This is a genomic window from Flavobacterium sp. CLA17, assembly GCF_013112255.2.
Classification (GTDB): domain Bacteria; phylum Bacteroidota; class Bacteroidia; order Flavobacteriales; family Flavobacteriaceae; genus Flavobacterium; species Flavobacterium circumlabens.
On the sequence record NZ_CP068294.1, the window covers coordinates 4029257 to 4144599 of the forward strand.

Here is a 115343-nt window from a genome sequence, read left to right on the forward strand (position 1 = left end):
CCAATTAAAAGCATCACAATTCCAAACGTGGTGGCGAAGACATTGTTTCCTGACAGTTGCACATTCTTTATCGCTTCCTGAATCTGAATGGCGGCACCGTTCCCTACCATACCGTTAATTTGTCCGTACAATTGTCCCGTTACGGCATCTTCACCAAAGAAAAAACCGCAAATGGTAATGATGATAATTAATAATGGAGGTAAAGCGAATATGGTATAATAGGATAAAGCAGCACTAAGCTTGATCGCATTATCATCATTAAATTCTAAGAAGGCGTTCTTGATAAGAAACCAGGATTTGGAGAATATACTTTTAACTTTCACGATACTTCTGATTTTTAGATAATGGCTCAAATTTAAGGAATAATTAAAAAATCTGAATTCTTGCATTATGGAGAAATTTTACATTTTTACCATGTCATTTTTAAATTTGTGATTTTTATTTTGAAACCTTTTTATATTCCTTATCAGTCCCTAAATGTTTAATTTTTAATATATTTTTAAATTCACGAAGTGTTGATTTGATTAAATAGGAAGCAGAATCCAGCATTTTGCCTTTAATGGCTGTTATTGAATCCAATTTCTTTAAATTTTCCCGCTCATAAATATTTTTCAATTTGATGGTTTTATTTTCTAAAGATAAAATTTCTATTCTCCAGAACGCAGAATCTCTTGTGCTTAAAACCAATTGATTCTTAATTCTCTTCGCTTTTTGATTATACGAAAATCTAAAAAGAGTATCAATATGGTTAGTTACTAATTCAACCGAATCTCCTTTTGGATAAAAATCAAACTTTTCTTTAGTTTCTCGATTTACTAATTGATTATTAACAACATCATATTCCGTTTTTAAAGAATCCAAAAAGTTTTTATGAATTCTATATTTAAAAAAATATTCTTCTAAAATCCGATCTTCTTCAATTTTTATAAAAGCAGAATCCTCACTCATATATAGACCTTTAAATCTATTTGGGAAACCACGTAATTCGGAAACATTAATAGGTTGAGGATTCTCAAAATAAAAATCCATACAATCTTCACATGCCGGAGCATCTGATTTTTTACAGGCTAGTAAAATACTGCCAGCAAATAAAATTAAAATGATTTTTTTCATGGTCCTTTTTTAGTGTAAGGTTAATTTCCTAAAACTAAAATCATACCAAATCTTATGTACTAGACCAGATTGAAATGGAAAGCATTTTTTTGTATGTTTTAATTTTCTCGCAGATTTTGCAGATCAGGCAGATTTATTCTTTTGGAAATGAATGTCAGACTGAGCGAAGTCGAAGGCTCATTACTTTGAAGAGCTTCAACTCCGCTCCCCACGACAATCATAATTTGGAGCATAAAAAAACTGCTGAATTTCTCCAGCAGTTCAATCTATTCTCTTTATTCTTTATTCTTCAAAAAAAAAAAAAAAAAAATTAAACGTTAAAACGGAAATGCATCACATCACCATCTTTTACGATATATTCTTTTCCTTCTACTTTGAATTTCCCTGCTTCTTTTGCTTTTGCTTCTGAACCGTAGTGAACGTAATCTTCGTATGAAATTACCTCTGCACGGATAAAACCTTTCTCGAAATCAGTATGGATAACTCCGGCAGCCTGTGGCGCAGTTGATCCGATATTGATCGTCCAGGCACGTACTTCTTTTACACCGGCGGTAAAATAAGTTTGTTGTTTTAATAATTTGTAGGCGGCACGAATTAAAACTGATGCTCCCGGCTCTGTTAATCCCATGTCTTCAAGGAAAACCTGACGCTCTTCGTAACTTTCTAATTCGGTAATATCAGCCTCTGCTCCTACTGAAAGGATAATTACTTCAGCATCTTCGTCTTTTACCAGTTCACGAACCTGATCTACATATTTGTTCCCGTTTACTGCTGAATTTTCATCGACATTACAAACGTATAAAACCGGTTTTGCAGTAATCAACTGAAATGATTCCATTAAAACTTCTTCATCAGTACCCTGAGGCACAATAGTACGAGCCGATTTAGCTTGTAATAAAGACTCTCTGATTCTGTCTAAAAGTGCTTTTTCAGTTTGCGCTTCTTTATTTCCGGTTTTAGCGGCACGGTTTACTTTCTCCAAACGTTTTTCAACAGTTTCCAGATCTTTCAACTGAAGTTCGATATCAATTGTTTCCTTGTCACGAATTGGATTTACATTTCCGTCAACGTGCACAATATTATCATTGTCAAAACAACGCAATACATGAATAATAGCATTACACTCTCTAATGTTTCCTAAAAATTGGTTTCCAAGACCTTCCCCTTTACTTGCTCCTTTTACCAAACCTGCAATATCTACGATATCAACTGTTGCCATTTGTACACGCTCTGGTTTTACCAACTCCTCTAATTTATTGATTCTCGGATCCGGAACGTTTACAACACCAATATTAGGCTCGATAGTACAAAAAGGAAAGTTGGCACTTTGCGCTTTTGCATTAGATAAACAATTAAATAATGTTGATTTTCCAACATTTGGCAATCCTACAATTCCTGCTTTCATCTGTAGATAAATTTGTTTTTTATTTGATTTCGATCGCTTCAGACACCATTATTATTGAGTTAACCCCCAATTCTTTAGTAATGATTTAATCGTACTATGCTTATTTTTTTATTCCAATTTAATTTTTGTCAAAATGTTACATTTTAACGCTAAAATTTTGCAAATATAAGATTTAATCGCTCGTAACTAAACAAAAAATGACGATATATACTTTTTTAGTACTATTCTTAAAATAAATCAAACTTTTTAATAATATTTTGTTAAATAGTACTAATTTTATCACAATATTTAACAAACCACATACAAATTTTTTTAACCAAAACAAGTTTTAACATGAAAAGAATTGCAATTTTATTTTTTCTATTTAACACCGTCATTATTTTTGCACAGCAGCAAGTAACAGGTGTAGTAAAAGACAATACGGGTACCCCTCTGCCCGGAGTGAATATTGTTGAAAAAGGAACTAACAACGGCGTATCCACCGATATTGACGGATCGTATAAAATAACAGTTAAAGAAGGCGCATCGCTAATTTTTACTTATGTAGGTTACAACAGCGTTACCAGGCTGGCCAATGCCTCTCAAATAGATGTTGCATTATCGGAAGAAGGCGGACAAAATCTTGATGAAGTTGTCGTAACAGGATCCAGAACAGCCCAAAGAAGTAATACTACTACTCCATTGCCAATTGATGTAATATCATCCAAAGATTTAACTTCTACCGGACAAGCTACATTTGATAAGGCGTTGCAGTATAAGATTCCATCTTTTAATACGGTACAAACTCCTGTAAACGATGCTACTTCGTTACTGGATCCGTATGAGATTAGAAACTTAGGACCAAGCAGAACTTTGATCCTTATTAACGGTAAACGTAAAAACTTAAGTTCTTTGCTTTATGTACAAACTTCTCCGGGACGTGGAGAAACGGGTGCAGATATCTCTGCCATTCCAACAGACGCGATCGAAAGAGTAGAGATTCTTCGTGACGGAGCTTCTGCTCAATACGGTTCTGATGCGATTGCGGGGGTAATGAACATCATTTTAAAGAAAAACTACACAGATGGATCTATAACAGTAAGAAGTGGAATTACTTCTGAAGGTGATGGAGAAATGTTGGGTGTAAGTTTAAATAATGGTACAACTGTTGGCGAAAAAGGTTTTTTAAATTATACTATAGATTTCTCTAAAGTTAATTTAGCCAACAGACCAGGAAATGTAGATGCTCAGGGTGAAGCGGATGATTTTTTAGACGGATCACCTGCCGCTGTTGCAACAGTAAACGAATTTTTGAGCAGACATCCTGATGCCAGAAATATTAATGGTTCACCTGAAACAGCAGCTGCGAAATTCTTAATTAATGGTGGAAGTCCTATTAGTGACAATACTAACTTGTATTATAATGCTGCTTATGTTTACAAAAAAGTAAACTCATTTGCGAATTTCAGAACACCTTACTGGAGACCTTTAAGTGGTGATCCGTATTTGAATGATTTATTTGGAAATGGTAATGACGCAAATCCATCTTATGATGGATATGGACCAACTTTTGAAGGAGATTTAAGTGATTATAATGGTACATTAGGTTTTAAAAGCGTGAAAAATGGCTGGAATACAGATGCCAGTGTTACTGTTGGCGGTAATAAACAAACATATACCGTTAATAATTCTGTAAACAGATCTAGCATTCTTGATGCAGATGGTAATGAAACTTACAGAGAAAATAGCCCTATTTCGTTTAAACCCGGAGGAACTTCCTTTAATCACGTTGTAGGAAATATAGATATTTCTAAGATTTTATCTGATCAAATTAGTATTGGATTTGGAACTGAGTTTAGATCAGAGTATTTCACCGTTATGGAAGGTGATCAAGCCTCTTGGGATGGAGCCGGAGCAGATTCTTTTGCTGGAAACTTACCTGAAAACTCAGGAAAATGGAATCGTTATAATGTAGGGGTTTATTTGGATGTTGCTTTTGATATTACAAAAGACTTCTTAATAAACGGAGCAGTTCGTCATGAAGAATATAGCGATTTTGGCGGAGCAACCGTTTGGAAAGCCAGTACAAGATATAAATTTCTTGATGATAAAATTACTTTAAGAGGATCTGTTTCAACAGGTTTCAGAGCGCCAACATTACACCAGATTTATACTCAAAAATCACAATATTCTTTTGTACCAGGTGAAGGAATTCAAGTAAGCGGAATTATCAATAATGTTTCACCTCAGGCTCGTAAACTAGGCGTTTCTCAATTACAGCCAGAAAAATCAACGAGTGTTACAGTTGGTTTTGGAGCAAAACCTTTCAAGAATTTCAACATAACCGTTGATTACTACAATATCAAAATTGAAGACAGAGTAACATTAGGAGACAGACAGTATGAGGTTATACCTGCAACTGATCCTGCCGAACAGGATGAAATTATTGGTGAAGTTGCTTATTTTTCTAATGCTTTTGATTCCAGAACTTCTGGATTGGATGTTGTTACCGGTTACAATAATATTGGTATAGGAGAAGGTAAATTAGGCTTTAATTTATCTGGAAATATTACTTTTCAAAATGAAAGAATTTCTGCTATTAAAAATAATAGTTCATTCAGTGATATTTTAAATTCCCTAACATTTACATCAAGACCTAAAACAAAATGGATTTTAGGAATCAATTATGAAATTGGAAAATTTGGTTTTTCTCTTAATAATACTTATTTCGGAGAATCCACTTTTAATCAGGATGGTTTAGCTTCTAATGAAGTAAGAGATGCTGATGGAAAGCTAGTAAGAATTCCTGGATCTACCGAAACAGAACGTGATGATTCAGCTAATCTTAAAACCGAATTCCTTGCTAAAATTGTTACTGATTTAGGTGTTAATTTTAATGCTACTGAAAAACTAACAATCGCGTTAAATGTAAATAACTTATTTAACATTTTACCAGAATGGAAATTTGTAGCTGAAAATGAAGCGGGAGCTGCATTGTTAGCTGATCCCGCAGCTGTAAAAACGCAGTCTAACTTAATTACTTTCAACCAGCGTTATTCCAGAATGACCTATGATGGCTCACATTTCAGCCAGTTAGGTACTACTTTTAACTTATCTGTTAACTATAAATTCTAAGTTCCGCTTTGTTTAAATAATTTAAAAGGGTTGTCTTATGACAGCCCTTTTTTTTATAATTTTATAATTAAAAACCAAATTGTTATGGCAAATTTATATGACGGAAAAATGGCTGCGATTTACGATGCGATGTATCAGACTTTTGTGAATTATGACGAAGAGTATGCTTTTTATAATAACTTAATTCAGGAAAATGGCTGTTCTTCTATTTTAGAAATAGGCAGTGGGACGGGAAACCTGGCGAAACGATTCGACGAAAACAAACAAAACTATCAGGGTCTTGATTATAGCGAAAGTATGATCGAAATCGCAAAAGAACGAAACAAAAATTGTTCTTTTATACAAGGTGACATGCGTGATTTTAAACTTGATAATCCGGTAGATGTTATTTTAATTACGGGAAGATCTACCAGCTATCTCATCACCAACAGCGATATCAATAAAACTTTTGATGCACTTTACAAAAACAGCAAGGATGATGGCATTATAATTTTTGATTTTATCGACGCGAACCGCTTTATTCCTTTCATTAAGGAAAATTTGCTGATCACACATGAAGCAGACTACGAAAATGTAAATTACAAGAGAGACAGCCATTGGGATATCAATGATTCACAGGAAAACTTCATGTTGGATTGGAGTGCAGAATATTACACTGTTGTAAATGGCAAAAAAGAAGTTATTGAAAATGATTTTTCGACTGTTCGCGTTTTCACACTCAATGAAATAGAGCTGTTCCTATATCTAAATAATTTTGAAATACTAAAAGTCATCGACAGGAAAACCTATGCCTACGATACTTATGTGATTGTAGCAAAGAAAAAAACATAAAAAACCGGATGGTAAATCAGGTTTTTATCTACATTTTAAATTCTAAGGAATCGATTAATGTCTTTTCTTCATCAGTCGCGGTAAATCCTGAAATATTCCAGTAATTGGTCAGGATTTTATTTTTTTTATTAAAAAGAGTCTTGTCTTTAAAAACATCACTTTCACTATACGTAAATTTCTGCTTATTGAAATTTGTTGTAATAAAATTATTGCGTACCTGAATATTTTTGACCTGATCTTTCAGTACAAGATCATAAGCGATTTCTTCATTTGAACTCAGTACATAATAATCTGAACCATCCAATCTGTAATTTACCTTTACCAGCGATCTGGTCACATTCTTAGAGCCTACAGCGGCTTTATCTACTGTCGCTGCTAAAGTTCCCGGAGTGATGATAATGGAGAATTCAATTATTAATTTTTTCAAAGGATCATATACAATTTCGAAATTATCGACTGCTGTTTTAGATTTATCCAACGGCGTAATTTTCATTACATAATAATCTTTATTCACAGGATGTCCTCTGGTTATAAAGTCGTATTCTTTTTTTGCTTTTGGATTTAAAATAGGGTCAAAATAGCTCAAATTCGAATATTTTTCCATGATATCATTCAAATTATATCCTTTTAAATCAGCGCTTATATCCTTTTCCAGCAAACCATAAGACCGGTTTTGTTCTACCAGTAAAGTAGTGGAAACTTTTTTCTGGCTCACGCCAAACTGAAAATTCACAAGTCCGTCGTTATAATAAGAATATTGGTTGTTAAGCATAAAAAATTCCCTTACATAGACTTTTAGCCGATAAGGCATTGCTAGTTTTCCACGCGAATTGAGGACAATTTTCCGAAGGATTTTCTGGGGAGATTCTGTAGACAAAACAATTTCATCTAACTTATTGTTCTTACTTTTTAAATAAACTGTAAATTCATTCTCTTTTAAACTTGCCCAGCGAATGGTTAAATTTTCATAATTTGTTTCAGAAACCTGAACATTGGAGCCTCCGGTTAACATAAAATTCGCTTTACCTTCTTCATTACTTAATAAAATTTGTTTGGTCTTCATAATTACAATAGTTGCATTCTCTATAGGAAGCTGTGTTTCTATATCCTTTACAACAATAGAATATTCCGTATTTTGAGCAAAGACACCTCCGCTAAAAAATACAACAAACAAAATTATTAATTCCTTCATAGGCTATTCTTTAAAATTAACAAACAAAGTGTTAAAAAATCAATCAAATTAACAAAAATAAAACATTAAATCCCAATTTAATACGAAATACTTACAAATTGAGACATAAAAAAACCTGAGTTACAATACTCAGGTTCTTTTTTATCTTGACAGGACAAAACTTATTCGTTATGCAGAAACGCTTGGCGCGCGAGCAAAGTCTCTTCGTCTTCTACGTGATTATCATCTGGTACACAGCAATCTACAGGACATACGGCAGCACATTGAGGCTCATCGTGAAAACCTTTACATTCTGTACATTTTCCAGGAACAATATAATACACTTCATCCGAAATTGGAGTTTGTGCATCATCTGCATCCACTTCAGTTCCGTCTGGTAAAATTATTTTTCCTGAAAGGGCTGTTCCATCTTTATATCTCCAGTCATCAGCTCCTTCATAAATTGCTGTATTTGGGCATTCTGGTTCACAAGCTCCGCAGTTAATACATTCGTCGGTTATAATTATCGCCATTTTTATATTATTTTATGCTTTAAGTTTTAGGCTTTAAGCTATTTCTAAAATATTATTTTTCAAAAATTAAAGCTTATTGCATAAAGCTTACCGCTTACCGCTAAAAAAACTTATTTTTGTGCAAAATTACAATCAAAACTATTCATAAACAAACATTATGACATTAGAAACAAAAAAAAGTGTTTTTGTTGAATTAGGCAAATTCTTAAAACAATTTTCTGAAAACAATACAACTAAAAAATCGGATGTTTTACACAACGATTTATTTTTTGATGATTTCGAAAAGCTGATTCACTTATCACAATCTCATAATGGATGGTATACTCCTGAACAGGTATACTTTGCACTTCAGTCATGGGCAGACGCTTTAACAGAAGAAAATATTACAAAATGGCTTTCTAATTATTCCTTTGAATTATCTGTGGAAAAAGAAAACGGAAAAAATGTGGCACTGATTTTAGCCGGAAATATTCCGTTAGTCGGTTTTCATGATTTTTTATCTGTTTTAATAAGCGGAAATACTGCAGTCATAAAAACATCTTCAAATGATCAGCATCTGTTACCGTTTTTAGCTAAATACATCATTGCCGGCAATCCTGACTTTTCGGATAAAATCAATTTTGTAGAAGGAAAATTAGAAAATTTCGATGCCGTAATCGCTACAGGAAGTAATAATACAGCGCGTTATTTTGAATATTATTTCAAAGACAAACCTTCTATTATCCGTAAAAACAGAAATTCAGTTGCCGTTATAAACGGAAAAGAAACCAAAGAACAACTGGAAGCCTTAGGGGAAGATATATTTAGATATTTTGGATTAGGCTGTCGAAATGTTTCGAAGCTTTTTGTTCCGAAAGGCTATAAATTTGATGCTTTTTTCGAAGCTATCTTCAAATATCAGGACGTTATTCATTATGAAAAATACGCTAACAATTACGACTATAATAAGGCTGTATTTTTAATGAGTAATTTCAAATTACTCGACAATGGCTTTCTGACTTTAAAAGAAGATCCAAGTTATGCTTCTCCTATTTCGAGTGTTTTTTATGAATTTTACGAAAGCCGTGAAGATCTTGAAAAGCGCCTTGAAGCTGATACTGAACAAATTCAGTGTATTGTCAGTGCAGATTCAGGCAAAAACAATATTCCGTTTGGACAGACCCAAAATCCGCAATTGTGGGATTATGCAGATAACGTAGATACTATAACGTTTTTGTTAACAACAAAGTAAAAAAATGTTTAATTATTTCGAATAATTTATCGCTTTTTCAGCTCCTATTGCCGAAATTTGCGTTTTTAAAATTTTCGTCTATTAACTATATCATGAAAAAACACAACTACAGCGCAGGACCAAGTATTTTACCACAAGAAGTTTTTGAGAAAGCTTCAAAAGCCATTTTAAATTTCAATGATTCAGGACTATCTATCCTTGAAATTTCGCACCGAAGCAAAGATTTTGTTGCTGTAATGGATGAAGCCCGATCGCTTGCTTTAGAATTATTAGGACTTGAAGGAAAAGGATATCAGGCCTTATTTTTACAAGGTGGTGCCAGTACTGCATTTTTAATGGCGCCGTACAATTTGATGAAAGAAAACGGAAAAGCCGCTTACTTAGATTCAGGAACCTGGGCAACCGCTGCCATAAAAGAAGCTAAAAATTTTGGAGAAACTGTTGTCGTAGCTACTTCAAAAGAAGAAAATTACAATCATATTCCAAAAGGATACAAAATACCAGCTGATGCAGATTATTTTCACTGTACCAGTAACAATACCATTTTTGGAACTCAGATGCATGATTTCCCAACTACAGATATTCCTGTAGTTTGCGATATGAGTTCGGATATTTTTTCACGTAATTTAGATTTTTCTAAATTTGATTTAATCTATGCCGGAGCCCAAAAAAATATGGGACCTGCAGGAACAACTTTGGTCGTTGTCAAAGAAGAAATTCTGGAGAAAAACGGAAGAACTATTCCAAGTATGTTAGATTACGCTAAACATATCAAAGCAGAAAGCATGTACAATACACCTCCTGTTTTTGCAGTATATGTTTCGTTATTAACGCTACAATGGATCAAAAATAACGGTGGTGTTGCAGCGATTGAAAAATTAAACGATGCCAAAGCGGCTTTGCTTTATGCTGAAATCGACAGAAATCCTTTATTCAAAGGAGCTGCCGCAGCTGAAGACCGTTCTAAAATGAATGTTACTTTCTTATTGAACAACCCCGATCACGCCGCAACTTTTGATGCGCTTTGGAAAGAAGCCAATATCTCAGGATTACCGGGACACCGTTCTGTTGGTGGTTACAGAGCTTCAATTTACAATGCGATGCCGATCGAAAGTGTTCAGGTATTGGTAGATGTAATGAAAGCGTTGGAATCTAAAGTTTAGTTCGCAGTTTCAGTCTCAGTTTACAGTTTTCAAACCGAATAGTGCAAACTGTAAACTGAGACTGAAAACTGAGACTGAGACTGACCGAATTCCTAAATCAAAAAAAATATAATAGATGGCTAATCAATTAAACCTTTAAACGAATAAACGATTAACCAAATAAACACATAAACACAAATGAAAGTATTAGCCAATGACGGAATTTCTAAAAGTGGAATTCTAGCTTTAGAAAAAGGTGGATTTGAAGTTATAACAACAAAAGTGGCACAGGAACAAGTGGCTAATTTTGTAAACGAAAACAATGTAAGCGTAGTTTTAGTGCGCAGTGCGACTAAAGTTCGTAAAGATATTATTGATGCCTGCCCGGGGCTTAAAATCATTGGCCGTGGTGGTGTTGGTATGGATAATATCGATGTTGATTATGCCAAAAGCAAAGGAGTTCACGTAATTAACACACCTGCTTCATCATCAGAATCTGTTGCTGAACTGGTTTTTGGACACTTATTTTCCGGTGTTCGTTTTTTACATGATTCTAACCGAAATATGCCTCTTGAAGGAGATTCAAACTTTGACGGTTTGAAAAAAGCCTACGCAAACGGGGTTGAATTAAGAGGAAAAACGCTTGGAATTGTTGGTATCGGACGTATTGGCCAGGCTACTGCAAAAATGGCACTTGGTTTAGGTATGAAAGTGATTGCTGCCGATAGTTTTATTCCGACTGTAGATGTAAAGGTAGAGTTTTTTGACGGTCAGTCTATTACGACAACAATTGTTTCCCAATCTTTGGAATCGTTGTTTAAAGAAGCCGATTTTATTACCCTACACGTTCCTGCTCAGGATGGTTATATCATCGGGGAAAAAGAATTTGCAATTATGAAAGACGGTGTTGGAATCGTAAACTGTGCCCGTGGTGGTGTGATTGACGAAGTGGCATTGGTAAAAGCTTTGGATTCAGGTAAAGTAGCATTTGCAGGACTGGACGTTTTTGAAAGCGAGCCAAAACCGGAAATGGCAATTTTAATGCACCCTAAAATTTCATTGACGCCACACATCGGAGCTGCAACGGGAGAAGCACAAGACAGAATTGGTACTGAGTTAGCTTCACAAATTATCACTTTGTTGAGCTAATTAACTGTAATTAAATATCTTAAAAGGGATTTATTAACATTGTTTAATAAATCCCTTTTCTTTTTTATTAAATTTGAACTTACCAATCTAAAAAAATCTAAATCATGTTTGAACAATTAACACAATTAGTGCAACAATATGGAGGCGATGCAGTTGTCAATAACAGTGCCGTCCCAAACGAACATAATGAAGCGGTAGTAGCTGAAGCCGGCAACTCCATTTTTTCAGGACTGCAGAAAATTGCTTCAGAGGGTGGTGGTGCAGAACAGTTGGCTGGTTTATTTAACGGAAGTTCTCCAATAGACAATTCGAATCCGGTGGTACAGCAAATAACACAGCAACTCACAGGTAGTCTTGGTGAGAAATTTGGATTAAGCAATGCAGATTCTTCAGGTGTTGCCTCCAGCATTATTCCACAGGTATTAAATTCATTGGTGAATAAAGCAAAAGATCCAAATGACAGCAGTTTTCAGATTTCAGATATCATTGGAGCCATTTCCGGAAACAGCGGACAGGCATCCGGTATTATGGACACCATCTCTAAATACGGAATGCAGTTTGGCCTGGACCAAAATGCTGATGGAAAAGTTGACGTAGCAGATGTTATGGTCATCACCAAAAGCAAAGGAGGCATCTCAGGCTTTATCGGTAAATTATTTGGAAGATAAGTTTTTTTAAGGTTCAGAGTTGCAAAGGTTCAGAGTTGCAAAGGTTTTCTTTGCGATCTTTTTTAATAAAGTCAGCCTTTGTACCTCTGAACCTTTGTCCCTTTGTCCCTTTGCAGCTCTAAACCTTAGTACCTTTGCAACTTAGTACCTTAGTACCTTTTTTTTCCGTAACTTTAGGTTCAAATTAAAAGTCATGAAAAACTTCGTTTACATTCTTGCGATTTTGTGCACCATTATAGCCTGCTCAACTGCCAAAACAAATGCAATTGAACCGGTAAATAATAATGGAGTAGCATTAAACGATACGATACGAATTGCCAATGACTCTTTAGAATACGAAGTTATCATTATCGACAACGGTTTTAGCACCTGGCTGGCTTCCCGAGCTTTTCCAAGAAATTATCACTCTCAAAGCTATCTGGAGTCGAAAAATATTTTATACGTAAACGAATGGAATAATCGTGTTTTGCAGCCGCAACGTTACAGTCCGAATTTATATGAAATGAATATCAATTATAACCCTGCAATCAATTATGGGTACGAGGTAAATTACCTCATTTATAATTATATGATTTATTTTCAAAATACTTACAAACAAAAACTTTGGGGTTATGTTCCTTCCAGATAATGTTGTTATATTTGTAATCATTACAAATAAAAATGAATAAATTAAAGCAACGCTGGGGAATCTCCTCAAACTTCCAACTCATTATTATATTTATTGTTTTTGCCATCACCGGATCGGCATCGGCTTATTTATCCAAGCCTTTTTGTATTTGGCTGGGAATCAGCAAAGAAGATTTTGGCGGATGGTTTACCTTAATCAGACTGATTATTATTTTCCCTATTTACCAGGTTTTATTAGTGGCAATAGGAACCCTGTTCGGACAGTTTCGTTTCTTTTGGAACTTTGAAAAAAAAATGCTCAAAAGTATGGGGCTTGGATTTCTGTTTAAAGATTAATTAGTTTTATTCCTTTCTCTGGATGTAATAGGTGTAAATCCACGTTAGTGTAAACGACGGAATTACATCTGTAAAAGGCAGAATTTCTTCTACAAAAGTCAAAATACCCGCTACTCTCCCTACTCTTCCTTTGTACATATAAGTCATTAAAAAACCGGCCAGCGGTGCCCAGACAACATCGGCAAATTCCCCAACAAGCGGAATTGTAAAAGTCAACATTCCCATTGCATCAAAAAGCAGACCCAACAACAGCTTTTTGGTTTTTTCGTCTTTCACCATTATTTCTTCTTTCATATTCCTAAATTTAGTACTATTTTATTTAAAAACCAACTGGTTATAAATCAGACTTTTTACATTTATAAAATTGTCCTCAACCTAACAATCAAATATTGTTCCTAAAATTCTGTTAGAACAGCTTACGATTTCAACAGAATCTTTGTTTCTTTGTAAAAACAGTTTCATAAATGATACACGCAAAAAATATACATAAATTCTACGATCAGCTTGAAGTTTTAAAAGGAGTCGATTTGCATATTAAAAAAGGAGAAATTGTTTCAATCGTTGGAGCTTCCGGAGCCGGAAAAACAACATTACTGCAAATTTTAGGAACATTAGATAAACCATCAAAATCACAAACTGAAACTTCATTAATTATAAACGGAGAGAATATACTGGGTTTCAATGATAAAGCATTATCAAAATTCAGAAATTTAAATTTGGGATTTATTTTTCAGTTTCACCAGTTATTACCGGAATTTACAGCCTTGGAAAATGTTTGCATTCCTGCTTATTTAGCCAATAAACCTAAAGCTGAAACCGAAAAAGAAGCTAAAAGGCTATTAGAATATCTTGGTTTGTCGCACAGAATAAATCATAAACCAAGCGAACTTTCGGGCGGGGAACAACAACGTGTCGCTGTTGCCAGAGCCCTGATTAATAAACCTGACGTAATTTTTGCCGATGAACCTTCCGGAAACCTGGATACCCATTCTGCCGAAAATCTGCATCAGTTATTTTTTCAGCTTCGTGACGAATTCGGTCAGACTTTCGTGATCGTGACCCACAACGAAGAATTAGCCAATATGGCCGACAGAAAATTAATCATGGTCGATGGCCAAATTAGTAATTAGGAGCTATTTCCTGCTGTCCGCTCTATCTTTTCCTTGCTAAAGAAGCAAGAAAAAGGATGCCGCTCCCATCAGGGCTACGACACCAGAATAACAAGAACTTTCATTTTAAGCATGAACCAAAAAGAACTCAAAGAATTTCTGGACGAAAAAGTCATTCAATACAACAATCAGGATTTTATTGAAAGCGATCCGGTACAGATTCCGCATTTGTTTACTCAAAAAGAAGACATCGAAATTGCCGGTTTCCTAAGTGCCACCATTGCCTGGGGAAATCGTAAAATGATTATTAAAAATTCGCATTCCATGATGGAATTAATGGGTAATACGCCTTATGATTTTGTTATGTCCCATTCTGGTGAAGATTTGGCAAGACTGGAGAATTTTGTTCACAGAACCTTTAACGGAAATGATTTTGCCGGTTTTATAAAAGGATTGCAGCACATTTATAAAAACCACAATGGCCTTGAAGCCGTCTTTGCTAAAAATCAGGAAAATGAAAGCCTGCAAAAAAGCATTCATGAATTTAAAAAGATCTTTTTTGAAACAGATCATCTTCCGCGAACTCAAAAACACATTTCAGATCCCTTAAACAATTCCGCTGCCAAAAGAATCAACATGTACCTGCGCTGGATGGTACGTCAGGATACAAAAGGAGTCGATTTAGGAATCTGGAAAACGATCTCACCAGCTGCCTTATCCTGCCCTTTAGATGTACATTCCGGCAATGTTGCCCGAAAGCTGGGCATCCTGACCCGAAAACAAAACGATGGAAAAGCTTTAGCTGAATTAGACCAAAAACTAAGGAAAATGGACGCTCAAGACCCTGTAAAATACGATTTTGCCCTTTTTGGCCTTGGTGTTTTTGAAGGATTCTGATATTGATAATCAAGCAATTAAATACCTGAATTTCTCGAATCATCTGGTAATCTAACAATCAAACCGTTATTTTAACGTACATTTGCACAAAATTTAATGTAAATGAGCACTTTCGAAAAATTCAATCTTCCAAAATCACTACAAAAAGCAATCGACGAATTGGGTTTTGTTACACCAACTCCAATTCAGGAAAAATCCTTTGCTGTGATTATGTCAGGTCGCGATATGATGGGAATTGCACAAACCGGTACTGGTAAAACATTTGCCTATTTACTGCCTCTTTTAAAATTATACAAATTTACGCCAACCAATACCCCAAAAATTGTAATTCTGGTTCCTACCCGTGAATTAGTGGTTCAGGTTGTAGAAGAAGTAGAGAAATTAACCAAATACATGTCGGTTAAAACACTTGGTATTTTTGGTGGTGTAAATATCAATACACAGAAAAAAGCCGTTTACGAAGGAGTTGATATCCTGGTTGGAACCCCTGGTCGTACTATGGATTTGGCTTTGGATGCGGTAATTCGTTTTGATGAGACTCAGAAATTAGTAATTGATGAGTTCGATGAAATGCTGAATTTAGGTTTCCGTACGCAATTGACAGCATTGTTGGCGATGATGAAAACCAAACGTCAAAACATTTTATTCTCCGCAACCATGACGGATGAAGTAGATGCGGTTCTGAATGACTTTTTTGATTTTCCGGAAGAAGTCACACTTGCTGCTTCAGGAACTCCACTTGAAAAAATTACACAGATTACCTATAATGTTCCGAACTTTAATACCAAAGTAAACTTACTGAAACATTTATTGGAAACCAATGAAAGCATGGAACGTGTTTTGGTTTTTGTGAATAATAAAAAGATTTCAGACATGCTTCACACACGTATCGAAGAAGATTTCGAAGGTCAGTTTGGAGTAATTCACTCCAATAAATCTCAAAATTACCGTTTGAGTACGATGGCTGAATTTCAGGAAGGAAATCTTCGCGGACTGATTACCACAGACATTATGGCGAGAGGTTTGGATATTTCTAATATTTCTCATGTTATTAACTTTGAGCTCCCGGAATTCCCTGAATTATACATGCACCGAATTGGCCGTACTGGTCGTGCCGATGCTACAGGAACTGCAATCAGTTTTATCACGCCACGTGAAGAAGAATTTAAGGTAGAAGTTGAAGTTTTAATGAATCAGGAACTGGCAATAGCCGATTTTCCTCAAGAAGTAGAAATTTCATCTAAACTGATCGAGCCTGAAAAAGACCGCCAGCCTATTAAGTTTTTAATGAAAAAACAAAAACTCAACGGAGATGGTGCTTTCCATGAAAAAGACAAAAAGAACAAAAAAGTGAATCTTGGAGGTCCATCAAAAACCAAAAAGAAAACGCATGGTTCTGTTAACAGAAATATGTTGAAAACGAGAGATAAGAAAAGAAAAGATAAGAATAAATAGGTTTTTTCTAAAGGTTCAAAGGCTCAAAGGTGCAGAGGTTCAAAGTTTTTAAACTTATGCTTCTTCACTTTTGAGCCTTTATTTTTTAATCTTTGAGCCTTTGTTTCTCTGTAGCTCTGAACCTTGGTAACTTACATTTTCGTAAAAACCAGTCCAACCGGCGAACAAAGTTCTATTTTTTTACCAGTATCGGTCAGCTTTCCGGTAGTTTTGTCTCTTTTAAAAATTATGATATCATTCGTATACTGATGTGCTACTAAAAGGTAATTTCCTGTTGGATCCATTGCGAAATCTCTTGGGCCTTTCCCTAAAGTACTTAATTGTTCGACCAGTTCTAATCCTCCGTTTTTAAGAATTTTATAAACCGAAATAGCATTAACATCTACGCGGTCTGATACGTATAAAAATTTTCCGTCAGGCGAAATTTTTATAGCCGCTGCTCCGGTTCCTCCTTTAAAATCTTTTGGAAGAATACTGATTTCTCCGACAAGTTTTAAACTTCCGTTTTTATCATACGAAAAAGTAGTCAGTGTTCCGTCTAATTCCTGAACCAGATACACAAATTTGCCATCTTTGCTGAAAGTTAAATGTCTTGGGCCACTTCCTGCTTTTACGTCAACTGTTCCTTTTAGTGTTAGAATTTCATGTTTAGCAGTCGGATTGTATTTATAAATAAACACCTTATCCTCGCCTAAATCATTCGATAAAACAAACTTTTTATCCGGTGAAAAAACCACCATATGGACATGTGCTTTCTCCTGACGCGCTTTATTTGGACCTTTTCCTTCATGCTGAATTAACTGTTGCCCCTCCGTTATACTTCCATCAGCATTTTTCTTAAATACAGCAATACTTCCGCCTGAATAATTGGCTATAATTACATTCTGAGCATCATTAATTAAATGACACGGATCTGCTCCTAAAGCATCATTTTTATTTAAAAAAGTAAGTTTTCCTGATTTGGCGTCATATCCAAAAGCACTTGCGGTACTCTGGGTTCCGTTTTCGTTTACGGCATAAACAAATTTATTATCTGCTGAAACAGACAAATAACTTGGACTTAAAACATTTTCTGAGTTATTTTTCAATTTAAATTCACCTGTAGCTGCATTGAATTCGTACACATAAATCCCCTTACTCTCACAAGTGTTCGTATAAGTTCCCACCAATAAATTGAATTTATTCTGAGCCTGGAAAGTAGTAAAAACTAAAGTTGAAAAAAGAAACATATATAATCTTTTCATATTTTTTGATTTGTTTTTTGAATTAGCTAAAATACTCAATATTCTCTTTTGGAAGTCCATTTTTTATTACAAATGAATTTACAAAAGTTACATTTTTCAAATATCTGCACTGAAACCATATAAGTAGTTGAAGAGATTATAAGCAAATGTTTGTTTGTTGTTTGTTCAAAAATTATATGAACTTAAATTACTTATATGGTTTAAGCAACATATAACTTAGGGTTTAACCAATATTACGTATTTGGTTTAACTAAAAATTTGTATTTTTGACCAGTATCTTCACGAAAAAACAAACGTAGTGAAGTAAATCAAAGCCAGAATGCATTTTAAACACCCCGAAATTCTATACTTTCTGTTTTTATTGATTGTTCCTGTTTTGGTTCATTTGTTTCAATTACGACGTTTTAAAACCTCCTATTTTACGAACGTTCGTTTCTTAAAAGAACTTTCCATTCAAACCCGTAAAAGTTCTAAAATAAAAAAAAGACTATTGCTGGCCACCCGTTTGCTCTTATTGGCTTTCGCTATTTTTGCCTTCGCACAGCCTTTTTTCGAAGCCAAAGACAGTAAAAATGCATCGAACGAAATGTATATTATTCTGGACAATTCCTTTAGTATGCAGGCAAAAGGAAAAAAGGGTGAATTACTAAAACGAGCCGTTCAGGAATTACTGGAAAACACCCCTGAAACTGCTAATTTTTCACTGCTTACCAATACCGAAAACTATTGGAATACCGATATTAAATCTTCCAAAAGTGCTTTACAAAATCTAAAATACAGCGCAACTCCGTTTGAGCTTTCAGCTATAATAGCAAAAATTAAAGCGCATAAATCTGCTCATAAAAAAGACATTGTAGTCATTACTGATGCTGTTGGCCTTACTGAAAAAGATATAAAAAATATTGATCCTGAAGAAAAACCTTATTTTATAATTCCGGAAGCGGAACAAAAAAATAATGTCGCGATTGACAGCGTTTTTATCAATCAGACCCTGGATCATTTTTATGAAATCAGTGTGAATTTATCGGCTTACGGAGAAGATTTCAAACCAATTTCGATGGCACTTTACAATCAGAACAAACTGATTGCCAAAACCATCATCAATTTTGATAACAGGAAAAAGAAAATCAATTTTACGATTCCGAAAGAAGCTTTTCATGGTTATGTAACGATTGAAGATAATGGCTTGAGTTACGATAACAAGCTTTATTTCAGTATTTCGAAAACGAAGAAAACAAACGTCATTAGTATTGGAGATCCGGAAAAAAGTAACTTTTTGTCCAGAATTTACACGCAATCTGAGTTCAATTATAACAACTACTCGCTCAGTAGTCTGGATTATAATAGTTTAGAAAAACAAAATACTATTATTCTGAATGAACTGGAAGAAGTGCCTCAGGCTTTGCAGACCACTTTAAAAGCATTTGTATCAAAAGGCGGGAATTTAGTAATCATACCTTCTGAAAAAAGTTCGATTAGCAACCTGAATACTTTTCTAGGTAATTTTGGAAAAATTCAATTTAAAAACCTTCAGAATACCAGTAAATTAATTACCAAAATCAACTTTGATCACCCTTTGTTTGCTGGTGTTTTTGAAAATAAAATTACGAATTTTCAATATCCTAAAACCGCTAAGTCATTTGACATTTCGAGTCCGTATCCGGCAGTTTTATCTTATGAAGACCAAAGCGTATTCCTTACAATGGTTCAAAATGCGGTTTCGGGAGTTTCTGTTTTCTCAGCACCTCTTAATGCTGTGAATTCAAACTTTCAGCAGTCGCCTTTAATTGTTCCTCTTTTTTACAAAATGGGGCAGAACAACCAAAAAACGGGAGTTAATGCATTGACTATTGGTAATAATCAGCCGTATTTCGTGGATGTTTTATTGACGAAGGATGCTATTTTAGAGATAAAAGGAAATGACGATTCTTTTATTCCGATTCAGCAAATATTGAATAATAAAGTAAAATTAATATTTAACGACTTTCCTGAAACAGCCGGAAATTATAGTGCTTTTGATAAAAAAAACTGGGTAGAAAACCTGAGCTTCAATTACAAACGAAGCGAAAGTGATTTAAGCCAGGCCAATACAAGTGTGGTTTCGGATTTTAAAACTGCCGATACCCTTTCAACTATTTTTAACACCCTGCAAACTGAACGAACTGACAGCCAAATTTGGAAATGGTTTGTTATCTTTGCACTGTTATTTTTAGCATTAGAAATGGCCATTATCAAATTTGTAAAGTAAAGTTTGTACAGCATTGTCATTTCAACGAAGGAGAAATCGCACAAGCTGAGAACGCACTGCAAGGAGCATTGGATGCGATTTCTCCTTCGTCGAAATGACACAAGATAACCTCTGAATGTTAAGCAGCTACGATTTCAATTTAAAATAAATTTATCTACATATGAAAATAATCATCAGAAGCGCCAGAATTATCGACTCAAAAAGTTCTTTTCACAACCAGACCGTTGATCTTTTAATTGCAGATGGTATTATAGAAAAAATAGGACCTTCAATTCTTGATATTGACGATACAACCGAAGTAAAATTCGATAATCTACATCTCTCACAAGGCTGGTTTGACAGCAGTGTTTCTTTTGGAGAACCAGGTTACGAAGACAGGGAAACCATCGCAAACGGATTGAAAGTTGCAGCCAAAAGTGGTTTTACCGGCATTGCGCTTCAGCCCAACTCCTTCCCTGTTATCGACAATCAATCGCAGATTAATTTTGTAAAAAGCAAAGCAAATGGTTTTGCAACAGAACTTTTCCCAATCGGAGCTTTAACCAAAGCCAGTGAAGGGAAGGATATGGCAGAATTATTTGATATGAAAAAATCGGGTGCTGTCGCTTTTGGAGATTATAACAAAAGCCTTGACAATGCCAATCTTCTGAAAATCGCCTTGCAATATGTGCAGGATTTCGATGGTTTGATCATTTCCTATTCGCAAGATGCCAACATTAAAGGAAATGGTGTCGTAAACGAAGGAATTGTTTCTACGCGACTAGGTTTAAAAGGAATTCCAAATTTAGCGGAAGAATTACAGATTTCCAGAAACTTGTTTTTACTGGAATATACAGGAGGAAAACTTCATATACCAACCATTTCTACCGCAAAATCGGCTGCCATGATTAAGGAAGCTAAAGCGAAAGGCCTGAACATAACCTGCAGTGTGGCTGTTCACCATTTGGTTTTAAACGATGAAAAATTAGAAGGTTTTGACACACGCTACAAAGTAACACCGCCATTGCGAAATGAAACGGACAGGATTGGCCTTATCGATGCTGTCCTTGACGGAACAATTGATATGATTACTTCCGATCATAATCCGATTGACATTGAATTCAAAAAAATGGAATTTGATACGGCTAAAAATGGTACCATTGGACTCGAAAGTGCTTTTGGTGCTTTATTAACTGTTTTACCTTTAGAAACTGTAATCGAAAAACTAACTTCAGGAAAAGCGGTTTTCGGAATTCAAAACAATGCAATTACAGAAGGTGCCAAAGCTAATTTTACACTTTTTACCACAAAAGGAAAATCAACTTTTACAAAAGAAAATATTCTTTCCAAATCCAAAAATTCTGCGTTCTTAGGAACAGAAATTCAAGGTGCTGTTTATGGAATTTTAAATCAAAATCAACTTGTTATCACAAAATAATCACATGAATAATTCGATCGAAGAGGGAAAAACTGCTGCAATTACCAGCTACATTTTAATTATAGGTGTACTTATTGCCATGTCTATGAACTCTGAAAACAAAAATAGTTTTGCTTCATTTCATATACGCCAGGCTTTGGGACTATCGCTGGCTTTCATTTCATTTGGAGCTATTATCAGCAATTTTGACAGCTTTTTCATTACTTTCCCGATGTGGATCTGCATTTCAGTTTTATGGAGCTATGGTATATTTAGTGCTATACAGGGACATACAAGACCTATTCCTTTAGTTGGAGAGCTTTTTCAGAAATGGTTTAAAAGCATTGGTTAGAATAAATTCCAATCCCGAAGCGTTGGGATAAATTCCAAATTCCAAACCTGAAAAACGTTGTCAAGGCGAATTTTTGGCAAAAGGGAAAATTTCCAACTCATAACTCAAACTCAGAACTTTTACAAGAAATGAATCTATCTTTAGAATATAAAATACAAGAACCAAAAGTTATCTTAGACAAGAATCCCGTTTTGCTTTTATTACACGGATATGGCAGCAACGAAGCTGATTTGTTTTCATTTGCTTCTGAACTTCCGGACAATTATTACATCATTTCGGCAAGAGCACCTTATGATTTGCAATATGGAGCCTATGCCTGGTACGCCATTAATTTTGATGCGGATCAGAATAAGTTTTCAGATAACGAACAAGCTAAAACTTCACGTGATTTAATCGCTGCATTTATCGATGAATTAGTAGCGAATTATCCTATCGATCCCGCTAATGTAACTTTAATTGGCTTCAGTCAGGGTTCTATTCTGAGTTATGCCGTAGCGCTTTCGTATCCTGAAAAAATTCAGAAAGTGGTTGCGATGAGTGGTTATTTTAATGAAGAAATCATCAAGGAAGGTTTTGAACAAAATGACTTTACAAACCTGAAAATATTTGCTTCTCACGGAACTGTAGATCAGGTTATTCCGATTGAATGGGCCAGAAGAACTCCAGCAATCTTAGAGAAATTAAATATTCCTGTTACGTATAAAGAATACCCTGTTGGTCACGGAGTTGCACCGCAGAATTTCTTTGATTTTAAGAACTGGCTTGCTTTATAGTATTCAGTTTACAGTCGCAGTTTTCAGTGTAAAACTGCGACTGTAAACTGTAAACTCTATTTTTGATACAGCAAAGACTGGTTTACTTCAAAAGTAATGCTTTCATCATCAGCAACAAAGTATTTCAACAACACTTCCCCCCAATATTCGCCATTGCTGTAATCTGCAATAATCCATCTGTGATTCAGTATTTTAACTTTATTGATGATAAATTTTTTACCCTCAATTTTGTCCTGTCCTGTATACGGATTTCCGTCTGGACTGGAATTGTAATCCAGTAATTTTTCGGTTACCACCGGAATCAGTTTTTCGTAAAGAATCACTTTACCTCCCGAGGCACTGTTATCAAAATAGTTCTGTGCATTTTCGTTATTTTCCAAAGAAAAATAATTCGATTCTGTCAGTTTTGTTGTAACCAGATTGATACTGTCTCTTAGCTTTTTGGTTGTTTTATCATATCTTTCCTGCCCAAATTTTACTTCACGGCTGTAAAACATATACGTAAAAACATTCATTAATATCGCAAGGATAAAAAGGTAAAGCATTAAGGATTTTTTCATTTTTGGAATATAATTAAATTGTAATTTCTAAATTATCGTAAGCCAGAAAGACATTTTCAGGAAGTTGCTGCTGCACTTCTTCGTGAAAACCCAATACATGGCTGATGTGTGTTAAATAAGCCACTTCAGGTTTTACCAAATTGATAAAATCAAGGGCTTCCTGCAGGTTGAAGTGTGTCTCATGAGGTTCTACACGCAAAGCATTTACCACCAAAACTTTCAGGTTTTTGAGCTTTTTAATTTCGGTTTCGTGAATGGTTTTTACGTCTGTGAGATACGCAAAGTCATCTATCCGATATCCGAAAACCTGCAAATCGCCATGCATAACATTTACCGGAATTGCCATTTTGTCCCCAATGGCAAAAGGTGCATCGTTTTTGACTTCGATTGTTTTTACACTTGGTGCTCCGGGATATTTGTTGACAGTTTCGAAAACATAGTCAAAACGACGTCTGAGATTGTCTATTACCCGCTGATGGGCATAAACAGGAATTTCACCCTGTCTGAAATTAAACGGGCGAATATCGTCTAAACCTGCCGTATGATCTGCATGTTCATGCGTAAATAAAATAGCATCCACCTTGCGGCATCCGCAGGAAAGCATTTGCTGCCTGAAATCAGGACCACAATCTATCACGTACGAATGTGTGTCCCACGTAATCCAAATGGACACGCGGAGCCTTTTGTCCTTAGCATCAGTGCTATTACAAACAGGATGATCGACCCCAATAATTGGGATACCCTGAGAAGTACCGGTACCTAAAAAATAGATCTTCAATTGAACTTAATTTTTTTACAAAAATAGGATTATTTCTCTTTCATTAGAAGCCTAATTTGCTAACTTTGTAACAAATCTATTTAAAATAAAATGGGTACAGAAATAAAACTCAAAGGTGACAAGGTCATCGAACAGATTCCTTCTATAAAAGACAAAGCGTTACGCATTAATTTAAACGAGAATATTTACGGAACATTTGCTGAAATTGGTGCTGGACAAGAAACGGTCAGGCATTTTTTCAGGTCCGGAGGTTCATCGGGAACTATTGCAAAAGCAATGTCTGCCTATGACAAAGATTTTAGTGACGCCGTTTACGGAATTGAAGGTGACGGAAGGTACGTAACCGAAAACCGACTCAAAAAAATGTTAACCTTTGAAGGTGAACTTATAGAAGAGCGTCTGAGCCGAGAAAAACATCCCAACAAACTTTTCTTTAGTTACGCCAATACCGTTGCAACTATTGACTTTGCCAAACAATTTAAAGGTCACGGCTGGGTTGGAATACGATACCAGATAGAACCGGACGAAGCTTACAACGAAATTATTCTGCACATTCGTTTTAAAGAAACTGACGCAAGACTACAACAGGAAACACTGGGAATTTTAGGTGTAAACTTAATTTACGGTGCTTTTTACAAATACAACGATCCAAAACGATTACTTCGTTATTTATACGATCACTTAGATAAAGACCAGCTTGAAATTGACACTATTAACTTCTCAGGACCCCGTTTTGCAGATGTTGACAATCGTCTGATGAGTTTACAACTGGTTAAAAACGGAATGACAGATGCTGTAATGTTTAACCCTGAAGGGAAAAATATTTTACCGGCTGCCATTTTATACAAAAAGAACCTTTTGGCCTTTAGGGGAAGTTTTCGTCCGGTTACGAATGTAAACCTTGACATGTACGAGAAATCATTGAAGATGTTTCTGGAAGAAAATAAGGTTGAAAAAGAGAATACTCTGGTTGTTTTTGAAATTACACTATCGAATTTACGTTCTGATGGTGAAATTGACGAACGCGATTTCATGGACAGGGCAGAATTACTTTGTTCGTTAGGACAAACCGTTATGATTTCTAATTTCCAGGAATATTATAAAGTAGTGGAATATTTTGCTAACTATACCAAAGCCCGAATGGGATTGGCGATGGGAGTAAATAACTTAATTGATATTTTTGACGAGAAATATTACCGTCACCTGAGTGGTGGAATCCTGGAAGCTTTTGGAAAATTATTCTACCGCGATATGAAAGTATTTTTATATCCGATGTTGGGTGAAAATGGAGAAATTATTACTTCTGAAAACCTGAAAGTTCATCCTAGAATGAAAGAATTGTATAAATTCTTCAAATTCAACGGAAAGGTAGTGGACATAAAAGATTACAATACCGATATATTGAACGTATTCTCACGCGAAGTTTTAAAAATGATCAGTCAGGGGAAATCGGGCTGGGAACCTATGTTGCCTTCCGGAGTTGCCGAAATTATAAAGGAACATCATTTATTTGGTTATCATCCTGAAACTGAATTGGAGCAAAATATATAACGATTATTTGTTCAGAACAAAAAAAGTCCAAAAGAGAAATAATTTCTTTTTTGGACTTTTTTTGTTTTCAGTCTCGGTCACAGTTTTTCGCAATTTTGTCATTTCGAGGAACGAGAAATCACATTAGAAAATCCGTAAAGAAAATTTGCCAATCTTTGTGGATTAGCAAGTATGATTTCTCGTTCCTCGAAATGAACAAACTGAACGCTAACTTTTTTTTTGCAAACAAACGGCTACTTCAAAATTTGCGATGCGTGTTCTTTTGTTTTTACATTTTCAATTACTTCTTCTATAATTCCGTTTTCATCAATTACGAAAGTGGTTCTGTGGATTCCGTCGTATTCTTTTCCCATGAATTTTTTAGGCCCCCAAACACCAAAAGCATTGATTACTGATTTATCTTCGTCGGCAATTAACGGAAAAGGGAATTCATATTTGTCTTTGAATTTCCCCTGTGCTTTCTGGCTGTCGGCACTTACGCCTAAAAGCTCGTAGTTATTGGCTTTAAAACGTTCGAAATTGTCTCTTAAATCACAGGCTTCAGCTGTGCAGCCTGGTGTGCTTGCTTTCGGGTAAAAGAAAACTACCAGCTTTTTTCCGGCGTAATCTGCCAATTTATGGATGTTTCCGTCCTGATCTGCTCCCGAAAATTGTGGTGCTTTATCTCCTTGTTTTAATGTTGTCATTTTTTTTATTTTAGATTGTTGATTTTAGATTTTTAAACCGAATAATAAAGAGGAAAGAGTAAAGATTGTTGAATTGGATTTACATTTGAAACTCATCACTCACAACTTATAACTCATAACTCATAACTCCTTACTTTTAACTTATAATTCATTATTTTTACGGGATTAAAAATACGGAAATGAATAAAGAAGCTCGCGTACAATTTGTTATAAATACGTTAAAAGAACTCTACCCTACTATACCTGTTCCTCTTGATCACAAAGATCCTTATACTTTACTGATTGCTGTTTTATTATCGGCACAATGCACAGATGTCCGTGTGAATCAAATTACACCTTTACTTTTTGCAAAGGCTGATAATCCTTATGATATGATAAAAATGTCTGTGGAAGAAATTAAGGAAATTATTCGCCCTTGCGGATTATCCCCGATGAAGTCGAAAGGAATTTATGGCTTATCGCATATTCTTATTGACAAACATGACGGAAAAGTACCGCAGAGTTTTGAGGCACTTGAAGAATTACCTGCCGTTGGCCATAAAACAGCAAGTGTGGTCATGTCCCAGGCTTTTGGAGTTCCTGCTTTTCCGGTTGATACACACATTCACCGATTGATGTACAGATGGAATCTTTCGAATGGAAAGAATGTGGTACAAACAGAAAAAGATGCCAAAAGGTTATTCCCACGCGAATTATGGAATGATTTACATCTGCAAATTATCTGGTACGGCCGTGAATATTCCCCTGCCCGTGGCTGGAGTTTAGAGAAAGATATTATTACGAGAACGATTGGAAAGAAATCTATTATCGATGAAATGAGCAAGGTTAAGTAATTTTCAAATGAGGTAACTTTAATTGCTTAAGAATTCCGGTTAAACTTTATTATTGTTTTATAAAATACAAAGGTGCAAAAGTTTAATAGTTGATTTTTCTCTAAACCAGAAACCTCATCAAGCTATTCAAACCTTTGCACCTTTGCGACTTTGTACCTTTGCACCTTTATTATTAGCCTCAACAACCTACATTCCGGCTTTTAAAGAATTGTATTCCATAGTCATGTCAAGTGATCTGTAAACTCCCAAAAGTGTTTTTGCAACGGATTCATTTTTAGGTTCAATAAGAAGTGCTTTTTTAAGATAGGGAATAGCACTTCTGGCAATATCATCTTTTTTAGCATTTAGTTTATCGTATTGCTGCATTTCTTTTGGACTGGTTCCTAAAGCGGAAATTTCTTCTGTTAAAGCTTTTTTTAGTTCCAATTTTAAATAAGCCAGATTAACGTACGCATCAACACAATTTGGATCTATCTCCAAAATACTGTTATAAGTTGTTTCTGCTTTGGCAAAATCTTTTTTCTCCAGATAAGAATAAGCCAGATTTTTATTTACCTCTATTTTTTTCGAAGGAACAGATTCTGTTCTTGGTTTCTCATAAAGACCGGCATCAATAGCTGATTGTCTTGCTTTTGGCGAAATAAAAGTATCTTCTTCTTTTGTCTTTTTATTCGTAGCGTAATAAACAATTCCTTTTCCTGAAAAGTTGATTTTCTTTAACTGCTCGTAATATTTAATTGCCGAATCATAATCTTCTGCATTTACAGAAGCTGCCGCTGCATTATACAAATTCAGGGTGTCTTTTTTATCAAACAAATACACCTTAAAACTCTTTTCTGCGCTTTCTTTGAACTTACCTGCCTTAAAATCATTCATTGCACCATTTACGAGATTGGATTTCATTTGTTTTAATGCTGCACCGGCTTTTACACTGTATTTATATTTTCCGGATTCATTTTCATATAACATCACATCCTGATAGGCTTGTGAGGCTAAGGTAAAGTTATTGGCTGCATCTATATCTTTGGTAGCTAAATCCTTTAATACATTTCCTTTCAAAAAATAAAAATCAGATTTGTCTTCATCAGGGGCATTAAGGATCATGTATTCTGTTTTATTCAAAATCGTCATTGCAGCCTGGGAATTACCTTTTTCAAAAATAGATTGCGCTTCTTTAATTTGTGCATTTTGGGCATACACGCTAACATTCATCAATACAATTGATAGTATTAAATATTTCATTTTCATTTGAACTTAGGTTTGATGGTTAAATAAAGTTTTGGTTTTTATTTCCTGAGCAATTTTGGCAGAATATGCCGGCTTAAAAGTGGTTATGACTATTTTTAAAAAATATTTTCATCTCCGGACAAAACAGGATTGTTGTCTGGTTTCTTTTAAGCAAAATTGCATGCACTCTTAATTTCCACTTATGGATTTAAAAGTTTATCAAACTGAACAAATTAATTAGTGTAGTTTTTTATCATATTAAACATTTTAGGGGTTAAAGATTCTTTCATTACTTTTAAAGCATACTTATAAAAAATACATGATTTTAACAATATTTAAACTATAAATACCTTTTTATTAATTATTTGTTACAAACAATTTATTTTTATCTAAAATAAAATTAAAAACTGAATAGACAAATAAAATACAAACAATTTTTTAACCAAAATATAACGTTTCGTGCAAAATAAATAATAACCTACAATTGTACAGAATAAAAAATGTTATTTACTACAAAATACCCTTAATACAACGACTTCTACAGTTTAAGACAGTAATTGAAAGTCTTATAATTCTTATATAATTAAACGCAGAAAGGGTTCTGAATTTGATTTAAACAAAAAAAACTCACTATCTGTATTTGCATACAAATAGTGAGCTTTCAACCAAAACGACCATTTGGTTTTTCTTTCGAAATAAACATCCGACCAAGGCAGCGGGCTGTTTAATTAGCTATAATATCAAAACTTTTATCTTTAATCTTCACAACTGTCAACGCTTGTGAGTAATTTAATAAAAAAGAAACGACTTCTTTTTTTGGTTTTAAGTTTTTAGAAGCTAATGCTTTTTTAGAGTAAATTTTCGCCATACCATGAAAGTGTTTTATAATAGTATAACGGGCTAATACTCAAAATAGTATTAGTTGGTTAAAATAATTTGATGTTTATCAATAATTTTTCTCAAATTCATTAAGGCATAACGCATTCTTCCTAATGCGGTATTGATACTTACACCCGTAAGTTCCGATATTTCCTTGAAGCTCATATCCTGATACATACGCATTACCAAAACCTCTTTTTGATCCTCAGGAAGCTCTTCAATTATTTTTTTAAGATCCACTTCGACCTGATCAAAAATCATCTTATTTTCAATGGTTAAAGAATCATCCGACATAACAGAAAAGATAGAAAACTCTTCTGTTTCTCTGTACATGGGCATTTTTTTGTTTTTACGGAAATGATCTACGATTAGATTATGGGAAATACGCATGACCCAAGGCAGGAATTTACCTTCTTCGTTATATGAATTGCTTTTAAGGGTTTTGATTACCTTGATAAAAGTATCCTGAAAAATGTCGTTTGAAATATCTCTATCAGCAATCTTTGAATATATAAATCCATATATCTTAGACTCATGTCTTTTTATTAATGTCGCTAAAGCATTCTCGTTGCCTTCAACATAATTTTTCACCAATAGAGCGTCTGGAATATGCAGATCAGCCATAATACTACTTTTTTAGTTTCTGTTTAAAATTTGGAGTAATTTTTTCTAAAAAGTAATTTTATATAATAGGCGGATCTTTTTTTGGTTTTGTTAATAATCTGTTCAAATTTAACAAATAATTATTTTAAAAAGCAAATACAAACAACAAATAATTAATAATAAAATGGTAATTAATCTTAATTAAAATTAATAAATCCTGTCAAAGTCTTTAAAATTACCAAATAACAGTAAGGTTTTAACATTTAAAAAAAGAAGACAAACTCACCTAAATCACTTAATTTAAACCAGTTACATCTTCTTTTTTTAATACTATTTATAGTATTTTAATGATTATTCGTAGACGCGAACATAGTCTACATAATATTTTTGTGGCAATACAGTATCGTCTACATCAGGTCCTCCAAAATTTCCGCCGATTGCCAGATTGACAATAATGTAAAATGGTTTATCAAACGGCCAGGTATTTTCGTCCTTAACTTCGGGATTAAATGTATATACTAAAGTAGTGTCTACAAAGAATTCTATTTTATCTTTCGACCACTCTATAGCATAGATATGATATCCTTCTTCAATGGCAGGGAATTCTGTTCTTTTGGTATTGATCGTATTGCCATGGCTGTCCTGAGTATGCAGGGTGGTATATACCATATGCGGATCTCTTCCTATATATTCCAAAATATCGATTTCTCCTGTTTTTGGCCACTTCACCTCATCGATATTGGCTCCTAACATCCAGAATGCGGGCCACAAACCATGTCCGACAGGAAGTTTAGCCCTTGCTTCTATTCTTCCATATTGAAATTGTTTTTTACCTTTGGTTGTAATTTTTGTGGAGGTATATTTAGTTCCTTCTTTTCTGGCCTCTATAATTAAATTTCCGTCTTTTATCTGGTGATTCGTTTTGGTATAAATTTGCCTTTCGTTATTTCCGTAACCACATAAATCCGGACAACCGTCTCCGAGTTCGAAGTTCCAGAAGGATTCGTTTATTTTCTTTTTATTAAAATTTTCTTCCCAGATAAGCTTTCGATTGGCTTTTTGCGCGAAACAAAAGCTGCTGATCAATAATAATACAACTACTTTTTTCATAGTATCGTTTTAAAATTACTAAAATTAAGAAGGTCAGCCTCAAACTGACCTTCTCATTTCATTCTTACTAATTAATTTACAATCTATTGATACACTCTCACATAATCAATCTCCATAGAAGATTGTGTAAAAGCAGGGTCAATATTACCTCCGAAATTACCTCCCATGGCCACATTCAGGATCAGGAAAAAGTCCTTGTTGAATGGCAGGGAAGCATCATTTGCAACGGAATGAATCAATTCATCATCTACATAAATTTTTACAGATGAAGGTGACCAGATCGTTTTATAGACATGAAACTCTGTAGAAACATTCGGAACAGTTTTAGAACCTGAATTGGCGTTTCCACCTGAACGCCCCGGATAATGAAGTGTTCCGTGAATCAGGTTTTGACTGTTCCCTACATGTTCCATAATATCTATTTCGCCACAAGACGGCCAGGCATTAGTCGCATAATTAGCCCCAAGCATCCAGATTGCCGGCCAGGTTCCTCCTCCTGTTGGAAGTTTGGCACGAACCTCAACTTTACCATAAGTAAAATCATATTTACCTTCTGATTTTAATCGGGCTGATGAATAATTAAACCCGCCTGAAACTTCTTTTTTAGCTGTGATTTTTAAGTTTCCTCCTTGTACAATTACATTGGCAGCAGAATTGGTATAATTTTGTTTTTCACTGTTTCCCCATCCATTAGTACCATTTCCTAAGTCATATACCCATTTTGCAGCATCAGGAGCTCCATCTGTATTGAATTCATCAAACCATACCAAATTAGTATAATCTGTCACCGGATTCTGAATTGGTGGTGTTGTAGTGAAGATATGATACCAGGCCAGTGCGGGATTTCCTCCCATTACGGCTCTAACGACCATTCTGTTTGCTGTAATGGACAGAATTTCGTATGAACTTTGACCGATATAATACCCCATAAATCCATCATCAGAGAAGTTTAACATGGTTCCGCGGGTTTGTGTTGCGTGATCAGGGTTTTTCGAAACAACAGATTCCGATGGACTTAATGAAACTGTTTTTATTCCCCCGGTATTGTAGCTTAAACACGCATCGTCTGGTGAACTTCCTCCTGCCACACTTGCAAAAGAAGCATTAAAAAACGTTGATCCGCCATTGTCTAACTCAAATTTCAACTGACCTCCATCAAGAGAGAATGTCAATACATTTTCGTATAAACAGCTGCTTGTTGGTGAAGCCGCTTTTTCAAAGGCTCCTGCCTGATAATAATTCGCATAATAGTTTTTAGTAGCATCCCCGTCATTTTGACCTACGCCTAAATGTCCCGGCTCTGATGCTGACCAATACCATTTTTTAGAAGTGCCGGCAGTCAAAAACTGAACGGCTTCGTCATCGTTGAAATTACTTAAAACCTCAACATCAATTGTGGTATTTGATGCCACTCCGCCTTTACCCGTTGCTATAAGCGTTACGGTGTACGTGTTTCTTCCTGTTTTGGTAAAACGCTTTGTAAATTTACCTGTTGGCGAATTTTCTGAAGTTCCATCGCTAAATACGTATTTATATGAAATAGCGTTATCTGCTGTACCCACTAATTTTATCATTCCTGAACCGTCCCCGTAAGGCGCATCGGCTGTTTTCCCAACAATCTCGGCTGTTACCTTTAGATTTGTTGGCGTGTCTATTGATCCAAATGTGAAATCATCTTTCTGACAACCCGCCATAAGAAGAATCGTAAATAAGGATACTATCTTTATGATTATTTTTTTGTTCATGATTTCTTCTTTTAATTGGATTGTTTTATGTCATCAAAGTAAAAAGTTTGCCCTGCTCCTGTTACACCAAAGTCCGGGAATAAAATTACTCTGTCATATTTAATAGTTGTACTAAAGCCCGGTGCAGTTGTAAGATCATAGGTTAAAACCTGCCACGCATTTTCTACTGTCGTTATTGCATGAACTTCAATTGCTACCGTTGGATTACCGTTTCCGTCTTTTGGAGATGTTGAAAGCTCCATTTTGTACAAGATATCAGCACCCACTTTTGGTGACCAGACATTTATTTTTACGGTTGTTCCTTTTGTATAATCAAGTGTGTTCTCGAGATTTAAACTTGCTCCGCCCCAAACTTCTGCACCTGATTTTTTGTCTAATTTTAAAACTTTATCAGATAAATTAATTCCGGTTTTATTTGGATTTGCTATAATTGCTGCATCAACATTTCCAAAACCACCCCAAACATATGTTAGAGAAGCTGATTCAAAATCAAGTGGCAATTTAATAGATTCTGCGGCTGTTTTATAGAAATAAATATTATCAATATAAACATTTTTTCCTGCCGGAGTTCCCACCAACTTCAATTGAAAAATATCGGCAACCGTTAAATTCTGACTTGTAAATGCCGAAATCGGAATATCAATGCTTGTCCATCCGTTTGCTGTAAGGTTTGTCGCTACGGGTTTTTCTCCATTAGTTTTACTAATTAAAAATGTGTCGATTTTATCTAAATCTGTCGTCCAAACATCCATATGGAAATATTCCATTCCCGAAACATCGATTGTTACTCCATCTGCCAGCGCAATTCCCTGATAATTCAGATTATTGTAGTTCAGCATTTTATCTCCGGCTAAAATAAATTCTGATAAAGTAGTCGATTGTCCCCAATTTGGATAAAAATCAGTTCCGGTTATATCGGTATATTTAGCGCTGTAAATAGAAATTACATCTCCGGCCTGTCTGCTTGGCTGAGTTGGTGCCGATGTTGTTGGGTTAAGAACCAGTTTGGCTGTAACTTCAATCGTTTTTTCGGTAGTTTTTATCGCAGCACTTTTAGAAACCACACGAACGGTGTAAATTCCAGCTTCCTGATACGTATACGAAATTGATTCGCCATTGTTTGCCGAAATTGGATCCGGTTTTCCTGTTTCTCCAAAATAAACATCATAAAACAAGGCAAAATCTGCAGTTGCTTTAATCGTTATTTTTTTAGATACCGATAAATCATTGGTAACCTCAACTACTAAATTTTCAGGGGCTCTAAAAGAAACTACGACTTCTTTTTCAATTTCGGTAGTTTTTCCGTTCAGTCCCATTGCAGTAATTTTAGACTTGTAAATGCCTTCTTTATAAACGTGTGAAACGTTTGATCCGGCTCCAATATAATCAGAATCCGGGGTTCCGTCGCCAAAATTAATTTTGTATTGTGTTACGCCTTCGCCTTTAGGCACAAAAGTAACTTTACCTGTATTGTCCTGTGTTACTGTGGTCAGAGCCGATATATTTGTTGGTTCACCCAGACCATCTAAATCAATATCGCTGTTATCGCTTGAGCAGCTAAAAAATAGTGCTAAAACAAAAAGACTTATAATAGAATGTATTTTTTTCATAATTGCTGTTTTTTTAATATCCGGGATTTTGTTTCCAATTTCCGTTTGCAAACTGAATTTCTTCGATTGGAAGCGGAAATAATTCGTTTTTATTCGCTTTAAAACCAGGAATTGTTCCCACTGCTTTTCCGGTTCTTACCAAATCGAAAAAGCGGTGTCCTTCTCCAAAAAGCTCTACTCTTCTTTCGTCTGCAATAAAATCTGTAAGTGCCTCTCCGGAAGCTGAAATATCATGATTATTGTCTCCAAAAGCACGTCTTCTTACCTGATTTAAATATTCTCTTGCTTTTGCGTCATCGATTCCGCCTCTGTTGTAAGCTTCTGCAGCCATTAATAAAACATCAGCATAACGAATTGCCCTGTAGTTGTTTGGATTCGTTAAATTCAAATCTCCGGCAGCTACGTCGCTTCTTTTTCTTGGCAAATATTTTCTGTTGAAAAATCCTGTATCTTCATTTCCTTTTCCAAAGGTTACATCAGCATTTGCTGCAGCCCAGGCCGCAATATCCAATATAGCAACAGCTTTACGTTTGTCTCCGGTTTCAAAAGCAGCTGCTGCCTCCTGAGTTGGAATATTAAAACTAAATCCGGGAGAAAATAAAGGCCCTGCATAATTTCTAACGCCGCTAAAACCTACTGCAACGTTTCCTTCGCTACATTGCAAACATGGAAAACCGGCACCTTCAACATCTGTGTACTGAACTTCAAAAACAGATTCGGTTCCGTTTTCTCCTTCAAATTCAAAAATTTTATTGTAATCTGTTACTAATGAATAGGGTGATGTATTTATTAAACCCTGTAAAGTAGTTGCTGCCTGTGCAAATTTGCCCTGAAACAAATACGCTTTTCCTAATAATGCCTGAGCAGCGCCTTTTGTAACACGGCCTTTTTGAGAAGCAATTGGAGATAAATTTGCCGATGCAAAAATCAAATCAGCTTCAATTGAAGAGTAAACTTCTGCAGCTGATGAACGCGGAATCGTTTTTTCATCTCCAATTTTAAACCTCGCATCGCCTTTCATTGGTATACCACCAAACCACTTTACTAATTCAAATTGGTAATATGCTCTCAGAAAACGTGTTTCGGCTATAAGCTGTGTTTTTCCTGCAAAATCTGTTTTATTTTGAAATTCAAGTATATAATTCGTTCTTTGAACTCCCGCAAACATCCAGTTCCAGACATCTTTTAAATTGCTATTCACTTGTGTATGAATCATATCGTCTATTTGCTGAAAACCAATTACATCTGTAGGGCTTTCTCCTCCTGCCAATGTGTTATCTGAGGCAATTTCTCCCAACAAAACATTTACGTATGTTGACTGAAGCAAGTCGTAAGCAGCAATTAATGCCTGATCGTAATCTTCTTTAGAATTAAAATAATTCTCAGAATCGATCGAATATTCAGGTTTTGGATTAACAAATTCATCTGAACAAGAAGTTGTTACAGTTAGAATTACGGTTATCGTTACCAGAGTAGTAAATAAATATTTTTTCATTTTAATTGAAATTAAAAATTAATGTTTAAGCCCAATAAATAAGTTCTTGGAACAGGATAAAACCCGTAATCGATTCCGGCGCCAATTGGCGACTGTGAAACTCCGTCCTGATTTGTTGGTCCAAAGGAAGCTCCCGGATCAAAACCTTTATATTTGGTAAAAGTGTACAGATTATTTACGCCGGTATAAAGTCTTAGCTTTGTAATTCCAGCTTTTTGGGTCACTTTTGGATTGATTGTATATCCTAATTGTACATTTTGAATTCTGAGATAAGAAGCATCTTCTACAAAATAATCTGATAACACATTATTTGCTGTAGCTCCCGTAGTTACTTTTGGCACAGTAGTACTTGTTCCTTCGCCCGTCCATCTGTCTAAAACATAATCAAGACGATTGGCATCTGAAAGTACTCTTTCGTAGTTACGAACCATATCGTTTCCTACTGACGCAAATGTATATACTGCAAAATCAAGGTTTTTATAATTTAACTGAATATTGAAACCCATTGTAGCATCTGCAATTGGGTCGCCAATATCGGTTCTGTCTTTGGTATCAATTAAGCCATCATTATTGATATCTTTATAACGAATATCTCCTGCTGAAGCATTTGCTCCTAAAGCCAATTGAGACGGATGTGCATCAACTTCTGCCTGATTTTGAAAAATTCCATCGGTTATATATCCATAAAAATATCCAATTGGTTTTCCGGCTTCCATACGTGCTGCGGCCGGCTGTCCTACTCCAAAAGCACCTTGTTCGATAAAACCTGTTCCGTTATTTACTTCTAACACTTCATTTTTAAGAAAAGTCACATTATAACCTAATGACATTGAAAATGAATCTGAAAATTTCTCTTTATAATCTATCGCAAATTCAAATCCTGAATTTCTCACTGTTCCCGCATTCATTGTAGGTGCACTTGCGCCCGGAGCACCAACTCCGATAATTCCTGAAACAGGGATATTTGGTATCAATAAATCTTTTCTGGTATCGATAAAATAATCTGCTACAACAGAAAATTTATCATTGAATAATTTTAAATCCAAACCAACATCGAATTTTTTGGCTTCTTCCCATTTTAAATTTTCATTTGGTATTTGTCCTGTTGCGATTCCGTTTACTAATACACCATCAAAAACATACGTTGCTTCACCATTCAAAATACTTAAATAACCATTATTCGGGATTTGATCGTTTCCTAAAGTTCCGTAACTGGCTCTGAATTTTAAGAAGTTAAGTGTTTGGGATTCTCCAAAGAAACCTTCATCAGAAACCACCCATCCTGCTGTAAACGATGGAAAATAGCCCACTTTATTACCCGGACCAAATTTTGTCGAAGAATCTCGTCTGATCATTGCTGAAAAAAGATACTTTCCTTTATAATCGTATTGTGCTCTTCCAAAATATGAAATTCTTCTTTGATCGTAAACGTAACCACCGGTATTTAAGGCAGTTGGCAATCCTTTAGTTAAAGAAAGATCAGCAAACTCCCATGAGTTATTTGGCACATCAAAACCTGTTGCAACTGCAGAATTTCCCCATTGTTTATAAATGGTATTTCCTAATGTTGCCGTTATGTTATGGTTGTCTGCGATTTTCGTATTATAAGTTGCATAAATATCAAATGAGTAATCGTTGTCGTTTACGGTTCTTTGTGTTACAGAACTTCTTTGTACATCAAAAACTTTTCCACCATAACTTATCTGCGGATCAAATGTTTTGTTTTCACTGTTTGCTGTATTAAATCCGATAGAACTTGATAACACAAATCCTTTGAAAATTTTATAATCCAAACCAAAGTTTCCGTTTAGTTTTTTATAATTATAATCATTGTACGTATTTTCAATTTGTGCCAACGGATTTATAATTTCTGTTCCAAATCCTGTAGTACTTGGCACTAAGGTAAAATTGCCATTTGCATCATACGGACTTAATGTAGCCGGTACGTTTAAGGCGTTAAACAATACAGATCCCAGTCCGTTTTCATTAATTGTTTTTCTATTAAAATAAGTATAGATTACATTTGTTTTTAGTTTGATTTTATCACTCAAATCTACTCCTAATCCTATTCTGGCTGTATTTCTTAAGTAACCGGATTTGTCGCCGCCCACAATACCTTGCTGATCAAGGTGTGAACCACTAATAGAATAGGTAATTTTTTCAGATCCTCCTGAAATTGTCAAATCGCTGTTTAGCAACGGAACTCCTTTCCCTAAAACTTCTTTTTGCCAGTCTGTTCCTTTTCCTAAACCGCTTACGTTTGGATAAGGAAGCGCTTTTCCACCATTGGCATAACTTTCATTCAATAATAAAGCATATTCAGTAGCATTAAGAATTGACAATTTTGTCGACGCTTCCTGAAATCCTGTATAGCTATTAAAAGAGATTTTTGTTTTTGAATTTTTCTTTCCCATTTTGGTAGTAACCAAAATGATTCCGTTTGCACCAATAGTTCCGTAAATGGCTGCCTGAGCATCTTTTAAAACGGTTATAGATTCAATATCATTCGGGTTTAAAACATTCAGTTCTCCCACGTAACCATCAATAATAGTGGTTGGTCCATTTTGTCCGTTTGTAGCGATACCACGAATACGAACATCTATAGGCGCACCCGGAGCTCCGGATTGCGTTGTAACATTTACCCCTGAAATGGTTCCTTGCAAAGCCTGCTCGATTCTTGCCGGTTTCAGGATATCAAGCGTTTTGCTATCCAAGACAGAAACCGCTCCAGTTACTTCTCTTTTCTTTTGGCTACCATAACCTATCACGACCACCTCATCTAACGATCTGGCGTCGTCACTCATTTTTACGGTAATTTTGGTACCCGAAACCACAACTTCCTGTGTTCGAAAACCAATGTAACTGAAAACAATTGTAGTTCCTTTCGGGAGACCTGATAATTTAAAAGATCCGTCAAAGTCCGTGGTTGTACTTTGCGATGAACTTTTAACTTTTACATTCACGCCAGGCAATGATAAACCTGAGCCATCCAGTACGGTTCCTGTTACATCCAAAGTCTGCGAAAATGCAAAAGATGTAAACAGCAGCAATACCATTAGTAATAATTTAGATTTCATAATTAGTTAGTTTTTATTGAAAGCTAAATTTATCTTATCCTTTTAAGAATAAATCAAAATTAACCTCAACAAAAAACATACATCATAAAAAAAACCAATTAAAATTAAGATATAACAAAACAAGCCTACATTTTATAAGAAATTATGAATGTTAATTTTATTAACATTTAAATGTAAAAAGTACAATAAAACGTTAATGTTGTGGTGATGTATAGGTATTTTTAATAGAATTTGACTTTCCTATACAGCCAGAATATACTCCACTAAACCGATTTCGTGCTGTAAATCCATTTTTTTACGCAAACGATATCTTTTTATTTCTACGCTTCGAACAGAAATATTAAATAAAGGTGCTATTTCTTTTGACGAAAGATTCAGTCTTAAGTATGCACAAAGGCGTAAATCATTCGGCGTTAATAAAGGATGGATTTGTTTAATTCTTTTTAAGAAATCCTTATCGGCACTATCGAAGGCTTCCTTGAATATTTTCCACGAATCCTCCTCGGTTATATTATTATTAATGGTTCTGATTACCGATTTGATATTTTTGTTGTCGTCCTGAGTGGTTTTCTTCAAATCCTCTTTAATAAAGGCCAGCAGCTCATTTTTACTGTTTAAACTCATCGTCGAAACAGCCAGTTCCCTGTTTTTATTATCAACATCCTGAGACAATTGTTCGTTTCGCAGTTTCATGAGCTGTTGTTCATTCTCCAGCTCTTTTATCTCTAATAAAAGATTGTTCTCTTCAATTAGCTTTTCTTTCTGTTTCTGATAGAAATTACGGTACGACTTGTTGATAAAATAAGCCAGGACTAGAATCAGCAGAAAATAGATAAAACAGGCCAGATTCGTCAGGTACCACGGTTTTAGAACCACAAAGCTATAAACAGCACTGTTTTGCAAAATGGTATTGGCATATTTCGCCCTTACTTTGAAAGTGTATTTCCCGGGTGACAGATTTTTAAAATTAACCGACGATTTGGTACTCCATTCACTCCAGTCATTTTGAAATCCTTCCAGAAGATACTGATATTCGGTATTGATGTATTTATTGTACTCGGGAACCGTATAGTTTAAAGTGATATTATTTTCGGTTGATTTAAAACTTCCTTCTTCATTTAAAGCAACATTATGTAAGATTTGGTTTTGCTTATTGATTGAAATTTCAGCAATAGAAACACTATAGTTCTTAAAGCTTAAATCATCAATGTTAAGAATGTAATAGCCATCTGTAGTTCCGATTAAATAAGTTGATTTTGAAATCTGCCTTATATTCTCAAAACCCAGCATCGAATTGGTTAAGGAAGACGGAATCGGGATGATATTTTGTTTTAACTGATTACTAAGTTTACTGGCAGAAAAATAATGAATGTAGTTCTTGGAAAAAAGCCATATCCGGTTAGAATCGTCTACAATCAATTTACCGGATGTATATTCGTCTTTCTCGAAAATAGAACTTAATAATCTATCTTTTTCAAATTGTTTTGATTTTGAATTTAATTTAAAAATTCCTTCTTTACAGGCATAATAAATAGAATTATTAAATTTTATTAAACTTGCATTTTTTCCTTTTTTTGGCGTAGAATAGGCATAGACTTCTTTTGTTTTTAAAAGAGACGGATCCAGTTTCAGCCTAAAAATACCTTTGTATTCATGGCTGACATACACTTCAAGAGTATTGGTGATTTCAAAATAACGGGAAGAATAATCAAAGCCTTTTATTTTATTTTTAAACTTCCATTCACTTCCTGTTTTTTCCAAAACCGAAATCCCATAATAATTGCCCTGTAACAATTGATTTTCAGCATTAGGAATCCGCTCTAATTTCCAGGTGCCGGAACCCGAAAAAATACTTTTTGCAGCGGTACGATCAATAATAAAAGTTCCCGAATCATGCCCGCAAAAAAGCGTATGATCGTAAACAAACAAGGACCACACCTGACCTTTTGTTCCGCTTATAAACTGAAAATCTTCATTGCTTTTGTATTTCCTGCAAAACAACCCCTGATTTGTTCCTACATATAATATGCCGTTGTATTCAATCGAAGCATATACGGTTCCCAAAACTCCTGTGTCATCCGTAAAACTATGCACTGGCGTCTGTAGGTTGATACAATTGATTCCGTTATCAAGGCCGATCCATACATTTTGGTCTTTATCTTCAAACAAAGACAAAGCGGTGTTGTTACTCAGGCCTTTACTTTGTGAAATGTGATACTTTAACTGGCCTTGGTCTGATAAAATAAAAACACCGTTCGAAACTGTCCCCAGTGCATAACTCCCATCCTGAAGACGCTGGCTGCTGTACACAAAACTCGATTTTAATTCTGTGTCGACAGCGGTTCTAAATGGTGTTAAAGTTGCTCCCGAGAGTTTATAAAATCCATCCAGTTGGGTTTGAATCAGCAAACCATCGTCAAGGGTAAAAACATTTACAATAGTATATTTTTTTAAAACAGGATGATCAGAAATTAGTTTTCCTTTTCCGGCTTCTATCTCAAAAAGACCCTCATTTATCGTCTGATAATAAATAGAGGTTTTGGTACTAAACGATTTTATAACACCGTTTTTAGGGGAAATAATTTTGAAGCTTTTCGTTTTGGTATCGTAAATATAAATTCTGTTTAAGGACTGAAATAAAATCCAGTGATCGTATTTTAAAATGTTCCAGAACTGCTCATCGTCAAGAATTTTAGCTTTTATTGTATCACTTAGCGAGGTATATTTCAGTTTCCCGTTTGCCTGCCTGGTCCAGTAGCCAAAATTCATGTAACATCCCGTGTAAATCTTATTATCGATTACTTTCACGGAACGCATGATCGTTTCATTTGGAGTTGGATATAATTTCCAATTGGTTCCGTTATATTCCAGAAGACCTTCGTTATTGGCAAAATACAGATAATTCTGTTCATCCTGCGAGATCATCCAGCTTTGGTTCCCGGCCCCGTAAATAGTCGATGGGTATTTTACAATTGGTGGAAGTTCCTGAGAAAACAGGATTACATTCATCAAAAAACAAAGTATAGAAAATTTAGTTTTCAAGTTTAGCCGTAGTATTAATTTATTACAAAAACAGTTCTAAAATAGCTTATTTTCTATTGAAACAATGAATTTTTAGTAAAAAAAAGAGCAATGCCGAAAACATGGCAATTTTGGAACAATTAGTTAAAATTTGGAACAATGGGATTAACAAAACTCAATTCAAAATTGATTACTTTTGTAGAAATTGACTTTTTTTTATGCAAACTGACCTTTCTACACTCGACCCGAAACATAATATTATCATTAAAGGAGCACAAGTACATAACTTAAAAAATGTAGATGTAGCGATTCCCAGAAATAAACTTGTTGTCATTACAGGGCTTTCCGGATCCGGAAAATCGAGTCTGGCATTTGATACTTTATATGCTGAAGGACAAAGACGTTACGTGGAGAGTCTGTCTTCTTACGCGCGTCAGTTTCTGGGACGTTTAGACAAACCCAAAGTAGAATATATCAAAGGAATCGCTCCGGCGATTGCGATCGAGCAAAAAGTAAATACGACCAATGCGAGATCTACAGTAGGGACTTCGACTGAGATCTACGATTATATGAAACTTTTGTTTGCCCGGATTGGCCGAACCTATTCGCCTGTTTCCGGTCAGGAAGTTAAAAAGAATACCGTTTCAGATGTCGTTTCAGATGTAAAAACATTAGAATTAGACAGTAAATGGCTTTTGTTGTCGCCTATTCACCTCGAAGAAGGCCGACAGCTGGAAGACAAATTAAAAGTACTTTTACAACAAGGTTTTGCCCGTATTTTAGTCAATAACGAAATGGTTCGTCTGGATGAATTTGAAGCTGCTGATCTTCATCAGTTAGACAATAAAGATATCCTGCTTATTATAGACCGAATCGTGGTCAAAGAAGAGGAAGAATTCTATAACCGTCTGGCAGATGCCGTACAGACTGCTTTTTTTGAAGGAAAAGGAATTTGTTATTTACAGGAATTAAACTCAGAAAAACGTTTTTCGTATTCTAATAATTTTGAATTGGATGGTATTACGTTTTTAGAACCAAATGTTCATTTATTTAGTTTTAACAATCCATACGGTGCCTGTCCGGTTTGCGAAGGATACGGAAATATTATCGGAATTGATGCTGATCTGGTTGTACCGAATACTTCGCTTTCTGTTTTTGAAAGTGCTGTTTATCCCTGGAGAGGCGACAGCATGAGCTGGTACAAAGACGAACTGGTCAAACATGCCTACAAATTTGATTTCCCGATTCACAAACCTTTTTTTGAATTATCTGAAGAACAAAAAGAGGTGCTCTGGAAAGGAAATCAGTATTTTCAGGGGCTAAATGATTTCTTTAGGGAATTAGAAGAAAAAAATTATAAGATTCAGAATCGGGTGATGCTGTCCCGTTACCGCGGAAAAACAAAATGCCATGCCTGTCGTGGAAAACGCTTACGCGTAGAAGCATCCTATGTAAAAATAAACGGTAAAACAGTTTCCGATTTAGTCGATTTACCGATCAAACACCTGGTTACTTTTTTCCAAAATATCGAATTAAACGTTTACGAACAGCAAATCGCAAAACGTTTAATGATCGAAATCAATAATCGCCTGTCATTTTTGACGGAAGTTGGTCTTGATTATCTTACCCTTAACAGAAACTCTGCCACACTTTCGGGAGGAGAATCACAACGAATCAATCTGGCGACCTCTTTAGGAAGCAGCCTGGTCGGGTCTATGTATATTTTGGATGAACCAAGTATTGGTCTGCACCCAAAAGATTCTGAACGATTGATTAAAGTCTTGCTTTCACTTCGTGATTTAGGCAATACGGTTATCGTGGTAGAACACGACGAAGATATTATGAAAGCGGCTGACATGATTATTGATATAGGTCCGGAAGCCGGTACCTATGGAGGTCATCTTGTCGCTCAGGGTACTTATGATGAAATATTAAAATCGGAATCCTTAACGGCCCAATATTTAAATGGTGATTTAGAAATAGCGGTTCCCAAAAAGAGAAGAAAATTCAAAAATCATATTGAAATTATCGGTGCGAGGGAAAACAACCTGAAAAATATCAATGTTACTTTCCCTTTGGATGTTTTAACGGTGATCACTGGAGTTTCAGGAAGCGGAAAAAGTACGCTGATCAAAAAAATCCTGTTTCCTGCCATGCAGAAAAAGCTTGAAAACGCAGCAGAAAAAGCAGGTCAGTTTAGCGAAATAAAAGGCTCATTTTCTCAGATAAAACATATCGAATACGTAGATCAGAATCCAATCGGAAGGAGTTCGAGATCTAATCCCGTTACTTATATCAAAGCATATGATGATATTCGTGATTTGTATGCCAAAGAAAAACTATCTAAAATAAGAGGATACCAGGCCAAACATTTTTCTTTTAATGTTGATGGAGGCCGTTGCGAAACCTGTAAAGGAGAAGGCTCTATAAACGTCGAGATGGTCTTTATGGCCGATGTGCAGTTACCTTGTGAAACCTGCGGAGGCAAACGCTTTAAAAAAGAAGTTTTAGAAATTACTTTCGATGATAAAAACATCAATGACATTCTAACGATGACTATTGATGATGCGATTGCTTTTTTCGAAAAAAACAAGCAGGCAAAAATCACTCAGAAATTACAGCCGCTTCAGGATGTAGGATTGGGATATGTTCAGTTAGGACAATCCTCTTCTACGCTGTCAGGGGGTGAAGCGCAACGTATCAAACTAGCCTCTTTTTTAGTAAAAGGTGCCACAAAAGACAAAGCTTTGTTTGTATTTGATGAACCTACAACCGGATTGCATTTTCACGACATCAAAAAACTGCTGGCTTCTTTTGATGCCTTAATAGATAAAGGGCATTCCATTATTGTAATTGAACACAATCTTGATCTTATAAAATGTGCTGACTGGATTATTGATTTAGGCCCTGAAGGCGGAGAAAACGGAGGCCATTTATTAGCCGTTGGAACTCCGGAAGATATTGTGAAGGTAAAAGAATCGGTTACGGGAGTTTATCTGAAGGATAAATTATAAGTTCCTCATTAAAAAAATAAAGCGGCCAGAATCCTATTATTCTGGCCGCTTTATTTTCTAATAGCTTGTATTAAGCTACTAAACACCTTTCTTCAAAAGGCAATCCATCTTCATCAATTGCAACTAATATTTTTTTCTGCTTTGAGGCTTCTATAGTAAGATAAAGCCAAGCGAATGACCATAATCCTAAAGTCAGACAAAAAATAATAAAATTCAAACCATGATTGACAACCTTCCCTCCTTTTGACAGAACTGCAAAAAGCAATTCGTCATTTCTTTCCTCTAATGTAAACCCCTTGTGAACTTTCTTTGATATCATATTAGAAAATACCTGAAAGCTCTGTTCCTGACTCAGTTTATTGTTTCTCATAATGGGCAGATTAAATTAATCCAAATTGTGGTATATAAATGTTAATTATTTCTAATACAGATAGGGATCTCCATATTAAGCAAACACGTTAAAATTACTTTTATTGCATTTTCTAAGATATTTTCCATTAGATCTTCATACTAATATCAAATTCTTACATAAATTTAATTTTTATTAATCAAATAACAAAAAAAAAATATGTTAAAATTTAAACTTTAAAGAAGAAAATCAACAACTTAGCTCTTATTTACGACCTCAAAACAGTTGGATTACAATTCCTTTTTAAATAATTTTCAGGAATTGTTGTTGTGTTTCTATCCCTTAACGCTTTATAATGTAGGAAATAATCTCCAGTACTGCGACATTATAATGAATTCTGAAGAATTAATTTGACGAAGAATTAAACTGAAACAATATTATACGTTATTTCTTATAAATATTTATTTAGAAAAGAAACATACAATCAATCACAAGTTTTTTTTGCACAAATGCAAACCTTAAAATTTGAGAATATTGAAGGCAGACATTGCCTAAATCGCGGTAAATGTGGTCAAATCTTGTGTAAAGTTCTCTTTAAATTTTAATTCCAACTCTTTTTAAAAGTCCCTGGATAACCTGATTAATCTCCGGCGAGATATTAAATTTATAATTCAGGTAAATATAAAGAATCGTTACTAAAACCGATTTTAATGCGATGCTGATCAGCTGATAAAAAGGAAATTCCCAAAAATAAAACACTAAGAATAATGCAAATGTGATCAGAATAGAATGTATGGTCTGTTTTGTAAACGGATACAAATGAAGCTTCTTAACCACAAACTGCAATTTGGCCAGACTGTATAATGTAATGGACAATAAAGTAGCAAAGGCCGAACCTAAAATACCTTTAATGGGAATAAAAATCATATTTAGAACAAAGGTTAAAAACACCAACATCAATCCTAAATACAAGACCATACGATAATATTTAGTATTAAAAATAATAGCATTATTGTTCCCTAAAATCAAATCGAAGTATTTGGAAATTCCAATCATAAATACAACCGGAATTCCTCCGCTATACTCTTTCGGCACCAATTCGTACAATTGATTGATATTTACAAAAATACACAGCATTACAAAACCACCCACAAACTGAAGGTTTATTGAGGTTTTCTTGTATAAACTATTTAATTCGTCGTGTTTGTTTTCATGCATTAATTTTGCAGTAATCGGATATACAATCTGGTGCATGGCCCTACTTGGAACCGAAATTACCAACGCAATATAAGTCGCCACCGAATAATAAGCGATGTTTTCAATTTTCATATACTGATTCAGCATCAATTTATCTCCGTCTAAAAGCAGATTCGCTACACTTCCCGATAAAATAATAAAGAAAGTATACTCCATTACACTTTTTACATTTTCCGGAATTGTAATCTGGAAATTGGGCCTTTTAATATAAAAAGCATAAAACATCGTGATAATAAAGGCAACAAAATAAATTACTGCTGTAACATAAACAAATTGAACCAAACTGATCCAGTGAAAATATAAACCGATCAAAGCAACAGTAGAAAATAACCTTAAACCGACTTCTTTTATAAAATTGCCAAAAACAGAATGCATATGCACTCTCGCCCACGCATAAAAAATCTCAAAATAGGCCATACAAATCCCAATAAACGGAATGAGGTACATAAATTCCTTAACAACGGGATTTTCTTTCGAAACAAAGGCTGTAATATCATCAAAGAAGAACAAACCAATGATACCTAACGGAATACACATAAGGATAGGAAACAATGCTGTAAACGACAGAAACTGCTCTCTTTCTTCTTCCGTTTTGTATTGGGAGTAAAACTTGACTAACGTATTTTGCATTCCGATAGCGAAAAGAGGCATAATCACATTTGCAGCAGAAAGAATATAGTTCGTTAAAGCATAATAGGTTGCGCCTAAAAAAACAGGATATAAGTAAAGTGTATTGATAGCCCCAATTCCGAAGCCGATATAAGTAATAATGGTGTTCTTGAAAGACTGGTTTAAGACAATACCCATGTTTTGATTGCAGAGTTTAGATTGCAGAGTTTAGATTTTTGATTTTCTACTCTTTTATGATTTTTGAAATTATTATTGCCTTTGAAATGGTTCTCTTAACTAATCAATTCTACCAATTGTCTGGTAAGATTTTTTCTCGAATATTGCTGTAAACCAACACCATTCGCTTGTAATTTTCCTTCCAGAAATTGATTATAAAAGTCCAAAATTACACTTTTTAGCTTCGCTTTTTCAGAATAATCGAAAAATACACCGGTATTTGTTTCTTTTACAATAGCTGCAAAATCAGAACCTTGCGGCCCAATCGCTACTATAGGACGATTTGATACCATGTATTCAAACAATTTTCCGGGAATGATACTTTTGGTATCTTCCGAATTGATTTCGATCAACAGCAAAACCTGTGATTTCTTTTGATGCGCAATAGCTTCATGATGTGAAACATAACCCAAAAGATTCAAATAAGGATTGAGATTAAATTGAGCAATAGCATCCAGTACTTCCTGACTGACGGCACCAATTAATTTAATTTCCAGATGAGCTTTAAAATCCGGAATTTCATTCAGTAATTCTACCAGAGATTCCCATAAAAATTCAGGATTCCTATCGGATAAAAAGGAACCGATATGCGCCAGCGTAAATTTGGTATCTAAAGCCTGTTTTTCAACATTTTCGATATCATAACCATTAGTAATTACCGAAATTGGTTTGTTGGTAATGGCCTGAAACTCTGTTTTGGTCGTTTTACTCGTTACAATTATGGTATCTGCCGAATTAAGTACTTTATGTTCTAAATTTTTATGTCTTTTAGCTGCGTAAGAAGATAAGCGCAGTGCTTTGTGATACCCGATTGTTGTCCAGGGATCACGAAAATCTGCCAGCCATTTTATGTCTAGTTTTTGTTTTAATTCCAAACCAATCAAATGAAGGCTGTGCGGTGGCCCGGAGGTTACAATGGTATCAATATTATTATCTCTAATATATTTTTCAAGATAAACTACCGAAGGTTTTACCCAAAAAGCCCGTGCATCCGGAATAAACAGATTACCACGAATCCAAAGAAAGGTTTTATCTAAAAAGGTTTGTTTTTTCTTTTGAGGAAAAATTCCGGAACTGATTTTTTTGGTTTTATTTTTTGAAAAAACAGAAGCCAATTGGTAAGGTTCCCAGATTTTATTTTTCAGGACAATTACCTGATCAGAAATTTCACTGACTAAACCTTCATCTACTATTGGATAAGTTGGATTTTCAGGAATATACACAATAGGCTGAACATTAAATTCAGGTAAATATTTGACGAATTTCAACCAACGCTGCACGCCAGGACCTCCAGCAGGGGGAAAATAGTAGGTAATTATTAAGAGTTTTTTTTGTTTCAACTTATTTAATTTCTGAGAAGCCAGCTCTTGCCAATTATGTGTGTCTTTATCTATCATTATTTACCTTACCTAATTCCTCAATGTCTAAAATATCCTTAGGTCTATTTGCTGCTTTTTTAGCAATAATTAAATTATCATAATCAATAAAATAAACGGGAGTTTCGCCTATCATTACAATTGTAGCGTCTTCTAATAATGAAGAAAAAGATTTATGTTCTAAACCCTTTACTGTAGTCATAACATCCAATCTCAGACCATAATTTAAACTGAAATCGGTCCAGCCAGGAATGAATTGCATAGTTTCGATAGTTTCAAAATCTCCTAAATTAATTGACTTTAACGCCTTTCTTAAATTAACCCGATTTTCAAAGGTATCTTCTAAATAAATATCAATATCTCCAGTGTTTCTATTGTAGCCATATATGTTTACTGCAAACCCACCAATAGTTATATATTTAACTTTATTTTCGAAAAAACTATTCCATATAGCAACTATTTGCTCATTCATCGTTTTTTAGATTGAATTACTGTAGCCGTTTTTAAAGTATAAGAAACTTCAATAATTGCCATCAATCGTTCTAATCTTTCCAAATAAGAAAGAGATTTTATTTCAGCTGTTCTTTTAGCTTCCAACTCTTTTGGAGTACCAAAACTTAACACGTTTTTTTTCATTGTTCAGTCTTTAAAATACATCTGCAAAGATACTAAATGAATTTGTCAGTAAATTAAAGTTTCTATTCTTTCTTCTTTTTCCTTTCAAAATAAACCCCGCCAATCAATAACAACAACATTCCTATTGTACTTATCAATGTTATGGTACTTCCTGTTTTTACGACCTGTGGTTCAAATTTAAACTCTACAGTATGTTTTCCTCCGGGAATTTCCATGGCTCTTAAAACATAATCTACAGGAAAATGATCTGTTAATTTACCATCAATATAAGCATTCCAGCCATTTTTATAATACATTTCAGAGAAAACAGCCAAACCGTCTTTTCCGTTATCTGACTGATATTTGATATAATTGGGTTTGTATTCCACCACTTTAATCGTTCCGGTAGTATCCCATTCTTTTTTTAAACGGGCGCTTCTAAATTTACCTTCATGTTCACGAACATTAAAAACGGCCACTTTTTTAGTATCCAAATGATCTAAAGCTTTCATGACATCGTCCGGTTTATTGACAAGCCTTACATTGCTTACAAACCATGCATTACCATTCGTATCAGGATTGACTGTTGGAATTTCATTTCCTTCTTTATTAGTTTGGATAACATACTTAACATTTAACATATTAAGAACTTCAATGTTATTTTTCGCGATTTGATAATCGTACAATTGTTGCATTCTTCTTGGCCTTACAGCACTGTAACCACCAATCGTTTTATGAAAATAAGACGATCTTCCCTGTAATTGTCCCTGTGTATCAAAAACACGATAAATTGAAGTATCTTTTAATATCTGTGAATCGGTTGGTGTTTCCTGAAATGGCGCTGCAATTTGTACCGGACTTACAAAATCTTTCGCAGAAACATATCTTTTATCGACAAAAAACAAATCAAAAATCATCAAAAGACCCACGATGATTAAAGTCGTATTTTGTGAAAATTTATTTTTAATAAACAACCATAAAATTCCAAAAGTAACTACGATAAAAAAACCAGAACGCAATAAATCAGCAGAGTACAAACTCATTCTGTCTTCTTTCAAAGCATCAACAAAACCAGGTCCGTAACTTTCCAGGAAATAACTGTCGCTGCTTCCTGTAAAATGAAACATGCTTTTGGCAAAAACTAAAATCAGCAAAACCCCAAGTCCGAAAGCTCCTGTCTGAACCAGGGCTTTTTGTTGTAATTTTGGTTCGTCTTTCGCTTTAAAAAACGATTGTAATCCCATAACAGCCAGTACAGGAAAGCACAATTCGAGAATAACCTGAATCGATGAAACTGCCCTGAATTTATCATACATAGGAATGTACTCAATAAAGAAATCAGTTAATAAAGAGAAATTCTTTCCCCAAGAAAGCATTAAAGTGAATAATGCGCCTGTAAGAAATACATATTTTATCTTTCTTTCATCAATAAATAAGGCTAAAACGCCTAAAAAGAAAACTACAACTCCTATATATGCCGGTGCAGAAACTATCGGCTGATCTCCCCAATAAGTTGGCATTCCTGAAACAAAATCCTGTGCTTGTGCAGAGGGAACTCCCTGTTCAAGCATAAAAGAATACATGCGGCTATCCATACCTACATTTTCATGACTGGAACCTCCAAAAATTCTTGGAGCAATTAAATTTAAACTTTCTGCGATACCATAACTATATTCAGTAATATAATCTGTAGTCATTGCAGCGGTAGTTAAATTTTTAGAACCATCCGGATTAAAAGTTAATTCACTTTTATCACGAATACTATATTTAGCATATTCGCTTGTTGCAAGCAAATTACCGGCATTGGAACCAATAGCAAAAATTCCGGCAACTAAAAGAACACCAAATGAAATTAAAAGTGGCTTATATTCTTTTTCTTTAAAGAAGTTAAAAGCAAAATAACCGGAAAGAATCAATAGGAAAATCAATAAATAATAGGTCATTTGAAAGTGGTTGGCATTAATTTCTAATGCAACCGCAAACATGGTGAGCAAGCCTCCCCAAATATATTTTTTCTGAAAAACCAGTATAAATCCGGCAATAACCAAAGGCATATAAGCTATGGCATGCGCTTTAGCATTATGTCCGACTCCTAAAATAATAATTAAATAGGTGGAAAAACCGAAAGCGATCGCTCCGATAAAAGCTTTTAACGGATCTGTTTTTAAAACCAGTAATAAGCCGTAAAAACCTAAGAAGTATAAAAATAAATAATCTGCAGGACGTGGTAAGAAACGCAATGCATCATCTAATTTGCCAACGTAATCGTTAGGATAGTTGGCTCCAAGCTGATAGGTCGGCATTCCGCCAAAAGCAGAGTTTGTCCAATACGGCTCAACATGTTCTGTGGCTCTAAAATCATTTTGCTCTTTGGCCATTCCGGTATATTGTGCAATATCGGACTGGAAAATTTGTTTTCCCTGTAAAACCGGGTAAAAATAAATTAAAGAAACGAGAATAAAGCCCAATATAACAAGGGCGTGCGGATAGAACTTATTTACTATTTTCAATTTAGGCAGGTTTGGTTAAATGATGAATCCTATTTTATTTAGGACACAAACTTAATCTATTTCTTCGTAATCAACATAATCTCCCACTTTTTTGGTTTCACGGGGATTTTTTGCATTCGCAGTATTGATAATGATCTCATCATTATTGCGTTGCGTTTTTTGCCATGAATTATCCTGGCTATATTGTTGTTGTCTCTGAAAATTCTCCCCTGCTTTTTCTACAGCCTTTTTTACCAATACAGGCAAAAAGATTCTAGCTAAAAATTTAAAAATATAATAAAAAGCCACGATGTAACAAATAGCTTTTATTAAACCTGAAAAAGATGCTTCTTGCATAATTGTATAATTTTTTTCCAAAATTAATAAATCCATTGTTTAAAATTAAAATATCAATCTTAAATAAATAATAAAATATAGTACATTTGAAATGCGTTATTACTTTTTAATCAAAAATTACGTTTATGTTAAAAGCTAAAAACTTATTTATTGCTGCTTTCTTTTTTACACCACAATTATTTTTCGCACAATATACCGATGTCATCAACTCCAACCGTCCCGGTGAAACCATGTCGGCTTTTGCTGTCGGGAAATCTGTTATTCAGGCAGAAATTGGTATTTACGGGATAAAAGAAAAGCATGATTTATTAAATTATGATGCAAATGGTTTTGGTACTGATTTAACATTCAGATATGGCGCTTTTCTCGAAAAACTGGAATTTATCCTTGATTTACAGTATCAGATGGAAAGTTTTGATACTCCCTACAACAATTATAAAAAAAATAATTTCAGACAAACCGTTTTGGGAGCAAAATATTTAATTTATGATCCTTTTAAAAACTACGAAAAGACAAAAAACATTTACAGCTATAAAGCCAATCACAGATTTGACTGGCATCAGTTAATACCTGCAGTTTCTGTTTTTGCAGGAGCCAATTTCGTTGGTAAAAACAATCCTTACTCTTTTTCTCCGGAGTCCAGCATTTCTCCAAAAGTGGCCTTAATTACTCAAAATCAGTTTGGAGGCGGAAAATGGGTTTTTGTGACTAATATTATTGCCGATTATATTTCTACAGATTATCCGAGTTATGGTTATGTATTAACTTTAACGCACGGTTTTAATGATAAATGGTCCGGTTTTGTTGAAAACCAAGGTTATAAAAGTGACTATTACAGTGATGCTATCGTTCGTGGCGGAGCAGCCTACCTGCTGAATCCCAATTTACAGGTTGATGCTTCTGTAAGCACTAACTTTAAAGGTACGCCTTCTATATTTTATGGAGGAGTTGGTGTTTCATGGCGCTATGATACCAAGTACAAAGAAACCCAAATGGAGTTTAAGAAACAATCCAGAAAAGACAAGAAAAAAGATCCTAAAGATCCGGAAGGTGTGAAATCCAAAAAGGAAAAGGAAACAGATTATCAGGAACAGGAAAGAAAACGTAAATCTAAGTACGAATAAAAATAAATAACCAAATCTCTCTTAGGAGATATTTTACAATACGATTTAATGATTACAATTAAAGAAGCCAAAACAAAAAAGGAATTAACAGAATATATCAAATTTCCGTTTTCATTATACAAAAACAATCCATACTGGGTTCCGCCCATAATTGCTGATGAATTAGAGTCATTTGATAAAACCAAAAACCCTGCTTTTGATAATGCGGAAGCTTATTTTTATCTGGCCTATAAAAACAATGAAATTGTTGGAAGAATAACAGCAATCATCAATTGGTCTGAAGTTAACAATCAGCATAAAAGAAAAGTCCGTTTTGGATGGTTTGATGTTGTTGATGACATCGAAGTTACAAAAGCTTTGCTCGAGAAGGTTTACGAATTAGGAAAACAAAACAATCTGGAACATGTAGAAGGACCAATGGGATTTTCGAACCTGGATAAAGTGGGCGTTCTTACCGAAGGTTACGATCAGATGGGAACCATGATTACGTGGTACAATAACCCGTATTATGTCACTCATTTTGAGCAATTGGGTTTTCAGGTGGAGAAAGAATATATCGAAAGTATATTTCCGTTCTCGAATGTGAAACCCGAATTTTTCCTTAAAGCGCAGGAATTAATCAAAAAAAGATACGGCTTACGATCGTTAACCTTCACCAAAACAAAAGACATTATGCCACATGTGGACAAAATGTTTGATTTGTTTAATGATTCTTATGCCAAACTAGCTTCATTTGTAGCTATTTCAGATGTTCAGAAAGAATATTTCAAAAAAAAATATATCAGTTTCATCAATCCCGAATACATCAAGTTTGTTGTAGATAAAGACGATAATCTGGTGGCTTTTAGTATAGTGATGCCTAGTTTTTCCGAGGCTTTACAGAAAGCAAAAGGTAAACTGTTCCCATTTGGATTTATTCATTTATTACGAGCACGAAAAAAGAGTAAAGATGTCGTTTTTTACTTAATCGGAGTTCATCCGGATTATCAAAACAAAGGGGTTACTGCTATTATTTTTGATGAATATTTTAAAACGTTTTCGGAAAAAGGAATTCAAACCTGCATCAGAACGCCGGAATTAGCAGAAAACACCGCCATTCATTTACTTTGGAAAAATTTTGATCCCAAAATTCACTGTCAGAGAAAAACGTATTTGAAATATCTTTGAAAAAGTATTCAGTCTCAGTCTCAGTTGACAGTATGGTAGCCACGTAAACTGAGACTGAGACTATAAAAAAAATCCATTCGCCTCAACGAATGGATTTTTTTATAATGGAAGATTTTTTTATTCTACTTTACAATCAACTTTTGACAATACAACTTTCGGGTCAAACTTTAATTTTGTTTTATCTTTAAAGCTTACCTTATTATTGGCATCGACGATATCTCCGTAACCTTCAATAAAAGTATTTTCCCTTTGAAGAAAAGCAACTTCTCTCACGGACGAAACTCCTTCTGACATGAAAGTGTAATCTGCAATCAGCGTATCTCCTTTCATATTTCCTATAATAGTTCCTTCATTTTTATCCTTACCAGATAAAGCATAACTCAGTTTTCCGTTCACTTCCTGGTGGGAGTTCACATTAAAACTTAATTCAACTGTACTATTATTTGCAGTTGAAGCATAACACTGATCTCCCGATGGCTCAACAATTTCAGCCTCTTTTGGCGGACTAGGAGCTATTTCTACTGGTTCCGGTGCTTTTTTACAGGAAGTAAATAAAGCCAAAGCGATTATGGTTAATGCGAGTAGTTTTTTCATAATATTTGTTTTTAGTAATTTTAATATAAATTTAATTCAAAATAAAAAAAAATCCATTCTTTATCAGAATGGATTTTTTTACATAATTCCCACTATGGAAATTTATTCTTTAGAAATTAAGCGTCTAAATCTACTTTAGTTCTGCTTGCAATTTCTTTATAGGTTCCATTTTCTAATTTCTCACGAATCGCTTCAAAAGCAACCAATGTTTCATCAATATCAGACAAAGTATGGGAAGTTGTTGGAATCATTCTCAACAAAATAATCCCTTTTGGAATTACCGGATAAATTACGATCGATAAGAAGATACCGTAGTTTTCTCTTAAATCATTTACCATTACCATCGCCTCAGGAACACTTCCTTCTAAGTATACCGGGGTTACACAAGTATTGGTATCACCAATATTGAAATTTCTGGAACGCAAACCATTTTGTAATGCATTTACGTTTTCCCAAAGTTTATCCTTTAGTTCCGGGTGATTACGCAGCAATTCCAGACGTTTCAAAGAACCAATAGTCTGAATCATCGGCAATGCTTTCGCAAACATCTGAGAACGCAAATTATATTTTAAATAATCAATAATATCTTTATCTGCCGCTATAAAAGCTCCGATATTAGCCATTGATTTTGCAAAAGTAGAGAAATAAACATCAATTTGATCCTGAACTCCCTGCTCCTCACCTGCTCCGGCTCCTGTTTTCCCAAGAGTACCAAAACCATGTGCATCATCTACCAATAAACGGAAATTATATTTTTCTTTTAAGGCAACAATTTCTTTTAATTTACCTTGTTGTCCTCTCATTCCAAAAACACCTTCGGTAATAAATAAAATTCCACCACCTGTTTCTGTTGCCATTTTAGTAGCACGCTGCAGGTTTTTTTCCATACTTTCCAAATCATTGTGTTTGTAAGTAAAACGTTTTCCCATGTGCAAACGTACACCATCGATAATACAGGCATGAGAATCTACATCATAAACAATAATATCGTTTTTAGTTACTAAAGCATCAATAGTAGACACCATTCCCTGATAACCAAAATTCAATAAATAAGCTGATTCTTTCATTACGAAAGCAGCCAGTTCATTTTCCAGTTGTTCGTGATACTTGGTATGACCTGACATCATACGGGCTCCCATTGGGTAAGCTGCACCAAACTGAGCAGCAGCATCAATATCTGCCTGACGCACTTCCGGATGATTTGCAAGACCTAAATAGTCATTTATACTCCAGTTCAAAATATTTTTTCCGCCAAATTGCATTCTCGGACCAAGTTCTCCTTCTAATTTAGGGAATACAAAATACCCCTCAGCTTGTGAAGCCCATTTTCCTAATGGCCCTTTATTGTTTTGAATTCTTTCGAATAAATCTTTTACCATAATATAATGATGTAATAATTTTAATTTTAAACAGCGTGCAAAAATAAATATTTATTCCATGTTATCATAATAATTTAAAAATGAATCGAATTCAAAATCAATATTCGTTAAAATTTTACAAAAAACCAGTTTACACGCCGCTAAAAATCCTACAAAAATTACATCTAAAGTATAAAACCACCTAATTTATACCTGTTATAAATTCTGTGCAAAGAACCGTTATTGTTTATTTTTTACTAATTTTAAATGCTTTTTTAAAAGAAATATCATAAATCATAACACCTTTATATAATGGCTTTAAGCAACTCAAAAGATTTAAAACTAGCCGTTCTTATTGATGCCGATAACGTACCTTACAGTAATGTCAAAGGTATGATGGAAGAAATAACAAAATTTGGCACGCCAACCACTAAACGTATTTATGCCGACTGGACCAAACCAAATTCTAACGGATGGAAAGGAGTTCTGCTCGAACATGCCATTACGCCTATTCAGCAATACAGCTATACGGTTGGTAAAAACTCTTCAGATTCTGCACTTATAATAGATGCAATGGATTTACTTTATTCGGGAAAACTGGATGGGTTTTGCATCGTTTCAAGTGACAGCGATTTTACGCGTCTGGCGATTCGATTACGAGAATCGGGCATGAAAGTAATCGGTATTGGAGAAAAGAAAACACCCAACTCGTTTATTGTAGCCTGCGACCGTTTTATTTATATTGAAGTTTTAGACGGTGCCATTCAGAAAAAGAAAATAAAAGTTATCACAGACGTTAAAAAACCTGTTGAAAAACCTGCCGAAAAAGCATTGCACAAAATCGACAAACAGACTATTGAACTTATTGAAGCCACCATTGAAGATATCGAAGACGACGATGGCTGGGCATTTTTAGGTGATGTCGGAAATTTAATCGTAAAGAAAAAACCCGAATTTGACCCTAGAAACTATGGTTTCTCCAAACTGACGCCTATGCTGAAATCGTTAACTGATATTCTCGAAATTGATGAAAGAGAATCAGATAAAAAAGGAATTAAACACGTTTACGTTCGTTTAAGATTCAACTAATCATCACATTTATCCCCTATTTAATTTTTTAAAAACATGAGAAAAAAATTCTTCATCTACGGATTCTTATTGTTTCTGGTTGTTGCTGCAGTCTATTATTATTCCGGACGCGGTTTTTTACTCGTAATTATTTTACCCATATTACTGGTTGTTGGAATTTATAATGCCATTCAGACCAAACACGCTATTTTAAGAAACTTTCCGGTTTTGGGATATTTCAGATATCTTTTTGAAATGATTGCTCCGGAAATTCAGCAATATTTCATTGAAAGAGCTACTGATGGAAAGCCATTTTCCAGAAATCAGCGCTCAATGGTATACCAGAGAGCAAAAAACATCGATTCCAGTACACCTTTCGGAACACAGCAAAACTTAAATCAGGACAGTTACGAAGGAATCAAACATTCTATTTTTCCGGCGAAAGTGAATGAAGAACTACCTCGTGTTTTAGTGGGTGGAAAAGATTGTAAACAACCTTATTCTGCTTCTTTATTTAATGTTTCGGCCATGAGTTTTGGTTCGCTGAGTGAAAATGCAGTACGTGCTATTAATTTAGGTGCCAAAAAAGGAAATTTTTATCAAAATACCGGAGAAGGCGGTTTAACCGAATTTCATCTTGCGGGTGGTGGCGATATTACCTGGCAAATTGGAACAGGATATTTTGGATGCAGGGATGCTGAAGGGAATTTTAATCCTGAAAAATTCTCGGAAAAAGCCAATCTTCAAAATGTGAAGATGATCGAAATTAAATTATCCCAAGGTGCAAAACCCGGTCACGGAGGAGTACTTCCGGCGGCGAAAAATACCGAACAAATTGCTAAAATCAGAGGGGTTGAACCGCATACAATGATCCTTTCTCCTCCCGGACATCATGCTTTTTCAGACAGTAAAGGACTGATTCGTTTTATTGCACAATTGCGTCAGTTATCCAATGGCAAACCAGTCGGATTTAAATTATGTATCGGAAACACGGCGGAGTTTGAAGCCATCTGCCATGAAATGATTGCAGAAGATACCTATCCGGATTTCATTACCGTTGATGGTGCCGAAGGGGGCACCGGAGCAGCACCCTTAGAATTTGCTGACGGTGTGGGAATGCCTTTTGAACCCGCTTTGATATTCGTAAATAAAACCCTGATCGGATTAAATATCCGCGATAAAATACGCATTATTGGCAGTGGAAAAATCCTTTCCGGCTATTCTATTTTACATGCTGTTGCTTTGGGAGCAGATATGTGCAATAGTGCCCGTGGATTTATGTTTTCCTTAGGTTGTATCCAGGCGTTGCGTTGTCACAATAATGAATGTCCGACCGGAGTTGCCACTCAGAACAAAATGCTGATGAAAGGTTTGGTTGTCACCGACAAATCAGATCGTGTCTATCATTTCCATAAAAATACATTGCATTCTGCTAACGAACTTCTTGCAGCAGCCGGCAAAAACAGCTTCGCCGATGTAGACATTAATATTTTCATGCGCGGTGATGAATTTAGTAATTTATCCGATTCTTATTTTCCGGATATTTTAACGAATGTTACCAAACGATAAAAAAAAGCCTCTTTGAATAATCCAAAGAGGCTTTTTTAACTAATTCAAATTTCAAAATTACAGTTTTGCAGTTACCTTTTTAGATTCACTTGCGCTTTCTAAAACTGCAAATTCTTCTTTATCTACTATTTTCTGGGCAAGAATGGCGTTATTATAGGCTAAGAAATAAACATCAAACTTTACTCCTTCATCGATTAACTCTTTAGAAATCTGATCGTTCTTAATCATTTCTTTCAGTAAATCAGGAAAGGACTCTTTGTATGTCAATTTATTGGTATCGTTCTCCTCTAAATTGGTTTCAATTCTAATTTCAATTTTATTGTCATTAAGAAATGCCTTAGCGGTCGTACTGGTAATTCCAGTACCATTAATTGACGAAGAATTATTATAGGTATTTACATGTTCCTGAATTTTTTGCTTGGTATTTTTACAACTTACCAATAACAATACAACAACAAAAGCAAATGCGATTTGAGTAATTTTTTTCATAAATATTTAGGTTTTAGGTTATTTTTTAACTCAAACATAATGAACTTTTTAAACAATAACAACTTTAGCCTACAAAAATAAAAAATGTAATTATTTGATTACAAATTAATTATCCAAAATAAAGCAAAAACATACACAGCAAAATTGAAAGGAAGTATTCCATTAAATCCATCCCATAAAATCATAAAAAAAGCCACTCTGAAAATGATTTAGGTGGCTTTGGTAATTTTAACTTATTTTAGTAAATCTGGTAGTGATTCTGTATTTATGATCTCTTTAAGAAGAACAGTATTGTCACTCGCCAAAAAATAAGTATCAAACTGAACTCCTTCTTCTACAAGTTCTTTAGGGATTTGATTTTTAAGTATCATTTCTTTTAACAACTTAGGAAATGAGGTATTTGCTTTTAATTGATTCGCTTGTGTTTGTTCTAAATTGGTTTCAAATCGCAACTCAATTTTGTTATCGTTTATATAACCTCTGGCGGTAGTAAGCGTAACATCATCTGCTTTAAAACCTGGCGCAGTGCTATTGTAAGTCGTTACATATTCCTGAAGTTTTTGTTTGGTGTTTTTACAACTGACGATCAGCAGTGCAAAAAAAACTATTAATGGGATCCTGATTAATTTTTTACTCATAATTTTAAATTTAAATTTTTACTTTTTTAATTTCTGAAGCCTTAAAAGCGCTTCCAGATAATAATAATCCGCATAATTTATCGAGCAGTCAATTTCACTTCCGGCAGGTTTATGACCTGTTGAATGAAGTAAAAAAGCCGAATTAACATCGTGACTCTGATACTGATCTGAAAGCGAAACAATCATCTTTTTAGCTTTTGAAAGATACTCCTTTTTAAGAGTTGCTTCTTTGGTGTACGAACTCAATTCGATAAGTGCCGAAGATACAATAGCTGCTGCCGAGGCATCTCTTGGTTCATTTGGAATTCCGGGAGCATTAAAATCCCAATACGGTATCAGATCTTCGGTAGTCAGTTGATCTAAATAGACGCGCGCCAGTTTGTGGGCAAAATCCAAAAACTTCCGGTCTTTGGTTTCCCTGTAAACCATAGTAAATCCGTAAATGGCCCATGCCTGGCCTCTCGCCCACATACTGCCATCACTATAACCCTGTGCCGTAATTCCTTTTATTTTTTTACCGGTTTCATAATCATAAACCAAAACATGATACGAGGTATAATCCGGTCTAAAATGGTTGTTCATTGTCGTTTCGGCATGTTTTAAGGCAATTTCATATAATTTTTTACTGCCGCCGTTTTTAGAAGCCCAAAAAAGCAATTCCAGATTCATCATATTATCGATGATCGTATTGTGCCCACCATATTTATTATGCGGCCACGAAAGAATGGTTCCTACTTTCGGATTAAAAAGCGTTGCCAGCGTATCTGCCGTTTTAAGGATGATTTCTTTGTATGCTGCATTTTTGGTAAGGCGGTATCCATTTCCGAAACTATTAAAAACCTGAAAACCCAAATCGTGATCAGCCGCTTTGCTTACCGATAAAGGTGTTAGAAAGCGACTAAATTTATCAGCTTCCTTTTCCCATTTTTTATCTCCAGTAGCTTCATATAAATACCATAATTCTCCGGGCCAGAAACCGCTTGTCCAGTCTTTATAGTCAACAAATTTCCATTCTTTGCTTCCTGTCGGAATGCTTCTGGGAGAAGATCCGTTATCCGGAATCACTTCTAATGTCTTTGAAGCCTGTAAAGCGCAATATTCCAATTGTCTTTTTATATCAAATGTTGTAGTTTCCTTTTTTTCCTGTGCCTGACTCATCGTTACAAAAAACAGAAAAGCAGATAATAAAGAAACAAATTTAGGATTGAGATTCATAGTATTGGTTTTTGAATGCTAAATTTAGAAAATTAGAAAAGAACTAAGGCCTTTTTATCTTTTGCACCTACCAAACCTGTACTATTTTCTACCTTTTTATATCTTTGTTTCGTAAAACACCACAAAAAAATTCAATCGTGCCATTGAAAAAATCAAGAATTTATTACGGTCTGGTATTTTTTTTCGTCATTGGACTCGGCATTCTTTCCAGGAAGATCGCCATAATTCCGTTATATTTTGGAGATTTACTGTATGCTGTAATGATATATGTATTGGTAAGAATAATATTCATTGACAAAAAAGCGCTTCAGATTATACTTATTTCTTTGTTAATCTGTTATAGTATTGAATTCTTTCAGCTTTATCAGGAAAGCCGGATTATCGCAGTCCGAAAAACCCTCTTTGGAAGATACGTCCTCGGACAGGGCTTTTTATGGAGTGATCTTGCAGCTTATACTTTTGGAGTTGCCATTGCTTTTATAATTGAAAAAATTACCTTAAAATAGTATAATTATGAATCTGGTTTTCGTCTCAAACAATAAAAATAAAATTAAAGAAATACAAAGCATTCTTCCCGAAAGCATAAAAATATTGAGTCTTGAAGAAATTGGCTGCCATGAAGAGATTCCGGAAACCGCAGCTACTATTGAAGGAAATGCAATCCTCAAGGCTGATTATGTAACTCAGAAATATGGCTATGATTGTTTCGCCGATGATACAGGACTTGAAGTTACCGCTTTAAACGGTGAACCTGGCGTATATTCAGCTCGATATGCAGGTGAACAGCGTGATGCAAATGATAATATGAATAAACTTTTAGAGGCTTTATCAGACCAATCAGATCGCAGCGCCCAGTTCAAGACCGTTATTGCTTTAAATATAAACGGTGCACAGCATCTTTTTACCGGAATTGCCAAAGGGAACATTACTTTTAATAAAACCGGAAGTCAGGGTTTTGGTTACGACCCTATTTTTCAGCCTGAAAATTATACGGAAACTTTTGCCGAGTTGCCTTTAGAAATTAAAAATAAAATCAGCCATCGCGGAAAAGCAACTCACCAACTGATTGATTTCCTGAACCCCACAAAATAATTGTTTTAAATACAACATTTTAAACGCTAAAGTTTATATTTCACGACGTATTTTTTTTGATTTTTCTTCGTTTTATGATCAAAATGATTTCGTCACAAACATAACTTTTTGATAATCAAATCATAACAAATACATAAATCTTAAAATTGCATTAGTTTATCTGAATAATTAACAGTAATTTTGCACCCTATTTTAAAAATACATATGAATAAATTTGAACAATTAGGATTGAATGAATCGTTACTGAAGGCGATTTTAGATCTAGGATTTGAAAATCCGTCAGAGGTACAGGAAAAGGCGATTCCCCTATTATTGGAAAAAGACACAGATATGGTTGCGTTGGCTCAGACAGGGACAGGGAAAACGGCAGCTTTCGGTTTTCCGCTAATTCAAAAAATTGATGCTGACAACAGGAATACACAAGCATTAGTTTTATCGCCAACACGAGAACTTTGTTTACAGATTACCAACGAACTTAAAAACTACTCAAAATACGAGAAAGGTATTAATGTGGTAGCAGTTTACGGCGGGGCTAGTATTACAGAGCAAGCTAGGGACATTAAAAGAGGAGCACAAATTATTGTAGCTACTCCGGGGAGAATGCAGGACATGATCAACAGAGGTCTGGTAAACATTAAAAATATAGATTACTGTATTCTTGATGAGGCTGACGAAATGTTGAACATGGGGTTTTATGAGGATATCGTGTCTATATTATCAGATACTCCGGACGAAAAAAGTACATGGTTGTTCTCTGCAACTATGCCACAAGAGGTTGCCAGAATTGCAAAACAATTTATGAGTGACCCGGTTGAAATTACTGTTGGAGCTAAGAACTCAGGTTCTGCAACAGTTTCTCACGAATTTTACTTAGTAAATGCCCGTGACCGTTACGAAGCTTTAAAACGTTTAGCCGATGCTAACCCGGATATTTTCTCTGTGGTTTTCTGTCGTACTAAAAGAGATACACAAGCCGTAGCTGAAAAATTAATTGAAGACGGATACAGCGCTGCTGCATTGCACGGAGATTTATCTCAGGCGCAACGTGATGGTGTAATGAAATCTTTCCGTGGAAGACAAATTCAGATGCTCGTTGCAACTGACGTTGCTGCACGTGGTATTGACGTTGATAATATTACTCACGTAGTAAATTACCAACTTCCTGACGAAATTGAAACTTACAATCACCGTTCAGGACGTACAGGTAGAGCAGGAAAATTAGGAACTTCTATTGTAATTGTTACAAAAAGTGAGTTGCGTAAAATTTCTTCTATCGAAAGAATCATCAAACAAAAATTCGAAGAAAAAACAATTCCATCCGGAATCGAAATCTGCGAAATTCAATTATTGCACTTAGCAACTAAAATTAAGGATACTGAGGTTGATCACGAAATTGACAACTATTTACCAGCTATCAATAACGTTCTTGAAGGTTTATCGAAAGAAGAACTGATCAAGAAAATGGTATCTGTAGAATTTAACCGTTTTATTGCTTACTACAAAAAGAACAGAGATATTTCTACGCAATCGGGAGAAAGACGTGAAAGAAGTGATTCTGCTGAACCAAGAGAATTCAATAATAACGGAGCAGTTCGTTATTTTGTAAACATCGGTTCAAGAGATAATTTCGACTGGATGTCTCTTAAAGATTACCTGAAAGAAACATTAGACTTAGGTCGTGATGACGTTTTCAAAGTAGATGTAAAAGAAGGTTTCTCTTTCTTTAACACTGATCCTGAGCACACTGAAAAAGTAATGGAAGTATTAAACAACGTACAATTAGAAGGACGTCGTATTAATGTTGAAATTTCTAAAAATGATGGTGGCGGAAGACGTGACCATAACGGACGCAGCGGCGGAAGCAGCGGTGGACGTAGTTCTGCTCCAAGACGTGAAGGAAGTTTTGCACCAAGACGTGAAGGTTCTGGTGGTGGTTTCAGAAGCGACAGAAACGTTGCTCCAAAAGAAGGTGGTTTCAGAAGTGACAGAAGTTCATCTGCTCCAAAAAGAGAAGGTGGTTTCAGAAGCTCAGCTCCAAGAAGTGAAGGTGGTTCAGACAGAGCACCAAGACGTTCTGAAAGCTTTGGTGATTCGCCAAGACCAAGAAGACCAAGAAGAGATTAATACTTTAATATCTTAAAATATAAAATCCCAAATTCCATACATAATTGGAATTTGGGATTTTTTTTATTAAAAATTTTACTTAGAATTGATGAGTGTTGTGATTCAAAAAATTTAATTTAAATCTGTATTATTCCTTTTTCACGTAAATATTAAAAGCAACACTTCTTTCCTTTGTTAATTTTCTGATAATTATATTCGGAGACTGCGAAATATTTAATCCTGATTTACTACTTTTAGTGCTTTAAATCAGGATATGAAATATTTCGCAGTTTTCTTTTTTACATTATTATCTACCATGGGTTTTGCTCAGGACGCTCCGTCTACAATTCCGCAAAGAGTTTCGGGTTATATTATTAATGACAACAGCAAACAGCCTCTTTCGGGTGTTAATGTTATTAATACGAATAAAGTGCGAGGCGCAAAATCTGATGAAAAAGGATATTTTGAAATTGATGTACAGGTAAATGATACGTTACACTTCTCAATTTTAGGATTTCAGTCTCTTAGAATCAGAGTTACCAATGACTGGATAAAAAATAAAGTGACCAGAATTCAGCTTACCGAAAAAGCAATTGCACTTGAAGAAGTGGTGATCGCTCCTTTTAACCTGACCGGTTATCTTGAAGTAGATTCTAAATTAATTCCAACCAGAGAAAATTATCGTTACAGTATTTCCGGCCTTACGCAAGGCTATGAAGCAGGTGAGTATTCTCCAAATGCTTTTGGAAAAGTACTGGGTTCTATATTCAACCCGGCCGATATGCTTTATAACTTCTTTGGAAAGAACGGAAAGGAACTCAAGAAGCTTAAAGAAATGAAGAAAGACGATACAGTTCGAAATCTGTTAGAATCAAAATACGATCGCGAAACCGTTGCTGTGCTATTAGGGATCAGTAAAGATGAAATTCCCGAAATCATGCACCGCTGTAACTATTCAGATGCTTTTATCCAATCTGCTAACGATCTCCAGATTATGGATGCTATAAGCGGCTGTTACGAACAATATAAAGTATTAAAACGAAATTAATTTATTCCCTATAAATCAATCCTCAATTATCTAATTGGGGATTTTTTATTTTAAATGACCTTTAATTATTAACTCAAAATAAAACTATGTCTGCAATACTTTTTCAAACGATTGACTGGAGCCAGGTTGAAAAAACAGAACACAAAGGCGAAACAGGAAAAGCATTTTGGCAAACAATACAATCCGGAGGCTTACGGATCAGAAAAATTACATGGCCGATCACTGGTGCCAAAAAGGACATATTGTACATTGCCTTGAAGGTGAATTCATTAGTGAATTAGAGAATGGCGAACAATTTAAACTTACAAAAGGAATGACCTATATGGTTTCTGATAATACAAGTTCCCATCGCTCCCTAACTGCCAAAGGAGTCGAATTATTAATTATAGATGGTGATTTTCTGAAATAATATTGGAAGCAAATTAAAATATTGTGTGTACATTTACTTCTACACAATAGAAACATTTAATTTTAAAAGATATGGCAAAGAGTCAGGATGCAAAAAAGACAGTAAAGAAAGAACCTCTTAAAACTGCAAAAGAAAAAAAAGAAGAAAAGAGAGAAAAGAAAAATTCTCCTAAAAGAGATTAATTTTTAGTATTCAGTCGCAGTCGCAGTTTTCAGTTATGTATACTGAAAACTGTGACTGGCAACTGAGACTATATTACTTAACCGGAATATTTGAAAGAATTTCCAGTACAAATTTCCAATATTTCTGCGCTGAGGAAATACTTGCTCTTTCATCAGGAGAATGCGCTCCGTGAATGGTCGGGCCAAAAGAAATCATATCCATTTCAGGATAGTTTGTTCCTAAAATTCCACATTCCAAACCTGCGTGACAAGCCACTACTTTAGGCTTTTCGTTGTTTTGTTTTTCGTAAATTTCTTTTAAGACTTCTAATATTTCAGAATTTACATTTGGTGTCCATCCCGGGTAAGAACCTGAAAGTTCAACTTCACAGCCCACTAACTCAAAAGCGGAACGCAATGAATTCGCCAAATCAAATTTTGAAGTTTCTACAGAAGAACGGGTCAGACATCCGATTAAAATCTCCCCGTCTTTTACGATAACACGTGCAATATTATTTGAAGTTTCTACTAAATCTTCCATATCGGCACTCATTCTGTAAACGCCGTTGTGAGCTGCGTAAATCGCTCTGATAATACCTTCCTGAACCCCTAAATCCATTACTTTCTCCGGTAAATCGCATTTTACGATTTCAATTGAAAGATTAGGTTCCGTTGTTTTGTATTCCGTTTTAATGTCGTTGATAATTTCCTGCATGTCAAAAATGTAAGCTTCATCAAACATTTCAGAAATGATCACTTTGGCAACACTTTCTCTTGGAATTGCATTTCTTAAACTTCCACCGTTTATCTCCACTACCTGCAAACCAAAGTTTTCGAAAGCATCAAACAACAAACGGTTCATGATTTTATTAGCATTCCCGAGACCTTTATTGATATCCATCCCTGAATGACCTCCATTTAGCCCTTTTACGGTAATAATATGCCCGACAGAACCTTCCGGAACTTCTTCTTCATGATACGTTCTTGTAGCCGTTACATCAATCCCTCCTGCACAGCCAATATCAATCTCATCATCTTCTTCTGTATCCAGGTTCAGTAAGATCTGCCCCTGAAGAATTCCGCCTTTCAGGTTTAAAGCTCCTGTCATTCCCGTTTCTTCATCAATTGTAAACAAAGCTTCAATGGCAGGATGCGGAATGTCTTTGCTTTCCAGGATAGCCATAATAGTAGCCACTCCTAAACCGTTGTCAGCACCAAGTGTAGTGCCACGCGCACGAACCCAGTCCCCATCTACATACATATCGATTCCCTGTGTATCGAAATCAAAAACGGTATCGGCGTTTTTTTGGTGCACCATATCCAGATGCCCCTGCATTACAATCGCTTTGCGGTTTTCCATTCCCGGAGTAGCCGGTTTTCTTATAATTACATTTCGAATTTCGTCTTCAAAAGTTTCTAAACCTAAACTGTTTCCAAAGTTCTTCATGAACTCGATTACGCGTTCTTCTTTCTTTGACGGACGCGGAACGGCATTCAAATCGGCGAATTTATTCCATAGCGCTTTAGGTTCCAGATTTCTTATTTCCTGACTCATTATATTTTGTTTGAAGTTTAACAATTAAGAGCACCAAAGTTACAAAGTTTAAATTCTTTTTCAGCGGTAATTCAGATTCATTTATATTTACGTATTCAAAATTTATATCGTGAAAAGAAAATACATTTTACCTTTATTCCTTCTCGTACAGATTATCATCTTAAAAATCCTTCCCTTTTTCCCGGAATTCACTGAACGCTTTTACAGCAACGGATTGTATGTGAAAATTTCTCATTTTTCAAGATTCCTTTTGGGTAAAATTCCGTTTTCTGTTGGTGATTGCTTGTATACTGTTTTGGTTTTATTTCTGATTCGATGGATTTGGAAAACGCGAAAAACATGGAAATTACAATGGAAAGATCATGTACTAAAAATGCTAAGCTGCGTTTCTGTACTTTACTTTTTCTTCCATTTTCTTTGGGCATTTAACTATTACCGGGAGCCACTTTTTGAAAAAATGAAAATTCAAAGAGAATATACCGATGCCGAATTATTAGCCTTTACTAAAAAACTAATTATTAAAACCAACGAAATTCAGTTTCAGATCACAAAACATGACAGTGCTAAAATTGTTTTCCCTTATTCGCAAAAACAGGCTTTTCAGATGAATTTAAATGGCTATGAGAATCTTTCGAAAGAGCATCCTTATTTTAAATACGAAATACCAAGCGTTAAAAAATCGCTTTTTAGCGTGCCCCTGACCTATATGGGTTTTGCCGGTTACTTAAACCCGTTTACAAATGAAGCCCAGGTAAATTATTTACTGCCAATGTACACTTTCCCGCTAACAGCGAATCACGAAATGGCACACCAAATGGGATTTGCGAGTGAAAGTGAATGTAATTTTATTGGCGTTTTAGCTTCTGTTAAAAATGAAAATTTATATTATCAATATGCGGGGTACAGTTTTGTTTTGCGTTATTGCCTGGGAATCTGGCATTTTAAAAATGAGAAGATTTTTAATCAATTAAAAAAAACGGTACATGTCGGGATCTTAAAAAACTATCAGGAAAGTGAAGATTTCTGGACGCAATACGACACTTTTATCGATAAAGCTTTTCATTTTCTTTATGATAATTTTTTAAAGACAAACAATCAAAAAGATGGAATGGAAAGTTATAGTAAATTTATTGATCTGATGGTGAATTATTACAAAACAAAAGAATTATAGCTTTTTTTGCCACAGATTACATGATGAAAGGGATTAAATCTTTTTAATCTTATAATCTGTGGCAAAAAATAAAAATAAGTGTAACAAAATAGATTTCAATACTACTAATACTTTATGAGCGATAATCTAGAACAGTCATTTGTTGCGCAATTGCAGGCAAATCAGAATATAATCCACAAGATTTGTAGATTATATACTGCTGGCGAAGATGCTCACAAAGACCTGTTTCAGGAAATCACCATTCAATTATGGAAAGCGTTTCCTAAATTCAGGGGCGATAGTAAATTTTCGACCTGGACGTATCGCGTTGCTTTAAATACAGCCATTACCTTATATCGAAAAACCAAAAGGACCATATCTACCGTAGATTATGAAAGCCATCAGCATTTTGTAAAGGATGTTGATTACAACTATGAAGAGGAAGAACAGATTAAACTGATGTACAAAGCCGTTTATCAGCTGAATGACATCGAAAAAGCATTAGTTTTTATGTATCTAGAAGAGAAAGATTATCAGGAAATAGCAGAGACCTTAGGAATCAGCGAAGTGAATGCACGTGTGAAAATGAATCGAATTAAAGGGAAACTTAAAAAAATACTAAATCCTTAAAAATTATTATGAAAGAACTGGATTTACTAAAAAAAGACTGGAAAAAGAATGCCGATTCTTTTCAACAAATTTCTGAAAATGAAATTTACAAAATGATTCATAAAAAGTCCTCTTCCATCGTGAAGTGGATTTTGATTATCAGCATTTTGGAAATTTTATTCTGGACAGTTTCAAACCTCTTTTTCAGTACGGATGAAATGTTAATCAAGATAAAACATCCTGAAATGATTTTTTATCTGGAGGTTTTAACGTACTTCAATTATGTCGTTGTTTTGATTTTTGTATACTTTTTCTACAAAAATTATAAAACTATTTCTACTATTGAATCTACCAAATTATTAATGAGCAGCATTCTGAAGACCCGAAAAACGGTTCAATATTACGTTTGGTACAATTTGGGAATGGCTGTTGTCAGTTCGATCATCAGTTTCTTCATCGCTTTTGTATACAATCCGGACATGACCTATTTAAGGGAAAAATTAGCTACAAGCGGTAAAGCAATGTTTGTTACAGGCGGAATATTACTTCTGGTTACATTAGCCTTTCTGGGTATGTTCTGGTGCTTTTACAGATTATTGTACGGAACCCTTTTACGCAGGTTGTACGCTAATTATAAAGAGCTGAAAAAGATTGATTTGTGATTTTTTTAAGGAGCAAAGGTTCAGAGGTGCAAAGGTGCTAAGTTTTTTTTGAAAGGTGCTAAGGTTCTGAGATACTAAGCTGCTAAGGTTTTTTTTTTAAAACCTGAAACTTGAAACAATTTCAAACCTGAAACAATTTCAAAATCTAAAATTTAATAATCCCATCTTCTCATTTGATTCAGTTCTTCCTGGACTTTTAGTTCTTCTGCCGGGATAACTTTTAGAAATGACGGATGTTGTTCTATTGCGTATTCTACTTTTTCTACGATTTCATCAATAGTATCGTTTTCATAATCAATATCGAGAGGTTCTTTTATGATGAAAGATTGCAGAATACCTTTCTTTTTCATTCGTAATCCTTTTTTATCAAAGGAACGACGGAAACCGTCAATTACAATTGGAATTACAATAGGCCTGTGCTGTTTTATAATATGGGCGGTTCCTTTACGAACCGGTTTAAACGATTTTGTAGTTCCCTGTGGAAAGGTAATCACCCAGCCATCTTCAAGGGCAATTTTGATATTTTCAGTATCATTTGGATTTATTTCACGTTTTTCGGTAACATCAACACCTTTGGCACGCCAGGTTCTTTCTACTGTTATCGCTCCGACATAAGCCAGAATTCTTGGCAGTAAACCTGCCTGCATGGTTTCTTTGGCAGCAACATAATACAAATTCATTTTGGGCTGCCATAAATAGCCAATATTCTTAATCGTATCCTGACGACCGGACAAACTCGCATTAAAAACATGAAACATTGCTACTACGTCAGCAAAATAAGTCTGGTGATTGGATATAAACAAAACATTAGTATCCGGCAACGTTTTTATGATTTCAGATCCTTCAATCTGTAATTCATTAAAACCTCTATATCTTCGGTGAGTCATGGCTCCCAAAATTCGGATTAACCATTTCTTGATGAATAATATATGTCCGAAAGGATTTCGTTTAAACAATCCCATAGCTTTATAGTGTGTTTTCTAGTTAAGTCGCAAACATACAAAAATAATTCATTTGGCAACACTAATAAGTAATTTCCAAGACAAATGGTTATTGTAATGAATATCAAATTGTTAATTTATTGTTTTTGGAGATTTTCTTCAAAAGTTAATTTTAAAACATCCCTTAATTCATTTAAAATCATCGCAGTTGCTCCCCAGACAATATGATTTTGAATATTAAAAGCCGGAACTAAAATATTAGAACCATAAGAAGTTGACAATGTGGCTTCGATGATAATTTCGTCATTTAAAAAAACAGACAGCGGCAATTCTATCACATCTGCCACTTCCCTTGCATCCGGATAAAACGAAAGTTCATCTGAAGAAATTCCCAGAAAAGGATGCACCAGAAAATTACTTGGCGGAATGTACATTGGCGTAAACTGTTTAATCACTTCAATTTTCTCCCGGGCAACACCCACTTCTTCCTGTGTTTCTCTCAGCGCTGTGTCTTCGTAGCCAGAATCAGTAGTTTCGTATTTTCCACCGGGAAATGCAATTTGGGAAGAATGAACCCCATTGTAAGCATTTCGAACAATTAAAACCAAATGTGTTTTTTCATTTTTTGGATAAAACAGCATCATTACTGCTGCAATGCGCGGGTTTTCTGCTTTGAAATCTTGATTTTTCAGGGCTTCAATTCGTTCTTTTGGAGCCATTTTTATATGCGCAGAGACTGCCGGCAGTTCAACTGGAATTAAATTTGGAACATATTGCAAAAAATCCTGAAAATCCATAATCAAAGTTTATTTTTGTACTTTCAAATAAAATATAAATATAGTTTAGAAAAGGCGGTTCTACAAACTTTCTAAAATCAAAGCCATAAAAATGTACAGTAAAGAAGAATCACAAAAAATAAAAAGAGAGTTCTGGGTGGCTTTCGCCGAAAAATATCCGCGTAAATGGGTTCTTTATGATACTAAAATTAAAGATTTCTCTTTTAAATTTTTTATTGATAACAAAAAAGCACAAGTTTTTATTGATATCGAACCTCGTAACGACGAAAAACGATTTGCTTACTACGAAAAAATAGAAGCCTTAAAAAATATCCTCGAAGAAGAATTTATAAAAGATTTGGTTTTCGAAAAAAACTACACACTCGAAAGTGGTAAAACCATTAGCCGTATCTGGATTGAAAAACAAGGTGTTGGTTTTAGCAATCGCAATAATTGGGACATTATTTTTGATTTCTTTTTTGAAAAAATGAATGCTTTAGAACTGTTTTATCTGGAGTATGATGATTTTATTAAGGATATTGAGTAGGAAAGGTACTGAGGACCTAAGGTTCTGAGATTCTAAGGTTTTTATATAACAAACCCGACAGGTTTTTTGAAACTTGTCGTACTTATCATTGTCTTAATTAATAATCTTACCTTTTTAATGAAAAGTGACCTGTTTTATTAGTACCATTCTCAAATATTATTTGAAACCAATAATCTGATGATGGTAAAGGTTTACCATTAAAATTTCCATCCCAACCGATGTTAGAACTCAATTTTTTTAAAAGCATTCCATATCTATCATAGATATAAATAGTATAACTTTGATCAGTTATTCCATTAACCTCCCATGTGTCATTTATACCGTCCTCATTTGGAGTAAAAAACTTTGGTATAATATACTCTTCCGGTAATTCGCAATCTAAATCAAGATTAGAAACATTTAAATATATCTTAGTTTTTACTATACAAGATGTATTTATCTCTGTAACTCTAACCGTTATCTCTTCATGATTTTTAATTGAATTCTTATATATTTCATTTATAGTATTAGTAATATCTTTTCCATTTTCATCAAAATATGAAAAAGTATAAAGCGAGGGTTCAACGACTAAAAGAGAATTGATTTTTGATAGATTGAATATAGCATATCCTGTACCATCAGAATCACATGCATTAAAATCTGGAATTTTATTTAAATTAAAAGAAGCTTTAGTTTTTAATTCAATCTTGGTTTCTCCATAGCAGCTAGGATTGTTTTTATTTCCAACTCTAACATTAATTATTTCATTAAAAGGATATTTATTAGCATAATTAAGCGGTAAAGGAGAAGGAAGAGGATTCCCCAATTGATCTTTATAAGTAAAAATAAAATTATCTGGATTTTGTACCAAATCTTTTTGCAGAGATGACATATCAAAACCTGAAGAAAAGCCATTTCCTAAATCAGCACATGATTCCAAAACAGGTACCGAATTCAGAACAGGTTTTTGTGCATTAATATAATCGTAAGTATTAAAAATATAAACAGATCCTGCATAAGCAATATAATTTTGATCATTAGCATCTAAACCATCCCAAAAGGCGCCAATAAATAAATCTTCTTTGAATATAGAAATTGAATTAGCAAACCAATCACTATTATGTTTTATTTTTGATTCAATTATTTGATATTCTTCCCATTTATCATTATCCCCTTTTTTAAACATATATACGCGACCAAAAACTTTCGATAAATTGCCATTATTATCATATTCATATTCGGTTCCTCGTATAGCTATTTGATCGCTATAAATTTCCATTCTGTCACCAAAACCGAAATAGTTAACCGAACCATCAGAAGCTCTAATTTTCTGATGCCCAACCCATTCATTGTTCGAATTTTTCTTAAAAATATAAACTGAACCTAACGCCGTTAGAGGACCTCCTCCATCACCGCTTAAGTCAGAATCATAATCGTCTTCTTTTGGAGCCGCAATCATAATTCCATTTTCATTAATCCTAACAACTTCGCCAAATCTATCTTGCAGTGATCTATAATCGTAAGCAACTAGCTTTTTAACTTCATTCCACTTATTCGAATTAATTCCTTTTTCAAATACGTATGCCGCGCCTGCCCAATTACTCCCTTCTTCTACTGCTCCAACTACAATAGTGTTTTCGAAGATAGCAACAGAATTGCCAAAAGTATCTCGTCGTTCTCTATCGCTTGGTACAATTTTTTGCATTAACGACCAAATACCATCAGCATCTCTATGATAAATATATGCTGCTCCGGCATTTTCCATGTAATTTGCCAAAGAACTATCAGTACTGTTATAGTTTGCACCAACAACCATATAATTATCAGATATCGCAAAATTAGAACCAAAATTATCCGATAAAGCATTTTCAGGCTTAGCTATTTTTTGAGTAAAAACATAAAGATTATTAACATCTCTTTCATAAATATAGATCGCATTTCCTTTATTTGGATTCGCAGAATCACAACCTAGGATAGCAAGCGTTTTTCCTTCCATAAATAGTGTGGAACCAAAGCCACAATTATCATTTGTATCTGAAAGTGTGAGCTCCTGATAAATAGACCATCCATCGCAATCCTGTTTAGCAATATATACTTTACCAGCATTTTCAACTCCTCCTACCTCTACTTGATCAGCACCATAAGCTGCAAAACCATCGTTAGTAAAAACAGAAAAAGCAAAACTATTATCTCTAACTCTTATAGGTTCAACAACTTTAAAATTTTGTTTCCATTGTTGAGAATACAAAACAATAACGTTAAATAATAGTAATAATATTATTGTAGATTTTTTTTTAAATTTCATAATTAAATATGAGAGAAGTATTAGCATGAATAGCTACGCACTCACAATATTATACACAATAATCTGATTGTCGTAATTAATGTAAAGCTGCTTGCGGTAGTCTTGTTTTTTTCGGGTGATGATCGAGAGTTTGCAATCATTTCCACTATTGTCTTTGCATAAAAAAGAATATACAATGTCTGTATCATTTTCTTCACGTTCGATATATTCACTAATACTAAAAAGCTGGATTTCCTGAGAATATACCACAATCCGGTGCTTGTCGGTATCCAGAATTACAGAGAGATTGACCAGGTCAAGACTGGACCATTCGCCCCAATTTCCTCTTTCATTTTTTTCCAGTACGCTAAAACCCGATGTTTTAAAACGATAAGACTGACTGTAAGATTGTTGCAAACCTAGTCCTAAAAAAAGGATTATTATATAGTTACGTAAAGTATTCATGGTGTATTCGGGGCTATTAAAACTCAAATTTAGCTTTTTCCTTGCTTGCAATCTCAAAATCAGCCATCATTTCTTGAATAATTTTTTCTACAGGCAAAATTTCATGAATAATTCCGGCAATTTGTCCAATTTCAAGTTCGCCTTCTTCGAGATCACCTTCAAACATCCCTTTTTTGGCTCTTGCCCTACCCAGAAGTTGTACTAAATCTTCTTTGGAAGGCCCTTTTGCATAAAGTTCCTGAACATCGTTATAAAACTTATTTTTGATCAGTCGCACCGGAGCCAGTTCTTTTAAAGTCAATTGTGTATCCCCTTCTTTTACATTAAGAATGGTCTGCTTGAAATTATCGTGGGCAGATGATTCTACCGAAGCTGCAAAACGGCTTCCTACCTGCACACCATCGGCTCCCAAAATCAGGGCAGCCAGCATTCCTCTTCCGGTTGCAATTCCTCCGGCAGCAATAATCGGAATGTCGATTTTTTCTTTTACCATCGGAATTAAAGTCAACGTTGTGGTCTCATCTCTACCGTTATGTCCGCCTGCTTCGAAACCTTCGGCAACGATGGCGTCTACACCCGCTTCCTGCGCTTTTAAAGCAAAAATACTGCTGCTCACCACGTGAACTACCGTAATTCCTTTTTCTTTCAGGAAAGAAGTCCATGTTTTAGGATTTCCCGCTGAAGTAAAAACGATTTTAACGCCTTCTTCAATAACAATATTCATAATTTCTTCGATGTTCGGATATAGCATTGGGATATTTACTCCGAAAGGCCTGTCTGTTGCTTTTTTACATTTCTGAATGTGTTCGCGCAATACTTCCGGATACATAGAACCTGCACCAATGAGTCCTAAACCTCCTGCGTTGCTCACGGCACTTGCCAGTTTATAACCGCTGTTCCAAATCATTCCACCTTGGATTATTGGATATTTTATATTAAAAAGCTGTGTGATTTTATTCATGCAAAAATGCTGTTATTGTTTGATAATCTTTCCTGTTTTGTGTATTCCTTCTGCATCAAAAACATAAAAGTAAAGTCCGCTTTTTAAGGACTGTAAAGAAAGAATCGGATTTTGATTTGTAATTTGTTTCTCGATCACTTTTTGCCCTAAAACAGAATAAATGGCTACTGAGGCTGTACTTTGATCCGGAAATGAAAATGAAACCGTAGTTTTAACCGGATTTGGATAGACCGAAAAAACAGGAATTTCAAAATTCTCCACCCCTAAAGTAGTCCCAAAATTTGGAATTCCGTAACCATACGTATTGGTCGGGGCACTATAGCGATCTGAAGATTCGAGAAGCATTTGTCGGATCTCCTGATTGGTTTTAGACGGAAAAGCCTGCCACAAACAAGCAATCATACCGGCCATAATAGGACATGAAAACGAGGTACCGTTAATCGTGACAATAGAGCCGGAAGTATCCGAAACAACCGCTGCTGTTCCCTGTGCCATAACATCGGGTTTGATACGATTGTCAAAACTTGGACCTACAGAACTAAAAGAGGATCTCACTTTTGAAGCTGTAACGGAACCGACTGTAATCACTGAAGCTGCATCTGCCGGCCCACCAATATGCGGCTCTGCTGTATTTCCTTCATTACCGGCCGAAGCGACTACAATAATTCCTTTGTTAAAAGCCATTTCAGCACCACGGGAAATAAAATTGGTTGTTCCGTTCATATCACTATAAGTGTGGCTGTAATTGACATTGTCAAACTCAAAATAACCCAAGGATGTTGTAATAATATCTACGCCCAAACTGTCGGCTTTTTCTGCTGCTTCAACCCAAAGTGATTCTTCAACCGGGTTTTCTGAAGCATCATTTTCTGTAATGAATAAATAATACGAAGCATCAGGAGCGGTTCCTACTAAAGCGTTTTCTTTATAGCCTCCCATGGTTGAAAGTACCATGGTACCGTGATCATCTCCCGTATAAAAATTTTCATTTCGGGATACAAAATCATAACCTCCGAGGATTCGGTTATTACTTATAAGATTCTGAAAAGGCTGAGCCGTATCTACTCCCGGGAAACCGGCATCCAAAACAGCAATTACTTTACCTGATCCGGTATAATTTTGCTGATGCAAAACCTGACCGTTTAGCATTTGTATTTGATTTGCCGAAGTTCCGTAGGCATAATTAATGGCCGTTTTGAGCTTATCTTTGGTTTGTGCCCTTTTATTACTTTGTACTTTTTTTGAAGTCGTATTTAACGTTTTATCTGCAAAAACCACTTTATCCACAAAGGCTAAGTTTTTTAAAGCATTGATATTCGCCTGAGTTCCGCGAATGTGGAGTGCGTTCAGCCATTTAGATTGCGCCATTATGGTAATTCCCGTACTTAATTTTACCTGGCTGACATACGTTTTTTCTATCGGAGCATCAGTAATACTTAAGGCAATGTTTTGATTGGTACGACGATCTAAAGACCGCTGCGTAAGTATCTGCAAAGGAGTATTCAAATACGTTTGTGCGTTTGGTTTGGCGTTAAAATACACCCAGGCATCTTCTTCCTGTGCAAACATTGCAGAAGAAAGTAACAATAACAAAAAGAGGTAGTTATATTTCATAGTTTACTTTTTAAAGGCTAAAACCTTCTTAAAAAGTATAAAGCTAAGAAATTACTCCCGAACCAACTAATTCATTATCGAAATACCAGGCTGCAAATTGTCCTTCGGTTATGGCAGATTGCGGTTCGTCAAAACGAATATACATTCCGTCTTCAAATTGATACAGGGTTGCTTTTTGCAAAGGCTGGCGGTAACGAATTCTGGCCATTACTTCCATGCTTTCTCCTGCTTTCAAAGCAAGATCAGTACGAATCCAGTGTACTTCGGATTTTTCTATAAATAGGGCTTTCTTAAATAAACCAGGGTGCTGGCTTGTTAAACCGGTATAAATAGTGTTGGTTTCAACATTAGTCGCAATTATAAATAGCGGGTCTGTTGTTCCTCCTACATTCAATCCTTTTCTTTGTCCGATTGTAAAATAATGCGCTCCCTGATGTTTCCCTACTACTTTTCCCATTGTCGGAACATAGTTTAGTTTCTGAGCTTCTAGTTTCAACTCTTCCTCTAAAGACAGACCAACAGGTTTTTCGATCGCATAAATCGGATCGTTTTTGTCAATCTGAACAATTTTACCTTCTTTCGGTTGTAATTTTTGTTGTAAAAATTCCGGTAAACGGACTTTTCCAATGAAACAAAGTCCCTGGGAATCTTTCTTTTCAGCAGTTACCAAATCCATTTCGGCAGCAATTTCGCGAACTTCCGGTTTGGTTAAAGCACCAATTGGAAATAATGATTTTGCCAATTGTTCCTGGGACAGCTGACATAAAAAATAGGACTGATCTTTATTGTTATCTGCACCTGCTATTAATTGGTAAACCGGTTTTCCGTCAACTTCGATTTCATTTTTTTGACAATAATGCCCTGTTGCTACGTAATCCGCACCAAGACTTAAGGCAATTTTCATAAATACATCAAATTTGATTTCGCGGTTACAAAGCACGTCCGGATTTGGAGTTCTTCCTTTTTCGTATTCATTGAACATATAGTCAACGATTTTTTCTTTGTACTCTTCACTCAAATCAACGGTCTGAAACGGTATTCCGAGTTTTTCAGCTACTAATAAAGCATCATTACTATCTTCTAACCACGGACATTCATTAGAAATAGTAACCGAGTCATCATGCCAGTTTTTCATAAAAAGACCAATAACTTCGTATCCCTGCTGTTGCAGCAAATAAGCGGCAACACTAGAATCAACTCCTCCGGAAAGTCCAACAACTACACGTTTCATCTTAACTCGTTTATATTTTACAAGGGTGCAAAGGTAAGCCAAAATCTATATAATTGTCATTGTTTTGATTAGTTTATATAATCCTGCAGTAGATAAAACTTATTGCTTTTTTTAATTACTTTTAATCAATCAATTACAGCACCATGTCAAAACAGGTTTACAGTATTATTTTCTTTATCGTTTTTACCACTCTGAATGCTCAAAATTATACGCCGACCCTACAAAATTATCAGTCGTATAAAGCATTCAAAGGAAAACCGTTGTCTGATAAATTCTCCAATATTGAATCGGTAAAAGTGATTTATGATCTGAAAAGCCAAAAAATGTATTATTTTAATAGTACTCTTATTCGCTTACACTATGATTTTGTTACGGACTATTTGGGCTATACCAAAGGTCTGGATGTTTTTAATGACGATAATTACAGCGACACGGAAAAAGGCAGGGATTTTTTATTGGGAAATCTGAATCATATAAAAGGAACAGAGAAATGGGTTTTCGAACTGGCTGCTTCAGATCACATGCCTATTGTATTGATAGAGCGTTTTTACAATCTGGTTGTTCAGTCTGCTTTTATGGGTAAAGATTTAAAATTCTATCTGAACAATCCTGAAAAACTGCAGTGGAATCAGGAAAATAAATTTAAAATCCCCTGCGTCAGATCGAATTATATTTTTGATGAAATCACTTATCAGGAAGTGGTTTCCGGAAGCAATGTTGGGATCTTAAAACAATATAAAATCAAGGAATTAGAAAGTATCACGCCTCATGCGGATGAAATTATTATTCTGGATGGTACGCCGGATATCTTACCTAATGTAAGAGGAATTATTGTAAACGAGCTGCAAACTCCCTTAAGCCATTTAGTCTTATTAGGCAAAAACAGAAAGATTCCGATTATGGCTTATACTACTGTTTTGAAAGATGCCAATATCAAAAAACTACTTTCAAAAAAGGTAGAACTCAAGATTGCTGTTGACACTTTTTATATCAAAGAATCCACCAAAAAAATAACTCAAAAGACAATTAAGAAAAAGAAAAAGTTAATTGTTGACAATAGCGTGACTAATTTGGTTGATTTGGATAAAATCCAAAAAAAAGGCGTGAATTACATTGGCTCGAAAGCACAAAACCTGTCCTATTTAATCGCCATTTCAAAAGAAATTCCGTTTAAGACACCCGAAAACGCTCATGCGATTCCGTTTTACTTTTACACAAGTCATATTCAGAAAAAATCTATTTCCCCTTTAATTCAGGAACTTCTGGCTTATCCACACAAAGATTCTGTGCTATGGATCCATAAACAATTGAAAAAAATACGCGATGCCATAAAGAAAGAACCTATTGATCCTCATTTAATAGCAAAACTGAATCAGACTTTCAAAAATACTGCTTTCAAAAATTTCAGATTCCGATCTTCAACGAATGCAGAAGATATGGCTGATTTTAATGGTGCGGGATTATATGATTCTAAAACTGGAATAATCGGTGACAGTGTAAAGACTTTTGAAAAAGCGATCAAACAAGTCTGGGCAAGTACGTGGAATGAAGCTTCCTACACGGAAAGAGAGCTTTTTGGAATCGATCAGCAGAGTATTGCCATGGGCGTACTGGTGCATCGTTCTTTTCCTGATGAACTGGCCAATGGCGTTATTATCACCAAAAACATTTTCAGGAAAAATTTCTCAGGCATTACAGTCAATGTTCAAAAAGGAGAGAACTCTGTTGTAAAACCGGAAAAAGGGGAAATCTGCGAGCAGTTTGTGATCTATCATTTTAATACCGGAACCGGCGCTGACGATTTTGATGTGGATTATACGTCTAATTCAAACCTGAATAGGAACGAACCCTTACTGACAAGAAAGGAAATCAGTACTCTTTTTCTTGTCAGCAATAAAATTGATTCTAAAATGTATCGTTACTGGAGAAAAAACTTGTTTCATCCTGTTGATATTGAATTCAAGATTGTTGGAGAAAACAGAGATTTGTACATCAAACAAGTTCGCCCATTTAATGAATAATTAATAAAAAACCAAAAGATCAATTTCGTTTGAAATGCTATTAATCCTAACAATTTTAAAATCGAAATCGTCAATTTTAATTTTGTCCTGAATAGATTTCCTGATATTTTCAGGAACTAAAACAAAGCTGTTTTCTAACACAATTTTCAACTCAACAGTATTCAGGAATTTAGACGCTTTTTTATTGACCAGTACCGAAGCAATGATATAAAAACCGATGATAATCAACTGAAAAAACAGCAGCACTTCTATTTTTTCATACGGATACATAATATCCAAAATAGAAAGCGTAATGGTAGCAAACAGAAAGATGATGGCATTTACTGTAAATGACTGTGTCCTGAATCTTAAAATAGAAAAAATAGCAAACAGACCAAAGCCAATTCCGACTCCTATTTCTATTTTGGTAAATAAATAACAGAGCGAAAAAGTACAGAGTCCCACGATAACCATCAAGGGATTTATGGTTTCATTATCTTTTCTGTTCGAAAAAAAGTAAAGAATCAGGATTGAAAAAAACAGCAACAAAAATCTTCCGGAAAGCTCGCTTAAATCCATTTACAGTAAATATTAGTGAATCAAATTTAGAAAAAAGTTTGCCACGAATTTCACTAATTTTCCCGAATTTTTGTAATTTCTGCTTATAATAATATAGTCATACAAAATTCGGGGCAAAAAAAAAGTCCGCATCGCGGACTATTATAAATCTATTCCATCTTAGGCTTCGAGTCCGCCTTATAACTGCTTTTAGGATCACTCATATTAACTTCTTTGGTTAGTTTTCCTTTTAAGTAGAATTTCCAAATTCCTGCTTTTTTTCCATTAAGAAATTTTCCTTCAGAAGCCACTACTCCATCAGAATCATAGAAAACAGCATCACCATTATACTGATTATTTTTATAAGTAGTCTTTTCTAATATAACTCCGTTCTGCCCGTATTTTTTATAAATTCCTTCTTTCTGTCCATTCACATACGTTATCTCTTCCGCTATTTTAGCATTTGGATAAAAAACAGTTCGTACGCCTTCCAACTTCCCATTTTTATAATTTTCAATTGTCATTAGTACTTTCGAGGCTTTATGGTAATACTTCCACTCTCCTTCGTAATTTTTACCAATTACCTTTCCTTCACTTACTTTATTCTTACTCTGATCGTAAAAAATATTGTAAGCACTTCCATCGTTAGCACTAAAATCGCGCGTGGCCACTACATCGCCTCTTTTGGTATCATCAAAAAACTTAAATATTCCCGATTCTTTTCCGTGAATAAACGTTCCCTCATATCGGGGACGTTTGGAAACTTCATAAGTACCTTTCCACAGACCGTCTTTTTTACCGTTGGCATCCAGTTTATTAATGTCTGCCTGGGCACTTACCAGGAACGCGTTCAATAGTGCCAGTCCGAATATTATTTTTTTTAAAATCATCTTATGTTCAATTTAAAGATTAAACGAAATTGTACTTTATAAAGTATATCACAGGTATAAAAAAATCCCGATAAATCGAGATTTTTTTAAGAACTTATTTCTTTTTATTCTGAGCTTTTGTAGCTTCCTGTTGTTCCATTACTTCCTGAAGACGTTGTTGAAATTTGCTTTGTTTTTTAGGCTCTTTCAATTTGTTTTCCTGAATCTGAGCGTGGATTTTATCCGTATCCACAATATAATTTTTAATTACAAACATAATTCCGATCGTAATTAAGTTTGATATAAAGTTATACAAACTCAAACCTGCACCATAACTGTTGAAGAAGATCAACATCATTAATGGGGAAACGTAAATCATGATTTTCATCATTTTAGCCATATCCGGCATACCTTCCTGCTGAGGCGCTGCCATTTGCTGATCTCCTGATGTCATTTTCATGTAGAAGAAAATTGCAATTGCTGCCAAAATTGGAAACAAACTGATATGATCTCCGTATAACGGAATATGAAACGGCAATTTTACAACGGCATCAAAAGAAGATAAATCGTCTGCCCAAAGGAAACTTTTTTGTCTTAACTCAAAAGCTGATGGAAAAAACTGGAATGACGCATACATAAACGGAAGCTGAATCAATGCCGGGATACATCCTGCCATTGGGTTTACGCCCGCTTTGTTGTATAATTTCATTGTTTCCTGTTGCTTCTTCATTGGGTCTTTTTTGAATTTTTCTCCCAACTCTGTAATTTCAGGACGTAAAACTTTCATTTTAGCCTGTGACAGGAATGATTTATAGGTAATTGGCGACATGGCCAATTTAATAATAATTGTAAAGATGATAATCGCAATTCCGTAAGCGATATAAGAGCTTAAGAATCCGAATAACGGAATGAAAATCCATTGATTGATCCATCCGAAAATCCCCCATCCTAATGGAATAATTTTTTGGAAATTTTTATCGTAAGATTTTAATGTTTTATAATCAGCTGGTCCAAAATACCAACTCATTTTGTAGTCAATCTCTCCATTAGAAAAAGCCAAAGGAATGATTGCTCTAAATTGTTTAATAAAAGCCGTATCAATTTTTTCATCTTTAACTAAATCATCCGATTGTAATTTAGATGTCGCGAATGGCTTGTCTGTAGATAGAATAGTGGTAAAAAAATGTTGTTTGAAAGCTATATAACTTACTTTTTCAGGAGTTTCTTCTTTTCCTACACCATTAGGACTTACATAATTATATTTTTCATCATCATATTCATACTGAATTTCAGCAAAACGCTTTTCTATAGAAACACTTTTTTCATTTCTGTACGTTTTTAAATCCCATTGTAAATCTAATGGTTTAGCAGAATTTAAAACTTTATTCAAACCTTGGGAACGAATATCAAAGCCAACTAAATAATCGTTTGGTTTTAAAATATATTTGTATTCCAAAAATTCGTTAGCTCCCGCTTTTAAGCGCATTGACAAAACCTGATCAGCACCAACTTTCGTTAATGTTGGCTCAAAAAACAAATCTTTAGAATTTAAAGTCCTGTTATCAGTGGTTTGTAACTCAATATTTAAATTAGAGTTATTGTCTTTGATTAATTCTACTAATTGTTTTGAACCTTTTTCAAATCTTTCGAATTCTTTTAATGTAGCTTCCACTATATAACCACCTTTATTAGCGATTTTAAGTTTTATCTTATCATTTTCAAGAGTAGTAAAACCTTCTTTTGCAGTAGGAAGCGTAGCTGAATAAGCAAAACCACCTAATGTTTTTTGCAATTGTGCCAGCTGAACGGTATCACCCGGTGTCACTGCAGCAACTGGTAAAACGGCTGTTTTAGTTTTATCGGCTTTAGCCTGAGCTCCTTGTTTCGCTACTAATTCTTTCTTGGCTTTTTCAGCAGCAATCTCTTTATCAGAAGGTTGATTTTGGTACATAATCCAAATCAAAATTCCAAATATCAATACAAAACCAATGATTGAATTAAGGTCAAATTTTTTTTCTTCCATTATATTTAAAAAAGTTATTCGTTAAGGTTATTGGTCTGAGTTTTACTCAAAAGTTACATCCTCTCAGAATATTAATTATTGTTTTTTATGTGAATTTACCGCTGCGGCCACAAAGTTTACGAAAATAGGATGTGGATTGGCAACTGTACTTTTGTATTCCGGATGGTATTGTACACCAATGAAAAACGGGTGATCTTCAAGCTCTATAATTTCAACTAAACCAGTATCCGGATTTACTCCCGAAGCAATTAAACCTGCTTTTTGCAATTCGTCGGCATATTTATTATTGTACTCATAACGGTGACGGTGACGCTCTGAAATTGTCTTTTGACCGTAAATTTTATGTGCTAAAGTATTGGGTTTAATATCACATTTCCAGGCTCCAAGACGCATTGTTCCGCCTTTGTCTGTAATCGTTTTTTGTTCTTCCATCAAATTCACCACAGGATGTTTTGTATTCTCATTCATCTCTGTAGAATTCGCTTCTGCATAACCTAAAATATTTCTGGAATATTCGATAATTGACATTTGCATTCCTAAACAAATTCCGAAAAACGGAATTTTATTTTCACGTGCAAAACGAACTGCTTCAATTTTTCCTTCAATACCTCTTTCACCAAAACCAGGTGCAACCAAAACTCCGTCAAGAGTTCCTAATTTTTCTTCAACGTTATCAATGTTAATGTGTTCCGAATGTATCGAAATTACATTTACTTTAGTTTCATTTGAAGCTCCTGCATGAATAAATGCTTCCAATATAGATTTGTAACAATCCTGCATTTCAACATATTTTCCAATCAAACCAATATTTACGGTATGTTTTGGATTTTTTAATCGGCGTAAAAAAGTATTCCAGTTTTTTAAATCCGGTGCTGCTTTTTTAGGAAGATCTAATTTTTTTAAAGCCACAACATCTAATCCTTCTTCAAGCATTAAATTAGGAACTTCATATATCGTTGAAGCATCAATAGACTGAATTACTGCTTCTCTTTTTACATTACAAAATAAGGCTAATTTATTACGCAATTCATCTGAAAGTTCATGCTCTGTTCTACAAACCAGAATATCAGCTTTGATACCACTTTCCATCAATGTTTTTACGGAGTGCTGCGTCGGTTTTGTTTTTAACTCCCCTGCAGCAGCCAAAAATGGCACTAATGTTAAATGAATAACAATTCCGTTGTTTTCTCCCAATTCCCAAACCAGCTGACGAACAGACTCAATGTAAGGCAGGGATTCAATATCACCAACCGTTCCGCCAATTTCAGTAATCACAATATCATAATCGCCGGATTTACCCAACAATTGCATTCTGTCTTTGATTTCGTTTGTAATATGAGGAACAACCTGAACCGTTTTTCCTAAAAATTCTCCTCTTCTTTCTTTTTCAATAACGGAAAGATAAACTCTACCTGTAGTAACGTTATTGGCCTGAGAAGTAGGAACGTTAAGAAAACGCTCGTAGTGGCCTAAATCTAAATCAGTTTCAGCACCATCATCAGTCACATAACATTCTCCATGCTCATATGGATTTAACGTACCCGGATCTACATTTATATACGGATCAAATTTTTGAATAGTTGTACGATACCCTCTTCCTTGTAACAATTTTGCTAAAGATGCTGCGATAATTCCTTTTCCTAAAGAAGAAGTCACACCGCCTGTAACAAAAATATATTTTGTCTGATTCATTCTGTTGTTGTTTGTATTGTAGTTGTGTAAAAAACTTGGCAAAAGTACAAATTTAATTGGACAATTTATCAATTACAGAATGAGATAATTTGCAAATTTATAAACAGATTGATTACTTGTTTCCGTAATCCGTAATTTTAGATTTTAAACGGACTAATTTTTAATTAATCTGTTTATTTGTTTCTGGAATTTCAGGGTAGAATTCTTAGGTTTGAGAAAAAATTAAGAGTTTCATTTTTATTTCAATTTATAGCGAAGATTATCAAAGAACCGCTCAATTAATCTTCTGTCTTCGGTCACTATTTCGGCAGATCCTTTGGCTTCGGCACGAAAATCTAGTGCTACACCGTAATTTGTTTTTAAACCATACGGCAAATCCACATCCACAAGATAGGAGTTTACTTTCTTTTGATTATCGGAAAGCGTCTGCTGATTTGTAGCGAGGGATATTCTTCTGACCTTCCCTTTTATGGAACCATATTCATTGTAAGGATAATTATTAAGTTTTATAATTACACTTTGCCCTTTTTTGACTTTCCCTGAACCATTCTCAGGTAAATTTACCTGCCCAATCATTTGATTTTTATCAGGCACTATTTTGAACAATTCCTCACCCGTCTGAATGTAATCGTTGTCTTTCAGAAAATTCAGGAAATCTACTGTGCCTTTTATTGGTGACAGGAAAACATAAGTACGCTCCCATTTTTTTATGGCATCAATCAGATCATAATAACTGTTAAACATTCCAATAATCAATTCTCGTTCCCTGGCGGTTTTTTCAATTGCAATGACCTGTGCTTTATTATGAGCTTCGTTGATTTGATAATTTGTAGTATTAATTTCCATATCAATTGCTTTAAAATCCAGTTCACTGTTTGCTTTTGCTATAATGGAATGTTCAATATCTGCTTTGGAAGTTACATTTTTGCTGAACAGTGTTGAATCTTTGTAAAAAAGACTCTGCGAAACTTTATATTTAATCTTTTGATTTTCAAAATCATTTTTTAACTGCTCAAATTTTCGGGTCTGTAATTCCAGTAATTTTTGATTAATCTGTTTTTGAACCTCATAAGGCTGCTGATTGGTATAATCCAGATATTGGTACAAGGCATTTAAAAAATTATAATATTTGTTATTTATATCTCCTAAGGAAAAATTTTCAGGAAATAAATGACGGTGTTTCTGAAAAGTAACTTTATGAATGTTTATGGTACGGAGCAAAGTATCCAGTACTCTAACATCTTTTAAATTTGCTTCATTTTTTATATAAGCGAGATATTGTCCTTCCTTTACATTAGCACCAGAGTTCTGTTGCAGTAACATAATATTTCCGGATGCCATGGCAACTAATTTTACAGGCGACTGTCGTGTATTGATCACGATCTGTCCCATTAAAACTTCCGGATATTTTATCAACCACCCAAAAAGCAATAACAGCAAAACCAAACCTATTACGGTGGCGCTAATAACAGTTCCAAATTTGGTTGGCATTTTTTCAATTATTGAAGCCACCTCTTCCGTTCTGTTTTCATTGAGTGTTTTATGAAATCCTTTAGCCATTTACCGTATCTCCTATTTGCGTTTTTACCAATTGATAATAATGTCCGCCTTCTCTGGTCATCAACATATCGTGATTTCCTATTTCGCTGATAAATCCATTTTTAAGTACTATAATCTGATCTGCTTTCCGAATTGTACTTAATCGATGTGCCACGACAATGACCGTTTTATTCTTAAAAATTTCTTCTAATGCCATGACAATTTTTTGTTCATTGATAACGTCCAGCGCATTAGTTGCCTCATCAAAAAATAAATAATCAGGATCTTTGTATAACGCTCTTGCAATTAGTACACGCTGTTTCTGCCCACCGCTTAATCCTCTTCCGTTCTCTCCCATCATGGTTTGATATCCTTTTGGCATTGCTTCAATTTCTGTTGCTATATTGGCTGCAGTTACTGCTTTTTTCAATCTTTCATAATCTATATTTTCGTCATCTAAAACAATATTGTTCTGAATCGTATCACTAAAAATTTTCCCATCCTGCATTACGGCGCCGCAACTTTCTCTCCATTGTTTTAAATTGATATTCTGAATATTCAAATTTCCCATAGAAAGTTCTCCGTGAGTAGGCTTATACAATCTTAAAATAAGTTTTAGTAAAGTCGTTTTACCACTGCCACTATCTCCTACAATGGCCGTTACTTTTCCCTCCGGAATCATTAACGAAATATTGCTTAAAATATAATCACTGTTTCTGCTGTACTGAAAACTGACATTCCGCAAAAACAAACTTTTATCTTCCGGAAGTCTGATACTGTTATTGACTTCGTTTTCTTCCTCTTCTTCTAATTCATGGATTTCATTGAGTCTTAAAAAACTGATTTTAGCATATTGCGCCGACTGTACAAAAGAAATAAATTGCATAATAGGGCCATTTAGCATCCCGATTATAAACTGGGTTGAAATCATCACTCCGAAAGTAATGTCCCCTTTTATTACTGCTTTGGCACAATAAAAAGTAATGATTAAATTGGTCAACTGATTGATAAATTGGGCTCCGAGATTTTGAGCATTTGTAATGCGTAATATTTTTTGATCAATTTTAAACAGCTGAACCTGTAAAGCTTCCCATTTCCATCTTTTTTGCTTTTCGTAGTTATTGATTTTAATGTCCTGGATACTGCCAATTGTCTCCACCCAGTAACTTTGGTTTTTGGTATGAACATCGAAATATTCCCAGTCCAGTTTTTTTCTGAACTGAAGAAAAAACAAAACCCAGGCAATAAATAATGTACTGCCTAACACATAAATGAAACACAAAACAGGGCTGTAAATAAACAGGATGATTCCAAAAATGAAAAACGTTAAAATCGAGAATAAAAAATTGAGTGAATTATTCATGATAAAGTCCCGAATACGCTCATGATCCTGTGCCCGCTGTAAAATATCTCCAATTAGCTTATTTTCAAAAAAAGTAATGGGTAATTTCATCAATTTAATCAGATAGTCTGAAATCAGAGAAATATTAATTCTCGAGGTGAGATGCAGTAAAATCCAGTCCCGGATCATATTGCTCAATAATATGCTTACAATAATGGTAATATTGGCAATTAAAACAAGATCTATAAAATCTAAATCATTGGTCTGAATCCCAACATCAATAACGGCTTTGGAAATAAAAGGTAAAAAGGCCTGCAAAATTGTTACTATAAGCATCACTACAAAAAGGTTTACAAAACTCTTTTTATAGGGAGTGAAATAGCCTAAGAAATTTTCAAATGTTTTACGGCGTTCTAACTTATCGTTTATAGAACGTTGTTGAAAATCGGCCATGGGTTCTATGGCCAAAACAGCTCCTGTTTTAGATTCCTTTAACCAGCCTTTTTGAAAATCAGCCAGCGTATATTTCATCAGTCCTTTTGCCGGATCGGAAACCAACACCTGCTTATTCGTTATTTTATACACGACTGTAAAATGGCCATCCTGCCAGTGCACAATACACGGCAGAGGGATAGTTCGCAATGTGTCGAAATCGATCTTAATACTTTTTGTCCGCAAACTAATGGCTTCACAAGCATCGCTAAGATCTAAAAAACTGACACCTTCGCGTGTAATACCGCATAAATCTCTCAAAAACGGCAGGCTGTAAAACCTGCCGTAGTATTTGGCTATTATTTTTACACAAGTAGGACCGCAGTCTTTTGAGTCGAGCTGAAACTCGTGTGGAAAATTGAACATTTGATTTTTTTATATAATACCAGATTATTCTTTAACAATTTGAAAATCGAGAGGCAGAATCCATTTATCCCATAAATCCACTTCTTTTCCCTTATTTTTAGCTGCAGCGTAACGCACCATATTCGAAAAAACAAAAGCAATTTCATATTGTAGAACAGGGTCATTTATTTTTATTTCCGAATGTGCCTCAATGACTTTAACTTCAATTTCATTGTTTTTATTAATTCGAAAAACTACGCGCATGGGTATTCTCTCTTTAACTTTCTGAACAATGATTTTAGAACTTTCCAATTCTTCAATTAAAATTTCTTTATACAGTGGATTGATATCATTTTTAATAAGGAGTTCATGCTCTATTCCTCTATAGAAAAATTTTGGCTTTTCTTCAACATCCTTTAAAAACATTACCGTTCCATTTCTAAAATTGGGACAGCTTTTCTTCATCATTTCAAATGCAGCTTCATGATATAACAAAACAGCCTGATAAAAATGCTCACACGCATTCTCATTCTCACCCAGTTTCAATTCTGTAACTCCCAGATCGTACCAGCAATTTTTATTTTCCGCATCAAGATGTACTGCTTTCGTATAAATTTCTTTTGCCAGCAAAAAGTTATTCTCTAAAAATGCTTTCTCTCCATCCATCAATAATTGTTTTACTTCAGGAGTTTGTGAAATACAGATTTGAGTAAAAAATAAAAACAAAAAATTAATTCTCACTATCCTTTGTATTATAAAATCTAACCTCATTTTTCTTAATTATTTATTCTAATACTTTTTTAGTAATTCAAACACTTCTCCTTCACTTGTATCATATCTGATCAAACCCTCTTTTTTATCCCAGTCAAAGGATTTCAAGTAATAATTCCCCCCATTACTCGTATTTATGCCATCTTCAAAATGATAAACCAAATTATACCATGTATTTGTTGTTGTTAACTTCATTGTTTTTAATTTCAAAATATCATTTTGAAGATCTCCCTTTTGATTTAGACCAAAAAGACTAAAACTTGGTAAATAATTTACATCACTTTTGTCTTTGCTAATAAATACCTCTCCGTTGCAATATGGATTATTATGACAACTATTAGATTTAATAGTCATAGACATGATATTAGGTTGTGTAGATCCTATACCATAGTAATTGCAATCTTTATTATTATGGGTTTCTATTTTTTCTATTACGACGAGCGTATCAATATTCCCCAAATTACTTTTGAAAATAATGGTTTCACCTTTATTATAAACTGAAAACCATTCTTTCTCAGCATAGGTTAATTGTGTCTCAATGCATTTTCCACACGAATTTAAAAGCATTAAAAATGTAACATGAAATACAATAATTATTATTTTTTTCATATTATTTTTAATTTGGAACTATTCTTAAAGCTGCAATCATTGCATCTATACTATGACCGCCAGAGCTTGTTCCGTTTTGATTAACAAAATGCTTTTTCCCTCCTGCCGTTGTAAGACCGGGAGTAACCATTTGTGCAATATTTAAAGGGTCATTATTCATAATATAGGAATGGGTATCTGATACAAAACCTGTCCCCAAAATTAATGCTGTATAATAGCTTAATCCCGCAGCATTAAAAGTTGTAGCACTTTCTCCTGTAATTCTGGCATTAGCTTCAGCCATGCCACCTCCCAATGAATGTCCTGCAAAGGATAATGCATCCCCAAACTGAGCTTTTAATATTTTTGCATTATTCACAGACTGCTGATACTGCAACGAAATTCCGGCTGTTTGTAGCGCGTCGGCCGCGTAGTCCCCAATATCTCCCGGCTCAGTTCCAGCCGTTACATAACAATATTCCATTTTTCCATTCAAACCAACTTTTTCATATAATTGTGATTTAAATCCTGATTTCGGGTCATTGTACAGAACACCTGCAACTGGCTTAGAAATAGCCCAATGTCCTAAATCATCAGCGCTAACTTTATCTCCATAAACTGCTTTAGACATTACAGCTGCTTCTAATACTGTCGGTTTATATAAACTGCCATGTATTGGCATGATGTACCATGAAGCATTATTTGTTCCTGTGCTGTTTCCTCCGGTACCAGTTGCCCCGCCACTTATCCCAGTGCCAGAATTATCAACAAAGAGTGACATATTGTTTATTACCGTCCCTTTCGGCACTTTGCTTGGTCCCTTATAATTATTTTGCACTGGGACATTGTTTAATACTGTCCCCGGTAATTGAATAATATTATATTGTTGCGTGTTGCGTTGTTGTCCTGTTGTTGTTAATTCATTATTCAAAAAATTAAAAACCTGATTGTTCGTCACTACACCTTTCTGTGAATATATAAACTGAAAAAACCGATCAATAGTTACTGAATCATTAGTTGTTTTTCCATTGTTATAATTGGTATACCAACCACCTCCATATCCATTCCTTAAAGTAGACGAATTCAAATTGTTTGTCCCGGAACCAGAACTACCATTATAATAAGGAGAACCGGGAAAACTGCTTCCTCCGGCTCCTGTAACAGAACCGCTGCCATACACACCACCTCCAACAGCATTCGATCCGCCGAATCCTCCGTAATTAGATCCTGAAAAACTGGTTCCAAAACTACTGCTACCACTTAATGCAGTAGCACCGCCACCGCCGCCAAAACCATAATTCGCATCAGAACCGGTACCACTGCCGCAGCCACCAATTATCTCTCTCATTTCATCTACTTCCAACATCCCGACAATGTCAGAAAATTTTATTTTTTTAAGACTTTTCATTTTATAAGTTTTTAGTTAGATTTTTCAAATATATAAATATTTTTTTTTAATTGTAGTGTTTTTACTATTAAATATTAATCAATAATTACTTTTATAGACTTTACATGAATTCCTAATTTTATTCTTCCAAAAATTAGCTTCTCAAATTCAGCAGGGATTTTAAACAATTCATCTGTATCGAAATATTCTTCCAGTGCATCAAATAATTCGCGAATTGTTTTATCAGTCTTTAAAATTTCCAAAATAACCAAATCCAGCTCATCAATATAAGTCAGCGAAAATTTGTTCTGGTCACATTCCGGAACTATCAGTGTACTAATCCCTGCATCTGATTTTTCAAGTTTAAAGAATTCATATTCCTTGTTGTCCTTTTGTTTTTCAATGAAGGAACTCCAGTTAAAATCACTTTTAATGATTCTATAATCGTCTCCTCGCACTATCTTTTTATTGTAGATATCACTTTTATCCTCAAACAGGCACTGAAAATAAAAATTTGCAAGACAGTCTCTGGCATACAAATAGTCTTTAGAAATAAATAAAAAGTCTATTTTGATGATGGAATTAATCCTGGAGTTAAATATTTCAAAATCTATAAATTGCTCTTTATTCAATATAATATTTCCAATTTCCTTTCTTAAATCTCGTTTAAAATCAAAACTTACTGCCTTAACTGCTTCCTGTTTTTCAATCGCTAAAGCATTATTATTTAATCTTTTATATCTCTGAACTAAAAAGTCTTTAGTTATGTTTTCCAAATTGTAATAATCATTATAAAGTGACAATTTATTCGTTTTAAATAAATCAATTATTCTGTAGTAATATTCAGGATAATCTTGTCGAAGCCTGGGAGCCATTTGTTTACAAACAAATTCATTCCTTTTATAATTGCCCAATAAATGCAAATATTGCTTTTCATAAGGGACTCTGGCGAAGTCGCCAAATCCTTTGTACTGATTATCTCCAATTGTCTCTGAAAGAAGCACATTCACTTTTTTGTTGTATTTCTTAGTGAGGCAGTAAAAAAGATATTGTTCAAAAAAAATATTAAAACTTGAAATATTAATCTTCGGTAGATTCAGCACATTTTTATTTACAAATTCAAATGCTTTCGATGCATACTCCTGAAAAAAGGAAATATCACTTCCACCAAATATTCCGGCATTGTAAGCCAAAATCGGTTTTTGTGATTTTCTCTCCTTTTGAATTTCATCAGGAAAATAGTTTAGTGACGCTTCTAAAGAGATCATTATTTTCTCATAGTAATCCGTTGCTGCTTCTTTGTTTTGGGTTATTAGTTCCGAACTCAATAACCTATCTTCAAACTTTTTCCAAATAAATACATCGCCATCAACGTGCAAAAAAGGCTTTTCCTGCTGTGCGTAAGAATAAATTTTAGGTAATGCCCAAAGTTGAGGGTGGTATTTATTTAGTATATCTAAATTACAAACTACATCACTGTAAGGCAATTCTAAAGTATCTATAAACAACTTTGCGTAAGTGCTATCACAATACAAAACAAGTTCAGGATAATATTGCTTTAATTGCAAACAACTTAAAGTCCAGGATATTAAGTTATACTCCGGAGATAGCCAGCCCGAGTTATTCCTCAATAAATCCGATTTATTACAGGCCCAGGCACTTTGAATGATTCTCATCTTTTTACTATTTGTCAATTATTTTAGTTCTTGTAAAACTGTATTTAAGTGGTATTGGTTGTAATACCTTTTTTATCGAACAGGAAGTTTTAAACTGGTTTAGATGATAAAACATAACTTCAAATAACTGTTTATAAATTAAGATCCCTCTTTCCCATTCAATATTCCCCGGTACACCTTCTATAATTACAAAATCAAAAAAGGCTTTTAAACGAGATTCTTTCTCTTCCTTCTTTACAATATAAGTCATGCTTTCTATGGGATTGTTTATTTCTAATATTGATGTTCCTTTCTCTAATTCTTTAAAAAGAAAATTACACTCGTCAAAGCAAAAATGGGTTGGATTACTAAAAACCATTTGATAATCTTTACTTTTCATAAACAATTGGTTGATGTATTCCTTATTCCTAAATAAACAAAATGAACCTGTTACATAATTATAATGACTGCTAATGACGTCATATTGTTTTAAGATTCTTTCGGTCATGAAAGTTCGAATTGATCCAAAAACGATATCAAGATCACTAAAGCCCCAAAAATCATATTTCCGAATAATTTCGGAAAACAAAAAGCCATAAGCGGGCTTAAAATCGCATAATTTACGGGGGTAATCAATGCTTACGGCAAAACCAAGTTTTTTGGAGGCTAAAACTTTTACTTCTTGAAGGGTTTTGAAGACTATCTTAACATTTTGCGGCTTATTTTCAATTTCTTCTAAATTGTCTGTTATGATATAAAAATCAACACTTGGATTAAATGAACAGGAATGTAAAAAATAGGGAAAGTACCACGGATATTTTCCGTACCAGCAAGTAAGACTTGCTATTGAAGTAAGTTTTGGCATATAAATAATTACAGTTTTCAAATTAATTGATGGCAATTTTAAATTGCGATTGTGGTATTAATTTGTTTTTGAAAACTGTAATAATTTTCACTTCAAAAATAATAAAATAAATCAATAAAGAAAGTTTTTTCCTTCTTTTTTAATAAATTTTATATCCTATTTATCGATAACTAATTGTATGCTTCTATTTTTTTAATTTTTTCCATCCGCTCTAAAACAAATTTTATGTCAGCATCATTAGCAATACCTGTACAAGCAGTAGCTCCAGAACAGCCTAGCCAAACATTGTCATAGTTTAGTGCTCTCATCTGTTCCCAAAGTTTTTGAGATTTTACGAGATTATTTTTCTGTCCAATATTGATTTTTAAAGCCTTAACAAAAAACATATTATCTTTTACTTGTAGAACCATTTCCTTATCTATTTTTATATACTTATCAAGCATATTTAGTTTACTTTTCAAAAGTTCGTTTAAGAGGCTATCTGCAAATTGAAGCCTCTCACCGGTATTCATATTATAATCATAACTTGTATAACCTGAATCACGAGGAAATTTATGAGTGTTATAAATGTAAATAGGATCGCTTTTATCAATAATCGAGTCTATTTTTTCACTACTATTTATTGTTATTTTACTTTTCTGGTGAATTTCCAAGTTATTTTTAATATCACAATATTTATTATACAGCAGAACACTATTAACTATTAATACTATATTTAGCAACATCGAAACAATTGCAATTTTTTTCATATTTTTTTTAAAAACTTATCGTATATATTTATTTCATTATTGAAGGTTTTATTTTTTCAAACCTAATTGTCGTAATTCTTGATCCGCTTGTTCAGGAGTTATTGATCGTCCATTCACAAATGCTTGTGCTTCAAAATATCTTCTATCTTTTAGACCTCCATTATTTTGGTTAATATAAGAATCTGTTATTATCTTATTTGCAGCATCAACTCCACCTGATTTCATTCCATTTAGAACTGCAACTAATATACTGTCAGAAGAATTACCACCATTATATGCCATGTCAACTAATGCAAAATATTGATTTCTATTAAATTTACCCGTCAAATCCATATTTTCTATTTTCTGATTTAAGACACGTTCTGTCTCAATTATATCAGTAGAAAAAAAAGATACAGCCTGATCAAAAGTTATTGATTTTATATCTCCAGATTTTATCGCTCCAGGATGAAGTAAATGTCCAAAACCTATAGTAGCATTTTGTCCCGTATTACTATCTTTATCATATAAGGTTAAAGATAATTTTTCATACAAAGCAATAACCGATGCTCCGTCAACGTTTAATTTCATATCAGCCTTAAATCTGGTAGCATTATTATATTGTCCCTTAACCGGATCCCAATCCTCAATAAAAGGTCGCGTCATACCGGAAAAACCAACCTTATTAAAACCATTAATTAGCTCTTCTTTTGTAAAAGGAACGAGTACTGCGGGTGTTTTAACCTGTAATATTTCTGATGAGCTTCCACTATTTCTAACCAAAACACCATGACTCCCCATCGCAACTCCCAATGTCAGTACTCCATTATCATAAACCATCCCTTGTGGAATTGTACTTGGTCCTTTGTATTTATTAAGGACAGTTACATTATTAAGCTGAACTGGTCCATACAATGCATCATTGGTTGCGCGGCCGGAAGCTGTCAGTTCGTTATTTAAAAAACCTGCTACCATATTCCAAGTGACTGCGGTTTTTGAAACGGTATTGGAATACATAAAGTTCAATACCCGGCTGATATCATTCTCGTTTGTTGTTTTTATACTGTTTCCAGTACTTGTCCATCCTACGCTATTACTCAAAGGTTTACTTCCGGAGCCATAATTGTTCGTATTATAACTAGTACTTCCGTAGCCATAACTGTTTTGATTACTTGAAATTGATGGTGCGGAATAGTTACCATTAGGCGTATACAATAGAGTTCCTGCCGGAGTGAAATTCGAAGACATGCCTCTGTCCGAAGCATAATAGCCCATATTACCAGTAGAATATCCTCCAATACTACCACCTGATCCGTAATAACTACCATTCATAACGGAACCACTACCGGCTAAAGTAGATTTTTGCTCTTCCATTGACATGTTTTCAATCAAGGCATTAAAACTCATTTTTTTTAAAGTTCTCATAACATTCATTTTTAAGTTGATTTAATTAAATTTTATAAAATATTTGCTATCCCCTAACTTGTAAGAACAAAATATCCTGCTAATGCGTAATTTTTACCGGACCAATTTTATAGGTATTGGGAATTTTCTTCGGATGCATCTTGGGAGAATATGTTTTTTTAATCCAGAAGAGATGAAAGAGCAGCCCTTCTAATGCGTCTTTATAAATAATTTTACCATTTTCAAAAACAACATTTCCCGTATAGCCTTCTATGATAATAAAGTCAAAATGAGCTCTTATCTCTTTTGTGATTTCCGCTGCTTTTATTAAGTGTGTAAAACTGACTATTTCGGTTTGAATTTCAAAGATCGATTTCCCAAAGGCCAAAGCGTCCCAGGCAAAATTGCATTCATCAAAGCAAAAATGTTGTGCGTTAGAAAAAACAAGTTTATAATCTTTACTTCTCATGAAAAAAGTATTCATTTTTTCATTATTCCTGTATAAAGCAAAACATCCTGAAGTGTAATCATGCCTCATGCTTATAAAGTCATACGAGTCCAGCATTTCTTCTGTAAGAAACAAGCGGATATTTCCAAAAATAACATCGAGATCGCTTTGCGCCCAAAAATCATACCCCTCAATGATTTCCGGAAACAAAAAGCCATAAGCGGGCTTAAAATCGCATAATTTATAGGGGTAATCAATGTTTACGGCAAAGCCAAGCTTTTCAGAAGCCGAAGCTTTTATTCCATCAAGTGTTCTGTAAACTAACTTTACATTATCCGGCTGATGCTTAATTTTGGTTTTATTATCGGTTATGATAATAAAATCAACCGTTGGGTTAAAAGAGCAGGAATGTAAAAAATAGGGGAAGTACCATGGATATTCTCCGTACCAGCAGGTAAGACTTGCTATGGAAGTAAGTTTTGGCATAAAAAAAATTATTATAATTTTAAAAACAGTGATTCTCCGATACAGCTTTAAAAATTTAAAACTGCAGTTGTGGTATCAACTTGTTTTGAAAACTATAATAATTTCTATTTCAAAAGTAGGAAAAAGAACTCAATAAAAAAGATTTTTCTTACTCTTTTTTACGGTTTCGGATATCTTTTCTTAATATTACGGATTAATTCTTCCAAACCGTTTAGTTTTAATTCGTAGATCAATTGTAATTGCTGACCCAGTTCTCCTTTTGGAAATCCTTTATTCTGGTACCAAACGACATAATATTCGGGTAAATCAATTAAGAAACGTCCCTCGTATTTTCCGAAAGGCATTTTGGTATGGGCTAATTTTATGAGAAGTTTACTGTCTTGTTCCATTTTTTTTAAAGAAAAAAGAAGCAAGAGAAGAGAATACAGATTGATTCTCTTTCTTGCTTCTTGTTGGTACAAAGCTATTATTATTTTTTATTTTTTGCCACAGATTAAAAAGATTAAAGTGATTTTCTAATCTGTATGTGTGTTTTGCCACTAATTTTACGAATTAACCCGAATTTAATTAGTGTAATTGCTTCGCATGCTCGCTATCGCCAGAGTCCTGGTGAATATTTTAAAACTAAAAAACTTAGAATCTTAGCATCTCAGAACCTTAACAACTTAGTAGTGCCATCTCACGAAAGCTTCCATTGCAGCGTAGGTCGCTAAACCTAGTTCCTGATATAAAGCTGCTGTTTCGTGATTTCGGTCCTCGGCTCTCTGCCAAAATTCCCTGGCGTCCGTTCCCTGAAAAACAACACCGTCTTTTTGTGACTGGTGTTTGAAAATTCCGTGGCGTTTTGCCAACACCTGGTCAGGGCTCATGGGTACCGCCATTTCGACTTCGTCAATTCCCCATTCCTGCCATGCTCCTCTGTACAGCCATAACCAGCAGTCGTCCATAAAGGGTTTTGGTTTTAAAGCTTTTACCGCTTCAAAAATAGCATCCAGACAAACTTTGTGCGTTCCATGCGGATCGGCTAAATCTCCGGCTGCGTATATTTGGTGTGGCTTGATTTTTTCAATCAAATCGATGGTCAGTTGGATGTCTTCTTTTCCGATTGGTTTTTTCTCGATGGTTCCGGTTTCATAAAACGGAAGTTCCATAAAATGAATCTGATCATCGGTCAAACCCACAAAATGACTGGTTGCTCTCGCCTCCCCTTTTCGGATCAGTCCTTTGATGTAACGAACTTCGGGAATGTCAATTTCGCTGTTCTTTTTATTCTCCAGAAAGGTTTGTGCTTTTTGATAAATCGTATCAGCTTCGGCACTTTTGATTCCGAATTTTTCATTGTAGTCTATTACGAATCGCGCAAAACGTAAGGCTTCGTCGTCGGCAACAGCAATATTTCCGGAGGTTTGGTAGGCTACGTGCACTTCATGTCCCTGCTCCTGCAGACGCATGAAAGTTCCCCCCATACTAATGATATCATCATCCGGATGCGGACTGAAAATCAGGACACGTTTTCTGGCAGGTTCTGCTCTTTCCGGACGGTTGGAATCATCAGCATTGGGTTTTCCGCCTGGCCAGCCTGTGATCGTATTTTGTAATTTATTGAATATTTTGATGTTGATGTCGTATGCCGGACCGGAATCAGCCAGTAAATCACTCATTCCATGCTCAATATAATCAGCATCAGTAAGCATTAAAATTGGTTTTTTAAGCTGTAGTGCCAATCCTAAAACCGCTTTACGGGTTAATTTATCGGTCCAGATTACTTTTTCTACCAGCCACGGTTTGTTGATTCTGGTAAGTTTCGAAGAGGCTTCTTTATCTAAAATAAAAACAGCGTTGTCATGTTCCTGCAAAAAGGAAGCGGGTACTCTGTTCGTTACTTCATCTTCTACTGATCTTTTGACAACATTGGCTTTTCCTTCTCCCCAAGCCAGCAGGATGACTCTTTTGGCTTCCATGATTTTTTTTACTCCAAGTGTAATCGCGGTTCTGGGCGTATTGCTTAGTCCGAAGAAATCTTTACTTGCGGCTACTCTTGTAATATGGTCTAAAGCTACCAAACGTGTTTTGGAGTTTTGAAGTGAACCGGATTCGTTAAAACCGATATGTCCGTTTCCGCCAATTCCGAGAATCTGCAAATCGATTCCGCCCAAGGCTTCAATTTTAGCTTCGTAATCATGACAGTAATCGGCTATTTGTTCTTTTGATAGAAGTCCGTCCGGAACATGGGCGTTTTCAGGTAAAATATCGACATGATCAAACAACAGTTCTTTCATAAAACGAACATAGCTGTTGATGGAATTGGGTTCCATCGGATAATATTCGTCCAGATTAAAACTGATTACATTTTTAAAACTTAATCCTTCTTCTTTGTGCAAACGAACGAGTTCCGCATACAATCCTTTTGGGGAAGATCCTGTTGCAAGTCCTAAAATACAAGGCTGGCCGATTTTTTGTCTGGACTGGATTAAAGCTGCAATTTCCCGGGCTACTGCTTTTGAAGCATCTCCTGAATTTTCAAAAACAACCGTATTGATGTTTTCGAATCGTTTCTCAAAACCTGTCGCTTTGTCTATTTTACTTTTTAACATGATATAGTTTTTTTACTTTTCTAATTATAATTTTCAAATAAAAATTTTATTTTTCACTGGCAGAATTTCACATCAATACATCGCTAAAAAATTAGCAAGCAGAATTATACAAAGATAAAATCTTTATAAAAGTAATTCAGTAAAATTTAAAATTATTGATTTGAAGCAGAATTTGGAAAACCTTTTTTTATCCTCTTATAAAAAAAATCCAAAATAAATATTGAAAACAGAATCTCATTTCAGTTTCAATAGATTGCGTTATTTTTGCATTAAACTGCATTTTTTTTGCAAAACAAAGATACTACATTATATTTTTACTGACCAAAATTAGGTATGAATATTTTGTTAATTTTTTAGTACTATAAAAAAAATGCAAAAAAAAAGCCGTCAAAATAATGACGGCTTTCCATTTTATTTTATAAAATTACTTCCAGTTAAACGTAATTTTCTTTTCTATATCTGCATTCAGACTCAAAAAAACCGGGCAGGTCATAGCAGCACGTTCCAGAATGGTTCTGTTTTTTTCATCTTCAGTACCTTTCATTTCGAAAACAATTTCAATAGCACCAATTCGTCTTGGTTCAGCATTCATTATTTTGGTTACATCGGCTGTTGAGTCGTTAATATTGATTGCCATATCACGGGCCTTGATTCCCATAATAGTCATCATGCAACTTGCCAAAGCATTGGCAACGGTATCTGTTGGGGAAAATGCTTCTCCTTTTCCGTTATTGTCTAATGGTGCATCAGAAATGATTTCACTTCCTGACTGCACATGAATTGATTTTGTTCTTAAATCCCCTAAATAGGTTACTTTTGATGTCATTAGTTGGCTACTTTTAAAGTTAAGTCTGAATCGTAATATAAGATGTACACTCCTTTATTGGCGTGTCCTCCATCTTCTTTTTTGTAGTATTGAAATTTATTATCAACCTGTTCTGTTGTGATTAAATCTGTTGTTTCCTGATATGTTTTTCCCTGAACCAAACGCATCATGGTATCAAAAGTTACATCAAAACCACGGGTAGCGTACGTATTTGGATTCACTTTATTTTTCAGTCTGTATTCTTTTTCAAATATTAATACTGCTGGCTCATTACTCTCACGAGTTACTGATGGGTACATTAATTTCAGTTTCACCAGGCTTTCAAAACTAATTTCATCTGTATCCAGCGTACTGTTCGGTTCTAAAATCACCAGCTGCACCTGACAGGTTTTTTGTGCATCTAACAAAGCTTTTATGGTTGTTTTCACCATGGCGGTATTACCGGTTTCCATGACTACATAATTCATTCTGTTAGGCAACAAAAGGCTTTTTAAATTGGCAACATCCAAGCCTCCCGTTTCCGATAAGGCAGCAAAAACAACTCCTTTTTGGTTTTGTTTTATGTAATTGATCACCGATTCTTTTTTCTTGTCTACAACCGCAACGATGTTTCCGTTTTTAGAACGCATATAATCAAAAACAGCACTTTTGACCACATCATTTGTTGGAATGGTCTGATACAAGTTATCAATTGGGTTAGCGGTATCTTTTGATAGTGGAGAAATCACAGGTATATTGTATAAACGAAGCGAATTCGCTGTACTCTCGGCATTACTTTGGTAAAACGGGCCGATCACAGCATTAGCTCCCTGTAATTTATTCTGAGAAATTAAACTAGAAACATTTGAGGTACTTTTTGTTTCCTGCGAATCAAAAATACTGACATCAATTGGTAATTTCAAGACTTTTGCCGAGTCAATTGCCATCATGGCCCCTGAATAAAAATCAAGCGTCATATTCAAAAACTTATCATTTTTAATTCGATTGGCTGAACTTATGGTGTCCGATTGCATTTTTGCCAGATTAAAAGGCAGCAATAAAGCCAGTTTTTTACGCTCGTTTTGCCCTCTTACTTTTGTCAGTTCAACCACTTCCGGATCTGCAGAAACGGTTTCTGATTTTACTTTTTCAAGAATTTTAATCCCGCCCGAAGCTGAATTATCAACTGGTTTTTCTACCTGTTTTTCAACCTGTTGTGGCTGTTGCTGGGCAATAATCGGAGCAGGTGCCAGGAATCCGGACGGAACTTTCAAAACCATTCCTTCTTTTACGCCTTCAGAAAGTGACGGATTCAACTCTGTTAATTCTGCCTGCGTTAACTGAAATGTTCTGGACAAACTGTACAAAGTTTCTTTTGGCTTCACCTGATAGTCCATGTACGTAGTTCCTTTTTTTACAGCTTCATCTGCTTTTTTAGTTTCGGCAGCTTTAGAAACATTGGCAGCAACAGCAGTAGTTGTATCTGTTTTGGGAGCCGTTCCTTTAATGGTTACACGGTATCCTACAGGCAAACTGGAAACAATTTCCGGATTGCGTTTTTCTAAATCTTCGACGGTCGTTTTATACTCTTTTGCAATTGAATATTTTGTTTCTTTTGCTTGTACATCGTGATATACATACTTTTCCGGACCAGCAGTTTTAACAGCTTTACCGGCTGTCGATGCAGCACTTTTTACGGCCGCTCCTTTTGAAGGAATGGTAAGCGTCTGACCTATTTGTAAACCATTGGTCACCAAAAACGGATTTGCAGCTTTTAAGGCTTCATCAGAAATGCCATATTTTTTCTCTATGCCAAAAAGTGTTTCTTTTGGCTGCACTTCATGTGTAGTTGCTTTTCCTGAAGCAGTATTTTTTGTTGCTGCAACTTCTTTTTTTACGGCACTGGCTTTTCCTCCAGTTGGAATTAGTAAAACTGTATTAGGCACTAATCCAGTTCGCGCATCAGGATTTAAAGAGTAAATATCATAAGGCGTAACCTTAAATTTCTCTGCAATCTGATTGATGGTTTCTCCACTTGAAACTTTATACTTAACTACTTTTTCCTGGGCAAAAGCAGAACAAGTAAAAAAAACAAGAGATAATAATGCTAAATAATATTTCATAATAGGGCTTAAAACAATTAATTTTTAATTCAAAAACAAGTTACTCATTTTGTCAAAGCAAGATTCAGGCCACTTGTTATTTTTTCGATTATTATCTCAGATCAATTTCAACCTTTGCAATAATAATGTTCTTATATAACTCATCTTCTTCATTTTTCTTGCCTTTATATAAAACTTCTTCCATATTTTGATACTTATCCGAGTAAACGTAGTACGAAAGACTGTTTATATTAAAGAAAAAACTAGCGTTAAAATCACCAGAATCAATAAGTTTCATAATCAGCTTATCCCTTGGTACCGCATCGGTAAATATACCTAAAACTAAGTAATAGCCGTTTGAAACTTCTTTAAGATTATCATAAACTTCTATCTTGACATTCTTTTCATTTTTAAACGGATTTTCTTTCAGTTCGCGTTTCATTTCTTCCGGCGAAACCAATTTTGAAGTGGCATCCGGATCTGTTTTTTGATTTTTAATCGCTTCGTCCTGGTATTTTTTTAATTTCATCAAAGCCACTTTATCATCAAATTTTCTGGCTTCCATACTGTAATAAGTTGCCTTACTGATATGGCGTTTGATTTCGATGGTTTTCTGTGTATCAAGGGAATCAATTTTAGCAATTAACAATTGATTTTGCGCATCGCCTTGTTCCTGCTCGATTTTGTACCTTTTTATTTCGTCAAGCGAAAGACGCTGCTGCAGGGAAGTGACATTATTATTCTTTTCGCTTTCGCGGATTTTCTTCTTGTATTCCTGATTTTCCTCGACTGCAATTCGCTCTACTTTGTTCATTAAACCGGCATAAGCTTTTCGGTTTTCAGCCAGTTCTTTCTTGAGTTGGGAAGACAAATCACTGGTTTTGCTGATGCTTTCATACGATTTTTTTTCTAATCGTTTGGATTCATCCACATTCAAAACATCCATTCTTTTCAATTCGACTAAATCATTGTTCATCGTGTTGACTAACGAATCTAATTTGGCCATTAAAATATCCTGAACATTTTTATTGGCTTCCAGAACCAATCGTAATTTTTCAACCGAATTCTCTTTGGAACCATTCATATCATTCAGATTGACTTTCAGATCATTGATCTTTATAATCTTCTGATTCATTTCTTTCTGAATAACCAATCTGTCTTTTAAATCTTCCAGTTCAACGGTTTTGGCTTTTCCTTTTTCAACTACAACTTGTTTTTCCGCCAGCGCCAGCATCAGTTCTTCTCGCTCATTTGTTGGTTTAACTTCCTTTGTATTAATGGCCAGTTTATTGCCGACAATTAATCCGTTTACGATTTCAGGATTTTGAGATTCCAGTTGCTCAATTGAAATGCCGTATTTCTTGGCAATCGAGAATTTGGTTTCTTTGGGTTCCACCACATGAAAAACAGTTTCCTGATTGATGACACGAACTCTTCCGTCTAATGTTTTTCTTTTGTTTGGAATTGAAATGGTCTGACCAATCTGCAATCCGTTTTGAAGCAGCTCTTTATTCAAATTTTCCAGATCCTGAACCGAAACATTATATTGTCTCGCAATACTGAATAAAGATTCTTTGGCCACTACCTCGTGGGTTACTTTTGAAGATGCTGAGATTTCAGTTTTAGGAAGATTGGCAGTATGCTGCGGGATACTTAATTCCTGACCAATCTGAAGTCCGCCGGCAAGAATTGGGTTGGCATTCTGAAGCGCTTCAACCGAAACATTATATTGTTTCGATAAACCGAACAGTGTTTCTTTTGGACCAACAATATGGGTAATTTGCGGGTTTGATTTTTGCTGTTCTGCGGAGTGAACGGGAACCTTAATAATTTGATTGTCTTTGATTCCGTTCTGCGATTCGGGATTGAGTTTGTAAATTTCCTCAACAGAAACTTTATATTTTTGGGCAATAAAATAGGCAGTTTCTCCTTTTTGAATTTTGTGTTCAATAATTGAATCTTGCGCAGTTATTTTGTTAAAAGACAAAATAAAGACAAGAGAAATCGTTAAAAGTTCTCTCATAAATAGTAGGTTATAAAAATTAAGGCGTTACAAATGTAACGCCTTAATTTGAAAAATAGTACTATTCCCATTCAATTGTTGCGGGTGGTTTTGAACTTATATCGTAAACCACACGATTCACGCCTTTTACTTTGTTTATAATGTCGTTTGAGACTTTCATTAAGAAATCATAAGGTAAATGAACCCAGTCAGCAGTCATACCGTCTGTAGATTCAACTGCTCTAAGCGCTACTACTTTTTCGTACGTACGCTCATCGCCCATCACACCAACACTGTTTACAGGAAGCAGAATTGCTCCTGCCTGCCAAACTTTATCGTATAATCCCCATGATTTTAATCCGTCGATAAAGACAGCATCAACATCTTGTAGTATTTGAACTTTCTCCGGAGTAATATCCCCTAAAATTCTGATCGATAATCCTGGTCCCGGGAAAGGGTGTCTGCCTAACAACTCAGGATCTATTCCTAAAGTAGCACCCACTCTGCGAACTTCGTCTTTAAACAACATTCGAAGCGGTTCTACAATTTTTAATTTCATATAATCCGGCAATCCGCCCACATTGTGGTGTGATTTAATCGTTGCCGATGGTCCTTTTACAGAAACCGATTCGATTACATCAGGGTAAATAGTTCCCTGCGCCAGCCATTTTACGTCTTCTATTAAATGTGATTCATCATCAAAAACTTCGATAAATACACGTCCGATGGTTTTACGTTTGGTTTCAGGATCACTGATTCCGGCTAATTCACCTAAGAAACGATCTCCGGCATCTACTCCTTTTACGTTCAATCCCATTCCTTTGTACTGATCCAGTACGTTTTGGAATTCGTTTTTACGAAGCAATCCGTTATTTACGAAGATACAGTATAGGTTTTTACCGATAGCCTGGTGTAATAAAACTGCGGCTACAGTAGAATCTACTCCTCCAGACAATCCTAAAACAACTTTATCATTCCCTAATTTCTCTTTCAATTCTCCCACCATTTCTTCTACGAAAGCACCTGGTGTAAAGTTTTGAGGCACTTCGGCAATGTTTACTAAAAAGTTCTCCAGCATTTTTGATCCATCTGTAGAGTGGAAAACTTCCGGGTGATACTGAATCGCATACGTAGTTTCGCCTTCAATTTTGTAAGCTGCATATTCTACGTCATGCGTGCTCGCTAATTTTACCGCATTGGTCGGCAAAGCCTTGATACTATCGCTGTGACTCATCCAAACCTGACTGTTTTCTGAAACTCCGTTAAAGAAAACTTCATCCTCTTTAATATAGGATAAATTAGCCCTGCCGTATTCTCTGGTGTTTGAAGCCGCAACTTCTCCGCCACTAAAGTGTGCTAAATATTGTGCTCCGTAACAAACTGCCAGCATAGGAAGTTTGCCTCGAATTTGAGATAAATCAGGATGTGGCGCATCTTCTGCACGAACAGAAAAAGGGCTTCCTCCTAAAATTACGGCTTTATAAGGTGATAAATCACTAGGAAAGTGATTGTAAGGGAAAATTTCGCAGAATATATTTAATTCGCGAACTCTACGCGCAATAAGCTGTGTATATTGCGATCCGAAATCTAAAATAAGTACGTTGTGTTGCATGCGCAAAAATACTTTTTATATTCGAATTTGAAAAATCAGAACACTGAAAAAAAAATATTTTTTTTCAGTGTTCTGATTTTAGCTGCAAAGGCTCAGAGGTACAAAGATGCAAAGGTGTGAAAATGGAGATACATTATTTTTCCTTTACATCTTTGAAACTTTGTACCTTTGTAGCTTTGTACCTTGAAAGAAAAAACCAAATCCCTCAAAAAATCGTATTTATACAAAACCCATATTATGAAATCAAAATTAATTGCCTTTTCTTTTTTCCTGTGTTTATTTTTAACCTCTTGTAATGCTGTTGATGATTTACTGACTTTTACCATTTCGAATAATGCGTCAATTCAGATAAAAAGTACTTCACCTATTAATTTACCGTCGGAAATTATAACACCCGATGTGACTACAAATTCCTCAGCTGAATTTAAAAACAACAATACTCAGGCGAGTCTGGTAAAAGATGTAAAATTAAAATCGCTAAAATTGACAATTACAGATCCTGAGGGAGAAACATTTACGTTTTTAAAATCGATTCATTTATATATCTCGACAACTGATTCAGATGAAATAGAATTGGCCTATCAGGATAATATCAATTCAACAAGTAATACGATTGATCTGATTAGCACAGATGCCCGATTAGATCAATACATCAAAGCTGATAAATATAAAATCAGAACAAAAGTTACGTTAAAAGAAACACTTACAAGAGATGTAACGGTAAAGGCAGATATGAAGTTTAATGTTACTGCTGATCCGTTTTAATTTTTCTAAAAAGGTTCTGAGGTGCTGAGTTACTAAGATTCTGAGATTTTATTTTGGAATTCTTAAAACAATAAGTGATCCTTTATAACCTGTATCTAAATTATCCCAAAAATATGAATTTATAAATTTTCCTTCTGCATCATAAATCTGAAATTCAGCTGTATTTCCTCCAGAAGCACCAGTAGTAATCGCTTCAAATTCTAATTTATTGATTCCCAATGGGAGTGTAATTTTAAATTGCTTATAGTTGCCTTCCATTTCTATTGATCCCTGAATTACTTTAAAATTTTGTGACACTCTGACCAAATCTCCATCGACAACAATAAAGTCTCGATATTTAACAATAAAATATTCAGATTTTGTTGTAAATTCTCCAAAATCAATATTTTTTCTAACTAATTTTCCTTTATCCTCTTTTAGTCCCGCCTCTTTTAACGCCTTATCAAGATCTTTTTCCATTTTCGCAACATAACGGTCCCCCGGATTAGCAAAATCAGTTTCCGTAGACATTGTAAAAGTACTTTTCTGCTCTCCTATCTGAAGTTTGGATTTTTGGGTTATAGTGGTGTTATCAAAAACATTGGGTGTTTTGATACTTGGAATATCTGAAGTGTTAGCTTTTGGATCTTTAACTTCCGGAATGGAAAGTTTTTTAGGTTTTGAGCTAAATTTAGGAGCCGGAATAGCCTTGAATTTTGTACTAAATTCAGTTTGGGCGGATACTGTTATAGCAGTACAAAATAGTATGAAAAATAAAATGTGCTTCATTGAAAAAAGTATTATCGAATGGGCATTTATAATTATTACAGAATTAAAGTATAGCTTCACAAAAATAGCATAATTTAAACAGGCGCTACAACTTTAAGAGTTTTATAACAATATATTAGGCTAATTTTTGGAAAACAAAAAACCTGCCAGAAATTAAAAACCACTTTTGAAGGTTTACAAAATTCTGCATTTCAGAAATATAGCGTTTTGATAATTAGTAACTTATTCCTAACTTCAGTATTTTAATTTTCATTTAGTAAAAACCGGAAAAATGGATTATATAGACTATTACAAGATCTTAGAAATTACAAAAACTGCCACTGAAGCCGAAATAAAAAAAGCCTATCGAAAAGCAGCCCGTAAATATCATCCTGATTTGAATCCGAATGATAAAGAGGCGGAGAAGAAATTCAAGGAAATAAATGAAGCCAATGAAGTTTTAAGCAATCCAGAAAATCGAAAGAAATACGACAAATACGGCAAAGACTGGAAACATGCTGACGAATTTGAAAAAGCAGGCTACGACCCTAATCAACAGCAATCTTCAAGACAACAGCAAGGCAGTCAAAGTTATACTGATTTTGGCGGAGGAGATTTCTCAGATGGCGATTTTTCTGATTTCTTTAATTCCATGTACGGTTCTTCCGGAAGAAGTTCGAGAAGTCAGGCGAAATACAGAGGCCAGGATTTCAATGCCGAATTACAACTGGACCTTGCTTCTGCGTATACGACGCACAAACAAAACCTTACCGTTAATGGCAAAAACATCAGGATCACTATTCCTGCCGGAGTCGAAAACGGACAGATTATAAAAATTCCGAATCATGGGGCTCCCGGTGTAAACGGCGGACCGAATGGCGATTTATACCTTACTTTTTCAATCGATAACAATTCCGACTTCAAACGGGAAGGTCATAATTTGTATGCAGATGCCGACCTGGATTTATATACGGCAATTTTAGGAGGAGAAATTTATGTGACTACTTTTGATGGAAAAGTAAAAATAAAAGTCCCTGCCGAAACCCAGCCCGGAACCAAAGTAAAACTGAAAGGAAAAGGGTTTCCGGTGTATAAAAAAGACAATCAGTGTGGAGATTTGTACATTACGTATACTTTAAAAATTCCAACGAACTTGTCCGCAAAAGAAAAAGAATTATTCCAAGAATTAGCTAAATTAAGAAATCATGAATAGTAAAGACTTAATTCAAATAAAACAGTTTTGTGTATACCACGAAATTGAAAATACCTTTATAACCGAGCTGCACAATTATGGTTTAGTACAGATCATCATGCTCGAAGAAGACGAATACCTGCAGCCGGAACAACTGCCTGCTGTCGAAAAAATGATTCGGCTGCATTATGATCTTAAAATTAATCTGGAAGGGATTGATGCGATTGCCAACCTGTTAAACAAAATCGAAGTATTACAGCAAAACCTGACTGCTGCTCAAAACAAACTTCGTCTTTATGAGCAGCATCAAATTGAACCATAAAAAATCCGATGAATCATAATATCACAAAAAAGAATGATTTTCTGCGGGATTTCAAATGAATAATTGGTTTTGTCAACCGTATATTTTATAAATTGCAGCGAAATTAACTAACCCGAATTTGATTTAAAAAAAAATAAACAAATTCAATAAAACAGAAGAAATGAAAAGAGAAAACATCTTAACAGGATCTCCCTGGGAGGACAAAATGGGATATTGTCGCGCCGTACGAATTGGCAATATTATCGAAGTTTCGGGAACTGTTGCGATTGTTGACGGTGAAAAAGTAAAAGCCGACGATGCCTATGCTCAAACCTACAACATCCTGGAACGTGTTGAAAAAGTTTTGCAAGATTTGAATGTTGGAATGAAAGATGTTATCAGAACCCGGATTTTTACCACTGACATTACAACTTTTGAAGAAGTAGCAAGAGCGCACTCTTTCTTTTTTAAGGATGTAAAACCGACCACAGGCTTTTATGAAATCAGCAAACTGGTGGCTCCTGAATATTTAGTTGAAATTGAATTTACAGCTGTTGTGCAGTAAGTTTTATTTTTGCCTCTGATTACACTAATTGTGCTAATATTCTTTTGCCACGAATTTCACTAATTTTCGCTAATTTTATTTTGCCACTGATTACAGGATTAGAAAGATTCTATAATTTTATGTATAAAAAATTAAATTCGTATCCCGATAATAGCGAACAGACGAAAAATTTGTCTATAAAATTGGATCTCAAAAAAACAACTAAAATCTCAAAAAAAAAATCCTTTTTAATCCGCTAATCTGTGGCAAAAAATTCGTGGCTAAAAAAGATTACTCCAGTTACTAATGAACTATCAAAAACCTAAACAAATACTTTTTACCCTGTTCAAATGGATTCTCATTTGCCTTTTAATTGGTGTTTTGTCCGGATCTGCTTCCGCCTTTTTTCTGGTTGCGCTGGAATGGGTGACACAATTTAGAATCCACCACGATTGGATTGTATGGCTTCTACCTCTTGGCGGATTACTGGTTGGATTGAGTTATTACTATTGGGGCGAATCGGTCGCAAAAGGCAATAATTTATTGTTAGAAGAATACGAAAATCCTAAAAAAGTAATTCCTTTGAAAATGGCTCCTTTAGTGCTGCTCGGAACCTTACTTACTCATTTATTTGGCGGTTCTGCAGGTCGTGAAGGTACCGCGGTACAAATGGGAGGTGCTATTGCCGATCAGTTTACCAAACTTTTTAAACTCGATAATAGTGAACGCAAAATTTTAATCATCCTCGGAATCAGCGCAGGTTTTGCCTCTGTTTTCGGAACACCGCTGGCAGGTGCCATTTTTGCCCTGGAGGTTGTCTATTTTAGTAGAATCAATTTAAAAAGTGTTTTTCTGTCTTTTTTAGTAGCGTACGCCGCTTATTTTACGGTTGAATTCTGGCAGGTCAAACACACCCATTACAGCATTCCGGATGTTCCTGAAATCAATCTGACCAACCTTTCTTATACCATCGTAATAAGCGTATTGTTCGGATTTGCTGCCTTATTGTTTTCCAGAACTACTCATTTTTGGGGTTCCCTTTTTTCAAAATATATAAAATTCCTGCCGTTGCGTCCGTTTGTAGGAGGAATTATTTTAGCCATTGCCATTGCTGGTTTCGGATTTACAAAATTCTCCGGACTGGGCGTTCCTGTTATTGTGGATTCTTTTTCGAATGTAAATCCGTGGTATGACTTTTTACTGAAAATTTTATTTACCGGTTTTACGTTGGGTGCCGGTTTTAAAGGCGGTGAAGTAACTCCGTTATTTTTTGTCGGTGCTACTTTAGGAAGCGCTTTATCACTTGTTGTACCTATGCCAATTGCGCTTCTCGCCGGAATGGGTTTTGTAGCCGTATTTTCAGGAGCTACCCACACTCCTATCGCCTGCACCATTATGGGATTAGAATTATTCGGGATGCAACCCGGACTTTTTATCGCGATTGCCTGTAGTATCGCTTACTTTTCTTCCGGTTCTGTAGGAATTTATAAATCGCAAATCGTAAAAGGTGCTAAGTATAAACTGTATCGAAAATTAAATTCCAATTTTTAAAATCCAAATTCCAAACACGTATTTTCAACGGATTAAAATCTGTTACTACAAAATAAATCGTTTCTCCAGAACTAAAAAAACCCGAATAAATCCGCATTTTCGCTTTAGCGAGCCTATTTCATCCGTGTATTAATTTAAATTCCCGGAATAAAATTCCAAATTCCAGAATAAAACTCATAACCCATAACTCACAACCCATAACTTTATAAAACTGTGTTAATCTCGAAAATGTTTTCAGGTTTACGTTAAAAAAATGTAAATTCGCACACTATGAAAATACAAGATATTCAGGCGATACAATTATTACTCGCAACCCCAAAGAAAATCGCTATAATTCCGCATAGAGGTCCTGACGGTGATGCTATGGGTTCTACCTTAGGTTTATACCATTTTTTACTAAAAAACAACCACCTGCCAACGGTGATTGCCCCTAATGATTTTCCTGATTTTCTGGCCTGGCTGCCAGGTTCCGAAACCGTAAAAATCTTTGAAAAAGACACCGAAAACTGTACTAAAATATTAGAAGAAGCTGAAATAATATTTACACTTGATTTTAATGCTTTTCACCGTACCGGAGAAATGGAACATACTTTGGCAAAGCTAAAAGCGCCTTTTATCATGATCGATCATCATCAGAAACCGGATGATTATGCCACCTACATGTATTCCGATACTTCCTTTGGTTCTACCTGCGAAATGATTTACAATTTCATTTCGTTTTTAGGCAAAAAAGAAGATTTAGACAAAACCATTGCAACGTGTATTTATACAGGAATATTAACCGATTCAGGTTCTTTCCGATTTCCGAAAACAACCGGAAATACGCATCGAATTGTGGCGGATTTAATTGATTTAGGCGTCGAAAATACCGAAATTCCGGTTTTATTATTCGACAACAGCTCCTACAGCCGCTTACAATTATTAGGTTGCGCATTACAGAATATGAAAGTTTTTGAAGAGCATAAAACTTCTTATACAACATTGACTCAAAGCGAACTGGATGCCTTTAATTATATAAAAGGCGATACCGAAGGAATTGTTAATTACGGATTAAGTATAAAAGGAATTGATTTTACAGCTATTTTTATAGAAAATAAAGACGAAAAAATCATCAAAATTTCCTTCCGTTCGCAAGGAGGATTTGATGTGAATCAGTTTGCAAGAGATCATTTTAACGGTGGAGGACATACCAATGCCGCTGGCGGAAGATCGGAAGTTTCTATGGAAGAGACCATTAAAAAGTTTGAAGACTTAGTAACTAAACTAAAAATATAACCTACTATGAACTACTTAAAACTAAGCATTTCTGCCCTGCTGTTTGCTGTTCTATGTGTTGGCTGTAAACATCATGAAGAAGCCAGAAGACCTATTTCAAGAGCTTCGGGAACTTTCATGAAAAAATCGGCTGACCGGAATAAAAAACTGGTTGCCAGTGAAGAAGATGTCATTAAAAACATCATCAAAAGCAATCCGAAAGTAAAGTATTATGCTTCCCAAAAAGGATATTGGTATTCGTATGAAGAACAAAATACCGCTGATACTTTAAAACCGAAAAGAGGCGATATCGCTTATTATAATTTAGAAGTAAAAGACATCAAAGGCAAAGTTATTTATGCAGAAGCAGAATTAGGCCCGCAAACCTACTATGTTGACAAACAGGAAATCATGATGGGATTGCGCGACGGTATTAAACTGATGCACAAAAACGAAACTGTCAACTTTTTATTTCCATCACACATGGCCTATGGCTATCACGGAGACAACAAAAAAATCGGAACCAATGAATCCCTGATTTGCACGGTTACCCTTCGTAATTTTGTTCCTGAAGAAGCACCTAAGACAGCCGTTACCGGAACACAAACGCCAAAAGCGGTAACTCCAAAGGCAGCAGTTCAAACTAAAAAAGACACTTTAAACCCATAAAAAAACATTTAAAAAATGAAAAAAAGTATTTTAATATTACTATTAGCCGCTACCTCGTTTTATTCTTGTAAAGACAAACACAGTGACCTTCCGGATGGCCTGTATGCCGAAATTGAAACGAATAAAGGAAGTATTATTGTTGAATTAGATTATAAAAAAGCACCCGTTACGGTTGCCAATTTTGTAACACTGGCTGAAGGTAAAAGTGAATTTGTAACGAACGAAGATCTTAAAAACAAACCCTTCTATAACGGATTGAAATTTCACAGGGTTATTGAAGATTTTATGATTCAGAGCGGTGATCCTTTAGGGACAGGTTCCGGTGATACAGGATACAAATTTAAAGATGAAATTACTGATTTAAAATTTGATAAAGGCGGCGTATTAGCCATGGCCAATAACGGTCCCGGAACAAACAGCAGCCAGTTTTTTATTACTCATGTTGAAACACCCTGGTTAGACGGAAAACATACTGTTTTCGGTCATGTAGTCGATAAAGGAATGGAAGTAGTAAACAAAGTAGTGCAAGGTGACAACATTGTATCGGTAACGATTATCAGAAATGGTGAAGCCGCTAAAAAGTTTGATGCTGTAAAAGTATTTCACGACTATTTTTCTGAAATAGCAAAAGAAAAAGGGAAGTTTGCAGGAGTTCAAAAAGAAAAAGTAGCCTATTATGCTTCCTTAAAACCAAAAGCTACCAAAACAAGCAGTGGTTTAGAATATGTAATTACTGAAAAAGGGGCAGGTAAAAAACCGGCAACCGGAACTCAATTATACATTCATTATGCAGGATTCCTGGAAGACGGAACTTTATTTGATACCAGCATTGAAGACGTTGCGAAGACTTTCGGAAAATTTGATCAGGCAAGAGCCGAAGCAAAAGCCTATCAGCCAATTCCTTTTCAGGCAGGTCGCAAAGATGGTATGAT

100 protein-coding genes (2 of these 100 running past the window's edge) are annotated in these 115343 nt (G+C 34.8%); 40 read left to right on the forward strand and 60 right to left on the reverse strand.

What is annotated here, in order from left to right; all coding sequences use genetic code 11:
- The 3 genes from HAV12_RS16570 to ychF all read right to left on the reverse strand — a co-directional run.
- On the reverse strand, positions 1-323 hold the 5' portion of the coding sequence (locus HAV12_RS16570) for a YihY/virulence factor BrkB family protein (protein WP_171570651.1). The gene continues 628 nt to the left of window position 1, outside the view; 323 of the gene's 951 nt are visible here — the first part of the coding sequence; its start codon is at positions 321-323; the stop codon falls past the left edge of the window.
- A 115-nt stretch (positions 324-438) separates the two neighbouring features.
- A complete protein-coding gene (locus HAV12_RS16575) occupies positions 439-1113 on the reverse strand; it encodes a hypothetical protein (RefSeq protein WP_171570652.1) in 675 nt (224 codons plus the stop codon).
- A gap of 310 nt (positions 1114-1423) precedes the next feature.
- Positions 1424-2518 (reverse strand): redox-regulated ATPase YchF, encoded by a 1095-nt coding sequence (gene ychF, locus HAV12_RS16580; RefSeq protein WP_171570653.1) that lies wholly within the window; start codon positions 2516-2518, stop codon positions 1424-1426.
- 333 nt (positions 2519-2851) lie between these two features.
- Between ychF and HAV12_RS16585 the strand changes: the two genes are divergently transcribed.
- Both HAV12_RS16585 and HAV12_RS16590 read left to right on the forward strand, forming a co-directional pair.
- On the forward strand, positions 2852-5632 hold the full coding sequence (locus tag HAV12_RS16585) for a TonB-dependent receptor (RefSeq protein WP_171570654.1): 2781 nt from the start codon (positions 2852-2854) through the stop codon (positions 5630-5632).
- 84 nt (positions 5633-5716) lie between these two features.
- Entirely contained in the window at positions 5717-6463 is a 747-nt protein-coding gene (locus HAV12_RS16590; RefSeq protein ID WP_171570655.1) for a class I SAM-dependent methyltransferase, read from the forward strand.
- Between the two features lie 28 nt (positions 6464-6491).
- On the opposite strand, the gene HAV12_RS16595 is transcribed toward HAV12_RS16590, so the two are convergent.
- The gene (locus HAV12_RS16595) at positions 6492-7655 is read right to left on the reverse strand and encodes a hypothetical protein (RefSeq protein WP_171570656.1); all 1164 of its coding nucleotides are present in this window, start codon (positions 7653-7655) and stop codon (positions 6492-6494) included.
- Positions 7656-7816: 161 nt separating this feature from the next.
- The gene (locus HAV12_RS16600) at positions 7817-8167 is read right to left on the reverse strand and encodes a 4Fe-4S dicluster domain-containing protein (RefSeq protein WP_132037845.1); all 351 of its coding nucleotides are present in this window, start codon (positions 8165-8167) and stop codon (positions 7817-7819) included.
- A gap of 157 nt (positions 8168-8324) precedes the next feature.
- Here HAV12_RS16600 and HAV12_RS16605 point away from each other — a divergent pair, with 157 nt between their 5' ends.
- The 6 genes from HAV12_RS16605 to HAV12_RS16630 all read left to right on the forward strand — a co-directional run bounded on the left by HAV12_RS16605 (position 8325) and on the right by HAV12_RS16630 (position 13320).
- On the forward strand, positions 8325-9398 hold the full coding sequence (locus HAV12_RS16605; protein WP_171570657.1) for an acyl-CoA reductase: 1074 nt from the start codon (positions 8325-8327) through the stop codon (positions 9396-9398).
- A 92-nt stretch (positions 9399-9490) separates the two neighbouring features.
- Positions 9491-10561, forward strand: coding sequence for a 3-phosphoserine/phosphohydroxythreonine transaminase (gene serC, locus HAV12_RS16610; RefSeq protein ID WP_171570658.1), 1071 nt, complete (start codon positions 9491-9493; stop codon positions 10559-10561).
- Positions 10562-10738: 177 nt separating this feature from the next.
- The gene (locus tag HAV12_RS16615; protein WP_171570659.1) at positions 10739-11689 is read left to right on the forward strand and encodes a D-2-hydroxyacid dehydrogenase; all 951 of its coding nucleotides are present in this window, start codon (positions 10739-10741) and stop codon (positions 11687-11689) included.
- Between the two features lie 104 nt (positions 11690-11793).
- Entirely contained in the window at positions 11794-12357 is a 564-nt protein-coding gene (locus HAV12_RS16620; protein WP_171570660.1) for a DUF937 domain-containing protein, read from the forward strand.
- Between the two features lie 193 nt (positions 12358-12550).
- Positions 12551-12985, forward strand: a complete 435-nt coding sequence (locus HAV12_RS16625) for a DUF6146 family protein (RefSeq protein ID WP_171570661.1) — start codon at positions 12551-12553, stop codon at positions 12983-12985.
- Positions 12986-13017: 32 nt separating this feature from the next.
- Positions 13018-13320: a DUF6787 family protein gene (locus HAV12_RS16630; RefSeq protein WP_171570662.1), complete on the forward strand. Its 303-nt coding sequence runs from the start codon at positions 13018-13020 to the stop codon at positions 13318-13320.
- A gap of 6 nt (positions 13321-13326) precedes the next feature.
- Here HAV12_RS16630 and HAV12_RS16635 read toward each other — a convergent pair whose 3' ends face one another.
- Positions 13327-13614 carry a hypothetical protein gene (locus HAV12_RS16635; RefSeq protein ID WP_132037838.1) on the reverse strand — a complete coding sequence of 96 codons (288 nt, stop codon included), beginning with the start codon at positions 13612-13614 and terminating at the stop codon, positions 13327-13329.
- A gap of 170 nt (positions 13615-13784) precedes the next feature.
- Between HAV12_RS16635 and HAV12_RS16640 the strand changes: the two genes are divergently transcribed.
- The 3 genes from HAV12_RS16640 (at position 13785) to HAV12_RS16650 (ending at position 16781) form a co-directional block, all read left to right on the forward strand.
- A complete protein-coding gene (locus HAV12_RS16640; protein WP_132037837.1) occupies positions 13785-14450 on the forward strand; it encodes an ABC transporter ATP-binding protein in 666 nt (221 codons plus the stop codon).
- Between the two features lie 111 nt (positions 14451-14561).
- Positions 14562-15326, forward strand: coding sequence for a TIGR02757 family protein (locus tag HAV12_RS16645; RefSeq protein WP_171570663.1), 765 nt, complete (start codon positions 14562-14564; stop codon positions 15324-15326).
- A 102-nt stretch (positions 15327-15428) separates the two neighbouring features.
- On the forward strand, positions 15429-16781 hold the full coding sequence (locus tag HAV12_RS16650) for a DEAD/DEAH box helicase (RefSeq protein ID WP_171570664.1): 1353 nt from the start codon (positions 15429-15431) through the stop codon (positions 16779-16781).
- A 131-nt stretch (positions 16782-16912) separates the two neighbouring features.
- On the opposite strand, the gene HAV12_RS16655 is transcribed toward HAV12_RS16650, so the two are convergent.
- Positions 16913-18025: a lactonase family protein gene (locus HAV12_RS16655; protein WP_171570665.1), complete on the reverse strand. Its 1113-nt coding sequence runs from the start codon at positions 18023-18025 to the stop codon at positions 16913-16915.
- 319 nt (positions 18026-18344) lie between these two features.
- Between HAV12_RS16655 and HAV12_RS16660 the strand changes: the two genes are divergently transcribed.
- The 4 genes from HAV12_RS16660 to HAV12_RS16675 all read left to right on the forward strand — a co-directional run bounded on the left by HAV12_RS16660 (position 18345) and on the right by HAV12_RS16675 (position 22794).
- Positions 18345-20273, forward strand: coding sequence for a BatA and WFA domain-containing protein (locus HAV12_RS16660; RefSeq protein ID WP_171570666.1), 1929 nt, complete (start codon positions 18345-18347; stop codon positions 20271-20273).
- A 160-nt stretch (positions 20274-20433) separates the two neighbouring features.
- Positions 20434-21690, forward strand: a complete 1257-nt coding sequence (locus HAV12_RS16665; RefSeq protein WP_171570667.1) for a dihydroorotase family protein — start codon at positions 20434-20436, stop codon at positions 21688-21690.
- Between the two features lie 4 nt (positions 21691-21694).
- Positions 21695-22021 (forward strand): hypothetical protein, encoded by a 327-nt coding sequence (locus HAV12_RS16670; RefSeq protein WP_171570668.1) that lies wholly within the window; start codon positions 21695-21697, stop codon positions 22019-22021.
- Positions 22022-22149: 128 nt separating this feature from the next.
- Positions 22150-22794 (forward strand): alpha/beta hydrolase, encoded by a 645-nt coding sequence (locus HAV12_RS16675; RefSeq protein WP_171570669.1) that lies wholly within the window; start codon positions 22150-22152, stop codon positions 22792-22794.
- A gap of 56 nt (positions 22795-22850) precedes the next feature.
- Here HAV12_RS16675 and HAV12_RS16680 read toward each other — a convergent pair whose 3' ends face one another.
- Both HAV12_RS16680 and HAV12_RS16685 read right to left on the reverse strand, forming a co-directional pair.
- Positions 22851-23354: a hypothetical protein gene (locus HAV12_RS16680; protein ID WP_171570670.1), complete on the reverse strand. Its 504-nt coding sequence runs from the start codon at positions 23352-23354 to the stop codon at positions 22851-22853.
- Positions 23355-23367: 13 nt separating this feature from the next.
- Positions 23368-24132 carry an MBL fold metallo-hydrolase gene (locus HAV12_RS16685; protein ID WP_171570671.1) on the reverse strand — a complete coding sequence of 255 codons (765 nt, stop codon included), beginning with the start codon at positions 24130-24132 and terminating at the stop codon, positions 23368-23370.
- Between the two features lie 90 nt (positions 24133-24222).
- Here HAV12_RS16685 and HAV12_RS16690 point away from each other — a divergent pair, with 90 nt between their 5' ends.
- Entirely contained in the window at positions 24223-25683 is a 1461-nt protein-coding gene (locus HAV12_RS16690) for a TonB-dependent receptor (RefSeq protein WP_132037826.1), read from the forward strand.
- A gap of 233 nt (positions 25684-25916) precedes the next feature.
- On the opposite strand, the gene bcp is transcribed toward HAV12_RS16690, so the two are convergent.
- The gene (gene bcp / locus HAV12_RS16695; protein WP_171570672.1) at positions 25917-26369 is read right to left on the reverse strand and encodes a thioredoxin-dependent thiol peroxidase; all 453 of its coding nucleotides are present in this window, start codon (positions 26367-26369) and stop codon (positions 25917-25919) included.
- A 179-nt stretch (positions 26370-26548) separates the two neighbouring features.
- Between bcp and nth the strand changes: the two genes are divergently transcribed.
- On the forward strand, positions 26549-27202 hold the full coding sequence (nth, locus tag HAV12_RS16700) for an endonuclease III (RefSeq protein WP_171570673.1): 654 nt from the start codon (positions 26549-26551) through the stop codon (positions 27200-27202).
- A 186-nt stretch (positions 27203-27388) separates the two neighbouring features.
- Here the strand turns inward: nth and HAV12_RS16705 are convergent, their stop codons facing one another.
- From HAV12_RS16705 to HAV12_RS16745, 9 genes are all read right to left on the reverse strand, one after another.
- Entirely contained in the window at positions 27389-28450 is a 1062-nt protein-coding gene (locus HAV12_RS16705) for a lipopolysaccharide assembly protein LapB (protein WP_171570674.1), read from the reverse strand.
- Positions 28451-29153: 703 nt separating this feature from the next.
- Entirely contained in the window at positions 29154-29297 is a 144-nt protein-coding gene (locus HAV12_RS16710; RefSeq protein WP_171570675.1) for a hypothetical protein, read from the reverse strand.
- Positions 29298-29347: 50 nt separating this feature from the next.
- Positions 29348-29932 carry an RNA polymerase sigma factor gene (locus HAV12_RS16715; protein ID WP_127337092.1) on the reverse strand — a complete coding sequence of 195 codons (585 nt, stop codon included), beginning with the start codon at positions 29930-29932 and terminating at the stop codon, positions 29348-29350.
- Positions 29933-30262: 330 nt separating this feature from the next.
- A complete protein-coding gene (locus HAV12_RS16720; RefSeq protein WP_171570676.1) occupies positions 30263-31021 on the reverse strand; it encodes a family 16 glycosylhydrolase in 759 nt (252 codons plus the stop codon).
- 83 nt (positions 31022-31104) lie between these two features.
- Entirely contained in the window at positions 31105-32766 is a 1662-nt protein-coding gene (locus HAV12_RS16725) for a family 16 glycosylhydrolase (protein ID WP_171570677.1), read from the reverse strand.
- An 11-nt stretch (positions 32767-32777) separates the two neighbouring features.
- Positions 32778-34376 (reverse strand): hypothetical protein, encoded by a 1599-nt coding sequence (locus tag HAV12_RS16730; RefSeq protein ID WP_171570678.1) that lies wholly within the window; start codon positions 34374-34376, stop codon positions 32778-32780.
- Positions 34377-34389: 13 nt separating this feature from the next.
- On the reverse strand, positions 34390-35871 hold the full coding sequence (locus HAV12_RS16735) for a RagB/SusD family nutrient uptake outer membrane protein (RefSeq protein WP_171570679.1): 1482 nt from the start codon (positions 35869-35871) through the stop codon (positions 34390-34392).
- An 11-nt stretch (positions 35872-35882) separates the two neighbouring features.
- Positions 35883-38948, reverse strand: a complete 3066-nt coding sequence (locus HAV12_RS16740; RefSeq protein WP_171570680.1) for a TonB-dependent receptor — start codon at positions 38946-38948, stop codon at positions 35883-35885.
- Between the two features lie 240 nt (positions 38949-39188).
- Positions 39189-41957, reverse strand: a complete 2769-nt coding sequence (locus HAV12_RS16745) for a triple tyrosine motif-containing protein (RefSeq protein WP_171570681.1) — start codon at positions 41955-41957, stop codon at positions 39189-39191.
- A 230-nt stretch (positions 41958-42187) separates the two neighbouring features.
- Here HAV12_RS16745 and uvrA point away from each other — a divergent pair, with 230 nt between their 5' ends.
- Positions 42188-44983: an excinuclease ABC subunit UvrA gene (uvrA, locus tag HAV12_RS16750; RefSeq protein WP_171570682.1), complete on the forward strand. Its 2796-nt coding sequence runs from the start codon at positions 42188-42190 to the stop codon at positions 44981-44983.
- Between the two features lie 70 nt (positions 44984-45053).
- Here the strand turns inward: uvrA and HAV12_RS16755 are convergent, their stop codons facing one another.
- The 7 genes from HAV12_RS16755 to HAV12_RS16785 all read right to left on the reverse strand — a co-directional run bounded on the left by HAV12_RS16755 (position 45054) and on the right by HAV12_RS16785 (position 52308).
- Positions 45054-45353 (reverse strand): hypothetical protein, encoded by a 300-nt coding sequence (locus tag HAV12_RS16755; protein ID WP_132037815.1) that lies wholly within the window; start codon positions 45351-45353, stop codon positions 45054-45056.
- A gap of 573 nt (positions 45354-45926) precedes the next feature.
- Positions 45927-47396: a lipopolysaccharide biosynthesis protein gene (locus tag HAV12_RS16760; protein WP_171570683.1), complete on the reverse strand. Its 1470-nt coding sequence runs from the start codon at positions 47394-47396 to the stop codon at positions 45927-45929.
- Between the two features lie 95 nt (positions 47397-47491).
- On the reverse strand, positions 47492-48775 hold the full coding sequence (locus HAV12_RS16765; protein ID WP_171571707.1) for a glycosyltransferase family 4 protein: 1284 nt from the start codon (positions 48773-48775) through the stop codon (positions 47492-47494).
- 46 nt (positions 48776-48821) lie between these two features.
- Positions 48822-49283 (reverse strand): DUF6036 family nucleotidyltransferase, encoded by a 462-nt coding sequence (locus HAV12_RS16770; RefSeq protein ID WP_171570684.1) that lies wholly within the window; start codon positions 49281-49283, stop codon positions 48822-48824.
- Complete coding sequence (locus HAV12_RS16775) at positions 49280-49447, reverse strand: hypothetical protein (RefSeq protein WP_171570685.1); 168 nt, start codon at positions 49445-49447, stop codon at positions 49280-49282. Before HAV12_RS16775 ends, HAV12_RS16770 begins: the two co-directional genes overlap by 4 nt.
- Positions 49448-49509: 62 nt before the next feature.
- Complete coding sequence (locus tag HAV12_RS16780; protein WP_171570686.1) at positions 49510-51936, reverse strand: YfhO family protein; 2427 nt, start codon at positions 51934-51936, stop codon at positions 49510-49512.
- 51 nt (positions 51937-51987) lie between these two features.
- The gene (locus HAV12_RS16785; protein ID WP_238698651.1) at positions 51988-52308 is read right to left on the reverse strand and encodes a DUF4834 family protein; all 321 of its coding nucleotides are present in this window, start codon (positions 52306-52308) and stop codon (positions 51988-51990) included.
- An 89-nt stretch (positions 52309-52397) separates the two neighbouring features.
- Between HAV12_RS16785 and HAV12_RS16790 the strand changes: the two genes are divergently transcribed.
- Positions 52398-53396: a transporter gene (locus tag HAV12_RS16790; protein WP_171570687.1), complete on the forward strand. Its 999-nt coding sequence runs from the start codon at positions 52398-52400 to the stop codon at positions 53394-53396.
- A gap of 48 nt (positions 53397-53444) precedes the next feature.
- Entirely contained in the window at positions 53445-54563 is a 1119-nt protein-coding gene (locus HAV12_RS16795) for a GNAT family N-acetyltransferase (RefSeq protein WP_132037810.1), read from the forward strand.
- Positions 54564-54680: 117 nt separating this feature from the next.
- Here HAV12_RS16795 and HAV12_RS16800 read toward each other — a convergent pair whose 3' ends face one another.
- Together HAV12_RS16800 and HAV12_RS16805 are read right to left on the reverse strand one after the other, a co-directional pair.
- Entirely contained in the window at positions 54681-55157 is a 477-nt protein-coding gene (locus HAV12_RS16800; protein ID WP_171570688.1) for a hypothetical protein, read from the reverse strand.
- 116 nt (positions 55158-55273) lie between these two features.
- Positions 55274-56536: a pyridoxal phosphate-dependent aminotransferase family protein gene (locus tag HAV12_RS16805; RefSeq protein ID WP_132037808.1), complete on the reverse strand. Its 1263-nt coding sequence runs from the start codon at positions 56534-56536 to the stop codon at positions 55274-55276.
- A gap of 291 nt (positions 56537-56827) precedes the next feature.
- Here HAV12_RS16805 and HAV12_RS16810 point away from each other — a divergent pair, with 291 nt between their 5' ends.
- Together HAV12_RS16810 and HAV12_RS16815 are read left to right on the forward strand one after the other, a co-directional pair.
- On the forward strand, positions 56828-57604 hold the full coding sequence (locus tag HAV12_RS16810) for an NYN domain-containing protein (RefSeq protein WP_171570689.1): 777 nt from the start codon (positions 56828-56830) through the stop codon (positions 57602-57604).
- 36 nt (positions 57605-57640) lie between these two features.
- Entirely contained in the window at positions 57641-59152 is a 1512-nt protein-coding gene (locus HAV12_RS16815) for an FMN-binding glutamate synthase family protein (RefSeq protein ID WP_171570690.1), read from the forward strand.
- 57 nt (positions 59153-59209) lie between these two features.
- On the opposite strand, the gene HAV12_RS16820 is transcribed toward HAV12_RS16815, so the two are convergent.
- The 3 genes from HAV12_RS16820 to HAV12_RS16830 form a co-directional block, all read right to left on the reverse strand.
- The gene (locus HAV12_RS16820; protein WP_171570691.1) at positions 59210-59641 is read right to left on the reverse strand and encodes a hypothetical protein; all 432 of its coding nucleotides are present in this window, start codon (positions 59639-59641) and stop codon (positions 59210-59212) included.
- Positions 59642-59874: 233 nt separating this feature from the next.
- Positions 59875-60279, reverse strand: a complete 405-nt coding sequence (locus HAV12_RS16825; RefSeq protein ID WP_171570692.1) for a hypothetical protein — start codon at positions 60277-60279, stop codon at positions 59875-59877.
- 18 nt (positions 60280-60297) lie between these two features.
- On the reverse strand, positions 60298-61494 hold the full coding sequence (locus HAV12_RS16830) for a glycoside hydrolase family 88 protein (protein WP_197984811.1): 1197 nt from the start codon (positions 61492-61494) through the stop codon (positions 60298-60300).
- Between the two features lie 137 nt (positions 61495-61631).
- Here HAV12_RS16830 and HAV12_RS16835 point away from each other — a divergent pair, with 137 nt between their 5' ends.
- From HAV12_RS16835 to HAV12_RS16855, 5 genes are all read left to right on the forward strand, one after another.
- Positions 61632-62000 (forward strand): DUF2809 domain-containing protein, encoded by a 369-nt coding sequence (locus tag HAV12_RS16835; protein ID WP_240345176.1) that lies wholly within the window; start codon positions 61632-61634, stop codon positions 61998-62000.
- 7 nt (positions 62001-62007) lie between these two features.
- Positions 62008-62586, forward strand: coding sequence for a non-canonical purine NTP diphosphatase (locus HAV12_RS16840; protein WP_171570693.1), 579 nt, complete (start codon positions 62008-62010; stop codon positions 62584-62586).
- A gap of 204 nt (positions 62587-62790) precedes the next feature.
- On the forward strand, positions 62791-64710 hold the full coding sequence (locus HAV12_RS16845) for a DEAD/DEAH box helicase (RefSeq protein WP_171570694.1): 1920 nt from the start codon (positions 62791-62793) through the stop codon (positions 64708-64710).
- A 253-nt stretch (positions 64711-64963) separates the two neighbouring features.
- On the forward strand, positions 64964-65737 hold the full coding sequence (locus tag HAV12_RS16850; protein WP_132037801.1) for a carboxypeptidase-like regulatory domain-containing protein: 774 nt from the start codon (positions 64964-64966) through the stop codon (positions 65735-65737).
- Between the two features lie 166 nt (positions 65738-65903).
- Positions 65904-66146, forward strand: a complete 243-nt coding sequence (locus HAV12_RS16855; protein ID WP_240345177.1) for a DHCW motif cupin fold protein — start codon at positions 65904-65906, stop codon at positions 66144-66146.
- Between the two features lie 255 nt (positions 66147-66401).
- On the opposite strand, the gene HAV12_RS16860 is transcribed toward HAV12_RS16855, so the two are convergent.
- On the reverse strand, positions 66402-67862 hold the full coding sequence (locus HAV12_RS16860; protein WP_132037799.1) for an aminoacyl-histidine dipeptidase: 1461 nt from the start codon (positions 67860-67862) through the stop codon (positions 66402-66404).
- 109 nt (positions 67863-67971) lie between these two features.
- On the opposite strand from HAV12_RS16860, the gene HAV12_RS16865 reads away from it, so the two are divergent.
- The 3 genes from HAV12_RS16865 (at position 67972) to HAV12_RS16875 (ending at position 70283) form a co-directional block, all read left to right on the forward strand.
- A complete protein-coding gene (locus tag HAV12_RS16865; RefSeq protein WP_171570695.1) occupies positions 67972-69033 on the forward strand; it encodes a DUF3810 domain-containing protein in 1062 nt (353 codons plus the stop codon).
- A 114-nt stretch (positions 69034-69147) separates the two neighbouring features.
- Complete coding sequence (locus tag HAV12_RS16870; protein WP_171570696.1) at positions 69148-69642, forward strand: RNA polymerase sigma factor; 495 nt, start codon at positions 69148-69150, stop codon at positions 69640-69642.
- 8 nt (positions 69643-69650) lie between these two features.
- Positions 69651-70283: a hypothetical protein gene (locus HAV12_RS16875; RefSeq protein ID WP_132037796.1), complete on the forward strand. Its 633-nt coding sequence runs from the start codon at positions 69651-69653 to the stop codon at positions 70281-70283.
- 152 nt (positions 70284-70435) lie between these two features.
- Here the strand turns inward: HAV12_RS16875 and HAV12_RS16880 are convergent, their stop codons facing one another.
- Positions 70436-71245, reverse strand: a complete 810-nt coding sequence (locus HAV12_RS16880) for a 1-acyl-sn-glycerol-3-phosphate acyltransferase (protein ID WP_171570697.1) — start codon at positions 71243-71245, stop codon at positions 70436-70438.
- A gap of 116 nt (positions 71246-71361) precedes the next feature.
- Positions 71362-72021 (reverse strand): CoA pyrophosphatase, encoded by a 660-nt coding sequence (locus HAV12_RS16885; RefSeq protein WP_171570698.1) that lies wholly within the window; start codon positions 72019-72021, stop codon positions 71362-71364.
- A 91-nt stretch (positions 72022-72112) separates the two neighbouring features.
- On the opposite strand from HAV12_RS16885, the gene HAV12_RS16890 reads away from it, so the two are divergent.
- A complete protein-coding gene (locus HAV12_RS16890) occupies positions 72113-72547 on the forward strand; it encodes a DUF4268 domain-containing protein (protein ID WP_171570699.1) in 435 nt (144 codons plus the stop codon).
- A 106-nt stretch (positions 72548-72653) separates the two neighbouring features.
- Here the strand turns inward: HAV12_RS16890 and HAV12_RS16895 are convergent, their stop codons facing one another.
- Genes HAV12_RS16895 through mnmA form a run of 5 tightly spaced genes read right to left on the reverse strand, consistent with a single transcriptional unit; the run spans position 72654 to position 79081 of the window.
- On the reverse strand, positions 72654-74831 hold the full coding sequence (locus tag HAV12_RS16895; protein WP_171570700.1) for a T9SS type B sorting domain-containing protein: 2178 nt from the start codon (positions 74829-74831) through the stop codon (positions 72654-72656).
- A 33-nt stretch (positions 74832-74864) separates the two neighbouring features.
- Positions 74865-75275 carry a hypothetical protein gene (locus HAV12_RS16900; protein ID WP_171570701.1) on the reverse strand — a complete coding sequence of 137 codons (411 nt, stop codon included), beginning with the start codon at positions 75273-75275 and terminating at the stop codon, positions 74865-74867.
- Between the two features lie 16 nt (positions 75276-75291).
- Positions 75292-76236, reverse strand: a complete 945-nt coding sequence (locus HAV12_RS16905) for a nitronate monooxygenase family protein (RefSeq protein ID WP_171570702.1) — start codon at positions 76234-76236, stop codon at positions 75292-75294.
- A 12-nt stretch (positions 76237-76248) separates the two neighbouring features.
- Positions 76249-77850 (reverse strand): S8 family serine peptidase, encoded by a 1602-nt coding sequence (locus HAV12_RS16910; RefSeq protein ID WP_171570703.1) that lies wholly within the window; start codon positions 77848-77850, stop codon positions 76249-76251.
- A gap of 43 nt (positions 77851-77893) precedes the next feature.
- The gene (gene mnmA / locus HAV12_RS16915; protein ID WP_171570704.1) at positions 77894-79081 is read right to left on the reverse strand and encodes a tRNA 2-thiouridine(34) synthase MnmA; all 1188 of its coding nucleotides are present in this window, start codon (positions 79079-79081) and stop codon (positions 77894-77896) included.
- Between the two features lie 143 nt (positions 79082-79224).
- Between mnmA and HAV12_RS16920 the strand changes: the two genes are divergently transcribed.
- Positions 79225-81102 carry a PEP/pyruvate-binding domain-containing protein gene (locus tag HAV12_RS16920; RefSeq protein ID WP_171570705.1) on the forward strand — a complete coding sequence of 626 codons (1878 nt, stop codon included), beginning with the start codon at positions 79225-79227 and terminating at the stop codon, positions 81100-81102.
- On the opposite strand, the gene HAV12_RS16925 is transcribed toward HAV12_RS16920, so the two are convergent.
- From HAV12_RS16925 to guaA, 20 genes are all read right to left on the reverse strand, one after another.
- Positions 81103-81660 (reverse strand): DUF4956 domain-containing protein, encoded by a 558-nt coding sequence (locus HAV12_RS16925; protein WP_171570706.1) that lies wholly within the window; start codon positions 81658-81660, stop codon positions 81103-81105.
- A gap of 149 nt (positions 81661-81809) precedes the next feature.
- Complete coding sequence (locus HAV12_RS16930) at positions 81810-82529, reverse strand: toxin-antitoxin system YwqK family antitoxin (protein WP_171570707.1); 720 nt, start codon at positions 82527-82529, stop codon at positions 81810-81812.
- Positions 82530-82623: 94 nt separating this feature from the next.
- On the reverse strand, positions 82624-84531 hold the full coding sequence (gene yidC, locus HAV12_RS16935; protein ID WP_171570708.1) for a membrane protein insertase YidC: 1908 nt from the start codon (positions 84529-84531) through the stop codon (positions 82624-82626).
- Between the two features lie 75 nt (positions 84532-84606).
- Complete coding sequence (locus HAV12_RS16940; protein ID WP_171570709.1) at positions 84607-86223, reverse strand: CTP synthase; 1617 nt, start codon at positions 86221-86223, stop codon at positions 84607-84609.
- 237 nt (positions 86224-86460) lie between these two features.
- Entirely contained in the window at positions 86461-87783 is a 1323-nt protein-coding gene (locus tag HAV12_RS16945) for an HlyD family efflux transporter periplasmic adaptor subunit (protein ID WP_171570710.1), read from the reverse strand.
- Positions 87776-89962 (reverse strand): peptidase domain-containing ABC transporter, encoded by a 2187-nt coding sequence (locus HAV12_RS16950; RefSeq protein ID WP_171570711.1) that lies wholly within the window; start codon positions 89960-89962, stop codon positions 87776-87778. The genes HAV12_RS16945 and HAV12_RS16950 overlap by 8 nt, the downstream gene beginning before the upstream one ends.
- A gap of 24 nt (positions 89963-89986) precedes the next feature.
- Complete coding sequence (locus HAV12_RS16955; protein WP_205423328.1) at positions 89987-90607, reverse strand: tetratricopeptide repeat protein; 621 nt, start codon at positions 90605-90607, stop codon at positions 89987-89989.
- A 123-nt stretch (positions 90608-90730) separates the two neighbouring features.
- A complete protein-coding gene (locus HAV12_RS16960) occupies positions 90731-91321 on the reverse strand; it encodes a hypothetical protein (RefSeq protein WP_171570713.1) in 591 nt (196 codons plus the stop codon).
- A 7-nt stretch (positions 91322-91328) separates the two neighbouring features.
- Positions 91329-92708, reverse strand: a complete 1380-nt coding sequence (locus HAV12_RS16965; protein ID WP_171570714.1) for a hypothetical protein — start codon at positions 92706-92708, stop codon at positions 91329-91331.
- Between the two features lie 74 nt (positions 92709-92782).
- On the reverse strand, positions 92783-94363 hold the full coding sequence (locus tag HAV12_RS16970) for a DUF6734 family protein (RefSeq protein WP_171570715.1): 1581 nt from the start codon (positions 94361-94363) through the stop codon (positions 92783-92785).
- 7 nt (positions 94364-94370) lie between these two features.
- Positions 94371-95207: a DUF6625 family protein gene (locus HAV12_RS16975; protein ID WP_171570716.1), complete on the reverse strand. Its 837-nt coding sequence runs from the start codon at positions 95205-95207 to the stop codon at positions 94371-94373.
- A gap of 170 nt (positions 95208-95377) precedes the next feature.
- A complete protein-coding gene (locus HAV12_RS16980; RefSeq protein ID WP_171570717.1) occupies positions 95378-95956 on the reverse strand; it encodes a hypothetical protein in 579 nt (192 codons plus the stop codon).
- A 48-nt stretch (positions 95957-96004) separates the two neighbouring features.
- Entirely contained in the window at positions 96005-97360 is a 1356-nt protein-coding gene (locus HAV12_RS16985; protein ID WP_171570718.1) for a hypothetical protein, read from the reverse strand.
- A 79-nt stretch (positions 97361-97439) separates the two neighbouring features.
- Positions 97440-98273 carry a DUF6625 family protein gene (locus HAV12_RS16990; protein WP_171570719.1) on the reverse strand — a complete coding sequence of 278 codons (834 nt, stop codon included), beginning with the start codon at positions 98271-98273 and terminating at the stop codon, positions 97440-97442.
- A gap of 158 nt (positions 98274-98431) precedes the next feature.
- Positions 98432-98662: a DUF3820 family protein gene (locus tag HAV12_RS16995; protein WP_127337046.1), complete on the reverse strand. Its 231-nt coding sequence runs from the start codon at positions 98660-98662 to the stop codon at positions 98432-98434.
- A 276-nt stretch (positions 98663-98938) separates the two neighbouring features.
- Positions 98939-100867: a glucosamine-6-phosphate deaminase gene (nagB, locus tag HAV12_RS17000; RefSeq protein WP_171570720.1), complete on the reverse strand. Its 1929-nt coding sequence runs from the start codon at positions 100865-100867 to the stop codon at positions 98939-98941.
- A 424-nt stretch (positions 100868-101291) separates the two neighbouring features.
- Complete coding sequence (locus HAV12_RS17005; protein WP_132035587.1) at positions 101292-101693, reverse strand: OsmC family protein; 402 nt, start codon at positions 101691-101693, stop codon at positions 101292-101294.
- Positions 101693-103795: a LysM peptidoglycan-binding domain-containing protein gene (locus tag HAV12_RS17010; RefSeq protein WP_171570721.1), complete on the reverse strand. Its 2103-nt coding sequence runs from the start codon at positions 103793-103795 to the stop codon at positions 101693-101695. The genes HAV12_RS17005 and HAV12_RS17010 overlap by 1 nt, the downstream gene beginning before the upstream one ends.
- A 91-nt stretch (positions 103796-103886) precedes the next feature.
- Positions 103887-105797 (reverse strand): LysM peptidoglycan-binding domain-containing protein, encoded by a 1911-nt coding sequence (locus HAV12_RS17015; protein ID WP_171570722.1) that lies wholly within the window; start codon positions 105795-105797, stop codon positions 103887-103889.
- A 61-nt stretch (positions 105798-105858) separates the two neighbouring features.
- Positions 105859-107388 (reverse strand): glutamine-hydrolyzing GMP synthase, encoded by a 1530-nt coding sequence (gene guaA, locus HAV12_RS17020; protein ID WP_132035595.1) that lies wholly within the window; start codon positions 107386-107388, stop codon positions 105859-105861.
- 237 nt (positions 107389-107625) lie between these two features.
- On the opposite strand from guaA, the gene HAV12_RS17025 reads away from it, so the two are divergent.
- On the forward strand, positions 107626-108153 hold the full coding sequence (locus HAV12_RS17025) for a hypothetical protein (RefSeq protein ID WP_132035598.1): 528 nt from the start codon (positions 107626-107628) through the stop codon (positions 108151-108153).
- A gap of 48 nt (positions 108154-108201) precedes the next feature.
- On the opposite strand, the gene HAV12_RS17030 is transcribed toward HAV12_RS17025, so the two are convergent.
- On the reverse strand, positions 108202-108921 hold the full coding sequence (locus tag HAV12_RS17030) for a hypothetical protein (protein ID WP_171570723.1): 720 nt from the start codon (positions 108919-108921) through the stop codon (positions 108202-108204).
- Between the two features lie 271 nt (positions 108922-109192).
- On the opposite strand from HAV12_RS17030, the gene HAV12_RS17035 reads away from it, so the two are divergent.
- From HAV12_RS17035 to HAV12_RS17065, 7 genes are all read left to right on the forward strand, one after another.
- Positions 109193-110113 carry a DnaJ C-terminal domain-containing protein gene (locus tag HAV12_RS17035; RefSeq protein WP_171570724.1) on the forward strand — a complete coding sequence of 307 codons (921 nt, stop codon included), beginning with the start codon at positions 109193-109195 and terminating at the stop codon, positions 110111-110113.
- Positions 110106-110414: a chaperone modulator CbpM gene (locus tag HAV12_RS17040; protein WP_132035607.1), complete on the forward strand. Its 309-nt coding sequence runs from the start codon at positions 110106-110108 to the stop codon at positions 110412-110414. The genes HAV12_RS17035 and HAV12_RS17040 overlap by 8 nt, the downstream gene beginning before the upstream one ends.
- A 160-nt stretch (positions 110415-110574) precedes the next feature.
- Positions 110575-110958 carry a RidA family protein gene (locus HAV12_RS17045; protein WP_132035610.1) on the forward strand — a complete coding sequence of 128 codons (384 nt, stop codon included), beginning with the start codon at positions 110575-110577 and terminating at the stop codon, positions 110956-110958.
- Between the two features lie 285 nt (positions 110959-111243).
- Entirely contained in the window at positions 111244-112488 is a 1245-nt protein-coding gene (locus HAV12_RS17050) for a voltage-gated chloride channel family protein (protein WP_171570725.1), read from the forward strand.
- Positions 112489-112758: 270 nt separating this feature from the next.
- Entirely contained in the window at positions 112759-113763 is a 1005-nt protein-coding gene (locus HAV12_RS17055; RefSeq protein ID WP_171570726.1) for a bifunctional oligoribonuclease/PAP phosphatase NrnA, read from the forward strand.
- A 6-nt stretch (positions 113764-113769) separates the two neighbouring features.
- Positions 113770-114411 (forward strand): gliding motility-associated peptidyl-prolyl isomerase GldI, encoded by a 642-nt coding sequence (gldI, locus tag HAV12_RS17060; protein ID WP_171570727.1) that lies wholly within the window; start codon positions 113770-113772, stop codon positions 114409-114411.
- Positions 114412-114426: 15 nt separating this feature from the next.
- Positions 114427-115343: the 5' portion of a peptidylprolyl isomerase gene (locus tag HAV12_RS17065; RefSeq protein ID WP_171570728.1), read on the forward strand. 160 nt of this gene lie beyond the right edge of the window; 917 of the gene's 1077 nt are visible here — the first part of the coding sequence; its start codon is at positions 114427-114429; its stop codon lies beyond the right edge, outside the window.

Bases quoted from the DNA above. Each gene is read 5' to 3' on its own strand.
- HAV12_RS16575 (WP_171570652.1), bottom strand. From the start codon at position 1,113: ATGAAAAAAATCATTTTAATTTTATTTGCTGGCAGTATTTTACTAGCC.
- ychF (WP_171570653.1), bottom strand. From the start codon at position 2,518: ATGAAAGCAGGAATTGTAGGATTGCCAAATGTTGGAAAATCAACATTA.
- HAV12_RS16585 (WP_171570654.1), top strand. From the start codon at position 2,852: ATGAAAAGAATTGCAATTTTATTTTTTCTATTTAACACCGTCATTATT.
- HAV12_RS16590 (WP_171570655.1), top strand. From the start codon at position 5,717: ATGGCAAATTTATATGACGGAAAAATGGCTGCGATTTACGATGCGATG.
- HAV12_RS16595 (WP_171570656.1), bottom strand. From the start codon at position 7,655: ATGAAGGAATTAATAATTTTGTTTGTTGTATTTTTTAGCGGAGGTGTC.
- HAV12_RS16600 (WP_132037845.1), bottom strand. From the start codon at position 8,167: ATGGCGATAATTATAACCGACGAATGTATTAACTGCGGAGCTTGTGAA.
- HAV12_RS16605 (WP_171570657.1), top strand. From the start codon at position 8,325: ATGACATTAGAAACAAAAAAAAGTGTTTTTGTTGAATTAGGCAAATTC.
- serC (WP_171570658.1), top strand. From the start codon at position 9,491: ATGAAAAAACACAACTACAGCGCAGGACCAAGTATTTTACCACAAGAA.
- HAV12_RS16615 (WP_171570659.1), top strand. From the start codon at position 10,739: ATGAAAGTATTAGCCAATGACGGAATTTCTAAAAGTGGAATTCTAGCT.
- HAV12_RS16620 (WP_171570660.1), top strand. From the start codon at position 11,794: ATGTTTGAACAATTAACACAATTAGTGCAACAATATGGAGGCGATGCA.
- HAV12_RS16625 (WP_171570661.1), top strand. From the start codon at position 12,551: ATGAAAAACTTCGTTTACATTCTTGCGATTTTGTGCACCATTATAGCC.
- HAV12_RS16630 (WP_171570662.1), top strand. From the start codon at position 13,018: ATGAATAAATTAAAGCAACGCTGGGGAATCTCCTCAAACTTCCAACTC.
- HAV12_RS16635 (WP_132037838.1), bottom strand. From the start codon at position 13,614: ATGAAAGAAGAAATAATGGTGAAAGACGAAAAAACCAAAAAGCTGTTG.
- HAV12_RS16640 (WP_132037837.1), top strand. From the start codon at position 13,785: ATGATACACGCAAAAAATATACATAAATTCTACGATCAGCTTGAAGTT.
- HAV12_RS16645 (WP_171570663.1), top strand. From the start codon at position 14,562: ATGAACCAAAAAGAACTCAAAGAATTTCTGGACGAAAAAGTCATTCAA.
- HAV12_RS16650 (WP_171570664.1), top strand. From the start codon at position 15,429: ATGAGCACTTTCGAAAAATTCAATCTTCCAAAATCACTACAAAAAGCA.
- HAV12_RS16655 (WP_171570665.1), bottom strand. From the start codon at position 18,025: ATGAAAAGATTATATATGTTTCTTTTTTCAACTTTAGTTTTTACTACT.
- HAV12_RS16660 (WP_171570666.1), top strand. From the start codon at position 18,345: ATGCATTTTAAACACCCCGAAATTCTATACTTTCTGTTTTTATTGATT.
- HAV12_RS16665 (WP_171570667.1), top strand. From the start codon at position 20,434: ATGAAAATAATCATCAGAAGCGCCAGAATTATCGACTCAAAAAGTTCT.
- HAV12_RS16670 (WP_171570668.1), top strand. From the start codon at position 21,695: ATGAATAATTCGATCGAAGAGGGAAAAACTGCTGCAATTACCAGCTAC.
- HAV12_RS16675 (WP_171570669.1), top strand. From the start codon at position 22,150: ATGAATCTATCTTTAGAATATAAAATACAAGAACCAAAAGTTATCTTA.
- HAV12_RS16680 (WP_171570670.1), bottom strand. From the start codon at position 23,354: ATGAAAAAATCCTTAATGCTTTACCTTTTTATCCTTGCGATATTAATG.
- HAV12_RS16690 (WP_132037826.1), top strand. From the start codon at position 24,223: ATGGGTACAGAAATAAAACTCAAAGGTGACAAGGTCATCGAACAGATT.
- bcp (WP_171570672.1), bottom strand. From the start codon at position 26,369: ATGACAACATTAAAACAAGGAGATAAAGCACCACAATTTTCGGGAGCA.
- nth (WP_171570673.1), top strand. From the start codon at position 26,549: ATGAATAAAGAAGCTCGCGTACAATTTGTTATAAATACGTTAAAAGAA.
- HAV12_RS16705 (WP_171570674.1), bottom strand. From the start codon at position 28,450: ATGAAAATGAAATATTTAATACTATCAATTGTATTGATGAATGTTAGC.
- HAV12_RS16710 (WP_171570675.1), bottom strand. From the start codon at position 29,297: ATGGCGAAAATTTACTCTAAAAAAGCATTAGCTTCTAAAAACTTAAAA.
- HAV12_RS16715 (WP_127337092.1), bottom strand. From the start codon at position 29,932: ATGGCTGATCTGCATATTCCAGACGCTCTATTGGTGAAAAATTATGTT.
- HAV12_RS16720 (WP_171570676.1), bottom strand. From the start codon at position 31,021: ATGAAAAAAGTAGTTGTATTATTATTGATCAGCAGCTTTTGTTTCGCG.
- HAV12_RS16725 (WP_171570677.1), bottom strand. From the start codon at position 32,766: ATGAACAAAAAAATAATCATAAAGATAGTATCCTTATTTACGATTCTT.
- HAV12_RS16730 (WP_171570678.1), bottom strand. From the start codon at position 34,376: ATGAAAAAAATACATTCTATTATAAGTCTTTTTGTTTTAGCACTATTT.
- HAV12_RS16735 (WP_171570679.1), bottom strand. From the start codon at position 35,871: ATGAAAAAATATTTATTTACTACTCTGGTAACGATAACCGTAATTCTA.
- HAV12_RS16740 (WP_171570680.1), bottom strand. From the start codon at position 38,948: ATGAAATCTAAATTATTACTAATGGTATTGCTGCTGTTTACATCTTTT.
- HAV12_RS16745 (WP_171570681.1), bottom strand. From the start codon at position 41,957: ATGAATGTAATCCTGTTTTCTCAGGAACTTCCACCAATTGTAAAATAC.
- uvrA (WP_171570682.1), top strand. From the start codon at position 42,188: ATGCAAACTGACCTTTCTACACTCGACCCGAAACATAATATTATCATT.
- HAV12_RS16755 (WP_132037815.1), bottom strand. From the start codon at position 45,353: ATGAGAAACAATAAACTGAGTCAGGAACAGAGCTTTCAGGTATTTTCT.
- HAV12_RS16760 (WP_171570683.1), bottom strand. From the start codon at position 47,396: ATGGGTATTGTCTTAAACCAGTCTTTCAAGAACACCATTATTACTTAT.
- HAV12_RS16770 (WP_171570684.1), bottom strand. From the start codon at position 49,283: ATGAATGAGCAAATAGTTGCTATATGGAATAGTTTTTTCGAAAATAAA.
- HAV12_RS16775 (WP_171570685.1), bottom strand. From the start codon at position 49,447: ATGAAAAAAAACGTGTTAAGTTTTGGTACTCCAAAAGAGTTGGAAGCT.
- HAV12_RS16785 (WP_238698651.1), bottom strand. From the start codon at position 52,308: ATGGATTTATTAATTTTGGAAAAAAATTATACAATTATGCAAGAAGCA.
- HAV12_RS16790 (WP_171570687.1), top strand. From the start codon at position 52,398: ATGTTAAAAGCTAAAAACTTATTTATTGCTGCTTTCTTTTTTACACCA.
- HAV12_RS16795 (WP_132037810.1), top strand. From the start codon at position 53,445: ATGATTACAATTAAAGAAGCCAAAACAAAAAAGGAATTAACAGAATAT.
- HAV12_RS16800 (WP_171570688.1), bottom strand. From the start codon at position 55,157: ATGAAAAAACTACTCGCATTAACCATAATCGCTTTGGCTTTATTTACT.
- HAV12_RS16805 (WP_132037808.1), bottom strand. From the start codon at position 56,536: ATGGTAAAAGATTTATTCGAAAGAATTCAAAACAATAAAGGGCCATTA.
- HAV12_RS16810 (WP_171570689.1), top strand. From the start codon at position 56,828: ATGGCTTTAAGCAACTCAAAAGATTTAAAACTAGCCGTTCTTATTGAT.
- HAV12_RS16815 (WP_171570690.1), top strand. From the start codon at position 57,641: ATGAGAAAAAAATTCTTCATCTACGGATTCTTATTGTTTCTGGTTGTT.
- HAV12_RS16820 (WP_171570691.1), bottom strand. From the start codon at position 59,641: ATGAAAAAAATTACTCAAATCGCATTTGCTTTTGTTGTTGTATTGTTA.
- HAV12_RS16825 (WP_171570692.1), bottom strand. From the start codon at position 60,279: ATGAGTAAAAAATTAATCAGGATCCCATTAATAGTTTTTTTTGCACTG.
- HAV12_RS16830 (WP_197984811.1), bottom strand. From the start codon at position 61,494: ATGAATCTCAATCCTAAATTTGTTTCTTTATTATCTGCTTTTCTGTTT.
- HAV12_RS16840 (WP_171570693.1), top strand. From the start codon at position 62,008: ATGAATCTGGTTTTCGTCTCAAACAATAAAAATAAAATTAAAGAAATA.
- HAV12_RS16845 (WP_171570694.1), top strand. From the start codon at position 62,791: ATGAATAAATTTGAACAATTAGGATTGAATGAATCGTTACTGAAGGCG.
- HAV12_RS16850 (WP_132037801.1), top strand. From the start codon at position 64,964: ATGAAATATTTCGCAGTTTTCTTTTTTACATTATTATCTACCATGGGT.
- HAV12_RS16860 (WP_132037799.1), bottom strand. From the start codon at position 67,862: ATGAGTCAGGAAATAAGAAATCTGGAACCTAAAGCGCTATGGAATAAA.
- HAV12_RS16870 (WP_171570696.1), top strand. From the start codon at position 69,148: ATGAGCGATAATCTAGAACAGTCATTTGTTGCGCAATTGCAGGCAAAT.
- HAV12_RS16875 (WP_132037796.1), top strand. From the start codon at position 69,651: ATGAAAGAACTGGATTTACTAAAAAAAGACTGGAAAAAGAATGCCGAT.
- HAV12_RS16880 (WP_171570697.1), bottom strand. From the start codon at position 71,245: ATGGGATTGTTTAAACGAAATCCTTTCGGACATATATTATTCATCAAG.
- HAV12_RS16885 (WP_171570698.1), bottom strand. From the start codon at position 72,021: ATGGATTTTCAGGATTTTTTGCAATATGTTCCAAATTTAATTCCAGTT.
- HAV12_RS16890 (WP_171570699.1), top strand. From the start codon at position 72,113: ATGTACAGTAAAGAAGAATCACAAAAAATAAAAAGAGAGTTCTGGGTG.
- HAV12_RS16895 (WP_171570700.1), bottom strand. From the start codon at position 74,831: ATGAAATTTAAAAAAAAATCTACAATAATATTATTACTATTATTTAAC.
- HAV12_RS16900 (WP_171570701.1), bottom strand. From the start codon at position 75,275: ATGAATACTTTACGTAACTATATAATAATCCTTTTTTTAGGACTAGGT.
- HAV12_RS16905 (WP_171570702.1), bottom strand. From the start codon at position 76,236: ATGAATAAAATCACACAGCTTTTTAATATAAAATATCCAATAATCCAA.
- HAV12_RS16910 (WP_171570703.1), bottom strand. From the start codon at position 77,850: ATGAAATATAACTACCTCTTTTTGTTATTGTTACTTTCTTCTGCAATG.
- mnmA (WP_171570704.1), bottom strand. From the start codon at position 79,081: ATGAAACGTGTAGTTGTTGGACTTTCCGGAGGAGTTGATTCTAGTGTT.
- HAV12_RS16920 (WP_171570705.1), top strand. From the start codon at position 79,225: ATGTCAAAACAGGTTTACAGTATTATTTTCTTTATCGTTTTTACCACT.
- HAV12_RS16925 (WP_171570706.1), bottom strand. From the start codon at position 81,660: ATGGATTTAAGCGAGCTTTCCGGAAGATTTTTGTTGCTGTTTTTTTCA.
- HAV12_RS16930 (WP_171570707.1), bottom strand. From the start codon at position 82,529: ATGATTTTAAAAAAAATAATATTCGGACTGGCACTATTGAACGCGTTC.
- yidC (WP_171570708.1), bottom strand. From the start codon at position 84,531: ATGGAAGAAAAAAAATTTGACCTTAATTCAATCATTGGTTTTGTATTG.
- HAV12_RS16940 (WP_171570709.1), bottom strand. From the start codon at position 86,223: ATGAATCAGACAAAATATATTTTTGTTACAGGCGGTGTGACTTCTTCT.
- HAV12_RS16945 (WP_171570710.1), bottom strand. From the start codon at position 87,783: ATGGCTAAAGGATTTCATAAAACACTCAATGAAAACAGAACGGAAGAG.
- HAV12_RS16950 (WP_171570711.1), bottom strand. From the start codon at position 89,962: ATGTTCAATTTTCCACACGAGTTTCAGCTCGACTCAAAAGACTGCGGT.
- HAV12_RS16955 (WP_205423328.1), bottom strand. From the start codon at position 90,607: ATGGATGGAGAGAAAGCATTTTTAGAGAATAACTTTTTGCTGGCAAAA.
- HAV12_RS16960 (WP_171570713.1), bottom strand. From the start codon at position 91,321: ATGAAAAAAATAATAATTATTGTATTTCATGTTACATTTTTAATGCTT.
- HAV12_RS16965 (WP_171570714.1), bottom strand. From the start codon at position 92,708: ATGAAAAGTCTTAAAAAAATAAAATTTTCTGACATTGTCGGGATGTTG.
- HAV12_RS16970 (WP_171570715.1), bottom strand. From the start codon at position 94,363: ATGAGAATCATTCAAAGTGCCTGGGCCTGTAATAAATCGGATTTATTG.
- HAV12_RS16975 (WP_171570716.1), bottom strand. From the start codon at position 95,207: ATGCCAAAACTTACTTCAATAGCAAGTCTTACTTGCTGGTACGGAAAA.
- HAV12_RS16980 (WP_171570717.1), bottom strand. From the start codon at position 95,956: ATGAAAAAAATTGCAATTGTTTCGATGTTGCTAAATATAGTATTAATA.
- HAV12_RS16985 (WP_171570718.1), bottom strand. From the start codon at position 97,360: ATGAGAACTTTAAAAAAAATGAGTTTTAATGCCTTGATTGAAAACATG.
- HAV12_RS16990 (WP_171570719.1), bottom strand. From the start codon at position 98,273: ATGCCAAAACTTACTTCCATAGCAAGTCTTACCTGCTGGTACGGAGAA.
- HAV12_RS16995 (WP_127337046.1), bottom strand. From the start codon at position 98,662: ATGGAACAAGACAGTAAACTTCTCATAAAATTAGCCCATACCAAAATG.
- nagB (WP_171570720.1), bottom strand. From the start codon at position 100,867: ATGTTAAAAAGTAAAATAGACAAAGCGACAGGTTTTGAGAAACGATTC.
- HAV12_RS17005 (WP_132035587.1), bottom strand. From the start codon at position 101,693: ATGACATCAAAAGTAACCTATTTAGGGGATTTAAGAACAAAATCAATT.
- HAV12_RS17010 (WP_171570721.1), bottom strand. From the start codon at position 103,795: ATGAAATATTATTTAGCATTATTATCTCTTGTTTTTTTTACTTGTTCT.
- HAV12_RS17015 (WP_171570722.1), bottom strand. From the start codon at position 105,797: ATGAGAGAACTTTTAACGATTTCTCTTGTCTTTATTTTGTCTTTTAAC.
- guaA (WP_132035595.1), bottom strand. From the start codon at position 107,388: ATGCAACACAACGTACTTATTTTAGATTTCGGATCGCAATATACACAG.
- HAV12_RS17025 (WP_132035598.1), top strand. From the start codon at position 107,626: ATGAAATCAAAATTAATTGCCTTTTCTTTTTTCCTGTGTTTATTTTTA.
- HAV12_RS17030 (WP_171570723.1), bottom strand. From the start codon at position 108,921: ATGAAGCACATTTTATTTTTCATACTATTTTGTACTGCTATAACAGTA.
- HAV12_RS17035 (WP_171570724.1), top strand. From the start codon at position 109,193: ATGGATTATATAGACTATTACAAGATCTTAGAAATTACAAAAACTGCC.
- HAV12_RS17040 (WP_132035607.1), top strand. From the start codon at position 110,106: ATGAATAGTAAAGACTTAATTCAAATAAAACAGTTTTGTGTATACCAC.
- HAV12_RS17045 (WP_132035610.1), top strand. From the start codon at position 110,575: ATGAAAAGAGAAAACATCTTAACAGGATCTCCCTGGGAGGACAAAATG.
- HAV12_RS17050 (WP_171570725.1), top strand. From the start codon at position 111,244: ATGAACTATCAAAAACCTAAACAAATACTTTTTACCCTGTTCAAATGG.
- HAV12_RS17055 (WP_171570726.1), top strand. From the start codon at position 112,759: ATGAAAATACAAGATATTCAGGCGATACAATTATTACTCGCAACCCCA.
- gldI (WP_171570727.1), top strand. From the start codon at position 113,770: ATGAACTACTTAAAACTAAGCATTTCTGCCCTGCTGTTTGCTGTTCTA.